The following is a 112,794-nucleotide window of genomic DNA, read 5'->3' on the forward strand; positions in this document are numbered from 1 at the left end:
GATACCTTCAGTCCCGCCGAATGCCGCAATTATCTCACCAACTCGGGGTACGGATCAATCTAATGTCATCCGACTCTAGTTCTAAGCCTTCCGTTACTGCGGCGTATCAGCCGGCGCTTCGTCCGGCACGTCGTAGGGATCGGGGATTTTCACCGGCGGCGCGCCCTTCTTGCCGGGGGTGCGCAGCCCCTCGCCATAGATGGGCACGACCGGCTCGGCGGGCGCGCGGCCGTGCAGCGCGTCGATCTCCGCCTGCCGCTGCTTCAGATACAGCGTCTTATAGACGGTATAGGGATCATCTTCCTTGCGGATCGCCTGGATCGTCTCGTCGAAAGCCGCGCGCTCGCCCAGTTGGTTGAGGATGGTGGCGGGGATCACCACCGCCGGCTTGTTGAACGGCGCGCCCACCGCCATCGGCAGGATCATCTTGTCGACCGTATCGCCGATGATGTCGCGCAGCGTGGTCGGCCCGACGATCGGCAGATACATGTAAGGCCCCGGCCCGATGCCATAATAGCCCAGCGTGTTCGCCAGACCGTTGTTGCGATAGGGCAGGTTGAACGGCTTGCGCTTGGCGACATCGACGAAGCCAAACAGGCCGAGCGTCGTGTTGATCCCGAAGCGGCCCGCCGTCTCCGCCGCCTTGCCGGGCTTGAACTGCAACAGATAGGCGGCGAACACGATCGGCTCGCCGATGTTGGAGAAGAAGTTGCGAAGCCCCTTGCGGACCGGGCGCGGCAGGCCCTTGTTATAGGCCTTGGCAACCGGCTCGACGACGGCCTTGTCGACCGACTGCACCGCCTCGAAGCTCTGGGCGTTGAGCTTTTCGAGCGGATCGCCGGGCGGCGCGCCTGCTTCGCCGGTGACGACGATGTCGCTGCCCGCTTCGGTCGGCGGCGGCAGAGCGGCGCTGGGTGTGGACGGCGGCGTCACCGTGGATACGACCGGCGGCGGCGCGCTGACATCCTGCCATTCGGCCGCCGCGTCGGCCACCGGGGCCATCGCCAGTTGCGGGGTCTGCCCGCCCATCACCATCAGTCCCGCGACTACGCCCGGAAGCAGCATAAATTCGTCCTCAAATCGGAAGGGGGCGCCCACTTTCCTGCGCGCGCGCCCTTGTCGCCTGTACGTCCCGAACGCGGTTGATCCGTGTTACCTTGGCGTTACACTCCCGGCTAGGCGCACGGCCGTCCAGCGTCAACCCCGACGCCTATCCTGCGGCGTTGATACAATTTTCTTGCAGGTGCGCGTTTGCAATTGCGAGTCGTTCGCGTTATGCGGGGTCATCCGCCCGATCAGGACCAGTTCCCGCCCTCATGCACGGCTCCGCCCCGCTTTCCCCGCCCAAGAAGAAGAAGGCCAGCGCCTTCTGGCTGAAACAGCTTCACACCTGGCATTGGGTGAGTTCGGCGATCAGCCTGATCGGGCTTCTGCTGTTTGCCTTTACCGGGATCACGCTGAACCATGCCGCCGAGATAGAAGGCGCGCCGCAGACGGTGCAGAAGGGTGCGACTCTGCCCCCTGCCATGCGCGCTTCGGTGGCGCCAGACGATGCGCCCGACGCCAAGAAGCCGCTGCCCGCCCCCGTCGCCGCCTGGGTCGAGCAGGAGATCGGCCTGTCCGGCAGGGGCGAGGCGGATTGGTCGGCGGATGAAATCTACTTGGCCCGGCCCCGCCCCGGCGGCGACGGCTGGGTCGCGATCGACCGGGCGAGCGGCGCGGTGACCAGCGAGCGCACGGATCGGGGATGGATCAGTTACCTCAACGACCTGCACAAGGGCCGCAACGCCGGCACGGTCTGGACATGGTTCATCGACATCTTCTCTTTCGCCTGCTTCCTGTTCGCGCTCACCGGCCTGCTGCTGCTCCAGCTGCACGCGAAGAAGCGCCCGTCCACCTGGCCGCTGGTCGCCGCCGGCCTCGCCATTCCGGCGATCCTCGCCGTCATCTTCATTCACTGAGGGGATTTTCCATGCAGATCGGCGCGAAGCTGATGATGACCGGAGGCGCGGCGCTGGGCGCGGGCGCGCTCGCCACGCCCGCGATCGCCCAGACGCTGGAGGTGAGCTTCACCATCCCGCGCCTGTCGGTGGCCGAATATCACCGCCCCTATGTGGCGATCTGGATTGAGAAGGAAGGGGCGCCCGCGCGCACCCTGTCGATCCTCTATGATGTGGGCAAGCGCAACAATGCCGGCGCGAAATGGGTGCGCGACGTGCGCCGCTGGTGGCGCGTGGCGGGCCGGTCTCAGGCTCTGCCAGCGGACGGCATCAGCGGCGCGACCCGCGCGCCCGGCACGCACAAGCTGAGCTTCGCGTCCGGCAAGGGCGGGATGCCGACGCTGACGCCCGGCAAATATACGCTGGTGGTCGAAGCCGCGCGCGAAGTGGGCGGCACGGAACTGGTGCGCGTGCCGCTGACCGTCAGCGGCGCGGGCGCGAAGGGCAGCGCGGCCGGATCGACCGAGCTGGGCGCGGTCTCGGCCATATTGACGCGCTGAAGGGGAACGCCATGAAGAATATTCACGCCCTCCTGATCGCAAGCGCCGCCCTGCTGGCCTCCCCCCACACAGCGCAGGCAGCGCCCCGCCCCTGGATGCTGCCGTCCGAAACCATGTTCACCGGCAACGGCAATGAATGGCTGACGGTGGACGCCGCCATTTCGACCGACCTCTTCTACTTCGACCATCCGGGGCAGGATTGGGAGCCGGTCATCACCGCCCCCGATGGGTCCACCCTCCCCGCGCAGAACCGCGCGGTGAGCAAGCTGCGCGAGACGTTCGACGTGCCGATCACGGCGAAGGGCAGCTACCGCATCGCCATCGTCAACGTGGCCGTCATCGGCAGTTATATGCTGAACGGCGAGCGCAAGATGCTGCCGCGCGGCACCACGCCGCAGACGCTGGCGAGCACTGTCCCAGCCGGCGCTACCGATGTGCAGACGGCGCAGGCCGCGACCCGGATCGAAACCTTCGTCAGCGCGGGCGAACCCAGCCTCACGGCCTTCACGACCAGCGGCAAGGGGCTGGAGATGGTCCCCGTCACCCACCCCAATGACGCGGCGGCGGGCGAGCCTTCGACCTTCCGCTTTCTGATCGACGGCAAGCCGGCGGCCAATCTGGACGTGGCGGCGGTGCCGGGCGGCGTGCGCTATCGGCGCGACCTGAAGCAGATCGATGCCCGCACCGACGCTGAGGGCAAGGTGACGCTCACATGGCCGGAGGCGGGCATGTATTGGGTGAGCCTGACCACCGCGCCGCGCCGTGGCCCGGACGAGGCGGGCGCGCCGGCGGGCGGACCGCCGCCGGCTCCGCAGGACCGCGCCACCTACGCGATGACCATCGAGGTGCAGGACTGAGCGCGCACGGCGTCCGCGTCGCCATCCCGCCCGGCCTGACGCCCGACATGCTTGCCGGGGGGCCGGGCGTGGTAGTGGCGTTCGGCGGACCGACCATGGGCACCAGCTGGTCGGCGCGCATCGTCGATCCGCCCGCCGGCTGCGTAGCCGCGATCGAGGCGGTGCTGGCGCGCGTCATCGACCAGATGAGCAATTGGGACGCGGGATCGGCGATCAGCGGCTTCAACCGCCTGCCGGTCGGGCAATGGATGGCGCTGCCGGCCGAGATGCTGGCTGTGCTGCGCGCCGGGCTGGAGATGGCGCGGCGGTCGGGGGGCGCGTTCGATCCCGCCATCGGCCGGCTGGTGGCGCAATGGGGCTTCGGCCCGCCTGATGCGCCGACGGTGGTGCGCGGGCCGGTCGCGCCATGGACGGCGGTCGATCTGGACGGCGAGCGCGCCCGCCGCACGGCTGATGTGGCGCTCGACTTTTCGGGCATCGCCAAGGGCTATGCCGTCGATGCGGTCGCGGCCGCGCTGCGAGGGTTGGGCGCAGCGCATTTCCTGGTGGAGATCGGCGGTGAACTGCGCGGCGAGGGCGTGAAGCCCGACCTCCAGCCCTGGTGGGTCGATGTCGAACCGCCGCCCGACCTCCCCGTCCCCACCTTGCGGATCGCGCTCTGCGGCCTGTCGGTCGCGACCTCGGGCGACTATCGCCGCTACCGCATGGAGGGCGACCGCCGTGTGTCGCACAGCATCGACCCGGCGCGCGGCGCGCCGATCGCGGAAGGGGTCGCGTCGGTCACGGTCCTGCATCACAGCGCGATGCTGGCCGACGCCTGGGCGACCGCGATCACCGTGCTGGGCGCGGACAAAGGCATGGCGCTGGCGACGCGCCACGGCGTGGCGGCGCGGCTGGTCCAGCGCACAGGCGGAAGCGGAGCGCAGGAATATATGACCCCCGCGCTGGCCGCGATGCTGGATTGAGCGGCTTTCAGGTGGGAGGGCTGGACCACCTCCGCAATCATCCTCCCTTGGAAGGGGAGGTGTCGCGCGCGAAGCGCGTGACGGAGGGGTGTCAGCCTATCGATAGGGCCACGCCCCTCCACCACCGCCTTCGGCGGCGGTCCCCCTCTCCTTACAGGGGAGGATGGCTAAAAACGAGCAATTGTCTCTTAGCAGCAATCGTGCGGCGATTCTGAAAGCGGCCGCGAGACCTTCAGATTCGCTCGATTGTCACGGCCGATATCGCGCGCCAAACATGCCAAAGGAGCCGGCTGACTACGGCAACACCTGAGAGCCACCAGACAATCGTGAAGATGCCTCCAAGCAGGTGACCAAAAAAAGCCAACGGGAATAACGAAACCAATATCGACTGTTGATAGATTTGCTCGATCGAACTGCTAGTGCCGCAATTAGAGACATGCAAAGCGAATGGCCCATGCGGATGCACTGTTGCATCTACTGGACACGCTCCTTGGATAAGCATTCCGATTAGCGGCGCGCCGATGGGGCTCAAGATGAGAAGTAGGCACAAGGCCGCTCTGGCAAGGTGGCCGCGAACTGTCATGGGTTTCATCCAACGCAGATCATTCCTGCGATATGATTACCGCCAGCTATCCAATATTGTCCTCTCGAACCGAACAGCTGCAATCCACCCATCGCCGTCATGCCAGCGAAGGCCGGCATCTCCCTTTTCTTCATCCTGCGCCCGAAGAAAAGAGAGATCCCAGCCTACGCTGGGATGACGCACGGACAATAGTCCACATCAGCCCTCAAAAGGCCTCCGCCGGCAGCGCCATGATGGCGCCCTCTCCCGCCTCGATCGCGGCGGCCAGCGCATGGGATTGCGGCAGCATCCGCGCGCCGTAGAAGGCGGCGACCGCGCGCTTGGCTTCGTGCAGCGGCGTGTCGCCCGGCGCGGCGGCCATGCGGGTCCACATCCACCCCATCGCCACCAGTGCGAAACAGCGCAGATAGTCGACCGCCGCCGCCCCCGCTGCGTCGGTGGCCGCGCCCTTCAACGCCTCCGTCACCCGCCGCAGCGCGACCAGCGCCTCGCCCGTCTGCCGCGCGATCGCCAGATCGCCCGCCGCCGCCAGATCGGCCTCGATCAGCGCGAACAGCCCATCGACCACCGTGCCGCCGGCCATCGGCAGCTTGCGGCCGACCAGGTCCATCGCCTGCACCCCGTTGGTGCCCTCGTAAATCTGGGCGATGCGGGCGTCGCGCACATATTGCTCCAGCCCCCATTCGCGGATGTAGCCATGGCCGCCCAGCACCTGCTGCGCCATCACCGCGCTCTCGAAGCCGAAATCGGTGAAGCCCGCCTTCACCACCGGGGTCAACAGCGCCACCAGCGCATCGGCCTTCGCCCGCTCGGCCGCGTCGGGATGATGATGCGCGCGGTCCATCTGGAGCGCGGTCCAGCCGGCGAGCGCGCGCGCCCCTTCCACGAAGGCGCGGACGGTCAGCAGCATCCGCCGCACATCGGCATGATCGATGATCGGCACCGGCCCGCGCGCGCCATCGGCGCTGCGGCCCTGCAACCGATCCTTAGCGTAGGCGCTCGCCTGCTGATAGGCCGCGCCGGCAAGCCCCAGCCCCTGGATGCCGACCATCAGCCGCTCGGCATTCATCATCGTGAACATGGCGGCAAGGCCCCGGTGCGGCTCGCCCACCAGCCATCCGGTCGCGCCGTCATAATTCATGACACAGGTCGGCTGGGCGTGGATGCCCATCTTCTTTTCGAGCGCGCCCACCGACATCGTGTTGCGCGCGCCATCGGGCAGGATTTTGGGGACGAGGAACAGGCTGATCCCCTTCACGCCGGGCGGCGCGTCGGGCAGGCGCGCGAGCACCAGATGGACGATATTGTCGGCCATGTCGTGATCGCCCGAGGAGATGAAGATCTTCTGCCCGGTCACGGCGTAACCGTCGCCCGCCGGCTCCGCCTTGGTCTTGAGCAGCGCCAGATCGGTGCCCGCGCTGCTTTCGGTCAGCGCCATGGCCCCGGTCCATTCGCCGCTCACCAGCCTGGAGAGGTAAGCGGCCTTCAATTCCTCGCTCGCATGAGCGGCGATCGCCTCCGCCGCGCCGCGCGTCAGGCCGGGGAACAGGCCGAAGGAGAGGTTGGCGGCCGAGAGCATCTCGTCCAGCCAGAGTTGCAGCAGGAAGGGCAGCCCCTGCCCGCCATGCGCCGGATCGCCCGCCAGCGCCGGCCAGCCCGCCGCGACGAATTCCCGATAGGCGTCGGCGAAGCCCGGCGGCGTCGTGACGACGCCGCCCTCCAGCCGGCTGCCCTGCTCGTCCCCCTCGCGGTTGAGCGGCGCGAGCCGTTCGGCGCAGAATTTGCCCGCCTCCTCCAGCACCGCGCCGGCAAGATCGCCATCCACCTCCAGGCCGATCTCGGCCATGGCGGCATCGAAACCCAGAACCTCCTGCATCAGGAAGCGATAATCCTCGATCGGCGGCAGATAATCTTGCATGGTTCAGGCTCCTCTCGCCAACCCATACCAAACACTTGTTACATTTTCAAGCGGAGGTGCGAGGCGCTGCGCCCATCGGTTTCGGCGACGCTTGCCCTTGCCGCTCCCCTCCCCTAAAGCGCCTGTTCATGCCCGGCATCTTCAATCCCGACGCGACGCCCGAACTGACCGGGCGAGCGCTGTTCCCGCATCGCCATCTGCTCTCCATCGCTGACCTCAAACCCTGGGAAATCCGATTCCTGCTGGATGAGGCGGAGCATTGGGCGCAGGCGAACCAGGGGCGCGCGCGGAAGCATGACGACCGCCTTGCCGGGATGACCCAGATCAACGCCTTTTTCGAGAACAGCACGCGCACCCTGCTGTCGTTCGAGATTGCGGGGAAGCGGCTGGGCGCGGACGTGGTCAACATGGCGGCGGCGACATCCAGCGTGAAGAAGGGCGAAACGCTGATCGACACGGCGATGACGCTCAATGCCATGGCCGCCGACGTAATCGTCATCCGCCATGCGAGTTCGGGCGCGGTGGCGCTGATCGCGGACAAGGTGGACTGCCCGGTGCTGAATGGCGGCGACGGGTGGCACCAGCATCCGACGCAAGCGCTGCTCGACGCGCTGACGATCCGCCGGCGCAAGGGCGGGTTCGAAGGCCTGGTGGTGGCGATCTGCGGCGATGTGCTGCACAGCCGGGTCGCGCGCTCCAACATGCTGTGCCTTGCCGCGCTGGGCGCGCAGGTGCGCGCGGTCGCGCCGCCGACGCTGCTGCCGCCGGAGGTCGAGATGCTGGGCGCGACGCCCTTCACCGACATGGACGCCGGGTTGGACGGGGCGGACGTGGTGATGATGCTGCGGCTCCAGAATGAACGGATGGACGGGGCGTTCATCCCGTCCGCCCGCGAATATCATGCGCTTTACGGCCTGACGCCCGAGCGGCTGGGGCAAGCGAAGCCCGACGCGCTGGTCATGCATCCGGGACCGATGAACCGGGGGGTGGAGATCAGCAGCGCGGTCGCGGACCATCCCGAGCGCTCCGCGATCACCGAGCAGGTGGCGATGGGCGTCGCGGTGCGGATGGCGTGCCTGGACGTGCTGACGCGCGCGGCGCGGGGCGTGGAGGGATGGGCGTGAAGACAGCCTTCCACAATGTCATCCCCGCGGAAGCGGGGACCCATTTCCCGACCTTTCGTCCGGGCGCAGCGCCGGAGATGGGTTCCCGCTTTCGCGGGAATGACGAGATATTCTGGGGTGGGAGTGCGGGGGCATGAGCCGGATCGCCATCGTCGACGGCCTGCTCGCCGATCCCGCAGGTGACGCCCCTGCTCCCGGCGCCGTCCTGATCGAGGGCGACCGGATCGTCGCGGCGGGCGCGGTGGATGTGCCGGCCAACGCCGAACGGATCGACGCCAGGGGGCTGGTCGTAGCCCCCGGCCTCATTGACCTGGGCGTGTTCGCGACCGACAAGCCGGCCTTTCATTTCGGCGGCATCACGCGCGCGGCGCTGATGCCCGACCAGCGCGCGCCTCTGGACGATGTCGGCCTGATCCGGCAGGCGACGCGGGCGGGGAAGCCCGACTTCTGGGTACATCCGATCGCGGCGGCCACGCGGGGCCTGGCGGGCGGGGAACTGGCCGAGATCGGCCTGATGAAGCAGGCTGGCGCGAAGGCGGTCGGCACCGGGCGGCAATGGATCGCCGATTCGGGCGTGATGCTGCGCGTCCTCGCCTATGCCAGCGGGCTTGGCCTCACCGTCATTTCCCATGCCGAAGATGGCGGGCTGACGGCCAAGGCGGTGGCGACCAGCGGCGAGACGGCGACCCGGCTCGGCCTGCCGCACGCACCGGCCTGCGCCGAGGCGATGGCCATCGCACGCGACCTGATGCTGGTGCGGCAGACAGGCGCGGCGGTCCATTTCCGGCTGGTGACGACGCGCGCCGGCTTCGACCTTATCCGCGCGGCGAAGGCAGAGGGGCTGAAGGTGACGTGCGGGATCAGCCCGGCCTATCTGTTCCTGAACGACCAGGCGGTGACCGATTTCCGCACTTTTGCTCGCCTCTCTCCGCCGCTGCGGCATGAGGATGACCGGCTGGCGAGCCTGGCCGCCGTGACGGACGGGACAGTGGATGTCATCACGTCCAGCCACGATCCGCGCGGGCCGGAGGACAAGCGCCTGCCCTTCGCCGATGCGGCGCCGGGCATGGCGGGGGCCGAAACGCTGCTGGCGCTTTCGCTCAACCTGGTGCGGGACGGGCATGTGTCGATGGGGCGGCTCATGACCCTGCTCGCGGCCAACCCGGCGCGGATATTGGGCGTGGACGCCGGGCATTTCGGCAGCGGCAGCGCGGCCGACCTGATCTTCATCGATCCCGACGCGCCCTGGATCGTGGACCGCGCGAAGATGGCGGCGGCGGCGGGCAATACGCCGTTCGACCGGCTGCCGGTGCAAGGCCGGGTGCGGCGGGTGATGAAGGGCGGCGCGTTCCTCTGAACGCTTACCGGTTGGCGCGGTAGCCCACGAGCAGGCCGAAGCTGAAGGTCGCGAGCAGCGCCAGCTGCACCTTGCCATGCGGATCGTCATAGCCGACGATCTGCTGCCCCCAGGCGAACAGTCCGACAAACATCGCAAGCGCAAGGCCACTCATAACTCTTGCCCCATTTCCCCGCCGTAACGATAGCGCAACGGTTCCTAACGAAAGGATAATGGCTTGCCTCCGCCCTGCGGCGCGCCTAGGGGGTGCGGCGAAGCCGGTCGCCGCGTGGACGCGCGCGCGACGCCCATGCCCAAGGAGCCAAGCGTCCCATGAAAGCCCGCATTTTCGTGACATTGAAGGGCGGCGTGCTCGACCCGCAGGGCAAGGCGATTCACCATGCGCTCGAAGGGCTGGGCTTCGCCGGGGTCAATGACGTGCGCGCGGGCAAGCTCATCGAACTGGATGTCGCCGACGACACCAGCGACGCGGACCTGGACGCGATGTGCCGCAAGCTGCTGGCGAACACGGTGATCGAGAATTATCGCATCGAAAAGGCGGGCTGAGGCGATGAAGAGCGCCGTCATCGTCTTTCCGGGCAGCAATTGCGACCGCGACCTGGCGGTGGCGTTCGCGGCCGCGACCGGCGCGAAGCCGGCCATGATCTGGCACCGCGAAACCGAATTGCCCGCCGACATCGACCTGATCGGCGTGCCGGGCGGCTTTTCCTATGGCGACTATCTGCGGTCGGGCGCGATGGCGGCGCGATCGCCGGTGATGCAGGCGGTGGCGCAAGCGGCCGAGCGCGGCGCGTTCGTGCTGGGCGTGTGCAACGGGTTTCAGGTGCTGACCGAAAGCGGGCTGCTGCCCGGCGCGCTGCTGCGCAATGCGGGTGGGCATTTCGTGTGCCGCGACGTCGCGCTGACGGTCGAGAACGCGCAGAGCGCCTTCACCAGCCGCTATGCGGCGGGCGAGAGCGTGACCTATCCGGTCGCGCATCATGACGGCAATTATTTCGCCGACGACGCGACGCTCGACCGGCTGGAGGGCGAAGGCCGGGTGGCGCTGCGCTACGCGGAGAGCGTCAACGGGTCGGCGCGGAACATCGCGGGGATATTGAACGACGCTGGCAACGTGCTCGGCATGATGCCCCACCCCGAACGCGTGATCGAACCGGCGCACGGCCGCACCGACGGCAAGCGGTTGTTCGAGGGACTGGTCGAAGGGCTGATGGCGCGGGCCTGAGGGCTGGCGCCGCCTGTAATGCCGGGCTCGTCATCCCGGCGAAGGCCGGGATAGGTTTTCCACGCCCGGCATGACGAAAAGGGGTCGCGAACGATCCGTCTGCGACCTCGGCGCCTCTGCGCGAAAATTGATCGGTTCACGCGGAGGCGCGGGGCCGCAGAGAGATGACGCGCACTCTCCGCGGCCCCCGCGCCTCCGCGCGCCAAAAATTGACTGCCTTGGGCCCTTCGCGATGCCTCAATCCAGATTCGGCCTTAGATAGCGCTCCGCCGTCTCCAGATCGATGCCGCGCCGGCCCGCATAATCCTCCATCTGGTCGCGCCCCACCCGCGCGACGCCGAAATATTCGGCCTGGGCGTGGCCGAAATAGAAGCCGCTGACCGCCGCCGTCGGCAGCATCGCGAAGCTCTCCGTCAGGGTGATGCCCGTTGCATGATGCGCGTCGAGCATGTCGAACAGCAGCGGTTTCAGGCTGTGTTCGGGGCAGGCGGGATAGCCCGGCGCGGGGCGGATGCCGCGATATTGTTCCTTGATGAGCGCTTCGTTGGTCAGCTGCTCGCCCTCCGCATAGCCCCAGAGCGCCGTGCGGACATAATGGTGGAGCCGCTCGGCGAAGGCTTCGGCCAGACGGTCGGCGAGCGCCTTCAGAAGTATGTCCGAATAGTCATCGATCGATGCCTTGAATCGCGCCAGATGCGGCTCGATGCCGTGGATCGACACGGCAAAGCCGCCCATCCAGTCGCCATTGGGGCTGATGAAGTCGGCGAGGCACATGTTCGCCCGCCCTTCCCGCTTGGCGATCTGCTGGCGCAGCATGGGCAGGCGCACATGCTTTTCATCCTCGACATGGACGATGATGTCGTCGCCCACCCGGCGGCAGGGCCACAGGCCGCAAACGCCGCGCGCTGTCAGCCATTTTTCGCCGACGATGCGGTCGAGCATCTTCTGTGCATCGGCAAACAGGCTGCGCGCGCTTTCGCCGACGATCTCGTCGTCCAGGATCGCGGGATAGTTGCCCGCCAACTCCCACGCGCGGAAGAAGGGCGTCCAATCGATATATTTGACGATGTCGGTCAGTTCCCAGTCGGGGAAGCGATGGACGCCGGGCAGGCGCGGACGCGGGGCCTTGAGGCTTTCGTCCATTTCGAACGCATTGGCGCGGGCGTCCTCGATGGACAGGAGCTGGCTCTGCCCCTTGCCCTCGCGCGCGGCGCGGACGTGGGCGTAATCGTCCTTCGTCTTCTGGACGAATTCGTCCTTCTGGGTCTCGGACACGAGCGCGGTGGCGACGCCGACGGCGCGGCTGGCGTCGAGCACATGGACGACCGGGCCGGCGAAGGCCGGGTCGATGCGGAGCGCGGTGTGCACCTTCGACGTGGTCGCCCCGCCGATCAGCAGCGGCATCGTCATGTTGGCGCGCTGCATTTCCGCCGCCACCGTCACCATCTCGTCAAGGCTGGGAGTAATGAGGCCGGAGAGGCCGATCATGTCGGCGTCATTCTCGTTCGCGGCCTTGATGATGTCCTGCCAGGGGACCATCACGCCCATGTCGATGACGTCGAAGCCGTTGCACTGGAGCACGACGCCGACGATATTCTTGCCAATGTCATGGACGTCGCCCTTGACCGTGGCCATGACGATCTTGCCCTTGCCCTTCGCGCCCGGCTCCTTCGCCGCCTCGATGAAGGGGAGGAGGTGGGCGACCGCCTTCTTCATGACGCGGGCGGATTTCACGACCTGCGGCAGGAACATCTTGCCCGCGCCGAACAGGTCGCCGACGACGTTCATGCCGTCCATCAGCGGGCCTTCGATCACCTCGATGGGCTTGGCGGCGCTTAGGCGGGCTTCCTCCGTATCCTCGACCACATACATGTCGATGCCCTTGACCAGCGCATGTTCCAGCCGCTTGGCGACGGGCCAGCCGCGCCATTCCTGCGCGGCCATTTCCGAGGCGGCGTCCTTGCCCTTGTAGCTTTCGGCGAGCGCGACGAGGCGGTCGCCGGCTTCGGGATCGGTGTTGAGGAGCACGTCCTCGCACGCCTTGCGCAGCGCGGGGTCGATCGCGTCATAGACGTCGAGCTGCCCCGCATTGACGATCGCCATGTCGAGGCCGGCGGGGATGGCGTGATAAAGGAACACGCTGTGCATCGCCCGGCGCACGGGTTCGTTGCCGCGGAAGGAGAAGGAGAAGTTGGAGAGGCCGCCCGAGATATGGACGTGGGGGCAGCGCGCCTTGATCTCCTTGCACGCCTCGATGAAGTCGACGCCGTAATTATTATGCTCCTCGATCCCTGTCGCGACCGCGAAGATATTGGGATCGAAGATGATGTCTTCCGGCGGGAAGCCGATGGTCATCAGCAGCTTGTAGGCGCGCTCGCAGATTTCGACCTTGCGCGCTTTCGTGTCCGCCTGGCCGGTCTCGTCGAAGGCCATGACGACCACCGCCGCGCCATAGGCCATGCAGAGGCCGGCATGGTGGAGAAAGGCTTCCTCGCCCTCCTTCATGCTGATGGAATTGACGACCGGCTTGCCGCTGACGCACTTCAGGCCCGCCTCGATCACTTCCCACTTCGAGCTGTCGATCATGACGGGGACGCGACTGATGTCCGGCTCCGACGTCATGAGCTTGAGGAAGGTGGTCATCGCCTCGACCGCGTCGAGCAAGCCTTCGTCCATGTTCACGTCGACGATCTGCGCGCCGTTCTCCACCTGCTCGCGCGCGATGTCGATCGCGGCGGCATAGTCGCCCGCCATGATGAGCTTCTTGAACTTGGCCGATCCGGTGACGTTCGTGCGTTCACCGATGTTGACGAAGGTGGCGGTGGTCTGGGTCATTCTGAACAAAATCCGTTCGCTTCGAGCTTGTCGAGAAGCCTGTCTCGCCTGTCGAGAGAAGTAGCGCGCCCGGTTCCCGACAAGCTCGAACCGAACGGAGGGAGTGCTATGCCGCGATGTGCATCGGTTCGAGGCCGGCCAAGCGCGTCACGACCGGCAGTTCGGGAACCACGCGCGGTTTTTCGCCCGCCAGCGCCCGCGCCACCGCGCCGATGTGCGCGGGCGTCGTGCCGCAGCAGCCACCGACCATGTTGACGAGCCCCTCGTCCACCCAGTCGCGGATCAGCTTCGCGGTGGTGTCGGGCAGTTCATCATATTGGCCGAGTTCGTTGGGCAGGCCAGCATTGGGATAGGCCAGGATCAGCGTGTCGGCGTTCTTGGCCAACTCGCTGAGATAAGGCCGCAGCAGGTCCGCGCCGAACGCGCAATTGACGCCGATGGTGAGCGGCTTGAGATGACGCAGCGAATACCAGAAGGCGTTGATCGTGTGGCCCGACAGGTTGCGGCCCGACATGTCGGTGATGGTGAAGCTGAGCATCAGCGGCACGGGGCGGCCCGCCGCCGCCTCCGCCTCGCGCGCGGCCATGCCGGCCGCCTTGGCGTTGAGCGTGTCGAAGCAGGTCTCCACCAGCAGGAAATCCACGCCCCCGGCAATAAGCGCGTCGCACTGTTCGCGATAATCGGCCTTCAGCGTATCATAGTCGACCTCGCGATAGGCGGGATCATTGACGTCGGGCGAGATGCTGAGCGTCTTGTTCGTCGGGCCGATGGAGCCGGCGACGAAGCGCGGCTTGCCGTCCTTCGCGGTCGCCTTCTCGCAGGCCGAGCGGGCGAGCTTCGCCGCCGCGACGTTGATGTCCCAGACGAGATGCTCGCAGCCATAATCGGCCATCGCGATCTTGGTCGAGGAGAAGGTGTTGGTTTCCACCATGTCCGCGCCCGCCTCCAGATAGGCGGCGTGGATGCCCTCCACGATGTCGGGGCGAGTGAGGCAGAGAAGGTCGTTATTGCCCTTCTGATCCTTGGCGAGGTCCAGGTTGCCGCGATAATCGGCTTCAGTCAGGCCATGCTTCTGAATCGAGGTGCCATATCCGCCGTCGAAGATCAGGATCTTCTGCGCGGCGAGGGCACGGAATTGTTGTTCGGCGGTCATCATCTCGTCCCCGCTTTTAAAAAAATCCGTTCGTGCTGAGTAGAGGCTGAGCTTGTCGAAGCCTCGTATCGAAGCATCCTTCGATACGCCATTTCGCCTTCGCTCAATGGCTACTCAGGACGAACGGCTGATGAAATTCATCACGCCGCCATCTCGGCTTTCACCTTCGGCCTCAACCCCAGCAGGTGGCAGATCGCATAGCTGAGTTCCGCCCGGTTGAGCGTGTAGAAGTGAAAATCGCGCACGCCGCCTTCGTAGAGCTTGCGGCACAGCTCCGCCGCGATGGTGGCGGAGACGAGCTGGCGCGCGGCGGGCAGGTCGTCCAGCCCTTCGAACAGCCGGCCCATCCAGTCGGGCACCGCCGTGTTGCACATGGCGGACATGCGCTGGATCGCGGCGAAATTGCTGACCGGCATGATGCCGGGCACGATGTCGGCATCAATCCCCTGCCCCCGCGCGGTGTCGAGGAAGCGGAAATAGGTGTCGGGCTCGAAGAAGAATTGCGTGATCGCCCGGGTCGCCCCGGCGTCGATCTTGCGCTTGAGATTATCAAGGTCGCTCTGCGCGCTCGCCGCGTCGGGATGGGTTTCGGGATAGGCCGACACGCTGATTTCGAAGGCATGGCGCTTCATCAGTCCCTCGACCAGCTCGGCCGCGCCCTTATATCCCTCCGGATGCGGCTCGAACCGGCCGCCGGCCTCGGGCGGATCGCCGCGCAGCGCGACGATATGGCGCACCCCCGCCTCCCAATAGGCGTCGGCGATCTCGTCGATCTCGCTCTTGCTCGCGGCCACGCAAGTCAGGTGCGCGGCGGCGGCGAGCGGGGTTTCACGCGCGATGCGGGCGACGGTCGCATGCGTCCGTTCGCGCGTCGATCCGCCCGCGCCGTAGGTCACGGACACGAATTTGGGCGCGAGCGGCGTCAGCGTCTCGATCGACGACCAGAGCTGCGCTTCCATCTTCTCGGTCTTGGGCGGGAAGAATTCGAAGCTCACCTGGGCGTCGCCGGCCAGGTCCGCGTAGAGGGGCTGGGTGACTTCTTGCAGCGTCATGCGGATTTCCGTTCGTGAAGGGGCAGCACCCGCGCGCCCGTGCGCCGGCCGAGCCAGAGTTTGACGGTCAGCTGATCGCCGGGCAGGCTTTCCACACGGTCGAGTGCCAGCCCCGCGTCGGCGAACCAGCCGGCGATCTGATCGTCGGTAAAGCCAAGGCGCGCATGCTGGTCGCGGGCGCGCAGTTCCTCGCGCTCATGCGCGGCGAAGTCGGCGATCAGCAGCCGGCCCTCGGGGGTCAGCACCCGCGCCGCCTCCGCGATCGCCGCCTCGGGCGCCTGGGCATAATGCAGCACCTGATGCAGCAGCACCGTATCGACGCTGGCGGCATCGAGCGGCACGTCGAGGAAATCGCCGAGCAGCAGCGCATATTTGTCGCCCGCATCCTGCGGCAGCTTGGCGCGGGCGAGGCGGAGCATGTCGGGGCTGCGATCGAGCGCGGTCACCTGATCGGCGGCGCGCCCGAACAGTTCGATCATACGGCCCGTGCCAGTGCCGATGTCGAGCAGATGGCCGATCGGCCGCTTGTCCAGCAGCGCGGTCATCGCCGCCTCTACTTCCGCTTCGGCGACATGGAGCGATCGGATCGCGTCCCATTGTTCGGCATGTTCGGCGAAATAGGCTTCGGCGGCGCGCGCCCGGTCGGCGCGCACGGCGGCGAGCCGGGCCAGGTCCGCTGCCTGCCACAATTTCTCGCCCTCGGACGGGGCAAGCTGGTCGAACAGGGCCAAGAACGGCGCGACGCCGGGCGTGCGCGGCAGGCGCAGGAACACCCAATTGCCCTCCTTGCGCCGTTCCACGAGGCCGGCTTCGGCAAGGATACGGACATGGCGGGATACGCGCGGCTGGCTCTGCCCCACGACCTGCGCGATCTCGCCCACGGCCAGTTCCATCGCGCGCAGCAGATGAACGATGCGCAGCCGCGTCGGGTCTCCCAGAGCCCGGAACATGTCGAGTGCCGCGATCATGGGACATGCATATAAAGAAATCTTTATATACGTCAATGGGCGGCATCGCTCCTGGCCTGCACTTGGCAGGGCGGCCCCGATCCTGCCGGGCATAGGAATGGGATTGCCTTGCCCTTCACAAAGCATTACGAATCGAGACGCAGGCGCAATGGGGGGTGAGCTTTTCTCCGAGAGTTGTCTGCGGTTTTTTTATTCTCAGAGAGGGGTTGTTGCCCATGACCAAGTCGATTGCTCTTTCGCTCGTTCTCGCTGCTTCGCTCGGCCTCGCTGCCTGCACCGGCGGCTCGGAAAACGCCGCCAACAACGCCGCCAACGCGGCGGAGAACGCGTCGAACGCGGCCGACAATGCCATGAATGCAGCGCTGAACGCCGCCGACAACGCCGCGAACGCCGCGTCGAACGCGACCAACAACGCCGCGAACGCGATGTAAGATTCGCCCCAGGGGCTTGAAGTTTCGTAGAAAGGGGTCGCTCCGGCAAACGGTGCGGCCCCTTTCTCGTTCGCGGCCCTCATCCTCCCCTGCAAGGGGAGGGGGACCACGAAGTGGTGGAGGGGTGTCATCCTCTCGATAGGGGGACACCCCTCCGTCAGGGCTTCGCCCTGCCACCTCCCCTTCCAGGCGAGGATGATTTTACCCCAGGAGTCCCCATGATCCGCCCTTCGCTCGCCCTTCTCGTCCTCCTCCCCCTTGCCGCCTGCGGGTCGGGCGAGCGCGATGGCGTGGGCGGGGTGAGCGCCAGCGAGGCGCAGACGCTCAACGAGGCGGCAGCGCGGCTCGACGCGCAGGCGGGCGCGGCGCAAAGCGGCCAGGCGGGGCTGAACCCGGCGGCGCAAGCAGCCGCGCGCGCCGATCGCGATCGGGTTCCGGCAAACGCCACACATCCCTGACGCGAAAAGGGCTGCCCCAACGGCACAGCCCTTCCTTCATGAGCGCAAAATGAGGCTCAGCAGTTCCGGTCGATTGCCCGGCCGGCCAGCGCACCCACGCCCGCGCCAAGGATGGCGCCGGTCGTGCCATCGCCGCGACGACCGTAGCGGCCCGAACCCTTGCCGATCTCGTTACCGAGCAGGCCCCCGGCGATGGCGCCGATGATCGTGCCGCCGGTGCCGTTGTCACGGCAGCGATAGCCGCCCCGATACCCGCCGCGATAGCCGCGATAGTAATTGTTGCGGTAGTAGCGGTCGCCCCGATAGCCGCGATAATAATCGCCGCGATAGCCGCGATATCCACGATCATAGCCGCCGCGATAATAGTCGCCGCGATAGTAATCGCCGCGCTCATAGCCGCCGCGATAATATTGCGCGCTCGCCGGCGCGGTCGTGGCGGCGAAGGACGCGGCACCCATTGCCAGCGCGGCGCCCATATTCACGAGAAACTTCATCTTCATGGCGTTGCTCCTCCATAAGCCATCCTCTTGGGCGGCCGCTTCAGAAAGAACGGGATTGCCCATCGATTGATCCCCTTATGATCGATTCGCCTTGAGCCGAGCCTGAATGGCGGTGACAGCCCCCGTTCAGGCGTGAACGCCTTGCCACGCGCCTGCTGCGCCCTGCCGGATATTGCCCTATGGCGGGCACGATGCAGCGAATCCTGATCGTCCTGGCGCTCGCCGTCCTGCTGTTGCCCGCCCCGCATCTGTCCAAGCCGCAAAGCGTGCAGGCGGGGCGGCTGCTGGTGCGCGCGCGCGCCTTGCCGCTCAGCAGCCTTGATGCGCGGCTGACCCATGCGGGCGCGCTTCGATATCTGGGGGGCTGGAGCCTGGAGAGCGACAATCCCGGTTTCGGCGGCATATCCTCGCTGATCGCCGATCCGTCCGGTCAGATGCTGGGTTTGAGCGATTCCGGCATTTTGATGGGCTTCCATATCGGGCCTGGGGCGGACAGGCTGCGTCCCTTCATCGCCCCCCTGCCCGTCCGCGCGAAGGACCGCTGGCGGCCGTGGTGGTCGTGGGATAGCGAGGCGCTGGTCCATGATCCCGTTACCGACCGCTACTGGGTCGGCTTCGAAATGTTGCAGGCGGTGTGCCGCTACGGCCCCGGCTTCGCGCGGGTGGAGGCGTGCCGCGCCTGGCCGGAAATGTTCGCCTGGCCCGAAACCGGATCGATCGAATCGCTCGTCCGCTTGCCCGACGGTCGTTTCCTGGCGATCGGGGAAATGGGGATGACGGCGGACGGCCGACACGAGGCGCTGCTGTGGGACGGCGATCCGGCGGAAGAAGCGACCGACGATCCCGTTCATCTGCGCTATGCCCCGCCGCAAGGCTATCGCCCGACCGACGCGGTGATGCTGGACGCGCGGCACATGCTGGTCCTGAACCGCAGGCTGACCTTGCAGGAACTGTTCACCGCCGTCATCGCCATCGTGGACCTGCCCGACCGCATCGACGCGGACACGGTGCTCAAAGCCAGGCCCCTCGCCCGCCTAGCGCCGCCTCTGCTCGCCGACAATTTCGAGGGGATGGCGGTAACGCGCGAAGCCGGCCGCCCGGTGATCTGGATCATATCCGACGACAATCACGAATTTTTCCAGCGCACCCTTCTGCTGAAATTCGGCCTGCCGCATGTCGGGCCGCCGGGCCGGCCATGAACACGCTGCCCCGACAGGCAGGCCCCTCACCCCGCCATCGCGCTCGCCGTATCCTCCAGCGCCAGTTGCACGAGCACGCCCATCGCGTCCGCCGCGCCCTGGGGATCGCCCGCCGCAATGGCGTCGAACACGCGGACATGATCGGGGATCGGGTTGCGCGGCAGGGCGCGGGCGCGCTGCTTATATTGGGTGGTCCAGTTGACCGCAGCGCCGATGCTGGCGGTCAGCACGATCAGCGCGTCATTGCCCGTGGCTTTGAGGATCGCATTGTGAAAGTCGCGGTCGGCGGCGCGGCCGGCGTCGGTCGCCAGCGTGTGGCGGCGCATCGCGGCGAGCGCGTCCTTCATGACCTTCAGATCCTCCTTGTCGCGCCGCTGCGCCGCGAGCCGTGCCGCCGCCGGCTCGACGATCGCGCGCAGTTCGAACAGGTCGCGCACGAACTGGATGTCGGGCTCCCCGGCGAAGGCCCAGGCGAGGACTTCCGGGTCGAGCAGGTTCCAGCGGGTGCGCGGCAGCACGCGCGTTCCCGCCTTGGGCCGGCTTTCGACCAGCCCCTTGGCGGTCAGCACCTGGATCGCCTCGCGGTAGGCGCTGCGCGACACGTCCAGTTCCTCGGCGAAGGCGACCTCGCCCGACAGCGTGTCGCCGGGCTGATACTGGCCCGACAGGATCGCCATGCCCAGCTTGTGCGCGATCGCGCCGTGCAATCGCCGCCCCGGCCCGCGAACAGCGCGCGCGCCCTCGGCGGCGGCTAAATCCTCCTTGTCCGACGATGGTGCCGATCGCGTCATCCCCACTCCTGCCGCATCCCCTGTCATCCCCGGCTCATCGCTACACCCAAAGGATTGTCATTACCATGATCCTGTAATATGTCGGAGTAATTATCGGAAAAGCGACGCAGGGTGGAAATGAATATGGCATGGCGCCTGTTACAGCATCGGTCGGCACAGGGGGAACGCAGCGTCATCGCCGCGCAGGGTGAGAGCGCGCATGTCGTCCCCGGCTTCACGAGCACCCGCGCGCTGGCGCTCGCGGCGATCGCGCGGGGAACGACGCTTGCTGCGCTGGTCGAAGCCGCGGGCACGGGCGCGCCGGTCGACATAGCGGCCGAATATGCCGCCGGACGCCTGCTCGCGCCGATCGACCATGAGGATGGCGCGCATATGCTGCTGACCGGCACGGGCCTTACCCATCTCGGATCGGCCGAAGGGCGCGACAAGATGCACCGGGAGGCCGCCGCCGCCGAGAAGCAGACCGATTCCATGCGGATGTTCCTGGAGGGGCTGGAGGGCGGCAAGCCGGCCGCCGGACAGGTCGGCCAGCAGCCCGAATGGTTCTACAAGGGCGACGGATCGCAACTGGTGGGACCGGGCGAACCGCTCGCCATGCCCGCCTTCGCCCAGGATGGCGGCGAGGAGCCGGAACTGGCCGGCATCTACATCATCGGCGAGGATGGGACGCCCTGGCGCATCGGCCTTACGCTCGCCAACGAATTTTCCGACCATGTAACCGAACGGCACAATTATCTCTGGCTCGCCCACAGCAAGCTGCGGCAGGCGGCGCTGGGGCCGGAACTGCTGGTGGGGGCGCCGCCCGCCCATGTCGAAGGAGCGAGCCGCATCGTCCGCGACGGCGCGACGGTGTGGGAAAAGCCGTTCCTGTCGGGCGAGGCCAACATGTCGCACAGCCTCGCCAATCTGGAGCATCATCACTTCAAATATGATCTGTTCCGCCGGCCCGGCGACATCCATGTCCATTTCTTCGGCACGGCGACCCTGTCCTTCAGCGACGGGTTCCAGACGCAGGACGGCGACATTTTCGAGATAGAGGCCGCGCCCTTCACCCTGCCCGCGCGCAACCCGCTGCGCCGCGCCGACCCGGCCGACGTCGCCGTCCGCGCGCTGTAAACAGACATCTCATCAGGAGAGGATACCCATGACCAAGACACTGCGCCGCGCCGCCGCCGCGCTGCTGCTGTGCGCGAGCGCGCTGACCGCCCCGCTCGCCAGCGCCGACACCGACGGCAAGCCGACCACCGCCACCATCCATGGCGACAAGCCCGGCGCGGTCTATGACAAGCGCATCTTCACCCAGTTCGCCGAGCATCTGGGCACCGGCATCTATGGCGGCCTCTGGGTCGGCAACGACAAGTCGATCCCGCAGACCAACGGTTTCCGCAACGATGTGATCGCCGCGCTTCGCAACCTTGCCGTCCCCGTCATCCGCTGGCCGGGCGGCTGCTTTGCCGACGAATATCATTGGCGTGAAGGGATCGGCCCCCGCGCCAAGCGCCCGGTCAAGGTCAACACCAACTGGGGCGGCGTGACCGAGCCCAATGCGGTCGGCACCCACGAATATTTCGAGCTGCTGCGCCAGGTCGGCGCGGACGCCTACATCTCCGGCAATGTCGGCAACGGCACGCCGCAGGAAATGGCGGAGTGGATCGAATATATCACCGCGCCCGCCGGCAGCCTGGCCGACGAGCGCGCGAAGAACGGGCATAAGGAACCCTGGGCGCTCGCCTCCTTCGGCATCGGCAACGAACTATGGGGCTGCGGCGGCAACATGACCGCGCAATATGCCGCCGACGTGACGAAACGCTATTCGACCTTCCTGAAGGTGCCCGCCGGCAAGACGCTGGTCCGCATCGCGTCGGGCGCCAATGGCGGCGACTATAACTGGACCGAAGTGACGATGCGGGAGGCGGCGAAGCAGCTCGACGCGCTCTCGCTCCATTATTACACGATCCCCCAGGGCGGCTGGCCGCCCAGGGCCGATCCGGTCAATTTCGGCGAAACCGAATGGGCCGACACGCTGGCCGCCACCTGGAAGATGGACGAGCTGATCACCGGCCACGCGAAGATCATGGACAAATATGATCCGCAAAAGCGCGTCTTTCTGGCGGTCGACGAATGGGGCACCTGGTATGCGCCCGATCCGGGCACCAACCCCGGCTTCCTGCGTCAGCAGAACACGCTGCGCGACGCGCTGGTCGCGTCGGTCAATCTCGACATCTTCGCGCGCCACGCCGACCGCGTCCGCATGACCGCCATCGCCCAGATGGTAAACGTGCTCCAGGCGATGATCCTGACAGAGGGGCGCAAGATGGTGCTGACGCCCACCTATCATGTGTTCGAGATGTACAAGCCCTGGCAGGACGCGACCGTGCTGCCGATCGACTTGACCACGCCTTGGTACAACAAGGACAAGTTCGTGATGCCGGCGGTCAGCGGATCGGCGGTGCGCGGCAAGGACGGGAAGGTCCATATCGGCCTGTCCAACCTCGATCCGAACCAGCCCAACAGCGTCACGGTGAAACTCGACGGCCTCAATGTCACGACCGTGTCCGGCCGCGTGCTGACGGCGCAGGCGATCAACGCGCACAACACGTTCGACGCGCCCGAAACGGTCAGGCCGACGCCCTTTACCGGCGCGCAGGTGAGCGGCGGGACGCTGACCGTCGCGCTGCCGCCCAAATCGGTAGTGGTGCTGGACCTGCAATAGCACAGGAGCGGGCGGCGGGCCGGTCCCGCCGCCCGCCCGCTCTGGTCAGGCGGGCAAGGTCATGATAATCAACGCCCATATCCGATGACCCAGCCGACCGCACCCGCCCGCCCCGGCATCTACGCCCGTGGCTCCGAAACCGTCGACGCCATATTGAAGGCGGCGCTTGACCTGTTGATCGACGAGGGCGCGGAGGGCTTCACCATTCGCCGCATCGCCGCCCGATGCGGGATGAAGGTCGGCAATGTCAGCTATCATTTCCCGCGCAAGGAAATGCTGGTCCAGGTGCTGCTGGACGATCTGATCGACCATTATGCCCGACTGCTCGACGCCATGGTCCGCAAGCCGGGACTCGCGGCCGAAGAGCAATTGCGTCGGTTCATCATCTTCTGCCTCGACGACATCGGAACGAAGCAGACGACGCACCTCTTCACCGAACTCTGGGCGCTCGCCAATCATGACGCGGTGGTCGCCGACCGGGTACGCGCCTTTTACGAGCGGGTCCATGGCGTGATCGGCGGCTATGTGGCGGATATGAACCCGGCGCTGCCGCCCGACGACGTAAAGACGGTGGCGCTCTACATCAGCGCCACGATGGAAGGGGCGACGCCGTTCCTGGGGCATGGCAAGCCCTGGGTCGAACATATGCCGGCCTATGCCGCCATCGCTGTTCAATCGCTGCTGACCCTGGCCCGCACCGCTACGCCGCAGAGCCTCGCGCCGGTGCGGGTCGAGGACCAATCGCGCGAAATGGAGCCCGCCTGAGCGCTTTGCCGCGCCGCAACAATTTTTGTGCGATACGTCATTTCGCCCCCTTGACCTAAACTTGACGTATGTCCAATCTTCGGTGCGACGCAGCAGGCGTGAAGGGGGATAAGCCAGCATGTCGACCGCCAAGATGATTGTCGCCGCCAGCCTCGCCGCCCTGATCGCGGGCAGCGCCGTCCCGGTGCAGGCGGCCCCCGCCGTGCTGGAGCCGGAGGAATCCAACACCGTTACGATCGACCCGCCCAAGCCCGGCTGGTTTTTCGTCGATGGCGGCTGGGACATGCCGGGCACCAGCATCTTCGACAGCGAAACCGGCAAGATGAAGGGCATGGTCGAAACCCGCCGCCTGGCCGACATGGCGATCGACCCCGCTGGACGCTATTATTATGTCAGCGAAACGATCTGGTCCAAGGGCGATCGCGGCACCCGGCAGGACATGGTGTCGGTCTATGACAGCAAGACGCTCAATCTGCTCACCGAAATCCCCCTGCCCGGCCGCATCCTGATCGGGTCGCGCAAGAACAACTTCATCATCAGCGACGATGGCAAGACTGGCTATATCTATGATTTCAGCCCCACATCCGGGGTGAATATCGTGGACCTTTCCAAGCGGAAATTCGTCGCCGCGATCGAACTGCCCGGTTGCGCCAGCCTGATGCCCAATCCCGGCGTCGGCTTTTCCGCCCTCTGTTCCGACGGGTCGCTGGCGACCGTCGCGATCAAAGGCGCCAAGGGTGATATCACCCACAGCGCGCCCTTTTTCGACGCGACCAACGACCCGATCTTCGACAATTTCGCCTATGACCGCAAAACCAAGTCCACAACCTTCCTGACCTATACCGGCCAGATCTACACGGCGCGGATGAGCGCGACGCCAGTCATCGCCGCGCCCTTCTCGATCCAGGCCGCCGCCGGCATCCGCGTGGGCGAAACTAAACCGCTGGAACTCAACTGGTATCCCGGCGGCCGCCAGCCGATGGCGCTGCACCGCCCGACCGGCCACCTCTTCGTGCTGATGCACAAGGGCGAATATTGGTCGCACAAGGCGCCGGGCGACGAGGTGTGGCAGGTCGACGTCGCCGCCAAGAAGGTGGTGAAGCGCTTCGCGCTCAAGGAGCCGATGGGCAATATCGAGGTGTCGCAGACCGAAAAACCGCTGCTCTACATGAACGGGGAAAAGGGCGAGGCGCTGGTGCTCGACGTCTCGACCGGCGAGGAAAAGCACAAGATCGAACATGCCGGCGGCGGCACCATCACCGTGCCGGAGGTCTATTGACGGTGGGCGCGTTGGGCCTCCAGACGCTCGCGCTGCTAGGCCTGACGAGCGCAATCGGGGTCGGGCTGCTGTTGCTGGTGGCGGCGGTCGACCAGTGGCGACACCGCGCGCTGCTGCCGGGGATCGTCGCCAATTACCGCCTGCTTCCCGCCGCGCTGGTCGGGCCGGCAGCCACAGCGCTGCCATTTGCCGAGGGCGCTATCGGCGCGGCGCTGATCGCCGGGCTGCATCCGCTGGCAAGCCTGGCGGGCATCGCGCTGCTGCTGCTGTTCGCCGGGGCGATGGCGGTCAACATCCGGCGCGGGCGCGGGCATATCGATTGCGGTTGCGGCCATGGCGCGCTGCGCCACCCGATCGGCTGGGGCCTGGTGGCCCGAAACCTCGGTCTCGCCGCGCTTTTGGGTCTTCGTTTCGTTCCCGCAACGAATTTTGCCGTGGCGGATATCGCGACCGCTGTTGCGGGCGGCACCACCCTGTTTCTGCTCTCACAGCTGTCCAACTCGCTGTTCAACTTAGCCGCTTCGCCTGTCCATCGGAGATAATATGCTGGCCTCGCTCATCATCTCGCAGATCATCTCCTGGATCGTGATCGTCGGGCTTGCCGTGGCGCTGCTGGCGCTGGCGCGGCAGGTGGGCGTGCTGCACATCCGCGTCGCCCCGGCGGGCGCGCTCGCCACCAGCGGCGGGCCGGAGGTCGGCAGCAGCACGGGGGCCATCGCCACCCGCACGCTCGACGGCAAGCCCGTGACGATCGGCGGCCATGCCCATGGCGTGAAACTGCGCCTGCTCTTCTTCGTGTCGGCGCAATGCCCGCTGTGCAAGGCCGTGATCCCGATGGCGCTCAGCTTCGCCAAGGCGGAACGGGTGGCGCTGACCTTCGTCGGCGACGATGATCCCGCCGCCCAGCGCGCGATGATCGCGCAGCACGGGCTGGACGGACACGCCTTCGTCAATGGGCCCGAAGTCGGCCAGGCCTATGGCGTTGCCAAGCTGCCCTTCGCGGTGCTGCTGGACGAAGAGGGCGTGATCCTGTCCAAGGGGCTGGTCAACAGCCGCGAGCATCTGGAGAGCCTGATCATCGCGCATGAAATGGGCATCCGCACGGTACAGGACTATATTGGCGGCCTGAAGGCGCAGGCGGCATGAACCGACAAATGGGGGCAAGACAATGACGCGATTCGATGCCGACGCCATGGGGGAAAAGCTGTTGCGGCGCTTTGCCGGGGGCTCGTCGCGCCGGTCGATGCTGACGCGGCTGGGCGCCGCGCTGGTCGCCGCCCCCGCCTTCCCGCTGCTCCCCGTAAGCCGCGCCGAAGCGGCCAAGCCCGACCGCTCGCCCGAAGCCAAGACCGCCTTCGCCCGCACCGCGCAGACGAAGGACGACACCAAGTGCGACTATTGGCGCTATTGCGCGATCGACGGCGCGCTGTGCACCTGCTGCGGCGGCGGCATCCATAGCTGCCCGGCTGGCGCGGAGCCCTCGCCCGTGTCCTGGGTCGGCACCTGCATCAATCCCGACGATGGCAAGGCCTACCTCATCGCCTATCGCGACTGTTGCGGAAAGCCCGCCTGCGGCCAGTGCGGATGCGACAATACCGACCGCGAAACCCAGCTCTATCTGCCGCAGCTCAACAATGACGTGATCTGGTGCTTCGGCACCAGCAGCATGGAATATCATTGCTCGACTGCCGTGATGGTGGGCGCGGCGAGCTAAGGACCGGCATGGCGGCGGCGGAGCGATGGATGCGCGCGCTGGCGATCGGCGCGCCGCTGCTGCTGGTCGCCACCATGGGCCTGCGCGCCGCGCTGCCGCCGATGGGCCTGCTGCCCGCTGCGATCACAGATGCCGACATGGCGCGCGCCGATTATGTCGAACAATGTGCCGGCTGCCATGGCGTCCAGGGCAGCGCCGCGCCCGCGCAATTGCCCGAACTGCGCGGGCGGGTCGGCTGGTTCCTCTGCACCCCCGACGCGCGTGCCTATCTGCTGCGCCTTCCCAATGTCGCGCACAGCCGGATCAAGGATAATCAGCAGCTCGCCGACATGATGAACTATGTCGTCTTCGGCCTTGGCGGCGCGAGCGCGCCCAGGGACGCTGCCCCCTTCACCGCCGATGAGGTCGCGCGCGAGCGGCAGCACGCGCTCTCCACCACCACCCTCAAGGCCGAACGCGCCCGCCAGGTCGACGCCGCCATTCGCCAGTGCGGCGCGCCCGCATCGCTGCGGCTCCTCTATCCGGGGCAGAAGGGCTGAGATCAGCGGGCGCGCATGGCGTTCCAGTTGAACAGGAACGCGCGATGCTCGGCCCAGGTCTGCCCCTCTACCCGGTCCCCGCGCAGGCAGGCGCTGCTATGATAGGGCCCCACGCCGTCGGTGGTGCGGAAGCTGACGCAAAGCCGGCCCCGGTCCTGCTTCCAGCGGCCCGCCTCTATGTCGCTGTCATAGAAGCTGCCGGTGACGGTGCCGTCAGGTGCCAGGCGGAGCAGCATCGCCTTCACATAGGGCTTGGCCGGATCGGTCGATAGATCGACGGACCATGTGCCATCGAGCGTCTCCGGGGGCTCGGCCACGGCAGGGGCCGTGGCGGCAAGGCAGGCGATCAGGACCAGGCGCTTCATTCGGCTTTCCTCCACGCCCGGACAATCGGACGATAGGAAAGCAGCGTAGCGTGGCGGCTTTGCGCCACCAACCGCCTTTTGGTGCAGCCGCCGCCGGACGTGTCGGTCCGGCGGCGCGCACAGCGTGTCAGAATTTCTGCCCGAACCGCATGCCAAAGAATTGCGGCCGGATGGTGAAGGTACGCGACGATCCCGCACAGAAGTCGATCGAGCAGAAGGTGTTCTTCGTCAACTGCCCCCGCTTGTCGAAGGCGTTCTGGATGAAGAAACTGAGGCTCCAATTTTCCTTTTTGACGCCGCCCGAGAAGTTGAAGCTCACAAACCCCTTCGTGTTGCCCAGCAGCGCGTTGCTGTCGACGTTCAAATCCTGTGTGGCGCCAGTCTGATATAGGGCAGCACCCTGAAGGAAGGTGTCGAGTTCGCCCAGGCTCGTGTCGAAACGGATCGAGGTCGTGCCCTTGAACTTGGGCTGGCGCGGGAGTCTGGTGCCGTTGGCTGCGGCAACCTGCGGCGTCGGCGGGCTGGATCCAGCCACATCCTCGCCAAGGGTGCAGGAGGCAAGCTGTGAAATGGTCGACGTCGTTCTATCGAGGGCGAAGTTGCAGAAATTGCCCTTCAACTTGCCGTCATTATAAGCGCCCGAGCTGGAAATGGTGAATTTGCCGAGCTTCAGGTCGGCGTCATATTCCACGCCCTTGACCTCGGCCTTGCCCGCATTGCCGGTCATTCCCGCGCCCTGCGCGCCGGAAACGACCACGCCATATTGGATATTGTCCCATTTCTCCAAATAAACGGCGGCATTGAGGCGGAAGATGCCGCCCCAGGTGGTCTTCATTCCGAGTTCGTAGTTGGTGAGCGTTTCCGACTGGAACGGCGCGACATCCACCGGCCCGAAGCCGCGGATACGCAGCGGCCGGTTGAAGCCGCCGGGGCGGAAGCCGGTCGAATAGTTGGCATAGACCATCTTGTCGGGCGTGATCTGCCAGTCGAGGGCGATCTTGTGCGTCTCGCCCTTTTCCTTGTAGCGGCCGGTCTGGTCGGCGGCGCGGAAATTGGTGTTGAGGCACTGAAGCCGCTCATCTGGCAGCGGCGTCGGGCAACCCATCGTGCCGGTGGGCACATAGTAGGACGTCACCTGGTTCGCAGCCGAGGCAGCCACGCCGGCAAAGCCCTTCACGGCAAAGTCGGTCCAGAAATAACGGATGCCGCCCGTGATCTTCAGCGTCGGCGTAATATCATAATGGCCTTCGGCGAATATCGCCTTGTCGTGATAGAGCTGGTTCTGCTCGACGATGTAGAAACCGTCCTGCTTCACCGCTGGCGTGCCATAGACCATGGTGCCGAGCGGGTTGCCGTTCGGGTTGATGACCGTGTTCGTAAAGTAGGGAACGGAGTCGTCCGCCGTGTCGGGGATGCCGTCCTGGTCATAATCGATCGCGAACATCGCCGGCACGCCGATCAGCCCGCCCGCAACGTCGCCGCCGCCCGTTTGCGTATAACCGGTGATCGTGTCCAGCCCCCTGATCGCATAGTAGGTGTTGCTCTCATTCTTCTGACGCTGGTAAAAGCCACCGATCGTCAGGTCGAACGGCCAGTCCTTCGGCGTCGTCAGCCGCAGTTCCTGGGTGAACTTGTTGCGGTGCCAGTCGGCATGATAATATTGGGTCGGATCGATCAGCGAACATTGCTGCGCCGCACCCGATCCGGTGCAATTGTCGAAAAATTGCAGGTAGCTTTCATAGCCGCCACCAAAGCCGTCATAGGTGACGGTATAATAGGTGTAGTCGTTCAGCGTCTTGGTGCGGCGCTTGAAATAACCGGTCGCGGAGACCAGCTCGAAATCGCCGATATGGCCGCGGACGGACAGGGCGGCCTGGAACCAGCGATCGTCGTTCCGGGTCTTGTCATAATCATGAACCTCAAGATCGCCGACACGGGGGTCGTAGCCGAAATAGCCGTTGGAAACCTGCCGCTGGCCGGTGAATTGCGGGGTGATCTGCCAGCCGTCGACCGGCTCCCACAGAATCTGAATGCGGCCGCCGAATTCCTTGATGGTGTTATAATCGTCCTTCGCAATATCGGCGTTGCTCAGATTGTAGAAGGTCAGCGGATTGGTATCGCCGAGATTATAGACCGCAGGATCGCCGTTGTTCAGCTTCCCGTTATTGAACTTGTTATCGATATAGCCGCCGTCGCGCCGGTAGTAGCCCATGACGCGCAACGCCAGCGTATCACCCTGCGGGATGTTGATGTAGGATTCGATCTGACCGCCGAAATCGCCCTTGCCATATTTGTTGGCCTCGACATCGTAGCCGAATTCGAAAGCGCCCAACTTCGGCTTGTTGGTGATCAGGCGGATGGTGCCGGCGAGCGATCCCGCGCCATAGAGGGTGCCCTGCGGACCGGACAGCGCCTCGATGCGTTCGAGGTCATAAGCATGGATGTCGGGAACCTCGGTGCCGGTGATAGGGATATCGTCGAGATAATAGCCGACCGACGCATAAGCGCCGCCAGCCGGGACGATGCCGCGGAAGAAGGCGGTGTTGCGGCCCGGCCCGATGCCCTCGAACGAAACCGAGGGGAGCAGGGTCGCGAAGTCGCTCAGCCCCTTGACCTGTCGCTCCGCCAGGGTCTCGGCGCCCAGCGCCTGCATGGAGATCGGGACTTTCTGGATGCTCTGCGCGCTGCGAGTCGCGGTGACTATGATCTCGCCCAGCCCCTGTTCCTCGGGCGGCGCCTGGTCCGCCGCCTGCGCGAGCGCGACGCTCGGCGCGGCGATCCCTGCCAGCATGGTGGTGACGCCCAGCAGGCGCAAGCGTTGCGCGCGGCGGCGAGACTGGATTGTCATATGATGAAACCCCCCTCTTTGGTTAAACCGGACCTCCTTCTTCCTCTCCACTATCCAAGCGGTTGCATCCGCCAGTCTATGCCGCATCGCACCATGCCCAAAAGCAGCATGTTGCGGGTCCATGCCGTGCGAGCGCACGAGCCGGCGCGTCCCGCCGCACGGATGCGTCGAGAGCGCCGCCCGACCCGGCGGCAACGACCGATATTCTGCGTCTACCCCTTATACGCGGCCATACTGGACGCGCGTCCAGCTTCGATAATGTCGCAAGAACAGCCAGAGTCAACAGGGGCCATACAGGTAATTTGCACACCCCCCGGCGGGGGCCATTGCACCATGCCGAAAAGGCGATCATGGTGCAGTGCGAAAGGGACCGGCAGCGTGGCGCAATCGATAGAGGGCATCGCGACGATCGAGGCAGCGCTGGCGCAAGCGGCGCGACTGATCGACAGCGCGCCCGACGCCGCGCTGGCGCAGGCCGAGGCGATCCTCAGGCAGCGGCGGCTGGCCCCGGCCGAACTCATCGCCTGCCAGGCGCTGCGGCGGATGGGCCGGACCAGCCAAGCCCTGCCCCGTTTGGCGGCGCTCGCCCGCAGCGACGTGCATGTGCCCGCCGTGCTGTGGGAATTGGCGCAGGCGGCAAGCGAGGCGGGCGCGACCGCGCAGGCCATCGCTGCGCTGGAAAAGCTTACCCGTCGGCAACCGGCCGTCGCAGCCGGCTGGTTCCTGCTCGCCAGCGAACTGCGCCGGGCGGGACGGGAGATGGACGGATGGCGCGCCGACCTCTCGGGCGTGCGCGCCGCCTCACGCGATCCCGTGCTGCTGGACGCCGCGGCCGCGATGAACGAAGGCCGGCTCGACGCTGCGGAGGCGCTTCTCAAGGGCAGGCTTGCGCAAAGCCCGGACGATCCGCCCGCCGTCCGCCTGCTGGGCGAAGTCCAATGGCGGCGGGGCGACATGGTCGAGGCGCTGTCGCTGGTCGAGCGGGCAGTGGCGCTCGCTCCCGGCTTCGATCTCGCCCGCGACTTCCTCGCCCGGCTGCTGCTTCAGAACAACCGCCTGCCCGAAGCGCTGGCGCAGGCCGAGACGCTGGCGCGGTCGCCGCTGCGGCATCCCGGCTACGAACTGCTGCGCGCCTCCATCCTAGTACGGCTGGGCGATCAGGCGGGCGCGTGCGCCATTTACGAGGCGCTGCTGAAGCACAAGCCCGACCATCCGCAGGTCTGGCAGAATCTGGGCCATGCCCGCAAGACCCTGGGCCAGCAGGCCGGCGCGATCCACGCCTATCGCCAGGCGGTGATTCACCAGCCGACGATGGGCGAAGCCTGGTGGAGCCTCGCCAACCTCAAGACGGTGACGCTGGACGCCGACGACATCGCCGCGATGCGGGAGGCGCTCGAAGCGCTGAGCGCTGAGGCCGGGACGCGCCAGGAGGACATATTCCACCTCCATTTCTCGCTCGGCAAGGCGCTGGAGGATGCCGGCGACCATGCGGGGGCGTTTGACCATTATGCGCAAGGCAACCGGCTGCGCCGCGCGCTCCTGAGCCATGACGCCGCCGCCTTTTCCGCCGAGGTGAGGGCGGGCGCGGCGGCCTTCACCGCGCCCTTCATCGCCGCCATGGGTCCAGGCGGCTGCACCGCCCCGGACCCGATCTTCATCGTCGGCCTGCCGCGTTCCGGCTCCACCCTTATCGAGCAGATCCTGTCCAGCCACAGCCTGGTCGAAGGAACGATGGAACTGCCCGAAATGATGATCATCGCCAGCCGGCTTCAGGCGCGGGTGGACGAGGGCGAATTTGCCGACTTCAAGCGCATGGTGGCCGCTCTGTCCCCCGCCGACCGGCTGCGGCTGGGCGAGGAATATATCGACCGCACGCGCATCCACCGCCAGACCGACCGGCCGCACTTCATCGACAAGATGCCCAACAACTGGCAGCATGTCGGCCTCATCCACCTGATCCTTCCCAACGCCCGCATCATCGACGCGCGGCGGCACCCGATGGCCTGCTGCTTTTCGGGCTGGAAGCAGCATTTCGCGCGCGGGCAGGCATTCAGCTACGACCTTGCCGACATCGGCGTCTATTATCGCGACTATGTGGGGGCGATGCGCGCCTTTGACGCGGCAATGCCGGGGCGGGTCCACCGTGTCATCTACGAGCATATGGTGGCCGACACGCCGGGCGAGGTGGCGCAGCTGCTCGATCATCTCGGCCTGCCGTTCGAGCCCGCCTGCCTCGCCTTCTGGGAAACCAAGCGCGCGGTGCGGACCGCCAGTTCCGAACAGGTGCGCCAGCCCATCTATACCGGCGGCCTCGATCAGTGGCGGCATTTCGCGCCCTGGCTTGGCCCGCTCGAAACCGCGCTCGGCCCGGCGCTGACCGACTGGCAATAGCGCCGGCCTGGCGACTGCCGGCCCCGCCCCGCCATTTTCCCCCTTGCCCCGCCGGCATTCCCATGCACAAAGCTTGCCAAACGCCGCGCGCGCGCGCCGATTTCACGCGGGCTTAACCCGGCGGCCATAAGGACAGACGGATGGACGACCTCATCACCCCCGACCGGACCGGCCACCGGCCGCAGATCCCGCAGGAAGTGGGCGACGGGCTGTCGGTCATCTCCATCGCCAAAAGCTACGACAAGCGCGTCGTCCTGTCCGACGTGTCGCTGACGGTGGGCAAGGGGGAAGTGGTCGGGCTGCTCGGCCCCAATGGCGCGGGCAAGACGACCTGCTTCTATTCGGTCATGGGGCTGGTGCGCCCCGATCATGGCCGCATCGTGCTCGACGGGCAGGACATCACCAACCTGCCCATGTATCGCCGCTCCATCCTTGGCCTTGGCTACCTGCCGCAGGAAACGTCGATCTTTCGCGGCATGACGGTGGCGCAGAATATCGGCGCGGTGCTGGAGCTGGCGGAGCCCGACAAGACGGCGCGCGCGGATCGGCTGGAGCAGCTTTTGTCCGAGTTCGGCCTTACCCGGCTGCGCGATTCGGCCGCCATGGCGCTGTCGGGCGGCGAGCGGCGGCGGTGCGAGATCGCGCGCGCGCTGGCGGCAAACCCGTCGATCGTGCTGCTGGACGAGCCGTTCGCCGGCATCGATCCGCTGTCGATCGCCGACATTCGCGATCTGGTGAAGCAGCTCAAGACGCGCGGCATCGGCGTGCTCATCACCGACCACAATGTGCGCGAGACTCTGGAGATCGTGGACCGCGCCTGCATCATCTATGGCGGCCAGGTGCTGTTCGCCGGCAGCCCCACCGAATTGGTCGCCAATGCCGACGTCCGCCGGCTGTATCTGGGCGAGAATTTCCAGTTGTAGGATGCGGACGGGGCGCGCCTTGGCCGGACGGAGGACAGCGCGCTGATGGCGCTCGGGCCTCGCCTCGACCTGCGCCAGAGCCAGTCGCTGGTGATGACGCCGCAGCTTCAGCAGGCGATCAAGCTGCTGGCGCTCAGCAATCTGGAGATTGAGGCGTTCGTCGCGGGCGAGCTGGAGAAGAACCCGCTGCTCGACAGCGGCGGCGAGGAATTTTCGCCCCAAGCCGACGGCATCGACCGGGTCGAGGAACGGCCGACGCTCGCCGCCGAGACGGGCGCCAGCGACGAGTTGATCGCGCAGGGGCTGGGCGCGGCGGACGGTCCGCTGGATGTCGATCATGGCGCCGATATCTTCATCGACGATGGCCCGGCCGACCGGATCGTGGGCGCGAGCGGCGGGCTGGACATGCTGGGCGCGGGCGGCGGCTATGCCGAGGACGCGCCGGATTTCGACAGCTTCGCCGCGCCCGACATCAGCCTGCACGAACATCTGATGGACCAGGCGCGGGCTGCTTTGTCCGGCATGGACCTGCTGATCGCCACCCAGCTGATCGGGCAGATCGACGAGGCGGGATATCTGGAGGCGAACCTGCTCCAGACCGCCCATGCGCTGGGCGTGCCTTTGTTCGATGTCGAGCGGGTGCTGGGGGTCGTCCACGGCTTCGATCCGACGGGCGTGGGCGCGCGGTCGCTGTCCGAATGCCTGGCGCTGCAAGCCAAGGAAGCCGACCGCCACGATCCCTGCATGGCGCGTCTGCTCGCCAATCTCGACCTGCTGGCGAAGGGCGCCCTGCCCCAGCTGCGGCGCATCTGCGGCGTGGACGAAGAGGACATGGCCGACATGATCGCCGAGCTGCGCGGCTATGACCCCAAGCCGGGCCTCAAGTTCGCGTCAGACCGCGCCGCGCCCGTGACTCCCGACCTGTTCGTGCGGCGGACGCGCGAGGGATGGGGGATCGAGATCAACAGCGCCACCCTGCCCCGCGTTCTCATCAACCGCAGCTATTATGTCGAACTGTCGAGCGGGCCGCAGGATCGCAGCGCCAAGGCGTGGCTGGCCGACTGCCTCGCCAGCGCCAACTGGCTGGTCAAGGCGCTGGACCAGCGGCAGAAGACGATCATCAAGGTCGCGAGCGAGATATTGAAACAGCAGGAAGGCTTCTTCCGCGACGGGGTGGCGCATCTGAAGCCGCTGACGCTCAAAGCCGTCGCCGACGCGATCGGGATGCACGAAAGCACGGTCAGCCGCGTCACGTCTAACAAATATCTCTCCTGCCCGCGCGGCCTCTACGAACTCAAATATTTCTTTACGAGCGGGGTGGCGGCGGCGGACGGCGACGGCGCGGTCTCGGCCGAGGCGGTCAAGAGCCACATCAAGGCGCTGATCGCGAGCGAAGACCCGCAGGCGATCCTGTCCGACGACACGCTGGTCGACCTGCTCCGCGCCAAGGGCATGGACATCGCCCGGCGCACCGTCGCCAAATATCGCGAGGCGATGGGGATCGGATCGTCGGTGCAGCGGCGGCGGCAGAAGGCGCTCAAGGGAAAGGCGGCTTGAAAAAATCGACAATTTTCGGCAGCGATCACCGCAGCAATACACCCCTTTAAGCGAATTTTTCCTTACTGTTTTTATGGCCGCAGTAGATTTGCAGTTTCTGAGGGCTCATATGAAAATCGATACTCGCAAGCAATCAGGAGCCCACATCGGATGGCGTCCCTTGGGTCCAGATTCGTCGGTTCACGAGGCTATTAAAAGGGGAAAAAACCTTCGCATTGACTGCGCGACTTGTGGGCGACGGCACTTCGACTTGAAGCGCGCAATTCTGGCGAAAAAGGTACATGACACCTGGTCTAGAGACGACATCAGGACACAGTTTTCTTGCCTCAAGCGCAAGCGAGGAAAGTCATCAGCCTCTTGCTCAATCAAGGCTGTGGCGTTTGAGGTCAGAACGAGCGACTTGGAGGGATTCGGGGCTTAGCGCATCCTCGTCTGCACTAGCGACGACACGCACACGCGCTTCTCTGGATTGGCCTCTCGCAAAGGCCGCCGCTTCCTTAAGCCCTTGTCTAATGCTTTTATAGGGACTCATGTCTGCCGCACAAAGGATCCGCACCGCTACGCCTAGACCTGAAAACTTCGCCGAAGCCCTGCAGAAGGACTGACCTCACACAAGGACGCCCGCAAAAGCTCGTTCAACGCTGAAATCTAATTTCCCTCAATCCTCCTGATTATAACGGCTGAGCTTCCGGATAAAGCCGATCAACCCCGTCTGGCGGCTGCGTTTCATGCGTTCGGCGTGGAGGATGGTCTGGACGCGGGCGAAGCAGGCGTCGGCGTCGACGTTGCACAGGACATAGTCGTAGCCGTCCCAGTGGGCGATCTCGCCGGCGGCGCGGGACATGCGGGCGTCTATCACGGCGTCGCTGTCGGTGGCGCGCCCGCGCAGGCGGCGTTCCAGTTCCTCCATCGAGGGGGGCAGGATGAAGATGCGGACGACGTCGCCACCGGCAATCTGGTGCAGCTGCTGCGCGCCCTGCCAGTCGATGTCGAACAGCACGTCCTTGCCCGATTTCAGCATCGCTTCAACGGGCGCGCGGGGCGTGCCGTAGCGCTGGCCGAAGACATGCGCCCATTCGAGGAACTCCTGGTCGGCGACCATGCGGCGGAATTCTTCCAGATCGACGAAGCGATAATCCTTGCCGTCGACCTCGCCCGGCCGCATCGGGCGGGTGGTGGCAGACACGGACATGGACAGGTCCGGCTCGGCGGCGAGCAGCTTGCGGGCGATGGTGGACTTTCCCGCGCCCGACGGCGAGGAAAGGACGAAGAGCACGCCCCGGCGCTTGAAATCGGGCGTCTCGGCAGGAAGATGGTCGGCCATGGCCGCTAGTGCCGCGCGGCACGCGCTTTTGCAAGGGGGTGAAGGGAACGCATGACGAGGAGAGCGCGGCAGAGGAACCGGCGAGGCTTCATGCTGGCGGGGCTGATCGCGCTGATCGCGTGCGCGATCCTGTTCGCGATGCACCGCCCGCCGATCTGCACCTGCGGCTATGTGCAGCTATGGCATGGGGCGCTCGACAGCGGCAACAGCCAGCATCTCTCCGACTGGTACAGCCTCAGCCACATCATCCACGGCTTCCTCTTTGACGCGGCGGCGCACTGGCTGCTGCGGCGGCAGCCGGTGGGCATGCGGCTGGCAGCGGCGGTCGCGGTCGAGGCGGCCTGGGAGATATTGGAGAATTCGCCAATCATCATCGACCGATACCGGACCGCGACGATCGCGCTCGGCTATTCGGGCGATTCGATTGTCAATTCCATGAGCGACATCGGCATGATGACGGCAGGGTTCCTGTTCGCGGCGCGCGCGCCGGCGCGGGTGACGATCGCCCTGGCGGTGGCGCTGGAACTGATCGCGCTGGCAGTGATCCGCGACAATCTGACGCTCAACGTGCTGATGCTGACATGGCCGATCGAGGCGATCCGCGTCTGGCAGGCGGCGCTTTAGGCCGCGCCCTTGCGCCGGGCGCTGTCGATCGGGATGGCGTCGGCCGGTTGGCCTGCGCTCTGGTCGGTCAGCAGCTTCTGCGTCTTCTTGCGTTCCGCCTCGCGCTTCGCCTCATAGAGCTTGCCCGCCATATAGGCCCCGGTCACGAACAGCGCGCCAGCGGGATAGCGCATGATGAGCCGCTTGGCGCCCGCGCCGGCGATCAGGCCGACGACACCCTTCTTGCCCGTCCCCGCCGCGACCCGCGCCGCGACGACGGTAGCGCCCAGGCGGGCGACCTTGCGAAGGAGTCCGGCCTTCTTGGGCGGCCGAACGGTGACGAGGGGGGCAGCTGGCTTCTTCATACCGGGTTAATGTATCGCAGCCGCCCCGGTTCCGCCATGTTGATCTGGATCAGACCATATTTTCCGGCCGCACCAGCCGGTCGAATGTCGACGCGTCAACTAGGCCCAGATCCAGCCCCGCTTCCTTGAGCGTCAGCCCCTTCTTGTGAGCGTGCTTGGCGATGGCGGCGGCATTGTCGTAGCCGATTTCGGGCGCGAGCGCGGTGACCAGCATCAGCGAGCGATCGACCAGTTCGGCAATCCGCGCCTCGTTCGCGACCAGCCCCTCGACGCAGCGTTCGGCGAAGCTCTCCATCCCGACGCTCAGCAGATGGATCGACCGCAGCACCGCCGCGCCGATCAGCGGCTTGAAGACGTTCAGTTCCATATGGCCCTGCATCCCGCCGACGGTCACCGCCTGATGGTTGCCGATCACCTGCGCCGCGACCATGGTCAGCATCTCGCACTGGGTCGGATTGACCTTCCCCGGCATGATCGAGCTGCCCGGCTCGTTCGCCGGCAGGTCGAGTTCGCCTAGCCCCGAACGCGGCCCGCTGCCGAGCAGGCGGATATCGTTGGCGATCTTGGTCAGCGCCACCGCGATGCTGTTGAGGCGGCCGGAAAAGTCGACCAGCGTGTCATGACTCGCCAGCGCCTCGAACTTGTTGGGCGCGGTTTCGAACGGGAAATGGGTGATGGCCGCGATCTCCGCCGCGATGTCCTCGGCGAAGCGCGGCGGGGTGTTGAGCCCGGTGCCGACCGCCGTGCCGCCCTGCGCCAGTTTCGACAGGCCATGTTCGACCAGCGGCATGGCACGGGTGCGAGCGAGGCGGATCTGGGCATAATAGCCGGAAAATTCCTGGCCCAGCGTCAGCGGGGTCGCATCCTGGAGATGGGTGCGGCCGATCTTGACGATGTGGCCCCATGCCTGCGCCTTGGCGAGCAGAGCGTGCTCCAGCCGCTCCAGCGCGGGGAGAAGCTGGCGCGTGGCAGCGAGCGCGGCGGCCACATGCATGGCGGTCGGGAAGCTGTCGTTGGACGACTGGCTCATATTGACATGGTCGTTGGGATGGACCGGGCTCTTGCCGCCGCGCGTGCCGGCGAGCAGTTCGTTGGCGCGGCCGGCGATCACCTCGTTCACGTTCATGTTCGACTGGGTGCCGCTGCCGGTCTGCCAGATGACCAGCGGGAACTGGTCGTCATGCCGGCCGGCCGCGACTTCCGCCGCCGCTGCCTCGATCGCGTCGGCCAGGGCGGGGTCCAGCCCATGCTTGCGGTTCACCCGGGCGGCCGCCTGCTTCACGATGGCGAGCGCGTGAACGATGCCGATCGGCATCCGCTCTGTCGCGCCGAAGGGGAAATTCTCGATGCTACGCTGGGTCTGCGCGCCCCAATAGGCGTCGGCGGGAACCTCTATCGCGCCGATGCTGTCGGTCTCAGTGCGCGTGGCGGCCATGCAAATGCTCCCTTCATGAGGATATTTAGGAGCAAGGCAGCGAAATCCAAGCCGATGTCAGTCGCGCACTTCGACGGCGGCGAGCGCGCGCGGCACGGAGGCGAGCAGGTCGCGCAGGGACGGGGCGCTCACCACATTGTCGCGGATCACCTGCTGCGGATCGACCACATGGCCAAAGCAGATGCCGCACAGGTCGCCGCGCACCCAGGTGATGCGGGCGGGCATGTCCAGCCCCTTGGCGCGCAGATGGACGCGCGCGCCCTTGGCGAAGCCGGCCGAATGTTCCAGCAGGCATCCGCCCGCCGATATGTCGCCGACGATGACGCTGCGGCTATCTTCGCCCTCCTGCATTTCGGCGGCAAAGGCGGTGACGAAGCGGGCGTGCCGCCGCCGGTCGAAAAAGGTCGCCATTTCTTCGCCTGTCATGGCTGGATGCTCCACTAAGATGCCGGGGCCGGCGCAGGACGGGTCAGGTGCGTCGGCCGATGGGCGACTGTCGCGGACATCTCCTAACAAAAGGTAAATTTCCTGGACCGACCATAAGTTGGAGAGCGGGAGCTTTCTATTTGCAATAACGACGCAAAGTGCCGATGGAGCGGCCAAAAGGGGATCGCCATGAAACCATATTGCCTGCCAGCGCTGATGCTGGCCCTGCCCACCCCGCTGATGGCGCAAGCCCCCGACGAGGCGAGCGATGGCGCCACCATCATCGTCACCGGCGCGGGGTTGCCGCTGCCGCCGGGGACGCCGGCCTATGGATCGGTGACGATCGGGCGCGACCGGCTGATGGACAGCGCGTCGGGGCGGATCGAAAGCGTGCTGGGCGATGTCGCGGGCTTTCAGCAGTTCCGCCGGTCGGACAGCCGCTCCTCCAACCCCTCCAACCAGGGCGCGACGCTGCGCGCGCTGGGCGGCAATGCGTCGAGCCGGACTTTGGTGCTGCTGGACGGCGTACCGGTGGCCGATCCCTTCTTCGGCTATATCCCCTTCAGCGCTCTCGTCCCTGACCGGCTGTCGGTGGTGCGGGTGACGCGCGGCGGCGGGATCGGCGCGTTCGGCGCGGGCGCTGTGGCGGGCACGATCGAACTGGCGAGCGCGACGCGCGACCAGTTGCCGGACCTGTCGGCCAGCGCCTTCTACGGCAGCCGCGACGCGACCGAGCTGTCGGCCGGGCTGACGCAGGATCTGGGCGGCGGCTATGTGTCGCTGTCCGGCCGGTGGGATCGAGGCGACGGGTTTCAGACGACGCCGAGGTCGCAGCGCGTGGCCGCGACCGTGCCGGCGGCCTATGACGGCTGGTCGGCCAATCTGCGCGCGGTGGCTCCCCTGTCGGCCTCATCGGAGCTTCAGTTCCGCGCGACCCTGTTCGAGGACCAGCGGACGCTGCGGTTCCGTGGCGCGGACAGCATGAGCCAGGGGCAGGACGCGAGTATCCGCTATGTCGCGCGGGGGCCGTGGCAGGTTGATGCGCTGGCCTATGTCCAGGCGCGCAACTTCTCGAACATCGTGATTTCGTCAAACGCGCCGTTCCGCAAGTCGCTCGACCAGCGCAACACGCCCTCGACCGGGATCGGCGGCAAGATCGAGCTGCGGCCGCCGGTGGGCGGGGGGCATCTGCTGCGGCTGGGGGTCGATACGCGCTTTGCCACCGGCGACATGTATGAGGATGCCTATAATGCCGGGGTCGCGGCGAACCCGCGCACCCTTCTGCGCCATGCCGGGGGCGAACAATGGACGAGCGGGCTGTTCGTGGAGGATGACTGGACGATCGGCCGGCTGGTGCTGACCGGCGGGGCGCGGGCGGATCGCTGGTCGATCCGGGATGGGTTCTATAAGGAAGTCACTGCGGCAACGGGCGCGCTGTCCAGGAACTCCAGCTATGCTGATCGGTCGGATTGGCAGTTTTCCGGGCGGGTCGGCGCGCTGATGCAGGCGGCAGATGCGGTGGCGCTGCGCGCGGCGGCCTATAGCGGGTTCCGCCTGCCGACGCTCAATGAACTGTATCGGCCTTTCGTGGTGTTCCCGATCACGACGCAGGCCAACGCGGCGCTCAGCCCCGAGAGGCTCGAGGGCGCGGAAGCGGGCGTCGATCTCACGCCGGCAGCGGGTGTAAAGCTATCGGCCACGGCCTTCTACAACCGGCTGGACGACGCCATCGCCAATGTGACCTTGAACGCCACGACCCGGCAGCGGCGCAATGTCGACGCGATCGTCGCCAAGGGGGTGGAGGTAACGACGGAGGCGGCGCTGGGCGATATGCGGCTGTCCGCCTCCTACGCCTATGTCCGCAGCAAGGTGGATGCGCCCGGCGCTCTGTTCGACGGCTTCCGCCCGGCGCAGACGCCGCGTCATGCGGCAAGCGCGACCTTGGCCTACAGCCCGGCGCAGGGGCCGACCTTGTCCACGACCTTGCGCTATGTCGGGGCGCAATACGAGGACGATCTGCAAAGCGACGTGCTGCCCGACGCGCTGACGCTGGACGCGCTGGCGCGGGTGCCGATCGGGCATGGGATCAAGCTGGTGGCGCGGGGCGAGAATCTGTTCAACGAGGATGTCGTCACCCGCAATGCGGGCGGATCGATCGACCTCGGCACGCCGCGCACGCTCTGGATCGGGGTCAGCTTCGGCGGTTAAATCATCGCGCTTGGATATGCCCCGTTCGCCCTGAGCCTGTCGAAGGGCCGAACGGAAATAGGCGTGATGCCGGTTTGAAGCGCGTTGCTTTAGCCCCGGATGAAAAGGCCGCGCAGGCCCTTGGGGCGGCTCTGGAGGGCGGCGGCACGCCAGTCCTGCGCTTCCGCCGCGTCGCCCTCGCGCGGGTCGAGCAGGCGGATGCGGGCGCGGCGGTAGGCGGCGGGGTCGAGCGTGACGAGAGTCAGGCCGTGCTCGGACGCCGTCGCCGCGAGCAGCGCGGGAGCATCGTCCTCCAGCGGCATCTCGCCGCGCCGGATCGCGACGGCGGCGTCGACCGGAAGGATATGCCCCTCGAAAGCCGGGACGAGCTGCTGGCCGATCCAGCTCCGCATTGTCGCGCCCGCCGCCTTGTCCTGCCGCGCGATCCGGGTGGAAAGCGCGCCAAGGTCGGCCAGCGACAGGGCCGAAATGAAGAGCCGGTCGCGCGCCACTCTCGCGGCCCAGCTGGCGATCCGCCTGTCGCCCGCCGGGGCGCGGGCCGCGCGAAGCTGAAGCAGGACCGGGGTATCGAGCAGATACATCAAGTGAACAGCGAGTTGTACAGCTGAATCGCACTATCGCCCTCCGGCGCGGCGAGCAGATCGACGATATTGTCGCCCTCTCCGCTGAGGCGGCGATACTGGTCAATGCTCATCAGCACATGGGTCGGTCGCCCCCGATCGGTGACGAAGAGCGGCTCTGCGCGGGCGATTCGCTTGGCGGCGCTGACGTCCTGATTGAACTCCCGGCTGGTCATGACCTTCATCGGACGGCGTTCCCGGACCAGAAATGATTGCGCTACCTTATAGGTACGTACCTACATTGTGGAGGGGATGCAACAGATGGGGCAGGCCGGCCGGAAAAATGCCGCCGGCGGCATTTTTCCGATTGCGCTCCGCCGCGCACCATCGTCCCCTGGGGCAAATCGCGGCGAGATGCCGAACGATGGGGGATGGATGATGGACCTGCTAACTGGCGCCTGGGCCGCGCTGACCGACATACTCAATCCGCACGGGCCGGCGGTGAACGCGGCGAACAGCTATACGCCGTCCGACTTCAGCATCCATTTCTTCCTCCAACTCGCGATCATCATCGCCACCTGCCGGATCGTCGGCTGGCTGGGGCAGAAGCTGCTGAAACAGCCCCAGGTGGTGGGCGAGATGATCGCCGGCGTGGTGCTGGGGCCGTCGCTGCTCGGCCTAGCCTTCCCCGATATCCAGAATGCGATCTTCCCCAGGGAGACACGCAACATCCTCTATGTCGGCGCGCAGCTCGGCGTCGGGCTCTACATGTTCATGGTCGGGCTGACGCTGCGGCTCGATCATTTTCAATCGAAGGCGCGCAGCGCGGCCACGGTGTCGGCCGCCGGCATCCTCGCCCCCTTCCTGCTCGCCGCGCTGATCACGCCGATGCTGGTCGAGGTGCCGGGCCTGTTCGCGGCCGGCATCGACCGGGGCAGCGCCACCCTGTTCATGGGGGCCTGCATCGCGCTGACCGCCTTTCCGATGCTGGCGCGGATCATCAATGAAAATGGCCTCTCGGACTCGTCGCTCGGCACGCTGGCGCTGACGGCCGGAGCCTTCGACGATGCGGCGTCCTGGTGCGTGCTGGCGATCGTGCTGGCGACCTTCGGCGCGGGTGCGGGGGTGGCGGTGATCGCGATCGGCGGCGCGGTCCTCTACGCCGCCTTCATGCTGCTGGTCGGGCGCAGGCTGCTAGCGCCGCTCGGCCGCGCGGTCGAGGCGCGGGGCGAAATGAGCATGACGATCCTGGCGGTCACGATCATGCTGTTCTGCCTGTCCGCCTTCCTGATGGACGCGATCGGCATCCATGCGATCTTCGGCGGGTTCCTGATGGGCGTGTGCATGCCGCGCGGCCGCTTCGTCGCGGAACTGAAGCAGAAGGTGGAGCCGATCGCGGTCGTGCTGCTGCTGCCGATGTTCTTCACTTACTCAGGGCTCAACACGCGGATGGACATGGTCAATTCGGTCGAGCTGCTGCTGATCGCGATCGCGGTGCTGGCGGTGTCGATCCTCGCCAAGTTCGGCGCCTGCTACGCCGCCGCGCGGCTGACCGGCGAGGATAACGCCACGGCGCTCGGCATCGGCGCGCTGATGAATTCGCGGGGCCTCATGGAACTCATCATCATCAACATCGGCTTGCAGAAGGGGATCATCGGCCCGACGCTGTTTTCGATGCTGGTGCTGATGGCGATCGTGACGACGGTGATGGCAACCCCGCTGTTCGAGGCCGTCTATGGCCGCAAGGCGCGGGCGAGCGGGGTGCTGGCCGCCCGCGACGGGACGCTCGCCGCCGTCTGAGCGCCACGCGCGCATCACGCCCCTTGGAGAAAAGCCATGCGAACAGCGCTCCTATGCGCCACGGGCTTCATCGCGCTTGGAACCGCCCATGCCGAGCCGGTGCGACTGACGCCATCGCTTGAGGCGAGGCTGCGGTTCGAGCATGTGGCGCAGGAGGGCATTGCGCTGGATGCGGACGCGACGACATTGCGACTGCGTCCCGGCGTGATAGCGAGCGCCGGCAACTGGTCACTGCTGGGGGAGAGCGAGGGTGTGCTGGCATTGGGCGGCGACTATTTCGACGGCACCAATGGCAGGAGCCGCTATCCGCTGATCGCCGACCCGCAGAATCTGGAGCTGAACCGACTTCAGCTTCGCTATGCCGGCAAGACTGCGACGGGGACGATCGGGCGTCAACGGCTGAACCTTTCCGACGATCGCTTCGTGGGCACGGCGCCCTGGCGGCAGAGCGAGCAGACATACGACGCGGCGCGGCTGCAATGGGGCAGGCCGGGTGGGCTGCGCGCCGACATCGCCTATAGCTGGAGCGTGCGGACCGTGAACGGACGCAATGGCAAAGGCGCGCGGCCACAGGCGATCGGCGGCGACAACATCTTCGCGCTGCTGAGCTATGGTGGGCCGGCGCTGGACGTGACGGCCTTTGCCTATCTGGTCGATCAGGATGCGCCGGCGGTGCAGGGCTATCGGCTGTCCTCCCAGACCTACGGGCTGCGTGCAACGGGGCGGCTGCCGGTCGGACGGGACATTACGCTCGCCTATCAGGCAAGCTGGGCGCGGCAGAGCGACTGGCGCCGTAACCCCAACGACTTTGCCGCCGACTATCGACTGGGTGAGGTCAGCCTGACCGGAGCGCGGCTGGGCCTGACCGGGGGCGTCGAAACGCTGGGTGCCGACCGGGGCGTCGCGCTGACCAGCGTGCAGACGCCGCTGGCGTCGCATTTCAGGTTCAACGGCTGGGCCGGCAAATTCGTCACCACCCCGCCGGACGGGCTGCGCGACATCTATGGGTCGATAAACTGGCGAAGGCAGGGGCGGACGGCGAGCGTCAATGCTGGCGCGACGTGGCATCACTTTTCGAGCGATCGCGACCGGCGATCCTATGGCGAGGAGATCGACCTGATCGCAGGCACCAGCTATCGTCATTGCGCTCTGTCCGCGCGCTGTGCTCATTATGAAGCAAAGGGATTCGCCACCGACACCGACAAGCTGTGGGTGCAGATGGACTGGAGCCTGTGACGATCAGCCGCCAATTTGTTCCAGAAAGGCGCGGTTGGTGGGGAGGTCGCGGGTGGCCTGATCGCTGTAGCTCTGGACCCGCGCGAACAGGCGGTCGGCGGCCCTGGGCGACGCCTTTGCCGCGCGTGGCGGCGGGAGGGTCGGATAATCCATGCCGTAGAGGATATAATGATAGTTGAACGGCGCGAAGCTTTCGAGATCGAGCGTGAAATCGAAGCGGCCGGGCGGGCGGTAGCGCCATTGATCCAGATGCGCGCGCAGGCTGTCGGGAATAGACGCCGGGTCGGCATTGTCGCGCCAGAAGGGTTCCTCGCGCCGGCTGAGGCAATAATGGAGCTTCAGGAAATCGACGATCCGCTCATAGCGGCCGGCGATCAGCTGATTGAAGCGGGCCGCGGGGGCGTCGATCGGGCCGGCGAACGGGAATAGCTCGGCGATCATCGCCACCGCCGCCTCGATCAGCAGGATGCCGGTCGATTCGAGCGGTTCGACGAAGCCGCCCGACAGGCCGACCGCGACGCTGTTGCCGATCCACTGCGCCTCGCGATAGCCGGGGTCGAACGGGATGAGGCGCGGCTGGAACCGATCATGGCCGATATGGGCGCGCAATATCCGCGCCGCCCCCTCCTCATCCATATGCGCCGAGGAATAGACGCAGCCGATGCCGCGCCCGCCTTCCAGCCCGATGTCCCAGGTCCAGCCCGCTTCATGGGCCGCGGCGATGGTGACGCTTTCGATCCGGGCGTCGGGCCGGTCATAGGGGATCTTGCAGGCGAGCGCGCGGTCGGTGAAGAGCTGGTGCCGCACCGATCTGAACGGCGCGCCGAGCGCGCGGCCGATCAGTTCGGCGCGGAAGCCGGTGCAGTCGACATAAAGGTCGGCGGTGAGCGCGCCCCGCTCACGGGTCCGGACGCCGGCGATGTTGCCGTCCGCGCCGCGTTCGACCCCGGTCAGATGGTCGGTCAGGTGCCGCACGCCAAGTTCCATCGCCCGATCGCGCAGCAGGGCGGCGAATTTGTGCGCGTCGAAATGATAGGCGTAGCTGAGCGGCGCGGCATAGGCCCCCTCCCCCGGCCGCTTGGGCGCGCGGCCGTGCAGCGCGACGCCATGCTGGATGCTCATCGCCTGCGCAAAGGGCAGCCGCGTGCGCGGATCCTGCGCCAGCCAGGCGGCGAGCAGATCGGCGTCTTCGGCCTGAAGCGGCGCTTCGAACGGATGCACATAATGGTGGCGGCGACCGTCCGGCGCGGGAGCGTGCAGCCAGTCGTCGAAGCGTATGCCCTGCTTGAAGGTCGCGGAGGTGGCGCGCAGGAAGGCGGTTTCGTCTATGCCGAGGAAATCGAGCGTGCCCCGGATGGTGGGGAATGTCCCCTCCCCCACGCCGATGATGCCAAGGTCGGGCGATTCCAGCAGGATGATGGGAATGTCGGCATGACCCGCCAGCGCAAAGAAGCGGGCCAGATAGGCGGCGGTCAGCCAGCCGGCGGTGCCGGCCCCCACGATCATGATGCTGCGCGCGCCCGTCATGGGCCCGAGCCTAGCGCAAGGCGAGCGCGACGGAAACGCCCCGTTCGTCCGGCGTGCAAAGTTCCGCCCATCCCATGTTACGGATTTTCCTGACCGGTTCGTTGAGCCCCATGTCAGCGATGCCGCGCGCGCGCTTTCAAATCTGGTTCCGCCGAAGAGAGGCATGGTTTTACGACATGGTCGATTTTATCCGTTCCGCCGCCTTGATAAGCACAGGCGATCGCCGCACCATGGGCGTGCGCCATGCAGGCCAGGAAAGGACGCGGTAATGCACGGCGATGTCATGACCTGGCTGGTGCCGCTGGTTTCGATGCTGGCGGCGGGACTGGTCGCGGGTTTCGCGGCGGGGATTTTCGGCATCGGCGGCGGCTTCGTGGTCGTGCCCGCGCTGCTCGTCGTGCTGCCGCTGCTGGGGGGCACGCATGACGCCATTGCCCATGTCGCCATCGGCACGTCGGCCGCGACCATCATCGTCACCTCGATCCGGTCGCTGCTGTCCCACGCCAAGCGGGGCGCGGTGGAATTCGAGGTGCTCAAGGCCTGGGCGCCGTGGATCGTGCTGGGCTGCGGCGCGGGCGTGATGCTGGCCAGCCATGTCAACGGAACCACGCTCAAGATGATTTTTGGCGGCGGCGTGATGCTGATGTCGCTGAATTTCCTGTTGCCCAAGGTCAGTGGCAAGGTCATCAGCGACCATATGCCGTCGGGCATATTGCGGGTGGGCATCGCCGGGGGGCTCGGCACCTTCTCCTCACTGCTGGGGATCGGCGGCGGGACGATCGCGATCATGGTGATGACGCTGTGCGGACGGACCATCCATCGCGCGATTGCGACGGCCTCCGGCATCGGCACGCTGATCGCTATTCCGACGACGATCGGCTTCGCCATCATCGGCCTGAAGGAAGGCGGGCTGCCATGGGGGTCGCTCGGCTATATCAACATTCCCGCGACGCTGGCGATCGCGTCCATGTCGATGCTCACCGCGCCGCTGGGCGTTGCCGCCGCCCACAGCCTGCCCGCCGGGCCGCTCAAGAAGATTTTCGGCGTCTATCTGCTGATCATCGGCGCGCTGATGCTGCGGGCCGGACTCAAGATCTAACCCCTCCCGATCCGTCGGGTCGCAGGAGCACCGCCAGTGACGCGCTAACAGCCTTTGTCACTGGCGGTTCTTCGCTTATTCTGCGAGCGGGGGACGGTCATGGCGCAGGCGGAACAAATTTCGGTATTGCTGGTCGAGGATGACGACGCAGCGCGCGCCAATATCGCGGGCATATTGAGCGACGCGGGGATGCGAGTCGACCATGCGGCCGATGGTCCCAGCGGCCTCAACCGGGCGGGCGGCGGCGGGCATGACGTCATCATCCTCGACCGGATGCTGCCCCATCTGTCGGGCATCGACATCGTCACCCGGCTGCGCGTCGCCGGCGTAGGCGCGCCGGTGCTGATGCTGTCCGCGCTCGGCCGCAGCGAGCATCGGGTCGAGGGGCTGGAGAGCGGCGTCGACGATTATCTCGCCAAGCCGTTCGAGCCAGACGAACTGGTCGCGCGGGTGCGGGCGTTGTGGCGGCGGGCGAGCCGGCGCGGCAGCCATGATCCAGTGCTGCTGTTCGGCGACCTGGAATGCCATGTGAAGGCGCGCACCGCCTATCGCCAGGGCAAGCATCTGCCGCTGTCGCCCAAGGAGTTCGAGCTGTTCCGTTATCTGATGGAACATGCCGGCGAGGTGGTGACACGCGAAATGCTGCTGCGCCATGTGTGGAAGCTGAGCTTCGATCCCCAGACCAATGTCGTCGACGTGAATGTCGGCCGGCTGCGGCGCAAGCTGGAGGAAGGGTTCGACCGGCCGGTGCTGGAGACGATCTGGGGCACGGGATACCGGCTGATCGCCGCGACGGGCGCCACCCTTGGCTAGACCCGGCCTGCTCCGGTCGGTGTTCGGCCGGGTGACCTTGTCCGCTCTGTTCGTCAGCCTCCTGTCGACGCTGGCGCTGTTCCTGGTGGTGCGGCAGATCGTGCGCGACGACGGGCGGGCGATGCTGGCGCGCGAGGTGGACACCGACCTTGCGGGCCTGGCCGACATCTATGTGAGCGGCGGCGCGGAGGAATTGCAGGCGCGGATCGCGGACCGGCTGGCGCTCAGCCGGCAGGATGGCGCGCGGAGCTGGTATCTGCTGGCCGATGCCACCGGGCAGCGCGTGGCGGGCAACCTGCCCCATTGGCCGGCGATCTCGCCCGAAGTGTCGGAGGCGCGCTTCGCCACGCTGCCCGGCGGCGAGCGGATGTTCGCGCGGGCGACTCAGCTCGGCGGTGGCGTGCGATTGCTGGTCGGGCGCAGCGACGCGCGCGGGGAGGCGCTGCTGGCGCGGCTCGCCACCGCCTTCGCGATCGCGGGCGCGGGCATTGCGCTGCTCAGCCTTGCCGCCGGCCATCTCGCCGCGCGTCGGCTGCGCGAGCGGGTGGAGGCGGTGAACGCCACCTTCGCCGCCGTCCGGGCGGGGCGCATCGCCGCGCGCGCGCCGGGCGCGGGGGCCAGCGACGAGCTGGCCGAATTGGCCGCCAACACCAATGCGGCGCTCGATCAGGTGGAACGGCTGATCGAGGCGCAGCGCCATGTGTCGGACCAGACGGCGCACGAAATCCGCACCCCGCTGATGCATCTCGACACCCGCATATTGAAGGCGATCGAGGGGACCGACGATCCGGTGCTGCTGGGCACGCTCGACCAGTCGCGGGCCGAGATACGCGGCGTGGTGCGGCTGCTCGATTCGCTGCTCGACATCGCCGGTACGCAGGCGATGCGCGGCGACCTGCGCGGGCTGGCCGACATCAATCTCAGCGACATCGCCGAAAGCCTGGCGGACCTCTACGGCGCGAGCGCGGAAGAGCTGGGCATCGGTTTCCACGCGCGCATTGCGCCGGGCGTGCGCCTGCGCGGCGACGCCATGCAGATGACGCGGCTTCTGTCCAACCTGCTCGACAACGCATTCAAATATGTGCCGAGCGGCGGGACCGTGGTGCTGGAACTCGCACCCGGCCCGCGCATGGCGGTGCAGGATGACGGACCGGGCATACCCTGTACCGATCGGGAGCGGGTGTTCGAACGCTACGTCCGCCTTGACGGCGCGCGGGGTCAGGGGCATGGCCTCGGCCTCGCGCTCGCGCGGGCGATCGCGGAGCGGCACCATTTGTCGCTGCATGTCGAGGATGCGGAGCCGGGCGCGCGCTTCGTCGTCCAGCCGGAGGAGCGCGATGCTTAGGTTGGTCCTGCCCCTGTTGCTGACCGCCGCGACGCCGGAGGCGATGCCCGACGACCCGGTGCTGCGCACGCTGCTGGAGGGCGAAGCGGCGCAGGCGACGGGCGACGGGGCGGCCTTGCTCGACACGGCGCAAGTGCTGAAGGCGCTGGGCGCGACCCCGGCCGAAGGGCAGCAGGATCTGGCCGCGCTCTGGACGCAGGAGGCGGAGGCCAAGGGCGTGACCAGATCGGCGCTCGGCTTCCGCGGGCGGGCGCTCGGCCCCGCCTATCATCGCGGCGCGCTCAATGCCGGGGACAAGGTGATATTGCGCCAGCTGTTCCTGGCGGGCCAGCGCGCGCAGATTTCGGTCGCGCCGGCCGGCCGCGCCAAATTGTCGCTAAGGGTGCAGGATGCGGGCGGCAGCACGCTTTGCCAGAAGGATGTCGGCGGACCGCAGGCCGACTGCGCCTGGCTGCCGCTCTTCACCGACCGCTACGCCATCGTGATCGAAAATGGCGGGGGGAGCCCCGCAACCTTCTACCTCATCATGAAATGAGGGCGCGCGCGGCATCGGGCGATCGGCACAGCGCCATCCTTGCGCTGGACTAGGCCGGTCGTCTCCCCTAGCGGTAGGGCCAACCATCCGTCCGATCCACCCGAAAGGCGCGCCATGTCCCGAACGACCCTGACCCGTTTCCTGATCGAGCAGCAGCGCGACCATGGTGCCCTGCCCGGCGAGCTGCGCCTGCTGATCGAAACCGTGGCCCGCGCCTGCAAGACGATCGCCCACGCCGTCGGCAAGGGCGCGCTGGGCGAAGTGCTCGGCAGCCTCGACAGCGAAAATGTGCAGGGCGAGGTGCAGAAGAAGCTGGACGTGATCGCCAACGAACTGCTGCTCGACGCCAATGAATGGGGCGGCCACCTCGCCGCCATGGCCTCCGAAGAGATGGAGACCATCTATCCCATCCCCAACCGCTATCCCAAGGGCGAATATCTGATGCTGTTCGATCCGATCGACGGGTCGAGCAATATCGACGTCGATCTCTCGGTCGGCACCATCTTCTCGGTCCTCAAAGCCCCCGACGATTGCGCCGGCCGCCCCGTGACGGAGGAGGATTTCCTCCAGTCGGGCCGCAATCAGGTCGCGGCGGGCTACGCCATCTACGGGCCGCAGGCGATCCTGGTGCTGAGCGTGGGCACCGGCGTCTATGAATTCACCCTCGACCGCGAAGTCGGCAGCTGGGTGCTGACCGACCCCGCCATGCAGATGCCGCAGGGCAAGTGCGAATTCGCCATCAACATGTCCAACCGCCGCCAATGGTCGCCGGCGATTCTCCGCTATGTCGAGGAGCGCGTGACCGGCGCGGCCGGCCCGTGCGGCAAGGACTACAACATGCGCTGGACCGCCTCCATGGTCGCGGACGTCCACCGCATCCTGAAGCGCGGCGGCGTCTTCATGTACCCCTACGACCACCGCTCGCCGGGCAAGGCCAAGCTGCGCCTGATGTATGAGGCGAACCCCATGGCCTATCTCATCGAACAGGCCGGCGGCGCGGCCACCGACGGCTTCATCCCCATCATGGACGTGGAACCCAAGGGCCTCCACCAGCGCATCGGCGTCGTCCTGGGCGACCGCGCCGAAGTGGAAGCGGTGGTCGCCTATGGGCGGGAGGAAGAGGTGGTGGCGGGGTGATGCGTCGACCTTAGCCCCTCCCCTTCAGGTTCAAGCGAGGCACGTGACTCGCTTGAAGGGTTGGGGTGGGGTGTCCCGCTATCTCGCGGGCAGCCCAATTGTCAGTTTGAAGGGTGTCAGTGGCAAGCGTCTGACCTACAAGTCAGCTAAGGTCCAATATGTCGATCGCGACCGATCCCGCTGATAAAGGAAATGGAAGCCGATTGCGGACTAAGCCTCATCGAAGCAAACGAAAATAGACGATTCCCTCTCGATTCTCTATGTGTTAGCTTTACTCGGGCAGTATGGAGGTGGGATTGGCGGATCGTGAAACCCTGACCCTCACGATTCATGGTTTGCCCGCCTTCAACAAGGACGTTGATGGCGAAGTTTTTGCGCGCAAACTGTTCAAATTCATGCAGGCGTTGGCGGTCGCTGACGAAACTGCAAACGGCGGGCGGCGCCTCAAATATCTTATCGAACGTTTGGAAAAGAACACTGCAACCGCAGCAGTTCGTGAGCAAGTAACGACCGGCACCGCGCAGTATGAGTCGGGCGTCGAATACTTCTGGCACGGCGTGACGATGATTTATCACGATGCAATTCGCGCCCGCGAGCTTCCCGTTCGGTTTGTACGCTACGTTGAGGAGTTGGCTAGCGGCGTTGGTGACAGCTTCCAAAGAGGTGAGTTGAAGGTCGCAAACGATAACCTCGTTCCCATCGACGAGAACCTCGAAATCAACGCGAAAAAGGTTATCGCCGATATTCGCCGGATCCAATCGGGCACTATCAGGCCGTTTTCAGGGGTAGCGAATATTGCGCTCGACGGAACGGTCATAACGCTAGAAGGGCGTGGCGAGGCTGACAAAGCCGTGGTGAAGCTCACCGCTGGCGGTAAGGAAATCGACTGCCTCCTCCATCGACTTTCCGACGATAAGATGCGGCAGGTTTGGAAGAAGCGCTGCACAGTGGTGGGCGTTGGTCATTATTCCGGCAATCGCGCGCTACCTGACTACATAGAAGCGGTGTCCATTGACCCTGTCGGACAAGGGACCGACTGGTCACGCTGGAAAGGCGCGTTTCATTCCATCGAAATCGATGAAAGCGACTGGAACTGATGGCGACACATCAGCCTCAATATTATTGGGACACCTGTGTTTTCATCGCTTACCTGATGGATGATCGAGATGCATTTGGAAGCCTCATTGACGACATCGGCCAATTCTTGGTCGAAGCGCAACGGGGTGAATGCGTGATACATTGCTCCACCATCACTATGGCAGAAATTACTCGTCACAACTACCACGGCGACCACGATTTCGACGCGCTCCTTGATCAATGGGGCGCGGGAATTGTTCCGCTTACGCCCGACCCCAACACCATGAGAACGGCGTCGGAGCTGCGTAGTGCCATCTATACGAAGACGGGTGGCGAGCGAAAGTTGCATACAGCCGACGCCATCCACCTCGCTTCTGCCCTGACACTCATCGAAGCTTATGGCGTGCCGCTCGACGAGTTTCACACCTTTGATCGAGGCAAAAAGCGCGATATTGAAGGAAAAGGTCTGCCCTTGATTGGCTACGAAACGTGGTGCGAGCAATGCGCTGATGATCCGCTTGTGAAGCGCATAATCGATCTCAAGCGTTGCACTCCTCAACACCCGGCGAAGCGACTTAATTTTTGACCGATCCAAAAAACCCAACTCGACAACTTCAAGGAAGCCGCCCGCGAGTAGAGACGGACGACGATCCCGAGCACTTCAAGGATAGGCTTGCCAAGGTCGTGAAGCACAAGCCAGGGGAGAAGCCGGAGTGAGGGCAGCGCGTCTGATCGCGATTCTCGCCTTCTGCGCGGCGCCATTTTGGTTCGAAAACTATCTGAGGGAAGATGCGCTTTTCTTCACTCGCATGGCGTGGCTCGCAACCTTGCTGACCGCCTATGGGGTTGCCGCGCTCCTACGCAGGCGCCGTGGCTTGTAAAATACACAATCCCAAAACAAAAAAGGGGGGAGAGCGCCCGTTTCAGCGCTCGATCCCCCCGCCATGCCTTGCCTGCCGGTCCGACCGGCGGCTCCTCTCCAGAAACTTGTTTTAGTGGCTCGGCATCGGCGGGTTTCTGCTAGCCCAGTCGCGTGACAAAAAAAAGGCCGATCACGCGGATCGGCCGAAAGTTTTTAGGAGAGGATGCCTGAAAGGCCCGTCCTATGTGGCCCAGCGGCCACATTCGCGCAAATGCGAAGGACGAAATCATAGTTGCGCCAAACGCAACCAATCCCCGCTGCCGGAAAATCCCGCGACTCAAAGCGCCCCATGAGCAAATCGCGTCAAATCGAAAACACGCCGTTCGTCCTGAGTAGCCATTGAGCGAAGTCGAAATGGCGTATCGAAGGACCGGGCTTGGCGCCGATGCTTCGATACGGGCCTTCGACAAGCTCAGTCCCTACTCAGCACGAACGGATCAAAACAAACGCTCAATGCCCTAAGAGATTGTCAGGGCTTTGCCGCTACCCCAGCCCCATGCACGCGCCCGCCCCCCATGCCCATGCCGCGACCGGCTATCGCCGCGACATGGACGGGCTGCGCGCGCTCGCCATCCTGCCGGTGCTGCTGTTCCACGCGCATGTTCCCGGCTTTTCGGGCGGCTATGTCGGGGTCGACATCTTCTTCGTCATCTCGGGCTATCTCATCACGGCGATCCTCGCGCGGGAGATCGATGCGGGCTGCTTCTCGCTCCTGCGCTTCTACGAGCGCCGCTTCCGCCGCATCGTCCCCGCATTGGCGCTGATGATCCTGGTGGTGCTGGCCTGCGCCGCCTGGCTCTATTTCCCCGGCGATCTGGAGGGCGTGCCCCGGTCCGCGCTGGCCGCGACCTTCTTCGCGTCCAACCTCTGGTTCTTCACCGACACCGGCTATTTCGCCGGCGGCGCGGACGTAAAGCCACTGCTCCATACCTGGTCGCTGGCGGTGGAGGAGCAATATTATATCGGCTTTCCGCTGCTGCTGATGCTGCTCGCCGCCCACGCCCCCCGCTGGCGCACGGCGGCGGTCGCGAGCATCGCCGCCCTCTCGCTCGCGCTCGCCATCCTGCTTCAGCGCGACACGAGCGGCTTCACCTTCTACCTCCTCCCCACCCGCGCCTGGGAACTGCTCGCCGGCGCGCTGCTGGCGCTGGGCGCGGTGCCGACCGTCACGCCGCGCTGGGCGAGGGAGGCGGTTGCGTGGAGCGGCCTCCTCGCCATCGCCCTTGCCGTCGCCCTCTATGATCGCACGACCATCTTCCCCGGCCTGGCCGCCCTACCCCCGGTGCTGGGCGCGGCGGCGCTGATCCACGCCGCGCCCGGCACCAGCGCCGCCCGCCTGCTCTCGCTCCGCCCGCTGGTCGGGATCGGCCTCATCTCCTACTCGCTCTATCTCTGGCACTGGCCGCTGATCGTCTTCACCGAATATGCGACCGACATGGCCCTAGCCGGCCTCACCCGCATCATGGTGATCGCGGCCGCGCTGATCGCCGCAATCCTCTCCTGGCGCTATGTCGAGCGGCCCTTCCGCGACAGCGCCGCCGTCTCGCGCCGGGCAATCTTCGCCTTAACCGCCGCCGCCATGGCGACCCTCAGCCTCGCCTCCCTTGCACTGCTGGCAAAGGGCGGCTGGCCGGCCCGCTTCGCGCCATCGGTGCTGGCACAAATGGCCGGCCAGCAGGACATCGCCCCCACCCGCAAGCTATGCCACGACACCCATATGCGCGCCGCCACCCCCTGCACCCTCGGCGCGGCGGTGAAGCCTTCCGCCATGCTCTGGGGCGACAGCCACGGCGTCGAACTCGCCTACGCCCTCTCGCTTAAGGCCGGATCGCAGGGCTGGGCGCTCGTCCAGCGCACCACCTCAAGCTGCCCGCCGGTGCTCGGCTATGAGGCCACCGACCCGCGCTGCGCCGCCGCCAACCGCGCCGCCTTCGCCGCCATCCGCGCCGATCCCGCGATCCGCCGCGTCTATCTCGCCGGTTTCTGGGCGAATGGCCGCTTCGACGATCCCGCCTTCGTCGCCAAGCTGGATCAGACCATCGCCGCCATCCGCGCGCTGGGCCGGGACGTCGTCCTCATCGGACCCGTCCCGCCCCAGCCCTTCGACGTGCCCCGCCGCCTCGCCCATCTGGCGCAGGCCGGCCACCTGGCGCAGGCCCAAGGCGTCGACCGCGCCACCCTGAACGCCCGCACCGTCCATCTGCGCGCCCTCTTCCGCGCCTGGCAGGCACGCGGCGTCCCCCTGATCGACCCCGCCGCCGCGCTCTGCGACGCCGGCGGCTGCGCGATCGCGCACGATGGCAAGCCGCTCTATTTCGATTCGCATCACTTAAGCATCGCCGGCGCGCGGCTGGTGATCGCCGCCGCGCCTATTCCGCCGCCATCGCATAGCCCGCGCGCGGCAGCTCCTGCGCCAACATCGCCGCCAGATCGCTGACCAGCGCCTGCATGCCGGCAAGCCCCGGCCCGACCCCTTCCAGCGCCGCGTCGAGATAGAGCGCCCGGTCGATCTCCAGCTGGATCGCATGGCACCCCCGCTCGGGCCGGCCGTGGCGGTCGAGGATATGGTCGCCGGCATAGGGATGGTTCTGCGCCACGGCGATGCCCCGCCCGGCGATCATCTCCGCCGCCTGCGCCACCAGCCGGCCCGACGCGCTCCGCCCGAAGCGGTCGCCCAGCACCACGCCGGGCGCGGCCTGCCCCGGCGTCATTGGCAAGGGCGGCATCGAATGCAGGTCGATCAGGATCGCGTGCCCATGCGCCTGCCGCGCCGCCGCCATCAGCCGCGCCAGCATCGCATGATAGGGCCGGTGCAGCGTCTCGATCCGCGCCTGCGCCTCCGCCCATGCGATCGGCCGCAGCCACAGCTCGTGCGCGCCCGGCATCCGGCGCGGAAACAGCCCCAGCCCGCCGCGCAGCTTCGCGCTGCTCTGCAACCCCGCGTCGCGCGGCACATCGTCGATCATGCCGGGATCGATCTCCCGCTCATGCCGGTTCATGTCGATCATCGCCCTGGGTGCGCGCGCGATCAGCACGGTGAAGCCCGCCGCCATCGCCCGATGCGCCAGCAGGTCCGCCCAGCGATCCTCCAGCCGCCGCAACATCTGCGGCTTCACCCGCGCGGCGGCCAGCAGATCGGCGGGATAGGCGCGGCCCGCATGGGGGACGGACAGGATCACCGGCCGCACCGGATCGGCCGGGCCATGGAGATCGAACGCCGCGTCGCTTATGGTGGGAACGGGCGGCGCAAACTGGTCCAATATGGCTCCTTTCGTGGCCGGAAGAGCAAAATGGTTAGCCGGCTGGAAAATATTCAGACTTGTCGCATATAAGCCGGGTTCGCGCCACCCGTTACGGCGCGGCAGCCGGCGAATCGGCGGGGCAGGAACAAGTTGGGGGCGATGGTTCGCATTTTATTGGCCGAAGATGACGAGAGCATGCGGACCTATCTGGCGCGCGCGCTCGACCGGTCGGGTTACGAGGTCGTCGCCGTCGCCACCGGGGCGGAGGCGCTGCCGCACATCGCGTCCGATCGCTTCGACCTGCTGCTGACCGACATCGTCATGCCCGAAATGGACGGGATCGAACTCGCGCAGCACGCGGCGCAAGTCGCGCCCGACATGCGGATCATGTTCATCACCGGCTTCGCCGCCGTGACGCTGAAGGCCGGCAAGGCTGTGCCCCAGGCCAAGGTCTTGTCCAAACCCTTCCACCTGCGCGACCTAGTGCTGGAGGTGGAGCGCATGTTCGGCAGCGAAAGCGTGTCGGGCCTTAGCTAGAGCATCGCGCTTTAATCTGATCCGTTTGCTTCGAGCAGGTTAGAGCGAAGTCGAGAACCGTATGTCGAGAAGATTATCGCGAGCGTTCTCGATACAAATTCAAACGCTCGACGCTTTGGACGCCCCGCTCAGTCCGGCACCACCTCCTGCATGTCGGGCGTCGGCTCCAGCGGCTTGCCCGCCATCGCCGCCCGGAACCGCTCCCGGTCCAGCCCCTTCTCCCACGCCGACACGACCACCGTCGCCACCGCGTTGCCGATGAAGTTGGTGAGGCTGCGGCATTCGCTCATGAAACGGTCGACCCCCAGGATCAGCGTCATGCCCGCCACCGGCACCGACGGCACGATCGACAGCGTGGCCGCCAGCGTGATGAACCCCGCGCCCGTCACCCCCGCCGCGCCCTTGGAGGAGATCATCGCGACCAGCACCAGCAAGATCTGCTGCTCCAGGCTGATATGCACATTGCACGCCTGCGCGATGAACAGGGCCGCCAGCGTCATGTAGATATTGGTGCCGTCAAGGTTGAAGCTGTAGCCGGTTGGCACCACCAGCCCGACCACCGACTTGCGGCACCCCGCCCGCTCCATCTTTTCGATGAGGCTCGGCAGCGCGGCTTCCGAAGACGAGGTGCCCAGCACCAGCAGCAGCTCGGCCTTGAGGTAACGGATGAGGTGCAGGATGTTGAACCCCACCGCGAGGCCCACCCCGCCCAGCACCACCAGCACGAACAGCAGCGATGTGAGATAGAAGGTCGCCACCAGCCCCGCGAGGTTGGCGAGCGTCCCCACGCCATATTCGCCGATGGTGAAGGCCATCGCCCCGAACGCGCCGACCGGCGCGGCCTTCATCAGGAAGGCGACCAGCTTGAACACCGCATGGCTCGCCGATTCGAGCACCGCCATCAGCGGCGCGGCCTTGTCCCCGATCATGGTGAGCGCGATGCCGAACAGGATCGCGACGAACAGCACCTGAAGGATGTTGCCGTCCGCCACCGCCGACACCATGGTCGACGGGATGATGCCCATCAGGAACCCGGTCAGCGTATTTTCATGCGCCTTGTGCGCGTAGTCGGCGACCCGCCCGGCATCGAGCGTCGCCGGGTCGATATTGAGCCCCGCGCCCGGCTGCACCACATTGGCGACGATCAGCCCGACGATCAGGGCCAGCGTGGAAAAGGTCAGGAAATAGGCGAAGGCCTTGCCCGCTACCCGGCCGATGGCGCCCAGCTCCTTCATCCCCGCGATGCCGGTGACGATCGTCAGGAAGATCACCGGCGCGATGATCATCTTCACCAGTTTGATGAAGGCTTCGCCCAGCGGCTTCATCGCCACCGCGGCCTCGGGGAAGAAATGCCCCATGGCGACGCCCAGCGCGATCGCGGCCAGCACCTGCACATAGAGCTGCCGGTAGAAGGGCAGGCGCGGCGCGGACTGGATCGGTGCGGTTGGCGATGGCAGCATGATCGACGGCGTCCCCCTGTTTGCACCGCAGCATATGGGCCACCCCTCCCCTGTCCAGAAGTTTATAGGCGCGCCCGAATTTCCCGCTTGCGCCCGCCCCATGGCCCGGCTATTGGCCCCTCCACAGTGGGCGTGTAGCTCAGTGGTAGAGCACTGTGTTGACATCGCAGGGGTCGCAAGTTCAATCCTTGCCACGCCCACCATCGAAACCCCCCGCCTTCTCAATGAGATGGCGGGGGTTTTGTTTTTCCAGACCAATGTTTCCTTCTCATGGTTTTGCGTGTGTTTTGCATGTGAAAATTGGGCCGGTTATCTTTGACAATGTCGAAAACCACATTTTCGGAAGGGATAGAGCGGCCTAAGGTTCGTTATCGTGGCTTCTTCATCAATGATGAAGATTCTTGCCTCAGCGGTTGGGCCATAACGACATTCGGTGGCGTCAACGCGGCCATGGATGCCCATGTCTTTGAGCTGCTCCTCCGCATGAAGGGGAATTATTTGTGGCCGGCGATGTGGGCAAAGGCGTTCGTCCATGACGATCCCAAGAGCATGGTTCTGGCCGACGCGATGGGCGTGGTGATGGGCAATTCCCATCATGAACCCATGCTCAGAGCGCAGGCGGAATGGCATCACGCCAAGTCAAGGGGCGTGGCGTCAGCGGATTGGGGTTAGACCCGCAATGCGGACACTCTGCGGCGCTTCTGGCGGGGGGCGAGCGCATGATGTCAAAAGGCGACGGCAAGGGTTACGAATCCGTCGTGACGATTGGCATGCGCGGCGATGGCGACGAGGCGATGGCACAGGGCACCGCCACCGAATTGCTGGAGCGCATCGTTCACGACCAGCGGGCCATCATTGCGGATGTGACGGGAAGGCCAGCGCCGCAGCAACCGCAGGTCTGGGCGCTCTACAAGGAAGTGCAGGATTATTACGACAGGGGCATGCAGGTGCCCGATGATGTCGTCCTGCTTTTCGCCGATGAATCGACCCAAAACCGGCCGTTCGACGCACTCCTCCCGAACGGCAGGAAAGTCCCACGATGCCGCGTTCGCTTGCAGGCAGCACGCGCCCAGCGTCGGCCGTTCACCTCGTTCGGTGCGAATATCCGGGTTTGACAAAAGCTGCCGGTCGTAACCTCAGCCTGGCCCCCTTAGGCCGCGCTTTGCGTACGCCGTGCCGCCGCATGGCGATTCTCCGGCTCTGGCAGGCCCAGGTGCGCGCGAAAGGTCGTTCCTTCATACTCGGCCCGGAAAAGCCCCCGCGCCTGCAGGATCGGGACGACCCGGTCGACGAACAGGTCAAGCTGTCCCGGCAGCGGTTCGAAGACTACGAATCCATCCGCCGCGCCTTCCTCGAACCATTGCTGCAACTGGTCCGCGACCGTTTCCGGCGATCCTACGAACGCCCCGCGCGGCGTCGCGAGCCGCTCCGCCACTTGCCGCAGCGTCAGATTGTCCGCCCGCACCTCGGCGAGGATACGCAGCGTGCCGCTTTGCTGGCTGTCCAGGCCTATATGCGCGACATCCGGGAAAGGCGCATCCAGATCATATTGGCGGAAATCATGGTCGTTGAACGTCCGTGACAGGAAGCCGAGCCCCGTGTCGATCGACTCCAGCGCCGCCAGTTCGCGGTAGCGCGCCTCCGCATCCTCGTCCGTATCGCCGACGATCGGCGCGATGCCGGGAAGGACGAACAACTGGTCGGGGTCGCGGCCGAAGCCTCTCGCCCTCGCCTTCACGTCCGCGACATAGGCCTGCCCATCCTCCTTGGTCGGCGCGTGGGTGAAGATCACCTCGGCATGGAGCGCGGCGAAGCTACGTCCGTCATCCGATGCGCCGGCCTGGAAGATGACCGGCTGACCCTGCGGCGTCCGCTTGATGTTGAGCGGCCCGCGGACCTGGAAATGCTCGCCCTTGTGGCCCAGCCTGTGCAGCTTGGCGGGATCGACGAACTGGCCGCTTTCCTTGTCGGCGGCATGCGCGCCATCTTCCCAGCTGTCCCACAGCCCCTTCACTACGTCGAGATATTCGGCGGCGATCTTGTAGCGGGTGGCATGGGCGGGATGCTCGGTCTTGCTGAAATTGGCCGCCGTGTCGCCCAGCCAGGATGTCACCACGTTCCAGCCCGCGCGCCCGCCACTCAGATGATCGAGCGAGGCGAACTGGCGCGCGACGTTGAAGGGTTCGGAATAGCTGACCGTCAATGTAGCCACCAGGCCGATGCGCGATGTTGTCGCGGCCAGCGCGGACAGGATGGTGATCGGCTCGAACCGGTTGAGATAGTGCGGGCTCGATTTTTCCGTGATGGACAGGCTGTCCGCCACGAACAGGAAGTCGAACTTCCCCCGCTCGGCGGCCGTTGCCTGCTGCTGATAGTGGGACAGGCTGGTGCTGGCGTTGACGTCCTGGTCGGGATGTCGCCAATCGTTCCAGGTCCGGCCGACGCCGTGCAGGATGAAGCCGAGTTTGATGTGGGGGGATTTTGCCATGCGCCTGCCCTTTCGGATGCGGGATTTGACGCCAGCATAGGAGCAGAGGCGTTGGCGCAACCAACGCGAAGTCGTGGATCGGTTATGACTTGGGCAAATAGATGACGGGTTTCAAAGCCCCGTCGCCTCCACCCAATGCGCGTTGCTGATCTCGCGGGCGAGCGTCCACACCTGCCGCCTGATGTCGGGCACCGCGACGATCTCCCAATGCGCGCCCCGTGTCATCGGTCCGACGACGCGCAGCCGGTCCTGCGGTCGTCCCGATGCATCGATGGCGCGGCATTGACGATCCACGTCGATGCCGATCGCCAGCGGATCGGGCCGGATCGCGCCCGCGCGGACAAGCGCGCGCAGCAGCGGGTCTTGCGCACGGCCAAGGTCGCCCAGCGGCCCGGTGCAATTGACGATGCGGGCGAAGTGGTGCGGCTCCACCCGCGCCGATCCGCGTTGCCTTATCTCTACCTCGATATGGTCATCCTGACCACGCGCCGAAACGACCTTTGCCGCCCGCACGTCCAGCCGTCCGGCAGCGCGCATGGCGACGATCCGTTCCGCCACGGCGGGCGCGATCCGGTGGCGATGCACGTCCCAATAGGGGCGCAGGTGGCGCAGGAAGCGGGCGCGCTCGACCGCGGTTGCCGCCCGCCACATATCCTGGGTGAAGGGGCGCAATTCGTCCACCGCCGCGCGCCAGCCGATCGCATCCGCCCGCGCCCGCACCGATCGCACCAGCGCGGACGCGGGGCCGGCGGGGCGCTCCTGTGGCCGTGGCGCTGCGGTAGCAGGCGCATGGGCATGGGGCATCAGCCCCCTGCGGGATAGGGCGACGATGCGCCCGGAAAAGCCGGCCGTGTCGATGCTGAGCGCGCAATCGACCGCCGTCAGCCCGCTTCCCAGCAGCAACACCGCGTCGCCGCCTCCCAATCCCCTTGCAATATCGGTCGCCCAGGGGTCGTCGACATAGGCCGGACGGGCGAGGCCAGCGAAGGCAGGCAGGTGGTGCGGCGGCAGGTTGCCGGGCGCGATCACCGCGATGTCCGCGTCGACGCGCGTGCCTGACCGAAGGCGGACGCTGGCGCCGGATTCGGAAAGGACAATGTCGATCGCCTCATCCTCCACTAGCCGCAGCCGGTCGCCCGCATCCCCCTGCGCTTCGTCGAGCAGGCCGCGCAGATAGAGGCCATAGGTGCGCCGCGTCGCAAAGCTCGCATCCTGCCCTTGCGCCCGACCTTTCAGCCAATCGGCAAAATGGCCGGGCATGTCGGGCAGGGCGCTCATATTGGCGGCGCGCACGTTGAGGACATGGTCGTCCTGCGCCGCGCCATAGGCAAGGCCCCGCCCCAGCCGGTCGCCCCGCCGCTCGATCAACGTCACCCGCGCCTCGCCATGGCGCAGCAGGTTGATCGCCAGCAGCGTGCCGGAAAACCCGCCGCCGATGATGGCGACATGATCGGCGCTCAGCATCGATCAAGCATTTCTAATGGATCGGGCAGCATTGCTTGTGGGACATATCTCTACTTGCATCATAGATAAATAGCGCGATCTGATTTTTCTGGGAATGGACGGTCATGACCCCTCTGCGATCTTTGCTGGCCGGATGGCGGCGCTGGAAGGCGGCGGCGGCGCGCGAACTGCTGCGCGACCCCAATGTCATCCTGTTCGAACGCGCGCCCGAACCCGCGCCGGCCCCGACGAGCGCCCGTGGCGGCTGAGGGTCTTTCCCGCCGGCTGCTGCTGGGCGGCGGCGCGGCGTCCTGCCTGCTGCTCGCCGCCTGCGGATCGGGCAAGGGCGGCCGCCCGGTGCTGCGCGTGTCGATCACCGGCAAGGGCGACGGCGATTCGCGGCTGCTCTTCAAATCCGCCGGCATCAAACCCGAAGGCTTCGACATCGCCTATAGCGAGTTCCAGTCCGGCCATCTGGTGGTCGAGGCGCTGAACGGCGGCTCGCTCGACTATGGCGGGATGAGCGAGATCCCGCCCATCTTCGCCGCCGCTTCGACCATCCAGAGCTTTCGCCAGATCGCGGTCGCGCATGGCGACGTCAACAATCAGGTCGTGCTGGTGCCGAAGGGATCGACCGCGAAGAGCATCGCCGACCTCAAGGGCAAGCGCGTCGGCTATGTCCGCGCCACCACATCCCAATATTTCCTCATCCGGATGCTGGAGGAAGTCGGCCTGGGCTGGAACGACATCAAGCCGGTTGCGATGGGCGTGACCGACGGCGCGGCGGCCTTTTCCCAGGGCGCCCTCGACGCTTGGGCGATCTACGGCTTTCCGATCCAGCGCGCGATCGCGACCGAAGGCGCGCGCATCCTGCGCACCGCCTACGGCATCCTTTCGGGCAATTATCTGGTGGCCGCGCATGTCGACGCGCTCGCCGATCCCGACAAGGCGAAACTGATCGCCGACTATCTCCGCCTTGCCCGAAAAGCCTACGCCTGGGCCGCGGCGCATCAGGATGAGTGGGCGGTCATCGTGTCCAGGGATATCGGCGTGCCGCTCGCCTATGTGCAGGATCAGTTCAAGCGCAAGAGCGACGTGTACGAACTGCGTGCCGTGACGCCTGAGGCCATCGCGTCGCAGCAGAAGGTCGCCGACCTCTTCTACGCCCAGAAGCTGCTGCCCAGGCCGGTCGATGTCCGGCCGCTCTGGGACGACCGCTTCAATTCCGCCATTCCGACAAGAGGCTGACCATCATGGCAACCCGTCTCGCCGATCCCGAAACAGTGCCGCCAATCATCACCGACGACTATCTCGACTGGCTGACGCGCGAGCTGGCCGCGCACGCCGAAACCTACGACCGCAGCGGCGAATTTCCCCGCGCGCCCTTCGACCTGCTGGCGCGCGAGGGGCTGATCGGCCTCACCGTACGACCGGAACTGGGCGGGCGCGGCGCCAACCTGTCCGACGCCCTGCGCGTGCTCGCCGCCGTGGCGAAGGGCGAGCCTTCGACCGCGCTCATCCTCTTCATGACCTATCATTATCACGCCAACCCGCACCGCGCGCAGGGCTGGCCCGCCGCCATCTACGAGCGGCTGGCGGCGGACGCGGTCGCCGGCCGGGGCCTCATCGGGGGCCTCCGCGTGGAACCCGAACTCGGCACCCCGGTACGCGGCGGCCTGCCCGCCACGATCGCGCGGCGCACCGCCGACGGATGGGCGATCAGCGGCACCAAAATCTATTCGACCGGATCGACCGGGCTCGACTGGTATTCGGTCTGGGCCAGGACCGACGAGGAAAGCCCCCGTGTCGGCAATTTCCTGGTGAAGGCCGGCAGCCCCGGGGTCACGATCGAACCCGCCTGGGATCATCTGGGGATGCGCGCGACCGTCAGCCACGCGGTTCACTTCGCCGACACGCCCACCCCGCTCGACCATGCGGTCGATGTGCGCCTGCCGGAACAATGGGCTGCGGCTGCGGGCGACCCCGGCCTCGCCATCTGGAATGCGCTCTCCATCTCGACCATCTATGATGGCGTGGCGCGCGCGGCCCGCGAATGGCTGGCGACCTATCTCAACGATCGCGTACCGTCCAATCTCGGCGCGTCGCTCGCCACCCTGCCGCGCGTGCAGGAAAAATTCGGCGAGATCGAGGCGCTGCTTCAGGTCAACGCGACCCTGATCCGTGACGCCGCCGCCCGCTACGACGCGGGCGATCCGCCCGCCGCCATCGCGGTCAACACTATCAAATATGTCGCGACCGCCAACGCCATCCGCGCGGTGGAGATCGGCCTCGAACTCACCGGCAATCCCGGCCTGAGCCGCAAGAACCCGCTCGAACGCCATTATCGCGACGTGCTGTGCAGCCGCATCCACTCGCCGCAGACCGACACGATCCTTGTCGCCGCCGGGCGCGCGGCGCTGGGGCAGCAATCATGTCGCTGATCATCGCCAGCCAGCTCGATGCCGACTTCAACAAGGGGCTGGGGCAGCACCCGGTCGCCCCGGTCGTGATCGACGTCGCGGAAGACGAACCCTGGACCGCCGCCGCCGAAGCCGACCTGCTGCTCGTCCGCCCGTCTCCCGCCTGGCGCCAGCCGCGCGTGGCGCGCCCCTCGCTCTGGCCGGGGCGCCTCAAATGGGTCTATAGCGCCTCGGCCGGCATAGATTTCTATCCCGAATGGCTGCTCGAAGCGCCGCTCGTCACTTGCGGGCGCGGCGTCGCGTCGGACGAGATCGCCGACTATGTCATCGCCGCCCTCTACGCCCATGCCAAGAATCTGGAAGCGGTGACGGTGCGCGCCCGCGCCGACTGGAAGCAGGCGCCGTTGGGGCGCGTTTCAGGCACCACCGTCGGCATCGTCGGGCTGGGCGCGATCGGGCAGGCGGTGGCGCGGCGCGTGCTGGCGCTCGGCGCTCAGGTGGTGGCGCTGCGCCGATCGGGCGCGCAGGCCGGGATCAGCGGGGTCGAATTGCTGACCGACCTGCCCGCCCTGGTCGCGCGCGCCGACCATATCGTCATCGCCGTCCCCGGCACGCCCCAGACCCGCCATCTCTTCGACGACCGTCTTCTGGCGCAGGTGAAGCCCGGCGCGCACATCATCAACGTCGCGCGCGGAACGGTGCTGGATCAGGACGCGCTGATCCGCGCGCTCGACCGGGCGAACGGCCCCGGCTTCGCCACGCTCGACGTCACCGACCCCGAGCCTTTGCCCGAAGGCCATCCGCTCTACACCCATGCCAAGGTCCGGCTGACGCCGCATATCTCCAGCAACCATACGCTGGTGCGGCACCGGCTGCTGGAAAAGGTGCGCGACGACATCAGCCGCTTCGTACGCGGCGAAACCCCGTCCGACGTGGTCGATCCCGCGCGCGGCTATTGAAGCGGCAGGCGCATCACAGCGCCTGCACCGTCTCCCGCGCCAGTTCCGCGAGCCGCTGCGCCGCGCTGTCCAGCTTGTCGCCCGCGCGCAGGATCGCGGCGACGCGCGGCAATTCGGGCAAGCGCTCATGCGTCAGCGTCGATTCCTCGCCGATGAAAAGATGCGTGCGGCAGGTGATGCCCAGGCCCGCGCCGACGGCGGCCTTGAGCGTCGCGAGATTGGGCGTCTCCACCGCGATCCGCCATTGCAGGCCCGCATCCTCCAGCCCCCGTATCGCCGCCTCGCGAAAACGGCATGGCTCCTCCAGTACGGCGAGGGGAATGATCCCGCGATCGGCCAGCGCCGGCTCGCCATACCAGGCCATCGGCGCGACCGTCACCGCATGGGCGTCATTGGGCGCGGCGAAACCCAGCAATATGTCCAGCTCGCGCCGGTCGAGCAGCGCCTGCAACTCCGCCGTGCCCGCCACCCGCGCATAGATTTGCGCGTCCGGATGCAGCTCGGAAAAGCGCGAGAGCAGCCCCGACAGCAAGGTGTCGGCGAAATCCTGCACCATCCCGATCCGCGCCGGCCCGGCAAAGCGCCCGGCGCTCACCGCCGCGACAGCCTCGTCGTGCAGCAGCAGCACGCGCCGCGCATAGTCCAGCATCACCTCGCCCGCCGGAGTCAGGTTGAGCCGCCGCCCTTCGCGCAGGAACAATGTCTGCTGCACCAGCTCCTCCAGCCGCTTGATCTGAAGGCTGAGCGCCGACTGCGTGACGAACACCTGTTCCGACGCATTCAGCATGGACCCGGTATCGACGATCGCGACGAAGCTTCGCAGCAAATTGGTGGGCAGGTTGACCGGCACGGTTGGCCTCTCAGCTGGAAATGCGGGGAAGGGCCGACCCAGCGCAGGGAACGGGCGGTCCTTATCGCCGACGCTTATATATCAATCAAAATAGTAGAGATTGGAAGGGTCCAACTAAATCTTGCGGCATGCTCGTCCTGGCCAGCAATCGGCGGTTTTCTGCGCCATGGCGAGCCAATCGAGCGGCCAGCCCCCGCTTATGATCGCTGCTCATAGATGACAGCAGAAAAACTTAATTGAATCAGTAGAGAATACATGTTGGGCTTGCCATGACCTAAACAAGGACCGGATATGGCAAGCCTGGCGATCGGACGTTCATTTGGCGCAGCGCGCACACGGCAGCCCTTTTCGCTGTCGCGCTTCGGCGGGCGCTGGCTTTCGCCGGTGCTGCTGCTCCTGCTCTGGGAACTGGGTTCGCGCAGCGGCCTGATCCCCGAACGCACGCTCGCCGCGCCGTCGGCGGTCATCGGCACCCTGATCGAGATGGTGATCTCGGGCGAGCTTCCCTCCAACCTCCTCGTCTCCTTCGCCCGAGTCGCCGCCGGGCTGCTGATCGGGGTCGGCCTCGGCCTCGCGCTCGGCCTGGTCGCCGGCCTCTCCCGCGCCGGGGAGTTGGCGGTCGATCCGCTCATGCAGATCAAGCGCACCATTCCCGCGCTCGCGCTAACCCCGCTCTTCATCGTGTGGTTCGGCATCGGCGAAACGCCCAAGGTCGCGCTGATCGCCTTCGCCACCATCTTCCCGGTCTATTTGAACCTCTACAGCGGTATCCGCAGCGTCGACCTGCGCCTGCTGGACGCCGCCAAGAGCTTCGGCCTCAGCCGTGCCGAACAGATATGGCATGTCGTCCTGCCCTCGGCGCTACCCTCGCTGCTGGTCGGGCTGCGCTACGCCCTCTCGGTCTCGATCCTGGTCCTGGTCGTCGCGGAGCAGATCAACGCGTCGGCGGGCCTCGGCTACCTCATCAACAACGCCCGCGATTTCATGCGGACCGACATCATCGTCGTCTGCCTGATGGTCTATGCCATCCTCGGCCTTGGTGCCGACTGGCTGGTCCGCGCCATCGAAGCCCGCGCCCTTATCTGGCGCCCCAGCATAGTGGAGCAATAAGCATGGACGCTCGCCTTGGCTTTACCGCGCTCGACAGCGCGCAGCATCATCCCCATCCCGAACCCGTCGTCCGCCTGCGCGGCTTCACCCGCCGCTTCGGTCCGAACACCATCATCGATGGCCTCGATCTTGACATCGCGCCGGGCGAGTTCATCGCCCTGCTCGGCCGCTCGGGATCGGGCAAGACGACCTTGCTCCGCACCCTTGCCGGCCTGGACGAAGTGCGCGGCCAGGATGTCGAAGTGCCCGACAGCCGCGCCGTCGTCTTTCAGGACGCGCGCCTCCTCCCTTGGAAACCCGTCTGGAAGAATGTCGGCCTGGGCCTCAAGGGCGACATCCGCCCCCGCGCCGAAGCGGCGCTCAAGGAAGTGGGCCTGGGCCATCGCATCGACGCCTGGCCTCTCACCCTCTCGGGCGGCGAGGCGCAGCGCGCCGCACTCGCCCGCGCGCTGGTGCGCAAGCCGCAACTGTTGCTGCTCGACGAACCCTTCGCCGCGCTTGATGCGCTCACCCGCTACCGGATGCACGATCTCGTCCTGTCGCTGTGGCGCGCGCACCGCCCCGCCGTGCTGATCGTCACTCATGATGTCGAGGAAGCGATCGCGCTCGCCGACCGGGTGCTGGTGCTCGACAAGGGCCGCATCGTCGCCGAAGAACGCATCACCGCCCCGCGCGGTGAGCGCGCCAGCTTCTCCGCCCGCCTGCGCGAAAAGCTGCTTTCCACCCTAGGCGGTGACGATCACGGGGTAATCCCGTTCGCGCCCGCGCTGGAAGCCGCCGAATGACGGCAGCCGCCACTCTCGACCGGCCGATCGACACCACCCGCCTGCGCGGCTTCATCACCGCCTTCGCCGACCTGCTCGCCGCCACGCGCGACGAACAGGCTATCCTGGACAGCGGCAGCGCCCTGCTCGCCCGGCTGATTGCCACCGACGATTGGCTGCCCGAAGAGTTCGCCCGGCCCAATCCCGACCGCTACCAGCAATATCTGCTCCACTGCGACAGCCGCGAACGCTTCAGCGTCGTCAGCTTCGTCTGGGGGCCGGGCCAGTCCACCCCGGTCCACGACCATAGCGTCTGGGGGCTGGTCGGCGTGCTGCGCGGTGTCGAGAGGGTGGAGCGGTTCGGCCGCCTGCCGTCCGGCGAGCTGGTGGCGCAAGGCGAGGAGTTTCTCCGCGCAGGGGAAGTCGACGCGGTTTCGCCCCGCATCGGTGACATTCACCGCGTCACCAACGGCCTTGCCGACCGGCCGTCCGTCAGCATCCATGTCTATGGCGCCAATATCGGCGCGGTCGAGCGCGCCACCTACGCGCCCGACGGCGCGCCGAAGACCTTCATCTCGGGATACGCCAACCGCGTCATCCCCAACCTCTGGGACAGATCATGACCACCGAAACGCTTGACCGCATCCAGACTGCAACGCCGCAGGACATCCGCCGCGCCCTTCTGATCGGCAGCGAGATCGCGCTGATCGACGTGCGCGAGGAGCATGAATTCGCGCAGGGCCACCCCCTCTTCGCCGCTCAAATTCCTCTGCGCCGTATCGATGACGAAGCGCGCTGGCGCATTCCCCGGCTCGACACGCAGATCGTCGTCTATGACAATGGCGAGGGGTTGAGCCGCAAGGCGGCGGTTCGCCTCGAAGCGCTCGGCTACACCGACGTGCGCGAACTGGACGGCGGCCTGTCGGGCTGGCGCGACGCCGGCTATGAATTGTTCGAGGACGTGAACAGCTACTCCAAGGCGTTCGGCGAACTGGTCGAACATCGCCGCCACACGCCAAGCCTGCCGGCCGAGGAAGTGCAGGCGCTGATCCGCGAAAAGGCCGACATCCGCATCCTCGACGCCCGCCGCTACGACGAATATAACACGATGAGCATTCCGACCGGCACCAGCGTGCCCGGCGCCGAACTGGTGCTGCGCGCGCAGACGGTCGCGCCCGATCCCGACACCACGATCATCGTCAACTGCGCGGGCCGCACCCGATCGATCATCGGCGCGCAGTCGCTGGTCAATGCGGGCATCCCCAACAAGGTCTATGCACTGCGCAACGGCACGATCGGCTGGACGCTGGCGGGTCAGGAACTGGAAACCGGCCAGACCCGCGCCGCGCCCGAAGTCGATGACGCCGCGACGGACCAAGCGCGTACCCACGCTCGCGATGTCGCCTATCGCGCCGGGGTCAAGCGGATCGGCTGGCAGGAGCTGGAAGCGCTTAAAGCCGACACCGCCCGCACCCTTTATCTCTACGACGTGCGCCAGCCGCGCGAATATGAAAGCGGCCACCTCCCCGGATTCCGCAACGCGCAGGGCGGCCAGCTGGTGCAGGAAACCGACCATAACGCCCCGGTGCGCGGCGCGCGCATCGTCGTCACCGACCCCACCGGAGTCCGCGCCGACATGACCGCCTCCTGGCTCGCGCAGCTCGGCTGGGAGGTCTATGTGCTCGACATCGACTGGTCCGCCGCGACGCTGGAGCGCGGCTCCGACGGCGCACCGCCGCCGCGTGGCCCGGAGGGCCGTTACAAGCGCCCCTATGAAGGTACCGACAACAAGGCCGCCGCGATGCAGGCCTATCTGGACTGGGAATATGGCCTCGTCGCCCAGCTGGAGCGCGACGGCACTCACGGCTTCTACGTGATCTAACTGTGATGCTTCAAATAGATCCGTTCGTGCTGAGTAGGGACTGAGCTTGTCGAAGTCCCGTATCGAAGCATCAGGCGCAGCGCTCGGTCCTTCGATAGGCCATTTCGACTTCGCTCAATGGCTACTCAGGACGAACGGGTTGGTTCAGATCAACGGCACTCTGCTTTAATTGAGGAGGACGCGGCATGAGCGTCAAGTTCATCGGCTATATCGGCTTCAACAATGGCTCCGAAACCCAGTCGGCGGTGCGCAGCCGCACGCTCGACACCGACTATGTCGACGCGGCGGCGAAGGCGCAGGAGGAGGGCGGCTTCGATCGCGTCCTCATCCCCTTCGGCTCCAACAGCCCGGAAAGCCAGATCGTCGCGGCGCACGCCGCCGCCCGCACGACGCGGCTCGGCTTTCTGGTCGCCCATCGGCCCGGCTTCACCCAGCCGACCGTGGCCGCGCGCCAGCTCGCGACGCTCGATCAGCTGTCGGGCGGCCGCGTCGCCGTCCACATCATCACTGGCGGCCCCGATGAAGAAATGGCGCGCGACGGCGACACGAAGACGGTGAAGGCCGAACGCTATGCCCGCACCGACGAATATCTGACGATCCTGCGGCAGGAATGGACCGCCGCCAAGCCGTTCGACCATCAGGGCCGGTTCTACGACATCCGCCAGGCATTCAGCGCGATCAAGCCCGACAATCTCCCCGTCTTCTTCGGTGGATCGTCGGACGAGGCGATCGAGGTCGCCGGCCGCCATGCCGACGTCTATGCGCTCTGGGGCGAAACCCTCGCCGCCGTGCAGGACACCGTCCGCGCCGTCCGCAAGTCCGCCGCCCGCTACGGCCGCAGCCCCGGCTTCTCGCTCTCGCTCCGCCCCGTCATTGCCGATACCGAGGAAGCGGCGTGGAAGCGCGCCGCCGAGATCGAGGAGCAGGTGCGCGAAAACCGTCTCGCCGCCGGCCTCCCGCTCAGCGGCCATCGCCCGCCCAATGCCGGATCGCTGCGCCTGCTCGAAACCGCGAGCGTCAACCGGCAGGACAAGCGGCTGTGGACCGGGGTTGCCGCGCTGACCGGCGCGGCGGGCAACAGCACGGGCCTCGTCGGCACGCCCGAACAGGTGGCCGACGCCATGCTCGATTATTATGACATCGGCATCGACCATTTTCTGATTCGCGGCTTCGATCCGCTCGGCGATTCCATTCTCTACGGCCGCGAACTTCTGCCGCTCGTCCGCGCGAAAGTCGCGGAGCGCGACGCCGCCGGTCTCGCGCTGGCGGGCTGATCCATGCCCAGTAAGAAGAACGTCGCCATCCTGTCGGCGGCCCTCGTCGCGGTGGCGGGCCTTGGGCTCGCCACCGCGACCTTTTCGCGGAAAGACGACAATCTCCTGCGCGTCGCCAACCAGAAGGGGCAGGTGAAGGCGATGATGCTCGCCTCCGGCGCTCTTAAGGGCGCGCCCTACACCGTCGAATGGTCGGAATTTCCCGCCGCCCAACCCTTGCTGGAAGCGGTCGGCGGCGGCGCGGCGGACTTGGGGCTCGCCGCCGACGCGCCCTTCATCTTCGCCTATCAGAGCGGCAGCCCGGTCAAGGCGATCGCCGTCCAGTCCCCCGCCAACCAGGCTCCTGACGCGCTCGCCATCCTCGTCAAGAGCGCATCGCCGATCCGGGGCGCGCAGGATTTTGTCGGCAAATCCGTCGCCACCACGCGCGGCTCGATCGGCCACCATCTCCTGCTTCAGGCGCTCGAACGCGCGAAGATTCCAGCCGACAAGGTGCGCGTTACCTTCCTGCCCCCCGGCGACGCCAAGGCCGCCTTCGACAGCGGCGCGATCGACGCCTGGGCGACCTGGACGCCCTACACCAATGTCGCGATCAAGGAAGGCGCGCGCGCCGTGGTGGACGCCAAGGATTATGGCCTGCCGCTCTATATCGACATCGCCAATGAAGACTCGATCGAACCCAAGCGCGCGCTGCTCGCCGACTTCCTGAAGCGCGAGGCGAAGGCCGTCGCCTGGGCGCGCGCCCATCCCGATCAGTTTGCGGCCGTGCTGGCAAAGGAGACCGGCCTGCCGCTCGACATTGCCCGCGCCAGCTTCGAGCGGAGCAACCGCGTGTCGCGCCCGATCGACGCCGGCATCATCGCGCATGAGGAGGCGATAACCGGGCGCTTCCAGCGCGCCGGATTAATCCAAACCGCGCGCAATGTATCCCAAGCCTTTGATTCAAGTTTCGCTAAATAATAAGTTTCCAATGAGAAAGTTGATCTTAAGTTAAGCGCTAATCATACGTTACCGCTCGAACTCATTTCTCAACTAAATATATAGTAAATATAGCAACCCTCAAATCCGATATGGGGGTCAGAAAATATGAAGCGTTTTCAATATCTTGCCGCGTCGACATCGCTCATAGCTGTCCAACTCGCTGTACAAATCGCCGCGGCGCAGACGCCCCAGGCGGCGGAGGGCGATGCTGTCGACGCTGGCACCATCATCGTCACCGGCGTGCGCGGCGCGCCCCGCACCGTGGCGGAAAGCCCGGCCCCGATCGACGTGGTGGGCGCGGAAAAGCTGCAAGCCACCGGCTCGGCCGAGTTCGGCGAAGCGCTGTCCAAGCTGCTTCCGTCGCTCAATTTCGGCGCGACCCATGCCGGTGTATTCTCCATCGGCCGCCCCGTTACCAATCGCGGCCTGGCGCCTGCCTATACGCTCGTGCTGGTGAACGGAAAAAGGCGGCATAACGGCGCTTTCCTCAACAATTCGACCGCCGATACGTCCGGCGCGAACCCGGTCGACATCGACCTTATCCCGACCAGTGCGATCGACCGGATCGAGGTGCTCAAGGACAGCGCTGCCGCCCAATATGGCACCGACGCGATCGCCGGCGTCATCAACATCCAGCTTGCGGAAAAGGAGGGGCTGTCCAGCGATTTCACCTACGGCACGCTCTACAACGCCAATGGCAAGCCCGACAGCTGGAAGGGCACGATCCGTTACGGCACGAAGATCGGACCCGATGGCGGCTTCCTGACCCTGTCAGGCGACATCCGCAAGCGCGGCGGCGCCTGGTGGAACCTGCCCGCGACCGACATCAACATCTATGGCCTGCCCGCCGGCCGCACGATCGACCAGGTGGTGGCGACAAGCGGCCTCACCCGCGCCCAGGTGGAGGCGAACGTCGCCGCCGCCAACGCCCGCAACGCGCAGTGGAGCCGCGACGGCGCGCATAATGGCGACCCGCAGATCAAGGCGTTCAACCTGAGCTATAACGCCGAGCTGCCTGTCACCGAAAATGTCAGCCTCTACAGCTTCGGCACTTATGGCGAGCGCGACGCCCAGATCGGCAACAATTTCCGCCGCCCCAACAGCACCGCCAATTTCACCGCCCTGTTCCCGGACGGCTATTACCCGCTCAACAATATCGAGGAGAATGACTTTCAGATCGTCGCGGGTCTGAAGGGCACGCTTGTGGGCTGGGACTATGACGTCTCCTCCTCCTTCGGCCGCAACTACAGCCATCAATTTTCAAAGCTCTCGGTCCGCCCGTCACTCGGGCCGACCGGCCCGACCGAATGGCCCAACCTCGCCAATTTCGAGTTCCGCCAATGGACCCACAATGTCGACCTGCATCGCAGCGTCGATATCGGCCTCGCCAAGCCGCTCGAAATCTCGATCGGCGGCGAATATCGCCTCGACCGCTTCCGCACCTTCGCCGGTGATCCGCTGGCGTACCAGCCCGCGACCTACACGTTCAAACGGGGCGACCAGCAATATGACTGGAATGTCGGCCGCATCGCCTCCCCGGTGGTGCAGGGCGCGATCGTGCTCTCCCCGGCGGACGAGGCGGACATCAGCCGGAAGGTCTATGCCGGCTATATCGACCTTGGCCTCTATCCCACCGATGCCTGGTATATCGGCGCGGCGATCCGGGCCGAACATTATGACGACGGTTCGGGCAGCCCGGTGGGCCTCAAGCTCAACAGCCGCTATGAGGTGACGCCGACGCTGGCGATCCGTGGCACGGTCGGCACCGGCTTCCGCGCGCCCTCGCTGACCCAGATCGGCTATGCCCAGACCGACGGGCGGACTTCCTCCTTCTTCAACGCCGCCACCGGCCAGACCGAATTGCGCCCCACCGTCGCCAAGCTGGTAACGGCGGACTCGACCGTAGGCCAGCTTCTGGGCGCCAAGCCGCTCAAGGCGGAAAAGACGTGGAACGCCGGCCTCGGCCTCGTCTTCACCCCCGCGCCCTCGCTCTCGATCACGCTCGATGGCTATTATATCCGCATCAAGAACCGGGTGGAGCGCACCGGCCGCCTGTTCGGCCCCGGCATCTCGGCGATCCTAGCCGCCAACGGCCTGTCCGACATCGAGCAGGCGGAATATTTCATCAACGCCGCCGATACCGAGACCAAGGGCTTCGACCTCGTCGCCGACTATAGCCGCACGCTCGGCGACCTCGGCAAGATCGGCGTGACGCTGGCCTTCAACTATTCCAGGACGGAGGTCACCGACGTCGTCGCCACCCCATCGCAACTCTTCGCCGCCAGCGGCGCGTCGCTGCTCGGCGCGGGCTCGGTCTTCTTCGGCGGCGACAAGATCGGCGAACTGGAAGTGCTCCAGCCGCATACGAAGCTGGTAAGCACGCTCAACTGGTCGAAGGGCATTTTCGGCCTCAGCGTCACCGCGACCCGCTACGGCAAATATACCCAGCGCACGGCGGCGGGCGATGACCGCTATTTCGGCGCGAAGCTCATCACCGACGCCAGCGTCAGCGCCAAGGTGACGGACTTCGCCACGCTCTCCTTCGGCGCGACCAACCTCTTCGACGTCCGTCCCGAAACCAACGGGCCGGGCAATCCCCAGACGGGGCAGGGCTATTATGGCCCGTCGCCCTTCAATCCGGCAGGCGGCTATTATTATGGACGGATCGCTCTTGCATTCTGACCGGCGGAGCTTCCTCGCCGGCGCGGCGGCCCTGGCCCTATCCGCCTGTGGCGGGAGCGGCAAGGGCGGTCGCACGAAGCTGGTCTTGGGCGATCAGGTCCATCTGCTCCAGTCGAAGGCGGAGGCGGCAGGGGCGCTTGGCAACCTGCCCTACGACATAGAATGGGCCAATTTCGTCGGCGCCGCGCCCCTGCTCGAAGCCTTGAACGCCGGGGCGGTCGACACCGCGCCGGCGGGCGACTTGCCGGTCGTGCTGGCGGCGGCGGCCAAGGTTCCGCTCAAGGTAATCGCCGGCTCGGTCTCCTCCACCCGCGACATCGGCATCATCGTGCCTCCCGGCTCGCCGATCCGGTCTGTGGCGGGTCTTGCCGGCCACCGCGTGATCGTCTCCAGCGCACGCGGCAGCATCTCTCACTATCTTCTGCTGGAAGCGCTCAAGGAAGCGAAGCTCGACCGGCGCAAGGTCGATATCGGCTTCATGCTGCCTAACGACGCCGCCGCCGCCTTCGCCGCCGGGCGGATCGAGGCATGGGCAACCTTCGGCACCTACCAGATCGCTGCCGAGCAGCGTGGCGCTCGGGTGCTGCGCGACGGACAGGGGATCAACACCGGCCTCTCCCTGATTGCCGCATCGCAGGCGGCACTGGATGATCCCGCCAAGCGCGCCGCGCTCAAGGATGTGCTTGCCCGCTTCCGCAAGGCCAGCCTCTGGGCGCAGGCACACCCGGCCGACTATGCCGCCGTCTTCGCCAGGGCGACCGGCGTCGATCCCAAGCTCGCCGAGCTGATCGTCGATCGCCAGAACCCGGTCCTGGTCGCGCCCGACGCCGCCGTTGTCGTTCCGCTTCAGCGCGTGGTCGACCGCTTCCATGCCGATGGCGAAATGCCCGCCCATGTGGATGTCGCCTCCATCGTCGATGCGGGCCTTTTCCCGGCATGAGCGATGCTTCGCCACCCTTCAGAAATCCTCATTGGGCGGCCCGCTGCCGTCCCCTTACTATTGCGCCCAAAGGAGCATCGCCATGGCTACAGTGTCGAAGGACGACCAGTTCCGCCACAGCGGCATCAGCGAGGCCGAATGGAAGGTCCGCGTCGATCTCGCCGCCTTCTACCGCCTCTCCGCCCTCTATGGCTGGGATGACTTCATCTACACTCACATTTCCGCGCGGGTGCCGGGGCCGGACCATCATTTCCTCATCAACCCGTTCGGTCTGATGTTCGACGAGATCACCGCGTCCAGCCTGGTCAAGGTCGATCTGGACGGCAACGTCATCGGGGACAGCGAATACGGCATCAACTACGCCGGCTATGTGATCCACTCGGCGATCCACGGCGCGCGGGAAGACGCGCATTACATTGCCCATTTCCACAGCGCGGACGGCATGGCGGTCTCCGCCCATGCCGAAGGGCTGCTGCCCCTGAACCAGCGCGCGCTCGCCCTCATCCCGCGCCTGTCCTATCATGACTATGAAGGCGTGGCGCTGAACCTCGACGAGCGGGAGCGGCTGGTCGCCGATCTTGGCGACACGAAGGTTATGCTCCTGCGCAACCATGGCACGCTGGCGCTGGGCGCGTCGCCGGGCGAAGCGTTCGCCGGCATCTATCATCTGGAGGAAGCCTGCAAGGCGCAGGTCCGCACGCTGGCCGTCGGCCGGGACAATGTCCTGATCGCGCCCGAAGCCGCGCAGGAGGAAGTGCGCCGCCAGATCAGCCGGGATCGCAAGCCCGTCGAGGGCGGCAAATCCCATCACGACCTCGTCTGGGAAGCCGCGCTCCGCAAGGCGCAGCGCCAGTCGCCCGGCTTCGACGCCTGAAGGCCGCGCCCATGACCAAGCGCCAATTGAAGCTCGGCCTCGTCCCCACCGGCGTCGGCGGCCCCGGCGACAGCAACCGCTGGCTCGACCCGGACATTCCGGTCGACGCCAGCGTCAATATCGACTGGACCATCGACATCGTGGCCCAAGCCGAGGCGGCGAAGTTCGACCTCGTCTTCATCGTCGACAGCCAGTTCATCACGCCCCATTCTCCGCCGCACTATCTGAACCGCTTGGAGCCGCTCACCCTCCTGTCGGCGCTGGCGGTGGCGACGAAGCGGATCGGCCTCGTCGGCACCTTCACCACCTCCTATAACGACCCTTTCGGCCTTGCCCGCCGCCTGGCCTCGCTCGACCTTATCAGCAAGGGGCGGGCCGGGTGGAACGTCGTCACCAGCGGCGACGCCGGCACCGCCAGCAATTTCAGCCTCCCCGACCATTTCGACTATGACACACGCTACCGCCGCGCGACCGAGTTCCTCGACGTGGCACGCGGCCTCTGGTCGAGCTGGGAGGAAGGCGCGCTGGTCCGCGATCGGGCGACCGGCCAGTTCCTCGATCCCGACCGGCTCCACCGCCTCGATCATCAGGGCGAATTTTTCCAGGTGGCCGGCCCGCTCAACCTCCAGCGCTCGCCGCAGGGCGAACCGGTGATCTTCCAGGCCGGCGACAGCGACCAGGGCCGCGATCTGGGCGCGCACATAGCCGACGCCATATTCACCCATGCCGCCACGATCGAGCAGGGCCAGGCCTTCTACGCCGACCTCAAGGGCCGCGCGGCTCGCCTCGGCCGTAACCCGGATGAGATCGTGATCCTGCCGGGCTTCTTCATCTATGTCGGCGACACCGACGCGGAGGCGCAGGATATCCAGCGCCGCTATCGCGAGCAGGACCAGAGCTTCGACCAGGCGCTCGCCGAATTCGGCCGCCCCTTCGGCTGGCACGATTTCCGCCGCTACGATCCCGACGCGCCGTTTCCGGCAGAGGCGCTGGAAGCGGCGAAAAGCAGCTTCTACACCCACGCCAAGCGCATCACCGACGAAGCGGTGGCGCAGGGATGGACGCTGCGCCAGGCGGTGGAAAAGGCCCGCGCCGGACGCGGCAGTCCCTTCGTCGGCTCGCCGGAAACCGTTGCGAACGAGATCCAGCGCTGGTTCGAGGGGCGCGCGCTCGACGGGCTCAACGTCCATCTCGGCCATCCCGAACAATTCACCCGCTTCGTGCAGGAGGTGGTGCCCATCCTCCAGTCGCGCGGCCTGTTCCGCACCGACTATGAAGGGGACACGCTGCGCGCCAACCTTGGCCTTCCCATTCTGCCGAGCCGCCATCAGCGCGCACCTGCGCGCAGGGACGCGGCCTGAATCTATGAATAATCATCGCCGGTTCAACAGCAACTCTCGTTGGCGGCGATGACACTCCCCCACCATCATGGATCGACCCTGCATGGAGATCCGACGATGGCGACACTTCTCACCCACTCCCTTCAGAGCCGCTACGCAGCCTTGCAGGCGGAAAGAGAGCGGAGTTGGGCGCCCGCCCAGCTCGAAGCCAACGCGCGCCAGCGCCGTATCCTGACCGAACGGTTCGATCCCGCGGCCATCGCGCAGCCGGGCGACACGCTCCCCGACTTCGCCTTTCAGGACGTGGACGGAGAGCGTCTGACGTTGGAGGAATTGACGCGGGATCGGTCCGCGCTCTTCATCTTCTTCCGTTTTGCCGGCTGCCCCGCCTGCAACATCGCCCTGCCTTACTATGCCGAAACGCTATATCCGGACCTAGCGCGTCGCGGCATTCCGCTGGTGGCGCTCAGCCCGCAGCAGCCCGACCGCCTGCGCGAGATCAAGACCCGTCACGGCCTCCCCTTCTTCGTTGCGACCGACACCGGTAATCAACTCGCCAACCACCTCGGCATCGCCTTCGAGCCCGACGACAGGCCCGCACCCCCGCCGGCCGGTTGGATCGGCGAGGTGACCGGCATGGGAACATGGCTGCTCCCTCAGCCCGCTGTCCTTCATGTGGGGCCGGGCCGAACGATCAGGTCGCTGCTCGTAAGTCCCGACTGGCTCGATCGCCCGGAGGCCGAGGAGATATTGCGGAACATCGGTTGAAGCCTGAGAAGCCGTCCCGCCCGTAGAGTAACCCCGCCATGTTGTCAGGACGAACAGAGTTGTGCGGGCGCAGTCGGTTGTGAGCTGCTGTCAGTCTAGAGCATGATGACATTGTATTGAGTCGATTGTGGATTCCCAAGAATCGTGGAATGTGATTCACAATGCCTGCTGGAGAAGGAGGCCGGCATGGCATGGCTCGAGCCTATTGCCTTGATCTTCGCGAGCGTGTTCTTTCTGCCGTTCTCAAAGAAGGCATGTCGGCGCGTGGTGCGGCCGCGCGATTTGGGATTTCGGAGAGTAGCGCGATCAAATGGGTGAAGCGATACCGCCTCTGTGCAGGTGAGGCGATCGCTCCAGCGATCTGTTCAATGGGATGACGAACGAGGCGGGGCCCAGCCTGCCAAAAGCGCGTCGGCCAGGGACCGTCAATTTTTTCCGGAACCCGCCATCCGGAAGTTGAAGCAACTGCATCGTTCAATCGGCAGTCCAACCACCATCGATGATGATTGAGGTTCCGGTGATGAGACTGGCGGCCTGTGAAGAGAGGAACAGGATGGCGCCCATCAAATCCTCGACCTGGCCGATGCGGCCGAGCTTGATTTTCGCAAGGACGCTATCTCTGAAATCGCGATCCGCGAAGAAAGGCTGCGTCAACGGCGTCTCTATGAAGGTAGGCGCGATCGTATTCGATCGAATGCCATAGGAAGCGAGATCGAGCGCGAAGGCTTTATTCATGCCTTCGAGCGCCCATTTCGAGGCGCAATAGAGCGAACGGTTGGGCCCGCCGACATGGCCCATCTGCGATCCCATATGGATCAGGCTACCTTTGACCCCTGCAACGATCATGCCTCGGGCGCACGCCTGTGCCACGAAGAAGGCACTTTTCACGTTCAGATTCAGAACAGCGTCGTAATCGGCCTCGGTCACATCCTGCATCGGCTTGGGCCGGTTGGTGCCGGCATTGTTGACAAGGATGTCAAATGCCGGGCGTTCTGCGAAGAAGCAAGCCACCGCATCGAGATCAGCGACATCAAGCGTCGCGGCCCTGGCACATCCGCCGCTTTCGCGAATTGCCTGGGCGGCGTTTTCGATATCGCCAGACGAGCGCGCTGCCAGGGTGACATGTGCGCCGGCTTCGGCAAGCGCGGTCGCGGCCGCGAGGCCGATGCCGCGCCCAGCTCCGGTCACCAACGCACGCTGGCCGTCTAGCCGGAAGCTCGGGGTGCGGGGAAGCGCCTCAGGCATCGACGACCGTCAGTGCAGAGGGGATGGCAATGCCGCCATAGGGCACATCACGGTGACCGAAGCGCCGGACACGGATATTGGCCTGCTCGCCATGGCCGGCAAAGCCTTCGAGCGCGCACAGCCGGCTGCAATATTCGCCGATGAGCGCCGACGCCTCGTCCGTCAGGACTTTCTGATAGGTGCAGGTCTTGATGAACTTGCCGACCCACAGTCCCCCGGTGTAACGCGCCGCCTTTTTAGTCGGTAGCGTGTGGTTGGTGCCGATGACCTTGTCTCCGAACGATACGTTGGTCCGGTTGCCGAGAAAGAGCGCTCCGTAATTGGTCAGATGTCTCAGGAAATAGTCCGGGTCGGCGGTCATCACCTGCACATGCTCCGACGCGATGTTGTCGGCGATGCGGACCATCTCGGCATCGTCGTCCGCGACGATCACCTCGCCGAACATCTCCCATGCCCTGCGGGCGATGTCGGCGGTCGGTAAAATCCGGAGCAGCCGGTCAATCTCCGCCATGGTCTCATGCGCGAGTTTCTCTGACGTGGTCAGCAGCACGGCCGGGCTGTCCGGACCATGTTCCGCCTGACCGAGCAGGTCGGTGGCCGCCAGTTCGCCGTCGCAGCCCGCCTCGTCAGCGATCACCAGGGTCTCGGTTGGGCCGGCAAACAGGTCGATGCCTACCCGCCCGAACAACTGCCGCTTTGCCTCGGCGACGAAAGCATTGCCAGGGCCGACCAGAATATCAACCGGAGCGATCGATTGCGTGCCGAGGCCCATTGCGGCGACGGCCTGAATACCGCCAAGGCAGTAAATCTCGTCCGCACCGGCCATCGCCTGCGCCGCGACGATGGCAGGCGCCGGTTTGCCGCCAAAGGGCGGAGCGCATGTGGCGACGCGGGGTACGCCGGCGACCTTGGCGGTGATCACTGACATATGGGCCGATGCGAGCAGGGGATATTTGCCGCCGGGGACGTAGCATCCGGCCGCGTTGAGTGGTAAATTCTTATGACCGAGAATAACACCAGGCAGCGTCTCGACCTCGACATCCTTCATGCTATCGCGCTGGATTTGGGCGAAGTTGCGCACCTGAGTTTGCGCGAACTCGATATCCTTGACGTCCTGCGGCGAGAGAGTGTCTACACAAGCCTGAATCTCGGCGTCGGTGAGCCGATAGCTTTCACGATCCCATTTATCGAACCTGATCGACAATTCGCGCACCGCATCGTCGCCGCGCGCTTCGATGTCGGCCAAAATGCCCTCTACCGAGTCGCGTACCTGACGGTTGCTCTCCGCCTTCGCTTCTGCGGTCACGCCGCGCTTTAGATATCGTGCCATCATCCACTCCCTGCGCTGGGGTCGCCAGACCTCTGCCTGCTACCTTTGGTTTGCCGGTCTTTTGCATCCCGCTTTCCATTTCAGCGAAAGCGGGATGCAGCGAACCCGGTTCGAGCCTGAGATCAGCCCCGCCCCAGGAGATAGTCCCACCCGACCTCTTGCACTATGGCGATTAGGATTATGAACCGCATAGGTAATTACCTATAGCTGCATCCATACAAGGCTCGTCGCGCAGCCGGAATCCATAGGTGATTACCTATGTGATGCATAAATTTTATCCGGCTAGTCCTGCGGCAATGCCAAGTTTAGTCCTTTGCGATGTCATTAGCCGCCGGCCCACTATTGCGGCGGGGATAGAAACGACGTCCACCACGCGCGGCCCAAGCTGCTGAAAACACCACGTAATAATGGATAAAGGGAGGGGATTAATGAAGCATCTCGGCAACTTGGAACGGCACCATTTCAAAGTGACGTCGCTTCGCGGGCTTTCCTGCGCTCTGCTCGTTTGCACGGGTCTGACGCCGGTTTCGGCATTGGCGCAGGTCTCCACCGCCGACGCCCCAGGCACGGCTGAGGCACCAGCAGCGAGCCAGGATGGTCAGCTCCAGGACATAGTCGTTACGGCGCAACGTCGCGAACAGAAATTGCAGGACGTTCCGGTCGCCGTGACTGCCTTCAGCGGCTCGACGCTGCAAGCGAGCGGCGTGAGCACCATAAAGGAACTGGCATTCGTCGATCCCTCGCTGAACGTCCCGCAGGTCGTCGGCGTCTATCTTCCCTTTCTCCGCGGCATCGGCAATCCGGCGGGCGGTAATCTGGGCAATGAATCCAGCGTCCCCGTCTATATCGACGATCTATATTATGCGCGCTTGAGCACGGCCTATCTGGCGATCAACAGCATCGATCGTGTCGAAGTGCTCAAAGGCCCCCAGGGCACGCTGTTCGGCCGCAACGCATCGGGCGGCGCCATTCAGATGTTCACCAAGGATCCGGGTCGCGCGCAGGAGGTGAACGCCACGCTCAGCTTTGGCAATTATGATCGACGGACTGGCCAGCTCTATGTTTCGGCCCCGATCACTGACACTCTGGGCTGGAATATTTCGGTAGCCGGCACGGACCAGCGGGACGGCTGGGGCAAGAGCATCACGACGGGGCGGGACATCTTTAAAGAGAAGCTGTTTTCGGCGCGGTCAAAGCTCGTCTGGGAACCCAGCGACACAACGAAGGTCAAGATCGTCGGATTTTACGCCTATTCGAAGGGCGACATCGGCATGGTCAATGACCGTCATAGCGGAACCTACGCGCAATCGCCCGCAATACCGCTGCCGGGATATCCCGCTCCCCCAATCCGGTTACCGTCGCTGGCAGATGTACCAGGCGACAATTTCTATAATACGCGCAATAACCTTGAACAGTTCGCCCGTGCAGAGGGTGGCGGCGGATCCATTCGGATCGACCAAAGCCTGGGGTTTGCCGATCTGGTTTCCATCACGGGATTTCGCATCACCGACGAGCAAATTCGTCTGGACGCCGATATTACCGCGCAAAATCTCCTCAATGGCGACCTGAATAGCCGTGAATCTCAATTTACCCAGGAATTCCAGCTTAAGTCGAACAGTGACAGCAGGATCGACTGGATTTTGGGCGCCTATTATCTTCGCAGCCAGGTCAAATATAATCCGATCAGCCTCTACGGCGATGCGTTCGGTACTGGCATTGTGGAGATCCGTTCCAGACAGGTCATCAACAGCTACTCGGTCTTCGGCCAAGCTACGGCGCCGATCGGCGAGACCACGAACCTCACCCTTGGCCTGCGATATAATATCGACGACCTCAACGGCTCGTCACCGACCTATCGTGATAGCAAGCAATTCAAGAAGCTCACCTGGAAGGCGACGCTGGATCATCATTTAACCGATGATGTCATGGGCTATGTCTCGATCAGCCGGGGTTACAAGTCCGGTGCGTACAAGACCTTCCCGCTGGATAGTCCCCCGGCCCTTCCCGAAGTGATCGACTCCTATGAATTGGGTTTGAAAACCGAACTGTTCGACCGACGCGTGCGCCTTAACGGCGCGCTGTTCTGGAACGATATCAAGAATCCTCAGGTGCTTGCCGTCGACGTCCAGGGCTTGATACCAGGCATCATCCTGACGAACGCGCAGCAGGCGCGGATCAAGGGCGCGGAAATAGGGATTGACGCGCTGGTGGCGCCGGGCCTCACGCTGCGCGGCGGGGCGACCTATCTCGATGGCAAATATCGCAGCTATATCAACGCGCCATTCTATTGCTTGAACGGCAACACCATCGCCGGACCTTCGACGGCGCTGGGCGGGGGCCCCTGCCCTGTGCCGGCGGACGGCGCAGCAGGCAACAGGCTGCCGAACGTCGCGAAATGGACGTTCAACGCCGGCCTTAACTACAAGATCGACACGAGTATCGGCGCCTGGGTCGCCGATGTTGGTGTCGCCCACACCGGACGGTTCGCCTGGAATCCGGACAATTTCGTCTTCGAAAAGGCCGTCACGCTGGTCAATGCGTCGCTCAACTTCACGCCTGATTCAGCCGACTGGCTGACGATTGGCCTATGGGGCAAGAATCTTGGCGGGGTGAAATATTATTCGATCACGCAGGAATCGGTTGGTCCGGGCGGAACGGCCGGCTTCCAAGCCGGCGCCGCGGCGCCACGCACCTATGGCGGTTCGCTGTCGGTTAAATTCTGAGGTGCGCGCGGCGCCGGACCTTCCCGGTGCCGCATGGCCACGCGAGTGAATGATGGACAAAGAGATACTCATCAACGCTTTTTACATGGCCTCGCCGGCGCAGGCATGGACCGGGCTTTGGGCGCATCCGCAAGCGCAAGGTGAGCGCTATGCCGATCTCGACTATTGGGTGGAACTGGCGCGCACCGCCGAAGCCGGCCTGATCGACGGTATCTTTCTGGCCGACACGCTGGGCGTCAACGACGTCTATGCCGGCAGGCCGGACGCGGTCATGCGGTCGGCCGGCATGTTTCCTTCGAACGATCCCATGATGCTCATCCCGGCCATGGCTGCGGTAACCCAACATCTGTGCTTCGGCGTCACCGCCAACACCACTTATGAGCCGCCCTATCTGTTGGCGCGGCGCCTTTCGACCCTGGATCATCTAACTAAGGGTCGGATAAGCTGGAACGTGGTGACGGGCATCCTCGCATCGACGGCACGCGCGATGGGTGTGGAACCGGTGCCGCACGACCGGCGCTACGATATTGCCGACGATTATATGGATCTGGTGTACAAGCTTTGGGAAGGAAGCTGGGCGGACGACGCTGCATTGCGCGATAAGGCGTCCCGTGTCTTCATTGATCCGAGAGGCGTGCACAAGATCGCACATGACGGGCATCATCGTTGCGAGGGCTATCACCTTTGCGAGCCTTCGCCACAAAGGACACCCTTAATCTATTCGGCGGGGTCATCGGGCCGGGGTTCTGCCTTCGCCGGCCGACATGCAGAAGCGGCATTTACCGCAGCTAATGACAAGCACAGCGCCAAAAGGATCGTCGATGGCTATCGCAAGGCCGCCGAGCAGGCGGGCCGGTCGGCTGAAAGTGTGAAGATTTTCAACGCCACGACGGTAATCGTGGCACCGACCGAGGCGGAAGCGCGCGACCGCAAGGCGGACTATGCGCGTTACAGCAGTGAAGAGGGTAATCTCGCGATGATGTCCTCGTTTCTTGGCATCGATCTATCGCGCTACGACCCGGACGAACCCATCGAATATGTCGAGAGTGACGCGATGCAGACGGCTATCGAGGCGATGACCAAATATAATGGCGGCAAAAAGGTGCGCGTTCGCGATATCGCCGCTTTCGCAGACCTGCCGGGACGTGAACCGTTCATCGTCGGATCGCCGGCACAGGTTTGCGATGCCATGATCGCGTGGATCGACGAGACGGGCCTCGACGGCTTCAACCTCGTGCGGACCGTCGAACCGGGCGGGCTGCAATCCTTCATCGATCTGGTCGTTCCCCAGTTGCAGGATCGCGGGCGATACAAGACCACATATCGGGCAGGCACGATGCGCGAAAAGATGTTTCCGCAAGGGTCGGCGAGGCTGCCGGCCGATCATCATGGCGCCAGCTTCCGCCGTGCGGAGGGTTAGACAGATGCAACAGCTTCCAGCCGATCTGGAGACATTCAGACGATGGCTCGTAGGCGACATCCGTGTCACGCGAGTGCTCGAATTGCCGCCAACCGCCTTCGACCCCGCCATCTTCATCCAGGCGACGCGCCGCGAAATACTGGATCGACGCGATTGGCTGTGCCCGTCCTTCGCGACTGACGATGGCGATATCATCCTGCATTTCCAGGCCTTCATCGTCGAAGCCGGGGGCAAGCGGATCCTGGTCGATCCGTGCATCGGCAACCATAAGCCGCGCGGCCACCCGCTGCTCGCGATGCTTGACACGCCATTTCTGGACCGGCTTGCACGCGCCGGCTTTCCGCGCGAGAGCATCGACTTCGTTCTGTGCACCCATCTCCATGTCGATCATTGCGGTTGGAACACCATGCTGGTCGATGGCGCGTGGGTGCCCACTTTTCCCAACGCCCGCTACCTGTTCGCCCGCAACGAAGTCGCATTTGCGCAGGGCGAAAAGGATGGCGACGCAACGGCAATCTTCGAGGATTCGGTCAAGCCGATCCTTGATGCCGGATTGGCCGACCTGGTCGAGCCCGGCCATGAGATCGCCGAAGGCGTGAGGCTCAAGGCGACGCCCGGGCATACGCCGGGCCATTGCTCGATCATCTTGTCCTCGCAAGGACGTCAGGCGATCATCACCGGCGATGTCATCCATCATCCCGTGCAAGCGGCACTGCCGGATATGTGCAGCAACTTTTGTCATGACGAGGCCGTCGCCATCGCCACGCGGCGCGACTTGCTCAGCCATGCAGCCAGCCAGAACGCGTTGCTGCTCGTCGCGCATTTCGCTGGATCCTCGGCGGTGCACGTTCGATCCGACGGTGAAGCCTGGATAGTCGAGGAGAACTGACGGGCTGTGCGGGGGCGATCTGGACCACGGACAAGGACAGCAGGATGAGCCGGAACCCGATATTCAACGACAACAAGCTCAAACTGGGCACCTTCTGCACCAACGGTCGCGGCACGACGCATTCCCTGGCGCCCGAAGCCAACCAGTTGACATGGCCCTTTGCGCTCGAGGTCGCTAGGGAAGTGGATCGCGCGGGATATGAGGCGGTCGTACCCTTCGCGCGGTGGAAAGGCTATGTGAAGGGAAAGCCCAATCATGTGTCCGGCGAGGTTCTCGATCCCTTCACCTGGGCCGCGGCGATCGCGCAGGCTACCGATCAGGTCGGCGTGTTCGTCACGTCGCATGCGCCTACGATCCATCCTATCGTCGCCGCCAAGCAGACCGCGACGATCGACATCATTTCAAATGGTCGTCTTGCGCTGAATGTCGTCGGGGGCTGGAATCGGCCCGAGCTGGAGATGTTTGGCGCGCCCCTGCGGGAGCATGATCAGCGCTACGACTATCTGGCAGAGTGGCTCGGCATCCTGAAGCGCCTGTGGAATGCGAATGAGGAATTCGACCATCATGGCGCGTTCTTCGATATTCTCGCTGGCTTCTCCAATCCCAAGCCCGTGCAGCGACCACATCCTCCGATCATGAACGCGGGACATTCCGAACGTGGTCGCAACTTTGCGTGCGAGCATGCCGATCTGTGCTTTATCGGCATCCGGTCGGAAGACCCGACCAGCATCCGCAAGGAGGTGGAAAAGTATAAAGCCACGGCACGCAACGAGTTCGGCCGCGAGGTTCAGGTGTGGGCGCACACCTATGTCGTCCAGCGGGACACGCAGAAAGAGGCCGATGACTTCCTTGATTACTATGCCGTCCAGCATCAGGACCATGAGAGCATCGACGCACTGATCGCGCTTTCGGTGCCGGAGGTGAAAGACATGCCCCGCCAGGCGTGGGAAGCGGTGCGCACCCGTTATGCGGCCGGATATGGCGGTTTTCCGCTGGTGGGCACGCCGGAGCGTATTTCCGATTCGCTGACCATGCTTTCGGATGCTGGACTGGACGGCGTACTCCTGACCTGGATCGACTTTGTCGAAGGCGCGCGACGGTTCAATCGCGACGTGCTGCCGCTTCTGGAAAAAGCGGGTTTGCGCAGGCCATTTGCTGCGTTGTGACCGGGCGCCATCGCCCGCCCGCTACAGTCGCAGTTTGGCAACTGCTTCCGCATCAGTGGTGACGACGGCCTTTTTCCGCTGCTGCTTCATCTTGGCCGTGCGCCAGCGGCCGGATGATACCGACTCCAGAACCTGCTCTTTCAGGAAGCTTTCATAGGCAATGACGGCGGCCGTCTTCGGCCGGTTCTTGGGCGTGGCGATTGACCATGTCATCGATGCGTCGGTCACGGGTATCGCCTCGAACGCGGTATCCGCGCCAGGGGGAGGAAGGGCGCATGCCGACAGGATCGTGTAACCCAGGCCGCGTGCCACCAGGGGCAGGATGTTCGTCGACGGCGTTTCCAGAACGGTGTTCAGAGTGCCGCCCGCCGCCGCCAATGTCCGGTCGATCCGCCGCATCACCATGGTGAGGTTCAATGGCAGGATCATAGGATAGCTGGCCACGTCGCGCAGGGTGACCGATCCAAGTTCATGCAGGTTCGCGCCGGCCGGGCCAAGCAGGAACAGCTCATCCTCGACCAGGGGATGCGACCAGAAATTATCCTGCTCGTCGGTCTCCACGAGCACAGCGAGTTGCAGTTCGTTGGCGTTCATCGCCTCGGCGAGCGCCTCGCTGGCATTGACCGCCAATTTGATATGCACGTCGGGATACTCGCGGCGGAAGCGTTCGATCACGGGATAGGTGACGAGTTCGGACCAGGATATGGGCATGCCGATCGACAATGTGCCCCGTGGCCGCGACTGCGCGCTTTCCAATTCGCTCTGGAGCCCGTCAATGTCATCGATCAGTATCTCGGCCTTCAGGCGCAGCGCCTTGCCCGCCTCTGTAAGCATCACGCCCCGACCGTGGCGCATCAGCAGGGCCAGGCCGAAATGCTCTTCCAGATGCCGAAGATGCTGCGTCAGCGACGGCTGCGTGATGTGCAGCGCCAGCGCCGCGCGGGTGATGCTGCCATATTCGGCGACTTTCAGGAAATAGCGGAGGCTGCGGAGATTCATCGACGGTGTCCATGCGCCAAAGCGGCGAAGGCCGGATGCGCGATTTCATCCGATCGTAAACAAGCATCGCTTATCGATCCATAGGAGATAGCCTATGCATCGCATAATTTTTATCGCGCTAGTCTGAACCGTCTGTCCGCCATACTCTCCTCCCAATCAATCAGGGCGTCAGGAGCGGGCATGTCGGAATTCGAAGGCAAGGCGGTACTCGTTACCGGGGCTGGCAGCGGGATCGGGAGAGCGACCAGCCTGAGCTTCGCCGCCCATGGCGCGCATGTCTGGGTGACCGATTTTGACGAGCGCAGCGCCGCGAAGTCGGTCGAGCTGATCGCTGAAACTGGCGGGCGGGCGACGGCGGTGAGGCTGGACGTCAGGCTCGAGGACGAATGGGAGGCTGCGTTCGCGCTGGCCGACGCGCACGGGACGGCGCTGACGACCGTGGTCAACTGCGCCGGCAAGTCGATCCTGGCGGACAGCTTTTCGATGTCGCTCGACCAGCTTCGACTGGTGATGGCGATCAACCTGGAGGGCGCGTTTCTGGGGATGAAGCACGGCATTCCGCGGATCGCACAGTCTGGCGGCGGGGCCGTCATCAATATTTCGTCGATCATGGGCCTCAAAGGGAAAGCGCGCATGGCGGCCTATTGCGGGGCGAAGGGCGCGGTTCGCATGATGACCAAGGCGATCGCGCTGGAATGCGCCGATCTGCGTAACAAGGTGCGGGTGAACTCCGTCCATCCGGGCATCGTGGATACGCCAGCCTGGCAGAAGCATGATGCGAAAGAGGCGAGCATGCTGGCTGGGTCGGGGGCGGCTTCAGGTGTGCTGGATGCGCATGAAGTGGCCAAATCCCTGGTGCCGATCGGCGTTGCCGCTTCGCCCGAGGAAATCGCAGAGACCGTGCGCTTCCTGGCGTCAGACGCGGCGCGCCACATTACGGGCGCCGAAATCGTCATCGACGGCGGCATGACAGCCGACTGAGCATGGCTCGAAACCTCGCGAGGCCCTCATGACAATCGACCTGACGCTCGAAGGCAAGGCATCGGATGCGCGCTTCGACTTTTCCGTGGCCGGTGATGACGGCATGATCCCGGCGACATTTTGGAACGCGCGCGAGCCGGCGGGCGCCAGCACGCCCGTCACGCTTCTTCAACATGGAGGCCCGTTCCACAAGCGCCACGAACGCACCGACTGGCTGGCGGCGCAAATCGTCGAACGGACCGGCAGCGCCGTGCTGCTGATCGACGGCCCGATCCACGGCCGGCGGGGCGACATTGATCGGGATGTCATGGAGATGCTGGGCGTCTTCGAGCGGCATTGGCGCAACAGCCCCGGTATCGAGCGCTATGTCGCCGAATGGCGCACCGTTCTCGACGTGGTGCTGGAGCAGGGATGGGCGGATGCGGATCGGGTCGCATGGTTCGGCATGTCGATGGGCACGGCTTACGGAATTCCTCTTTGCGCGGCGGAACAGCGCATAAAGGGCGCGGTGCTCGGAATGTGGGGCCTCGACTGGGGGCAGGACGCCGTCCTGCTTCACAATGCCCGCATGATGCGCACTCCGGTGCTCTTTCAGATCAAGTCGGAGGATGAGATTTTCTCGACCGACGGGCAGCGCGCACTGTTCGATGCGATCGGTTCACCCGACAAATGCCTTCACACTTTCACGGGCGGACATTCGCTGACCGCGCCGGGTCAACTCGACGAGCTTCTCGATTTTATCACCCATGCGCTCGCGCCGGACGCGACACGGTCGGCTGATCGCGAACGGCCGATTTCGCGCGCTTAGGAGACCAAGATGAATGATCCAGCCTGGCGCTCGCGAGCGACCCTTGACGGGCCGATGCGCGTGGCCAACCGGATGCACCTGCGTGCAACGGGCCTTGATGACGAAGCCATCGCCAAGCCTTTCGTGGGCGTGGTGCATACCCATGCCGAAGTGAGCCCCTGCGCCATGTCGCTCGCGCCGCAGGCCGCCGCCGCCAAGGTCGGCGTGGAGGTGGCGGGCGGTACGGCGCGGGAGTTCTCCACCGTGTCGATCTCCGACGTCTGGACGATGGTCCATGAACGGGGGCCGCAATTCAGCCTGATATCGCGCGAAATCATCGCGGATTCGGTCGAAGTCGTGTTGGAGGGGCAGCGGTACGACGCGGCGGTGGCGCTGGGCGCCTGCGACAAGACGGTGCCGGGCCTTCTGATGGCCATGACCCGCGTGAATATCCCGAGTGTCTATGTGCATGGCGGGGCAGCGCTTCGCGGTTACAGCAATGGCGAGCCGATCAATTTCTACCGCGTCTTCGGCGATATGGACCGGACGCTGAGCGGAGAGATGAGCGAACAAGAGCTTGAGGAGCTCAACAAGGAGGCGATGGTGTCGGTCGGCACCTGCCCGGGCCTGAACACGGCGAGCACAGGGGCTGCCTGCGCCGAGATCATGGGCTTTTCCGCGCTTGGCACATCCTCGATCCCGGCCGTTTTTTCGCAACGCCTCGCGCTCGCTCGCAAAGCCGGCCAGCATGCCATGAAGCTGTTGATGGAAGGGGGGCCGCGCCCGCGCGACTGGGTGACCCGGGAAAGTCTGGAAAATGCGGTAACGGTCGTCGCCGCCACGCGCGGTTCGTCCAACATGCTGCTGCACCTTCCGGCGATCGCCAACGAGGCCGGGGTGAAGTTCGAGCTGCGGGATATGACCGACATCCTGCGGCGCACCCCACGGATCACCAGCCTCATTCCAAACGGCCCGCACGCGCTGATCGACCTCCACCGGATCGGCGGATTGCCGGTGATCTTCAAGGCGCTGCTCGACGGCGGTCTCCTGCATGCCCATACCCCGACCAATGACGGCAGGCCGCTTGGCGAGGCGCTGGCCGATGCGCCCGGCCCTGACGGCGCCATCGTGCGCGCCTGCGCCAATCCGTTTCAGGCCGACAGCGGCATCGTCGTGTTGAAAGGGAATCTTGCGCCAGGTGGCTGCATCGTAAAGACCGCCGATATTCCGATGCGTGTCTTCGAAGGCCCCGCACGCATCTTCGAGGGTGATGCCGAAGCGCGTACAGGCATTGCGGACGGCCAATTCAGCGCCGGCGACGTGATCATCGTGCGAGGAGAAGGGCCGCGCGGCAGCCCGGGCATGCGGGAACTGCTGGACGCACTGGTCCCGATCCGACGGCGCGGAATGGGCAAGGACGTCGCGCTGGTCACTGACGGGCGATGGCCCACGGGAACCGGCGGCCTGTGCGTCGCCCATGTCTCTCCCGAAGCGCATGCCGGCGGTCCCCTCGCGCTGGTCAGGGACGGCGACATCATCCGCATCGACGCCGAGAAGGGGACGATCGATTTCGATGTTTCTGAGCAAGAACTGGAGCGTCGCCGCGCTGCCCTGCCGCCCTACAAATATTGGAGCGGGGGCGTGGGCGAAAAATATGCCCGATCGGTGGGGCCGACCCATCTGGGCGCGCCAACCCATTCCTACGACTGAGCGCACGCGATCAATGAGGAAAATTCATGACTTCGCCAACCGATACCAAGATCAGGATCATGCCCGCGTCGTTCGGAGCCGCCGGTGGACCGCGTCAGGCGCCCGATCACGCCGATTATCGCGATGGCCCGATCCGGTTCACACGCTACATCGTCAGGTTCCTTGGCCGCGCCGAACAGCTTGAACCCTTGCTTCCCGACGGGCTTGCCCTGCGTGGCGAGGCTATGGCGCAGTTTCACTTCTTCTGCCTGCGCGACATCCCGTGGCTCGCGGGCCGAGGGTATAATATCCTGTCGCTGATGATCCCAGTCACCCATATGGGCCCGGACGGCAAAGTGACCGACGGCGTCTATTGCGCCGTGATGTGGGAGAATCTGGGCGATCCGATTATCACGGGTCGCGAGCAACTCGGCCATCCGAAACTCTATGCGCAATTGCCCGAACCCCGGCACTGGAATGGCGAAACGAGCATAAGAGCGAGTTGGGAAGGCTTCACCTTTGCCGAAATGCAACTGGCCTGCGATGCCGATACCGACGCCGCGCCGGAACTGGTTGCCGAGTTTACCGCGAGCGCCGGGCTGGGCATCATCGCGCACAAATACATTCCGCGAAGCGGCGAGTGGGCGGTCGCTGACGCGGATTATCTTACACTGTCGCCGATGGCGGGCGCATCCAGCCGGCGCGACCCCCAGCCGCCACCTTTGGTGCGGGCCGGCACTGGCAGCATCCGCTTCAACGTGCCGACATGGCAGGACATGCCCACCCAATATCATATCGTCCAGGCACTTGCCGGGCTCGAACAGGTCAAGACGCTCCCCGCTCTCATCATGGAAGGGACGGCCTATCTCGACTTCCACGACCAAGAAATCATCACCTGAACATAGCGCATGACAGCAAGAAGAGAGGAATGTCCCGTGGCGGCTCTATCGTTACCAACGCTCGCGTCTTTCGCGTTCGTGATTGTCGGCCAGGCATTGGGCCTGTCTCTCCTGCCGGCGACGCGCGGGTTTACCGCCATCGGCGCGACGATCGTCTGCATGGCGAGCTTCGTGCTAAGTTTCTGGGTGTTCGCCCGGCTCATCCACAACGGTGTCGAACTGAGCACGCTGACGCCGATCGTGACGATCACGCTCCAGGTCGTGGTGCTGGCGATCGGCATCACCGTCTATCATGAGTCCGCATCGCTGGCGAAAATCGGGCTGCTGCTGGGCGCTGCGATCATGATCGGCGCCGCCACCCAGGTTTAGGATTGACCATGCAGGCGGGTACGGCCGCGCCTGCCAGAGGAGAACAGCACATGTCGGACAATCTCAAACTCCTGATCGGTGGTGAACTGGTCGACGGCGATTCCCTGATGGAGGTCATCGATCCAGCGGCGGGCAAGCCGTTCATATCGGTGCCGCGCGCATCGATACGGCAGGCGGAGCAGGCGATCGCTGCGGCGAAGGCGGCGCAACCCGCCTGGGCGGCGCTCTCGCTCGACGATCGGCGCGCCAGACTGTCCGCCTTTGCCGATGCGATCCACGACAATGCCGAGGCCATGACGCGCATGCTGGTGCGCGAACAGGGCAAGCCGCTGGCGGAAGCGGCGGGCGAGATCGCCTTCACCGAGATGTTCGTCCGCCATTTCACCACGATCGATGTCCCGGTCGAAATATTGCAAGACGACGAAGAGCGGCGGGTCGAACTGCACAGGAAGCCGCTGGGCGTGGTGTGCGCCATCATGCCGTGGAATTTCCCCGTCCTGCTCGCCGCATTCAAATTTCCCGCAGCGCTCCTGATGGGCAACAGCTTCATCCTGAAACCTGCGCCCACGACGCCGGTCACTTCGCTGATGCTCGGCGAACTGGCCAAGGAGATCTTTCCTGCCGGCGTCTTCAACGTCGTGACCGATCTCAATGATCTGGGGCCGACGCTGACCGATCACCCGGACATCGCCAAGATTTCGTTCACCGGATCGACGGCGACCGGAAAGAAAGTCATCGCGGCCGCCGCATCGACGCTCAAGCGCGTGTCGCTGGAACTGGGCGGCAACGACGCCAGCATCGTCCTTGACGATGTCGATGTCGCCACCGTGGCGTCGAAGATTTTTTCCAAGGCCTTCATGAACGCCGGGCAGGTCTGCATCGCGGTCAAGCGCGTCTATGCCCATAGCAGCATCTATGACGCTTTGTGCGACGAACTCGCCAAACTGGCCAATCAGGCGATCGTGGGCGACGGACTGCAACAGGGAACGCAGATCGGCCCGCTCCAGAATGCGGCGCAGTTCGCCAAGGCGAAGACATTCCTGGAAAGCGCACGCCGCGACGGCCACGTCATCGCCGGCGGAGAAATGGCAGAGGGCGGCGGCTATTTCATACGGCCCACCATAGTGCGCGATATCGAAGATGGCACGATGCTGGTCGATCAGGAACAGTTCGCGCCGATCCTGCCCATCATCAGGTTCGAGGATGCGGACGACGCGGTACGGCGCACGAACAGCTCGGAACTTGGCCTTGGGGGGTCTGTCTGGTCCGCCGACCGCGATCGCGCCTATGCCCTCGCCCGCCAGATCGACAGCGGCATGGTATGGGTCAACGAGCATCTCGATTTCGCGCCCCACATCCCGTTCGGCGGCGCCAAGCAGTCGGGTATCGGCATGGAGCTCTCCACGGACGGCATGCACGAATTCTCGCAGACCGCCGTCATCAACATTGCCAAGGCGCCCGTCGGCTGACGGGCTTTGCAACATGGACACCGGCCGATCGACCATCGCCGGCACGACACCGGAGAATATCATGTTCGGTTTGATGCAGGCGGGCCAGCTGACGCTGGACGCCCTCCTTTCTCACGCGGCGCGATGGCACGGGCGTACGGAAGTCATCTGGAACGACAATCATGGCGAGCGGCATCGGTCCACCTATGCGGCCTGCCACGGACGCGCCAAGCAAGTATCGAACGCGCTGCGGGCGATGGGCATTGAGCAGGGCGACAGGATCGCCACGCTCGGCTGGAACAGCGGACCGCATTTCGAGGCGTGGTATGGCGCAGTCGCGATCGGGGCGGTTTGCCACACGCTCAATCCACGGCTGCTGGCGGACCAGATCGCCTATCTTGTCGGGCATGCCGCTGATCGGGTCATCTTCGCCGATCGCGCCTGCGTGCCGATCCTCCAGGCGATCCTGCCGAAATGCCCCTCGGTCGAGCGCGTCATCCTTTTCGATGACGAGGACAGGTCTTCGATCCATGGATCGACCGTCCCGGTCGAAGGCTTCGCCACGCTGATCGGCCGCTATGGCGACGAATGCGACTGGGGCGGTTTCGACGAGCAGTCGGCCGCCGGCCTCTGCTACACGTCAGGCACGACCGGCAACCCGAAAGGCGTGCTCTACTCCCATCGGTCCAACTATCTGCATTCGCTGTTCAGCTGCCAGGCCGATGGTCTGAACCTGTCGTCCAGGGATACGGTCCTTCTGCTGGTGCCCATGTATCACGCCAATGCCTGGGGCCTCGTCTACTCCGCGCCGATGGTGGGCGCCAGGCTGGTGCTGCCCGGCCAGCATGTCGACGGCGCAACGCTTTACCAACTGATCGAAAGCGAAGGCGTCACCTTCGCCGCCGGCGTGCCGACCGTCTGGCAGGGGCTGCTCAGCCATTGCCGGGAAAGCGGCCGCACCTTGACCACCCTCAAGCGCGCCATGGTGGCGGGCTCGGTATGTCCGGAAACCATCATCCGCGAATTTATGGAACATGGCGTCGAGCTTCTCCACGCCTGGGGCATGACGGAGGCCTCCCCCCTTGCGACGGTTTCCTCGCCGGATCGGGAGATCGCGGCGCTGCCGCTCGAAGAGCGCATCCCTTATATGCTCAAGCAGGGGCGGACCCTGCCGGGCATCGATTTCAAGCTGACCGACGAACAGGGGCGCAAGCTTGCGCACGACGGAAAGTCGCCAGGCCGGTTGCATGTCAAGGGCGAGACGATCGTCGGCGCCTATTATGGACAGTCGGAAACCCGCATACTCGACGATGAGGGTTTTTTCGACACCGGTGACATCGCGACGATCGATGGTCGCGGCTATATGCAGATCACCGATCGCGCCAAGGACGTCATCAAGTCAGGCGGCGAGTGGATCAGTTCGGTGGAGCTGGAAAATATCGCGCTGGGTCATCCGAAGGCCGAGCTTTGCGCGGTCATCGGGGTGCCGCATCCTAAGTGGGACGAGCGGCCTCTGCTGCTGATGAAACTGAAACCCGGACAGTCAGCGACGTCCGAAGAGATATCGTCCTATCTGGACGGGAAGATAGCGAAATGGTGGATGCCGGACGACATCGTCTTCGTGTCCGACATCCCCCTGGGCGCGACCGGCAAAATCGACAAGAAGCGCCTGCGCGAGATTTACGGTCGTTAGAGCATATCGACATCGGATCGCGTCTTGTTCGCGATCACAATCCGATGCACGCGACCGGCCACCGATGTCCGACGCGCGCCAGAGGGTTAATCTGCCATCAGATCGCGCTCGTTCGACGCGTCATATTTGCGTATGTCACCGCGCATCCTGCCCTGCCAGCGCGCGACGAACGCGCGTGTTTCCGGCGCGTCGAGGTGGGCGGTCAGCGCGGCCTGATCGTGCCATCGCTCCACGATCAACATCCGGCCGGTTGGTTCGTCATCCACCGCCGCATCATAGGACAGGTTGCCGGCGCGCCGCCGGACGACGGCGGCAACGCCCTGAAGCTCGGCATGGAAGCGCGGCACATCCATCGGCTCGACGTGCATATATCCGGTGACGATCAGCATGATGTTTCTCCTCGAAATCGCTCCGGACCCACGGCCCCTCAGGGCAGATCCGGAGCGTCTGACAGTCAGGCGACGGTGAGCACGATCTTGCCATGTGTCTTGCCCCGTGCGGCGCGATCATGAGCGCGGGCGGCCTGAGCCAGCGGGAAGGCGCTGTCCACAACCACCCTGACCGTGCTCTCCGCAAGCAGCCGTCCAGCTGCGACAAGTTGCGCGCCATTGGAGCGGACCTGTGTCGTCGATACGCCAATGTCCAGCGCCTGCGCCCTGGCATGTGCGTCAAATCCCAGCGGGTTGACGAGGAACAGCGCGCCCCCAGGCCTGATCGTCGGCAAGAAGCGATCTGCCGCAGTGCCGCCCACGGCGTCGACGACGAGGTCGACATCCCGCAAGACATCCTCGGCCGCGGTGCGGGTGTAGTCGATGAACTGATCGACGCCCAGATCCTGCAGGAACGCTTCATGCTCCCCCGAGGCTATGGCCATGACGTGCGCGCCTTTCCACTTCGCCAACTGCACGGCGACATGGCCAACACCCCCGCCGGCCCCGTTGACGACCACCCTCTTGCCCGCAAGCGGGACCGGGCGATGTGCAAAGGACTGGAACGGGTTCGGCGCGTCATGGCCAAGCTCGATCAGGAATTGCCAGGCCGTCAGAAGCGACATCGGCGCCGCGGCCGCCTGTACATGGTCGATGCCTGCGGGCTTGAGCGCCAGCTGCGCAGCCGGGACGCTGACATATTCGGCATAAGCGCCGCTGCCCGACATCAGATTTTCGGGGAAGCGGACCATCGCATAGACCTCGTCGCCGACAGCGAACCCCCTCACCCCCTCGCCCAGCGCGGCGACCACGCCCGAAATGTCCGTGCCCAGGATCAGCGGGAACACCGCGTCCGGGCGCCATTCGGGCGGAAGCGCGCGATAGCCGTCGCGCAGATAAAGGTCGGGTGGATTGAGGCTCGCGGCATGGACGCGCACCAGTATCTCGCCGGCTGCCGCCACCGGACGGGGGGCATCCTCGTACCGCAGCACCTCGGGGCCGCCAAACGCGTGCAGGCGTACCGCTTTCATCGTCTCGCTCATCATCATGACCTCGCAAAAATTGGGGTGTCATTTCTCGATGTAGCCACTGGGATGCGGTTGATAATGGCAAGGAATGTCGTTTCAATAATGCCATGAAGGAACAAATAGGCCTCGAACGCCTCACCGGCTTGTTCGCGTTCGCCCGCGCAGCGTCCATGGGCAGCTATACAGCGGCGGCGCGCGCGCTGGGAATTTCCCCGTCGGCCGTCAGCAAGAGCGTTCAGCGACTGGAACGGGATCTTGGCGTGCCGCTATTCACGCGCACTACGCGCTCGCTGACGCTGACCGAAGAAGGACGCAATCTGCATGACCGGGCCCTGCGAATACTACGGGATGTCAAGGAAATCGAACAGGTGGCGAAAGCAGCACGAGCGGAACCATCCGGCACGCTGAGGATCGCGGCGTCATTCCCGATCGGCCTCCACATGATCGCGCCTATCCTGCCCCGATTTCGCGCCGACCACCCCAAGGTGACGATCGATCTGCGCCTGAGCGATCAACTCGTGGACATGGTCGATGAGGGCATCGATCTGGCGGTCCGCATCGGAGAACTGGCTGATTCACGATTGCTGGCGCGGCGGCTGGCGCCATATTCCCTCTGCTGTTACGCATCGCCGACCTATCTGACGACGCGAGGGACACCAACGCATCCCGAAGAACTGGTCGAGCATGAGACCGTCAATCTTCGTTACCAGAGCAGCGGGCAGACCTTTCGCTGGCCGTTTCGGATCAGCGGCAGGGACGTGGAACTGGTGCCGGCATCCGGCATCGTCGTCGATACGAGCGAAGCCGTGATCGCCGCCATTGCGGCCGGTGGCGGGGTCGGCGTCGGGGCAAGTTTCATGGCTGCCCCTTCGGTCGCACGGGGCGAACTCGTCCCGATCTTGACCGGGTTCGCCGTCACGCGGCAGAATGTGACGGCGATCTGGCCGGAAAATCGCCGCTCCAACCCGGCCGTTCGCGCCTTCCTCCGCTTGTTGATCGCGCATACGGATCACAGCGAGACAACAGGCTGATCCAAACTATTGCAATAGCGGCTGCTGACAATTCGGGCCATTGGGGCCGATTGAGGCGAATGTCGTGATTGATCGGCTGCCGACGGGCTGGTCACGTATGCCATCTCGCCAACGTTCCTCAGTGACAGCAGGCACCGGACGTACGTCCAGGCCACCCGGCGGATCACTCCGGCGATGAATTGAAATGCTGGAATGGGCTGGCAGGGCGCGCTGGGCGCGGCATACGGCACGCCTACCATCGCTCTCCTGACGATCAGCGCATTTGGTTTGACAGCGCCCTTGCACTCATCAACTTGCCTGACATCGTTTTGCTACAGCATTAATTGGTTGAAAATCGCGAAAGCACTTCAGGGTTTAATGCCCCATTGATTGTAATAGCGCACATTACTTGTCTGAACATGGCGCTGCCGAAACTCAACCGGGATATCGCCCAGAGAATATGCGATACGCTCTATATAGAGCAGGGGCGTTTCGGCTTGGATTTCCAGGAATTCCGAAACAGGAGGGCGAGCCGCAACAGCTTTGATACGTTCCTCCACGCGAACGACGTGGCAGGATGAATGCCTCATCAGCAGATCGAGCACTGTGGTAGCTGGCGCGGCGTTCCGAAAATCGTCAAGAGTGAGACTTGGAAAGAGATTTTGCGGCACCTGAACATCGTCAAAGAGTAATGGCGCATTGCTTACATACCTCACGTTATGCAGCTGAAAGACTTTTTGACCAGAATCCAACCCGAAAAGCGCCATGGCCTGCGGAGTTGGCGACGTCAGTTGCAGCGATATCGTGCGATACGTCGTATCCATCCGGCGATCGTCACGATCTACGAAGCTGAATACGGAATCGAGAAATGTTTCGCGGGTCGAACCGGCGACATAAGTCCCGCGACCATGACGGCGCAAGAGGATGCGCTGTTCGGCCAGGGCATCGACGGCTTTGCGAACCGTTCCAACACTGACACCGAACATCGATGCGAGTTCCGGCTCAGGGGGAAGGCGTTCACCACTCCGCCATTCCCCCGTCTGCATCTTACTAAGAATCCGGCTGCGGACGATCTCGTAGAGCTTGCCGTCGGAGGCTGCGGCTGGATTCAATCGATCCGACAAAATTTGTCCTTCTCTTTCATGATCTACGATCAGGCGACGTCTCCGCCGCTGATCGGTCATATTGAGTGCGCGGTGCGATGTCAGCCCTGATCCAGCCGCCTCCTCGCCTCTTCAAGCGGGCGGTAGTCGATCCAGTCCGCGAGATCGAAATCGCGGTCGAGAAAGCCGTGAAGCCATAGCGCCTTCTTCTGCTGTCCAAGGAGGGCAATGCGTTCGTCGGAGAGGTCGGGGTGAAGGAAGCGATGGAAATCCGGTCCATAACCGTTGACGACCGCCTGGTCGCTGCCACGCGTTTCGAGGCCGACGATCCGGCGGACCTCGACAGGATTGTCGCGCGCCCAATCCGCGGCGCGCAAAGTGCGCATGAAAAACCGCACGAGATGATCGAAATGCTCATCTATGAATCGGCGGTTCACTGTAATCGGACGAGGCGTGCCGTTGTTCACGCGCAGATGCCGATGTGGCAGCGCGTCGAGATCGATGCCAACGACCACACCGACTGTGTTTGCATCATCGAGGGACGGCGCGCCCTTGACGTAAATCGCGTCAATCTTTCCGCTGAGCAAGGCATCATAAGGCCACATCTCTATTGGCCCATCACCCAGCTTGGCACCCTGCACGTTGCCGATCGTCCCATTTACTTCCACCAACTCGACGTCGTCGAATGTCAGCCCCGCTGAACCGAGCGCGCCTTTGAAGCCGATAAGCGACATGGCACGGATGATGCTCATCCCGCGCTGATGTTCCGGTATCGGATATTCGGTGTACGTGGGCAGGCCGATCCGTTTGCCGGCCAGATCGGCGGCCGTTGCGATCTTGCTGTCCGCCCTCACCAGAATGACCTGGCTGTCCTCGATCCATGTCAGCCCGACGAGCCGCGTGTCTTCCCCCTGCGCCCGCGCTGCGAGCGCGAGAAGGTTGCCGCCTTCGCGGACCAGTGTCGGCATGCGCTGATCATAATGATGCCGGGCGAGCTCCGCCGGTGCGTCCTGAAGGGTCCGGATCGCTATTCCATCGCTCCTGAATTCCTGGTCGAGCCAGCCGAGCTGGTAGGCCAACCCGGTCGCGGTGGGGACAGGACATCGGGTGAACCATATTTCGGAAAGCGTGCTGCGGTTCCGTGCCTGCGCGTCTACAGTCGTCGCCATTGCTTAAGAATCGTCCTCTCGCTCAGCCTGCCGCAGCCCTGGTGGGGATGCGCCCCTGCTGGATGCCGTGTCGGTTCGCGGGCCGCGGAAGCCCCAGATGCTCGCGGAGCGTGTGCCCTTCATATTCGGTGCGGAAGACACCACGTCGCTGCAATTCAGGAAGCACATGTTCGACGAACCGATCCATGCCGCCTGGCTGATACGGAAACATGATGTTGTAGCCGTCCGCCGCTTCGGCGTGGAACCACTCCTCCATATGGTCCGCGACGGTCTTGCCGGAACCGACCAGCATGCGGTGGCCAAAGGATCCGGAGACATGCTTGTAGAGTTGCCGGAGGGTCATGTTCTCACGCCTTGCCAGCGACGTCAGCAACTCCTGCATGCCCTTGCTTGCCTCCGTTGCCGGAAGATCGGGCAGCGGACCGTCCAGTGGATAACCGCTGAGATCAAGGCCGAACGCTGCGGATAATTTGGCGATGCCGGCTACCGGATGAAGCAGATCCTGCAGATATTCGAACTGCTCCCGCGCTTCCTCGTCGGTCCGGCCGATGAACGGCACCACGCCCGGCAATACGCGCACATGGTCGGGATTGCGGCCATGATCGGCGGCCATGCGTTTGATATCGCTGTAGAAGGACTTTGCCTCTTCGAGCGTTTGCGAGACGGTGAACACGACTTCGGCCGTCCGGGCGGCGAGGCGCTTGCCCTCCGCCGACGCTCCCGCCTGCACCTTGACGGGATGCCCCTGCACCGGCCGCGCGAGATTGAGCGGCCCGCGTACGAAGAAGTGCTTGCCGTGATAATTCAGCAGGCGGGATTTCGCAGGATCGAAATACCGGCCCTCGGCGCGATCGTGGATGAAAGCGTCGTCATCCCAACTGTCCCAGAGCCCCTCAAGCACCTCGATGAATTCGCCGGCGCGTTCATAGCGCTCGGCATGCGAGGGATGCGTCCGGCCGAAATTGGCGGCCGCGATCGAACTGACTGTGGTTACCAGATTGAAGCCCGCACGACCGTTACTCAATATGTCCAGCGATCCGAACTGCCGGGCGACGTTATAGGGCTCGCTGTAGGTGCTGCTCGCCGTCGCGATCAAGCCTAGGCGATTGGTGACGGCCGAGAGCGCGGACAGCAAAGTCAGCGGCTCGAATGCATCGCCGTAGGGATGCCTGCTGCCTTCCTCCATATCCTCGGATATCATCGAAGGTCCGTCCGCGAGGAAAATGCCGTCGAACCGTGCCCGCTCTGCCAGCTGCGCGAGATACACATAATCCGACAGCTTGTCGCCGAAGAAGGCGTCGGGATGCGTCCATCCGGCCTGGTGAATGGCCATGGGATGAAGCACCAGCGTAAGGTGGAGATGGCCTTGTCTTCTGGACATCATCTTGCTCCTTAAAATCGAATGGCGAAAGTAGCTTGCACCGAAGTTGGCGGCAGCGGCTGCAAAAAGCCGGCTCCGGTCAGCGCACTCAGGAAGTTATTCTGGTTTGTGAGGTTGAGGACGCTGACCCCCAGGTCGAATTTCTCGGTCCGGTAATAGAGGCTCACGTCGACATTATGTTCAGTAGGAATGCGCACCGCCCGGTTCACATCCGTGTACCATGGGCCGGTCAACCAGAAGGAAATCTGCGCGCCGAAATTCTTTGTGAATTTGTAATCGGCGTAGCCGTTGATCGATGTCTTGGGCAAGCCTGGCAGAGCATAGCGGCCTCCCGGAAACGGGTTAAGGATCCCAAGATCGCCGTAGGGCGTCGCATTATCGGGGAAGAAGCCGTATTGTGTGTAGCCGAATGGCTGGGCGTAGGTTTGGATCGGATCGAGATAGGTGAAGTTCAGTCCACCCGAGAAGCGCGCGGTGGGCTGGTAACGCACCGCGGCCTCGACGCCCTTGATCCGCACCCGCGCTATGTTGCCGAACTGGTCGGGCGACAGATCGCGATACTGGATGAACCCGGCCGCCGACAGGAAGAGCTTCTCGGGGATCGCCTCGATCTTGGCCCCCGCTTCATAAAGTTCGCTCACGCTATGAAAGGCCTTGCTGTCGAGCGTATTGCCGAACCCCCAGATCAGGAAATTTCCGAAAATGCCAAGATTGACGGATTCGGAGCGATCATATGTCAGGTAGAGCGAGCTATTGTCGCTGGGCTTGACGACGAGGCTCGCCTGATAGCTCGGCAGCCAGTAGCTGCCCGTGTCGCTTGCAGCCTGATCAGGCTGTAGCACAAGCGGATTGGCAATCCTCGCCCGGATGTTGGTGATGTTGCCGCCAGCGTTGATCGCGACATGATCGCCGATGCTCAGGTTCTGCTGCGTGAACAGGCTGTAGTTCGTCAACCGCCCCTCACTGGTGTAGATGCCTGCGCCGCTGGGGAAGGGAAATCCGCCCACTTCGGCATAGAAGCCGTCATTGACCCGATACATGGGCGGGATCTTGAGATAGCCGAAGTAAGGCGAAAGCTGCGGCACGCCAGGCGTGCCGATCCAGCTGCCCGAAGAATTGGGATCCTGTTGGGGCAAGCCGTACAGCTTACCCGGCGACTGCACCGATGACGGAGCCTGTGTCAGGTCATAAGGATCGAAGTTGAAACTGTTGTTGGCGGACAGCCCGCGATATTTGAAATGACGTATTTCGACGCCGCTATTGCTTTGCAGGCCGATCTTGAGCCCGCCGGTATCGAATTCCAGCTTGCCCCTTACCTCGAGCCGCTGATCCAATACTGTGCTCCGGTTCTGGTAGAAAAATGCACCGACCGAGTCATTGGTGCTGAGCGAACGCTGGAAAAACGTGCTCGACAGTATGTCCCAGTGCTCTGACAGGTCCGCGCCGATGCGGAGTTGGGAGATGTACCGCTTCGCCGTATTTTTGTCTTCCCGTCGTCCCGAGCCCTGCGACGCTTTTATCTGCGAAAGACCGTTTCCGGGGATGGACGGATCGTACACCCACCCCAGGATCGTGCCAGCATTGGCGATCGCCGCGCTGGGAAGCGGCGTAGTCTGTACCGTTCCTGCCACATATTGGCCTTTGCCGTTCGGCGTGCGAGTCTGCCAGCCTATCGTCGGGGACGTGGGGTTGCCCGATGCAAAAACCGGAGACCATAGTCCCACATTGGGACTGCTGATGATGGGAGTGGCGCGGCCGCCATAATAGCTGCCGAAATTGCTGACCAATTCCTGCGTATTTCGGTTCCAGCCGCGGGTGATGTTGAAGTCGTAATAATTGTCGAAAGAGCCATTCCAGTCGATGCGGACCGTATCGGTCGGCCGGTACGAGAGCGCGCCGTAAAAACTGTTATAGTTGTTCCGGACGTTATCGTAATAGGTGCCGCCGCGTTTGCCGCGGACGCTGAAACGATACGCCAGCTTGTCGTCGATCGGGCCGCCAGCGTCCAGCGTCAGGCCGAAGTTCGAGTAGGATTGGTCGCCCGGCGACCACGTGCCGATCTCTGCCCGAACTTCCGTCCGGTGCTTGTCGAAGAAGGGCTGCTTGGCGAGATAATTGACATAGCCACCGCTACCTGCCGCAGGACCGAAAATGACCGAGGAAGGGCCAGCGACAATATCGGCCCCTTCATAGGCATTGAAATTGATCGGGTGATCGAGCGCATCGGTGTAGATGCGCTGACCATTTTGGAAGATGTCAGACTTCAATCCACGGATGAATGGCGTTGCGTTGACGTTCTGCCCGCCGCCCCGCGTAATACCCGGAGCATATTTGACGAAGTCGTCCGTGGTCCTGATAGGATCGAGCAGGAGTTGGCTTGCACTGATCTGGGATACGCTTCGGGGCGTGTCGAGGATCGTCCCATCCACGCCGTAGATCGAGGAACTGGGGCGATTGGGCAGCACGTCACCCTCCAACCGTGCACCCGTGACCACGATGTCAGTGTGGCCGGTGGCAGAAGGTCCGGCCTCTTCCGCTGCATGTCCGGCATATGGCAGCGCAATACCGCCCAACGCGGTCAGGCCCAGCAGGAGAGATTTCGTGCGGCGGTTGTGATCTGAATTGGTCATACGATGTGCCCCCGGTCCAAACGTGTTGCGTGTGGTTCCGCAGGCTTTTGGCCTGCGGGGATTGTTCGGTGTCGCCACCGCGCCGGCCGAGCATCGTCCCCGGCTCGTGAGATGATTTCTGCGTCGAGCCGCGGTTATCGCAGCCCGGTGCGGGACCATTGTTCGTCAAGGACGGCCGGCCCGAATTGCCGCGTTCCACCCAACGCAGCCGCGAGAACCTGGCATTTTGCACCTTCTTCGGCCAACAGAATGAACTTGTTGGTCGGAATGATGCCGTCCCCCCAAAACGTCGCCCCGCCATTGCCCTCGATGACGCCGCGCAAGTGGGGATCCCGCTTCAGATGATCTATGATGAGTGCGCCTTCGCTAGGCCTGCGATCGATCAGAACGGGCATGACCCGCGACAAGGTGTGCCGGGCTACCGCAGCATAGAGCAGTGGGAATTCGCTGTGAGAGTGGGCATAGGCGCCAAGATATGGCGTATGGATGTGGATGATCGTGGTGATCTCGGGATGGGCAACGAAAACTTCCTGAAATCCCGCCATGACATCCGCGACGGCCGCAAGTTTGTCGTCGCCCGAACCATCGAAGTTGATGACCGTGATCGGCAGATTTCCGGTCCAAGGGTCGGCATAGTTCGCCAACACTGACCGCTCTTGCCCCGGTATGCGCTGTAGCACGAAGCCGATTCCGCTCGCGGCCAACGTGCCCGTCCGCGTGAGCACCTCGCCAGCGTGCGCCACGTCGGCCCGCACGCTATCGATAAAAGCCTGCAGATCAGCATCATTGCCCGGTTCAAGCTGCGAAGTAGCGTCAGCCATCATAATCTCGCTCGAATCACTACTGATTCGATAGACAATATGAAGTGAGGGCTGGAGGAAGATTTCGTTGCCGGATTGATAGGTCATCTATGTCATATAGATGACTCAATTTTGCACTGTGCGATCGGACATGCCGATATGTAACGACGGCCGATGAATGGGAGGCAGCCTTGATCTGCCCGCCGCTGAGTGGCTCAGGGACTATGATAGTCTGAAGCACAAAGGGCCGGTGAAGGCCGAGCTGGAAGCTCAAGCCGGGCGGGATGGTCGGCAAGCTGCGTGAAGTCGAGATCGTGTTTGGCGCCGGGGCCTCGACAACAGAGGCATAAGGCAGCGTCCGCGTCGATGCCCAGGCGGGCGAGACCGTATATGGAGAACTCCATGCCGGACAGGTCCGCGCCCGCCTCCACCGCCATCAGATAGCCGTCGCCCGTATTGCCATGGCTGCCGATGAGGCCCGAGCGAAAAGCGCATCCCCCGGTCGCCATCACCACCGCCCCGGCGCGTACCTCCCAGTCCGCGCCCGTCAGCCGGGCATGGCCGCGCGCGCCGACCACAGCGCCCTCGTCGTCGGTCAACAGTTGGAGCGCGGGATGATGGTCGAGGATGCGCGCCCCCGCCGCCGCTGCATAGGCCCGCAACCCGCGCATATATTCCGCTCCGCGCACCCCGCTATAGTAAGTGCCGCCCTGCCCGTCCGATCCGAAGCGATAATAGGGCGCGAGATCGGGCAGTGTACGCCATGTCGTATCGATCACCCGATCCATCCAGGCCGGATCGCCAAGGCCCAGACCAGCGGCGACTCTCTGCTCTATCGCCTCGCGGCGTCGCGCGGGATCGGGCGGTATCCACCAATGATTGGGGCCAGCGGTCGCAGTCACACCGCTGGCGCCGACATAGCCCTTGTCGACCAATATGGTGGACGCGCCGGCCTTCGCGGCGGCGATCGCCGCCCAGGCCGCCGCCATCCCGCCGCCGATAATCAGCACGTCGCACTGATCGGTCAGGATGTCGCTCACTCCGCGGCGATGGCGACCGGCGCCTGCACATACCGATGCTCGGGCACCGGCAGGCCCAGATGCCCGCGCAGCGTGTCATGCGCGTAGTCGGTGCGAAACAGGCCGCGCGCTTGGAGGATCGGCACGACCTTCTCCCGAAACAGCGCGAAATCGCCCGGCCGCGTCACCCGCAGGATGAAGCCGTCCGCCGCGCGCCCGGTGAACCAGCGCTCGATTTCTTTGGCGATCGTCTCGGGCGACCCCACGAAATCGGATTTCCACTGGCCGAAGCGATAGGCCGCCTGCCGCAGTGTCAGCTTTTCCTCGGCCGCCACGCGGATGACACGTTCGGCCCCGCCTTTGTAACTGTTGAGCGTCACGCCCGACAGATCGGGGAAGGGGGCGTCCAGATCATATTTCGAGAAGTCATGATAGTTGAAAAGCCGTCCGACCTGAGTCAGCAGCTTCTCGATGCTGAGGCTGCCCTGCTGCGCCGCGGCTATCGCCTGCGCCTCCTCGTCGGTCTCGGCGATGGTGGGGACCAGGCCCGGCATCACCTTGATCAGGTCCGGGTTGCGCCCGATCGCCGCCGCCCGTGCCTTGAGGTCGGCATAATAAGCGCGCCCGCTTTCGAAATCCTGCGAGGCCGCGAACGTTCCTTCGGCGATGGCCGCTCCAAGCGCCCGGCCTTCGCCGCTGTCGCCCGCCTGGAAGATCACCGGCTGTCCTTGCGGCGACCGGCTGAGCGCCAATGGCCCGGCAACCGAGAAATGCGCGCCCTTGTGATCCAGGCGATGCTGCTTGCTCTTGTCGAGGAAGACGCCCGCCGCCCGGTCGCTGGGGAAGGCGTCTTCCTCGTAACTGTCCCACAGCCCTTTGACCACTTCCACGAACTCGCGCGCGCAGGCGTAACGGACGCCATGCTCGAAATGCGCGTCGCGCCCATAATTCTGCGCCGCGCCTTCAAGGCCGGTGGTGACGACATTCCATCCCGCCCGGCCCCGGCTGATATGGTCGAGCGACCCAAACTGCCGCGCGACATTATAGGGTTCCCAATAGGATGTGGTGAGCGTGCCGACGAGGCCGATGCGCGACGTGGTCGCTGCCACTGCCGACAGCAGGGTCAGCGGCTCCAGCCGGTTGAGGAAATGCGGCGCGGTGTCCGGCGTGATGTAGGGGGAATCGACGATGAACACGAAGTCGAACTTCGCAGCCTCGGCCAGCCGGGCATTGTCGATGTACCAGCCGATGTCGATGCTGGCGTCGCCGGGCAGGTCCGGGTCGAACCAGCTATGATGGTCGGCCCCCACGCCCTCCAATATCGCGCCCAGATGCAATTGCCGCTCTATACCGTGGCCCATGATATATTCTCCTGCCGGTGTTGGCGCGAAGGCTAAGGCGCGGGAGCCAGGGAGGATAACGAGTGCTGCTCAACCACCGCTGATTTTGTTCAAAGCGAAGCGCGCCGCGCCCCCGCAATTATTGAAACTTCTCGATCACCCTACCACGCGGCCAAAAGGTCGGCGCGGAAATGGCGAAAAAGTGTAATGTGCGACCCGCGATCATAAGCGACCGAAAATTACTCATGGGAAATGCACGGTCCGGCCAGCGTACCGATTGGCGCGTCGCTCCCGCCAAAGGGGTGCGCATCGCAGGAAAGGAACCGTTCCATGGCCACCGCCTCAACCGACAGCATTGCCGACATCCTCGACATCCGCCCCTCCAGCCGACCATCGGCGCGGAAATCCACGGGGTGGACATCGCCAAGCCGATCAACCCGCATAAGCGGCCGGAATTTCAGGTCCGCTTCTCGTGGCAGCTTGGCTCGGTCGCCTTCTGGGACAATCGCGCCGCAGTACATTATGCGGTGCGCAATTATGGCGACTATCCTCGCCTGCTGCACCGCGTGCTGATCGCCGACGAACCGCTCTACGCGGACCTTTAAAGGGTCGGACGATGGCGGAGCGAGGGGGCCAGGCGGCTGCTGCGCTACTGGCCGCTCGCGGCGCTTCCCTTCGCCTGCACGCGGGCGCCGGTTGCGGACGCCAATGAGCTGGTCGTAGGCGCCCAGCGCGGCCGCGCGCGCGCCCTGCTTAAAGCGTGGGGCTTCCTGCAAGACGCGCCCTACCGCGTCAAATAGGCGCTGTTTCCCGCCGCCTCGCCGCTGCTCGAAGCGCTCGGTGCCGGCGCGGTCGATGTCGGCGGCATCGACGCCGCTCCCTTCGCCTTCGCCTTTCCGAGTGCGAATATTTCGGCCAGGACTAGATCAGCTTGTCGAGCGTTAGGGGCAGGTCGCGCAGGCGCTTGCCGGTTGCGTTGAAGACGGCGTTGGCGATGGCGGCCGCTACGCCGGTCGTTCCGATTTCGCCGATCCCTCGCGCACCGAGCGGCGAGCGGGGATCGGGGATGTCGGTCCACAGCACATCTATGTCGGGCACGTCGAGATGCACCGGCACATGATAGTCGGCGAGCGACGTGCTCATGATGCGGCCGCTGCGCTCGTCGAGCAGCGTTTCCTCAGTCAGCGCCATGCCAAGCCCCATGATCATGCCGCCCTTGAACTGGCTGGTCGCCGTCTTGGCATTGAGGATGCGGCCGCAATCGAAGGCGCCGACGAGGCGATCGATGCGGATTTCACCCGTGACCTCGCTGACGCGCAACTGACAGAAGTTCGCCGACGTGCTGTGCATCGAATATTTCATGATCTCCAGCGGTGCGCCGCTTTCGCCGACCACGCTAACCTCGCTCCGGCCCGAACGGCGCAGGATGGAAGCGAAGCTTTCCTGGCGGGAGGGGTCTTCGACGCTGCGGAGGCCGCCATCTCCGAATTCCACTTCGCCAGGCTTGAGGCCGGCTAGCGGCGTGTCGTTACCCGCCAGCCGCAGCAGGTCCGTCACCAGCTTGGCACTCGCCGCGGTGATCGCCGAAGCCAGGGACGCGGTTTGCGACGACCCGCCGGCAAAGCTCGCGAAGGGCAGGCTCGAATCCCCGATCGTCACCGTGACACGATCGAGCGGGAGGCCCAGGCGATCGGCGACATGCTGCCGCTGCACAGTCGCGGTTCCCATGCCCATTTCGTGGGCGGCGCTGGCGGCATGGGCATTGCCCTGGGCGTCGATGGTAATCCGCACAGCCGTTCCGGGCATGCGCATGAATGGGAAGGTGCCACTGGCGCAGCCCATGCCGATCAGCCACTCGCCCTCACGTCGCGTGCCCGGATCGGCCAAGCGCTGGTTCCAGCCGATGCGCGCCGCGCCGAGGTCATAGGCCTCCATCATCGCGCTCTGCGAGTGGGGTGCACCGCTCACCGGGTCGCGGCGCGCGACGTTGCGCCGGCGCAGCTCGATGGGGTCCATGCCGAGGACATGCGCCAGTTCGTCCATCGCGCATTCGATCGCAAAGGTGCCTGGCGCCTCTCCGGGCGCGCGCATGAAACTGTTCGCCAGCAGGTCGAGGTCGACATAATGCTGGACGATATCGAAGCTCTCGCTGGCGTAGAGCGAGCGGCCGGTGAGGGTGAAGCCTTCATCGCAGATGCTGTGCAGCGGCCTGACGCCATAGCCATGGTGCAGCAGCGCCTTGAGCTTGCCGTCCGCATCCGCGGCCAGTGCCACTCGCTGCTCTGTTTGCATGCGCCCGCCGATCAGCCGATGCATGCTGGCGCGGGACAGGGCGACGCGCACGGGCCGGTCAGCAAGCTTCGCCGCCGCCGCGCCCAGTATCTGGTGATCCCAAAGGCCCTTCGCGCCGAAGCCTCCGCCCACATAGGGCGAGCTTACCTCCACATCGCCGGCCTTCAGCCCGAATATCTTCGCGAGCGAACCAGCGGTCCCGTGGATCATCTGGGTCGCATCGTGGACGATCAGCTTGCCGTCCCGCCAGACGATCGTCGCGGCATGCGGCTCGATCGGATTATGATTCTCCCAGGGCGTCGTGTAGACGGCGTCGATCCGAAAGGCGGCGTCGGCGAACTTCCGGGTTGGGCCGCCTTTCTCAAGGCGATTGCGTTCGACGAGGATGGACTCGGGCGTATAGGCGCTGGCCTTGCCTTCCTCGAACCGCGTGCGCGCGGGCGCGGCGTCGTAGCGCACGCGGACCAAGGTGGCCGCATGATCGGCCTGCTCTCGCGTTTCAGCCAGCACCACCGCCACCACCTGCCCGTTCCAGCGTATCTCCGGATCCTGCATGATCGGCAATGTATGATTGCCCGCGGCCTTGAGGTTGGTCATGCCGATCGGCGGCGGAACGCTCATTTTGGGGGCGTTGCGATAGGTCATGACGAGCGCGACGCCGGATGCCGCCTCGGCTGCGGAGACATCGACATCGGCGATGCGGCCGCGCGCGATCGTGGAATGAACGAAGGCGGCGTAGAGCAGGTTCTCCATTGCGACTTCGGCGGCAAACCGGGCCGCCCCGCGCACCTTGTCGGGTCCATCGACCCGCGATTGCTGCTCGCCCAACGACACGCGCTTGTCGATCAGCGGATCGGGCGTGCCTCCAGGCAACCAGCTTTCGGGCACTTGGCCGATGACGGCGCGCACGCCGCCGACGATGGCGTTTTGCAGCTTCGTCATGCGGGTGCTCCTGAAGGGGCGGTCAGGACGGCGACCACGGTCCGTTCTACGAGGCCGACCTTGAAGCCGTTGCCCGACAGCGGCCTCGCGCTGGCCAGCTCCTCGCGCATCGCGGCAAGGAAAGCCTCAGGCGTCGGCGTCGCGCCAACCAGCGCCGCTTCGGCCTTTCTTGCCCGCCAGGGCTTGGCCGCCACGCCCCCGAGTGCAATGCGGGCTTGCGTTACGCGCCCGTCGGCGACCGCCAGGCCGCCCGCGACGGAGATCAGCGCGAAGGCATAGCTGGAGCGATCGCGGACCTTGCGATATTCGGCGTGGGTCAGCACGTTAGAAGGAGGCGGCAGTTCGACGGCGGTGATCAGTTCGCCCGGTTTCAACACGGTTTCCACATGAGGCGTAGCGCCGGGCAGGACATGGAAATCATTCAGCGGCACTGACCGGTCGCCATCGGGCCCGGAGAGATGGATCACCGCATCGAGCATGGCGAGCGCCACGCACATGTCGGAAGGATGGGTGGCGACGCACTGATCGGACGCGCCCAAAATGGCATGATAGCGGTTAAATCCATGGATCGCGTCGCA

101 protein-coding genes, 1 tRNA gene and 2 pseudogenes (1 of these 104 only partly in view) are annotated in these 112,794 nt (G+C 65.0%); 67 read left to right on the forward strand and 37 right to left on the reverse strand.

The annotated features are described in order from the left end of the window. Window positions 1-93: 93 nt before the first annotated feature. Window positions 94-1,065, reverse strand: a complete 972-nt coding sequence (locus ACETPF_RS04335; RefSeq protein WP_373933074.1) for an MlaA family lipoprotein — start codon at window positions 1,063-1,065, stop codon at window positions 94-96. A 251-nt stretch (window positions 1,066-1,316) separates the two neighbouring features. On the opposite strand from ACETPF_RS04335, the gene ACETPF_RS04340 reads away from it, so the two are divergent. From ACETPF_RS04340 to ACETPF_RS04355, 4 genes are all read left to right on the forward strand, one after another. Beyond that, on the forward strand, window positions 1,317-1,961 hold the full coding sequence (locus ACETPF_RS04340) for a PepSY-associated TM helix domain-containing protein (RefSeq protein WP_373933075.1): 645 nt from the start codon (window positions 1,317-1,319) through the stop codon (window positions 1,959-1,961). 11 nt (window positions 1,962-1,972) lie between these two features. Beyond that, window positions 1,973-2,500 (forward strand): DUF2271 domain-containing protein, encoded by a 528-nt coding sequence (locus tag ACETPF_RS04345; RefSeq protein WP_373933076.1) that lies wholly within the window; start codon window positions 1,973-1,975, stop codon window positions 2,498-2,500. Between the two features lie 11 nt (window positions 2,501-2,511). Beyond that, the gene (locus ACETPF_RS04350; RefSeq protein ID WP_373933077.1) at window positions 2,512-3,357 is read left to right on the forward strand and encodes a DUF4198 domain-containing protein; all 846 of its coding nucleotides are present in this window, start codon (window positions 2,512-2,514) and stop codon (window positions 3,355-3,357) included. A gap of 95 nt (window positions 3,358-3,452) precedes the next feature. Beyond that, window positions 3,453-4,322, forward strand: a complete 870-nt coding sequence (locus tag ACETPF_RS04355) for an FAD:protein FMN transferase (protein WP_373933510.1) — start codon at window positions 3,453-3,455, stop codon at window positions 4,320-4,322. Window positions 4,323-5,110: 788 nt separating this feature from the next. Here the strand turns inward: ACETPF_RS04355 and ACETPF_RS04360 are convergent. Next, window positions 5,111-6,823, reverse strand: a complete 1,713-nt coding sequence (locus tag ACETPF_RS04360) for an acyl-CoA dehydrogenase family protein (protein ID WP_373933078.1) — start codon at window positions 6,821-6,823, stop codon at window positions 5,111-5,113. A 128-nt stretch (window positions 6,824-6,951) separates the two neighbouring features. Between ACETPF_RS04360 and ACETPF_RS04365 the strand changes: the two genes are divergently transcribed. After that, the gene (locus ACETPF_RS04365) at window positions 6,952-7,947 is read left to right on the forward strand and encodes an aspartate carbamoyltransferase catalytic subunit (protein ID WP_373933079.1); all 996 of its coding nucleotides are present in this window, start codon (window positions 6,952-6,954) and stop codon (window positions 7,945-7,947) included. Window positions 7,948-8,080: 133 nt separating this feature from the next. Next, complete coding sequence (locus ACETPF_RS04370; protein WP_373933080.1) at window positions 8,081-9,304, forward strand: dihydroorotase; 1,224 nt, start codon at window positions 8,081-8,083, stop codon at window positions 9,302-9,304. Between the two features lie 4 nt (window positions 9,305-9,308). On the opposite strand, the gene ACETPF_RS04375 is transcribed toward ACETPF_RS04370, so the two are convergent. Further along, window positions 9,309-9,437, reverse strand: a complete 129-nt coding sequence (locus ACETPF_RS04375; RefSeq protein WP_373933535.1) for a hypothetical protein — start codon at window positions 9,435-9,437, stop codon at window positions 9,309-9,311. Between the two features lie 179 nt (window positions 9,438-9,616). On the opposite strand from ACETPF_RS04375, the gene purS reads away from it, so the two are divergent. Beyond that, entirely contained in the window at window positions 9,617-9,850 is a 234-nt protein-coding gene (purS, locus tag ACETPF_RS04380; RefSeq protein WP_328281545.1) for a phosphoribosylformylglycinamidine synthase subunit PurS, read from the forward strand. Between the two features lie 4 nt (window positions 9,851-9,854). Continuing rightward, the gene (purQ, locus tag ACETPF_RS04385) at window positions 9,855-10,529 is read left to right on the forward strand and encodes a phosphoribosylformylglycinamidine synthase subunit PurQ (RefSeq protein ID WP_373933081.1); all 675 of its coding nucleotides are present in this window, start codon (window positions 9,855-9,857) and stop codon (window positions 10,527-10,529) included. A gap of 237 nt (window positions 10,530-10,766) precedes the next feature. On the opposite strand, the gene metH is transcribed toward purQ, so the two are convergent. The 4 genes from metH to ACETPF_RS04405 form a co-directional block, all read right to left on the reverse strand. Further along, window positions 10,767-13,364, reverse strand: a complete 2,598-nt coding sequence (gene metH, locus ACETPF_RS04390; protein WP_373933083.1) for a methionine synthase — start codon at window positions 13,362-13,364, stop codon at window positions 10,767-10,769. Window positions 13,365-13,470: 106 nt separating this feature from the next. Then, window positions 13,471-14,517, reverse strand: a complete 1,047-nt coding sequence (locus ACETPF_RS04395; RefSeq protein ID WP_373933085.1) for a homocysteine S-methyltransferase family protein — start codon at window positions 14,515-14,517, stop codon at window positions 13,471-13,473. 140 nt (window positions 14,518-14,657) lie between these two features. Continuing rightward, window positions 14,658-15,569, reverse strand: coding sequence for a methylenetetrahydrofolate reductase (metF, locus tag ACETPF_RS04400; protein WP_373933086.1), 912 nt, complete (start codon window positions 15,567-15,569; stop codon window positions 14,658-14,660). Beyond that, on the reverse strand, window positions 15,566-16,537 hold the full coding sequence (locus ACETPF_RS04405; RefSeq protein ID WP_373933087.1) for an ArsR/SmtB family transcription factor: 972 nt from the start codon (window positions 16,535-16,537) through the stop codon (window positions 15,566-15,568). Before ACETPF_RS04405 ends, metF begins: the two co-directional genes overlap by 4 nt. A 215-nt stretch (window positions 16,538-16,752) precedes the next feature. Between ACETPF_RS04405 and ACETPF_RS04410 the strand changes: the two genes are divergently transcribed. Both ACETPF_RS04410 and ACETPF_RS04415 read left to right on the forward strand, forming a co-directional pair. Further along, window positions 16,753-16,968 (forward strand): circumsporozoite protein, encoded by a 216-nt coding sequence (locus ACETPF_RS04410; protein WP_373933512.1) that lies wholly within the window; start codon window positions 16,753-16,755, stop codon window positions 16,966-16,968. Between the two features lie 218 nt (window positions 16,969-17,186). Further along, entirely contained in the window at window positions 17,187-17,426 is a 240-nt protein-coding gene (locus ACETPF_RS04415) for a hypothetical protein (RefSeq protein ID WP_373933089.1), read from the forward strand. Window positions 17,427-17,482: 56 nt separating this feature from the next. Here the strand turns inward: ACETPF_RS04415 and ACETPF_RS04420 are convergent, their stop codons facing one another. Continuing rightward, window positions 17,483-17,926, reverse strand: a complete 444-nt coding sequence (locus ACETPF_RS04420) for a glycine zipper 2TM domain-containing protein (protein WP_373933090.1) — start codon at window positions 17,924-17,926, stop codon at window positions 17,483-17,485. Window positions 17,927-18,117: 191 nt separating this feature from the next. Between ACETPF_RS04420 and ACETPF_RS04425 the strand changes: the two genes are divergently transcribed. Continuing rightward, a complete protein-coding gene (locus ACETPF_RS04425; RefSeq protein ID WP_373933513.1) occupies window positions 18,118-19,125 on the forward strand; it encodes an esterase-like activity of phytase family protein in 1,008 nt (335 codons plus the stop codon). A gap of 26 nt (window positions 19,126-19,151) precedes the next feature. On the opposite strand, the gene ACETPF_RS04430 is transcribed toward ACETPF_RS04425, so the two are convergent. Further along, a complete protein-coding gene (locus tag ACETPF_RS04430) occupies window positions 19,152-19,916 on the reverse strand; it encodes a FadR/GntR family transcriptional regulator (RefSeq protein WP_373933091.1) in 765 nt (254 codons plus the stop codon). Between the two features lie 123 nt (window positions 19,917-20,039). On the opposite strand from ACETPF_RS04430, the gene araD1 reads away from it, so the two are divergent. From araD1 to ACETPF_RS04470, 8 genes are all read left to right on the forward strand, one after another. Next, entirely contained in the window at window positions 20,040-21,032 is a 993-nt protein-coding gene (gene araD1, locus ACETPF_RS04435; protein WP_373933092.1) for an AraD1 family protein, read from the forward strand. Between the two features lie 28 nt (window positions 21,033-21,060). Beyond that, a complete protein-coding gene (locus tag ACETPF_RS04440; RefSeq protein ID WP_373933093.1) occupies window positions 21,061-22,629 on the forward strand; it encodes an alpha-N-arabinofuranosidase in 1,569 nt (522 codons plus the stop codon). Between the two features lie 84 nt (window positions 22,630-22,713). Further along, window positions 22,714-23,394 (forward strand): TetR/AcrR family transcriptional regulator, encoded by a 681-nt coding sequence (locus tag ACETPF_RS04445; RefSeq protein ID WP_373933094.1) that lies wholly within the window; start codon window positions 22,714-22,716, stop codon window positions 23,392-23,394. Between the two features lie 118 nt (window positions 23,395-23,512). Next, a complete protein-coding gene (locus ACETPF_RS04450; RefSeq protein WP_373933095.1) occupies window positions 23,513-24,673 on the forward strand; it encodes an amine dehydrogenase large subunit in 1,161 nt (386 codons plus the stop codon). Window positions 24,674-24,675: 2 nt separating this feature from the next. After that, window positions 24,676-25,215 carry a MauE/DoxX family redox-associated membrane protein gene (locus tag ACETPF_RS04455; protein WP_373933096.1) on the forward strand — a complete coding sequence of 180 codons (540 nt, stop codon included), beginning with the start codon at window positions 24,676-24,678 and terminating at the stop codon, window positions 25,213-25,215. Window position 25,216: 1 nt separating this feature from the next. Beyond that, the gene (locus tag ACETPF_RS04460) at window positions 25,217-25,819 is read left to right on the forward strand and encodes a redoxin family protein (protein ID WP_373933097.1); all 603 of its coding nucleotides are present in this window, start codon (window positions 25,217-25,219) and stop codon (window positions 25,817-25,819) included. A gap of 22 nt (window positions 25,820-25,841) precedes the next feature. Next, window positions 25,842-26,387, forward strand: coding sequence for a methylamine dehydrogenase light chain (locus ACETPF_RS04465; RefSeq protein WP_373933098.1), 546 nt, complete (start codon window positions 25,842-25,844; stop codon window positions 26,385-26,387). Between the two features lie 8 nt (window positions 26,388-26,395). Beyond that, window positions 26,396-26,926: a cytochrome C gene (locus ACETPF_RS04470; protein WP_373933099.1), complete on the forward strand. Its 531-nt coding sequence runs from the start codon at window positions 26,396-26,398 to the stop codon at window positions 26,924-26,926. Window positions 26,927-26,928: 2 nt separating this feature from the next. On the opposite strand, the gene ACETPF_RS04475 is transcribed toward ACETPF_RS04470, so the two are convergent. Continuing rightward, window positions 26,929-27,291, reverse strand: a complete 363-nt coding sequence (locus ACETPF_RS04475) for a hypothetical protein (protein WP_373933100.1) — start codon at window positions 27,289-27,291, stop codon at window positions 26,929-26,931. Between the two features lie 127 nt (window positions 27,292-27,418). Beyond that, complete coding sequence (locus ACETPF_RS04480) at window positions 27,419-30,139, reverse strand: TonB-dependent receptor (protein ID WP_373933101.1); 2,721 nt, start codon at window positions 30,137-30,139, stop codon at window positions 27,419-27,421. Window positions 30,140-30,517: 378 nt separating this feature from the next. Here ACETPF_RS04480 and ACETPF_RS04485 point away from each other — a divergent pair, with 378 nt between their 5' ends. The 3 genes from ACETPF_RS04485 (at window position 30,518) to rpoN (ending at window position 35,010) form a co-directional block, all read left to right on the forward strand. Beyond that, window positions 30,518-32,530, forward strand: a complete 2,013-nt coding sequence (locus ACETPF_RS04485) for a tetratricopeptide repeat-containing sulfotransferase family protein (protein ID WP_373933102.1) — start codon at window positions 30,518-30,520, stop codon at window positions 32,528-32,530. A 140-nt stretch (window positions 32,531-32,670) separates the two neighbouring features. Further along, the gene (gene lptB / locus ACETPF_RS04490) at window positions 32,671-33,453 is read left to right on the forward strand and encodes an LPS export ABC transporter ATP-binding protein (protein ID WP_373933103.1); all 783 of its coding nucleotides are present in this window, start codon (window positions 32,671-32,673) and stop codon (window positions 33,451-33,453) included. Window positions 33,454-33,498: 45 nt separating this feature from the next. After that, entirely contained in the window at window positions 33,499-35,010 is a 1,512-nt protein-coding gene (gene rpoN, locus ACETPF_RS04495) for an RNA polymerase factor sigma-54 (protein WP_373933104.1), read from the forward strand. 658 nt (window positions 35,011-35,668) lie between these two features. Here rpoN and gmk read toward each other — a convergent pair. Beyond that, on the reverse strand, window positions 35,669-36,334 hold the full coding sequence (gene gmk / locus ACETPF_RS04500) for a guanylate kinase (RefSeq protein ID WP_373933105.1): 666 nt from the start codon (window positions 36,332-36,334) through the stop codon (window positions 35,669-35,671). Window positions 36,335-36,385: 51 nt separating this feature from the next. Here gmk and ACETPF_RS04505 point away from each other — a divergent pair, with 51 nt between their 5' ends. Continuing rightward, window positions 36,386-36,958: a DUF2585 domain-containing protein gene (locus ACETPF_RS04505; RefSeq protein ID WP_373933106.1), complete on the forward strand. Its 573-nt coding sequence runs from the start codon at window positions 36,386-36,388 to the stop codon at window positions 36,956-36,958. Here ACETPF_RS04505 and ACETPF_RS04510 read toward each other — a convergent pair. The 3 genes from ACETPF_RS04510 to ACETPF_RS04520 are packed head-to-tail and all read right to left on the reverse strand — an operon-like array spanning window position 36,955 to window position 39,163. Continuing rightward, the gene (locus ACETPF_RS04510) at window positions 36,955-37,302 is read right to left on the reverse strand and encodes a hypothetical protein (RefSeq protein WP_373933107.1); all 348 of its coding nucleotides are present in this window, start codon (window positions 37,300-37,302) and stop codon (window positions 36,955-36,957) included. The two genes, ACETPF_RS04505 and ACETPF_RS04510, sit on opposite strands and share 4 nt — an antisense overlap. A gap of 49 nt (window positions 37,303-37,351) precedes the next feature. After that, a complete protein-coding gene (gene fumC, locus ACETPF_RS04515) occupies window positions 37,352-38,737 on the reverse strand; it encodes a class II fumarate hydratase (RefSeq protein ID WP_373933108.1) in 1,386 nt (461 codons plus the stop codon). A 57-nt stretch (window positions 38,738-38,794) separates the two neighbouring features. Then, window positions 38,795-39,163: a PilZ domain-containing protein gene (locus tag ACETPF_RS04520; protein WP_373933109.1), complete on the reverse strand. Its 369-nt coding sequence runs from the start codon at window positions 39,161-39,163 to the stop codon at window positions 38,795-38,797. Between the two features lie 189 nt (window positions 39,164-39,352). Between ACETPF_RS04520 and ACETPF_RS04525 the strand changes: the two genes are divergently transcribed. Next, on the forward strand, window positions 39,353-41,371 hold the full coding sequence (locus ACETPF_RS04525) for a TonB-dependent receptor (RefSeq protein WP_373933110.1): 2,019 nt from the start codon (window positions 39,353-39,355) through the stop codon (window positions 41,369-41,371). 89 nt (window positions 41,372-41,460) lie between these two features. On the opposite strand, the gene ACETPF_RS04530 is transcribed toward ACETPF_RS04525, so the two are convergent. Together ACETPF_RS04530 and ACETPF_RS04535 are read right to left on the reverse strand one after the other, a co-directional pair. Then, window positions 41,461-41,952 (reverse strand): PIN domain-containing protein, encoded by a 492-nt coding sequence (locus ACETPF_RS04530; protein WP_373933111.1) that lies wholly within the window; start codon window positions 41,950-41,952, stop codon window positions 41,461-41,463. Beyond that, window positions 41,952-42,176 (reverse strand): type II toxin-antitoxin system Phd/YefM family antitoxin, encoded by a 225-nt coding sequence (locus ACETPF_RS04535; RefSeq protein ID WP_373933112.1) that lies wholly within the window; start codon window positions 42,174-42,176, stop codon window positions 41,952-41,954. Before ACETPF_RS04535 ends, ACETPF_RS04530 begins: the two co-directional genes overlap by 1 nt. Before the next feature lie 190 nt (window positions 42,177-42,366). Here ACETPF_RS04535 and ACETPF_RS04540 point away from each other — a divergent pair, with 190 nt between their 5' ends. Both ACETPF_RS04540 and ACETPF_RS04545 read left to right on the forward strand, forming a co-directional pair. Beyond that, a complete protein-coding gene (locus tag ACETPF_RS04540) occupies window positions 42,367-43,731 on the forward strand; it encodes a cation:proton antiporter (protein ID WP_373933113.1) in 1,365 nt (454 codons plus the stop codon). Window positions 43,732-43,767: 36 nt separating this feature from the next. Continuing rightward, on the forward strand, window positions 43,768-44,967 hold the full coding sequence (locus tag ACETPF_RS04545; protein WP_373933114.1) for a hypothetical protein: 1,200 nt from the start codon (window positions 43,768-43,770) through the stop codon (window positions 44,965-44,967). Between the two features lie 3 nt (window positions 44,968-44,970). On the opposite strand, the gene ACETPF_RS04550 is transcribed toward ACETPF_RS04545, so the two are convergent. Then, window positions 44,971-46,494, reverse strand: coding sequence for a tryptophan halogenase family protein (locus tag ACETPF_RS04550; protein ID WP_373933115.1), 1,524 nt, complete (start codon window positions 46,492-46,494; stop codon window positions 44,971-44,973). A gap of 268 nt (window positions 46,495-46,762) precedes the next feature. Between ACETPF_RS04550 and ACETPF_RS04555 the strand changes: the two genes are divergently transcribed. From ACETPF_RS04555 to ACETPF_RS04590, 8 genes are all read left to right on the forward strand, one after another. Beyond that, complete coding sequence (locus ACETPF_RS04555; RefSeq protein ID WP_373933117.1) at window positions 46,763-47,593, forward strand: sulfite exporter TauE/SafE family protein; 831 nt, start codon at window positions 46,763-46,765, stop codon at window positions 47,591-47,593. 99 nt (window positions 47,594-47,692) lie between these two features. Then, window positions 47,693-48,406 carry a response regulator transcription factor gene (locus ACETPF_RS04560; RefSeq protein ID WP_373933118.1) on the forward strand — a complete coding sequence of 238 codons (714 nt, stop codon included), beginning with the start codon at window positions 47,693-47,695 and terminating at the stop codon, window positions 48,404-48,406. Further along, window positions 48,399-49,751, forward strand: coding sequence for a sensor histidine kinase (locus ACETPF_RS04565; RefSeq protein WP_373933119.1), 1,353 nt, complete (start codon window positions 48,399-48,401; stop codon window positions 49,749-49,751). Before ACETPF_RS04560 ends, ACETPF_RS04565 begins: the two co-directional genes overlap by 8 nt. Further along, a complete protein-coding gene (locus ACETPF_RS04570) occupies window positions 49,744-50,286 on the forward strand; it encodes a hypothetical protein (protein ID WP_373933121.1) in 543 nt (180 codons plus the stop codon). Before ACETPF_RS04565 ends, ACETPF_RS04570 begins: the two co-directional genes overlap by 8 nt. Window positions 50,287-50,400: 114 nt before the next feature. After that, window positions 50,401-51,423 carry a class 1 fructose-bisphosphatase gene (locus ACETPF_RS04575; protein WP_373933122.1) on the forward strand — a complete coding sequence of 341 codons (1,023 nt, stop codon included), beginning with the start codon at window positions 50,401-50,403 and terminating at the stop codon, window positions 51,421-51,423. A 296-nt stretch (window positions 51,424-51,719) separates the two neighbouring features. Then, window positions 51,720-52,520, forward strand: a complete 801-nt coding sequence (locus ACETPF_RS04580; protein ID WP_373933124.1) for a hypothetical protein — start codon at window positions 51,720-51,722, stop codon at window positions 52,518-52,520. Then, the gene (locus tag ACETPF_RS04585; RefSeq protein WP_373933126.1) at window positions 52,520-53,086 is read left to right on the forward strand and encodes a type II toxin-antitoxin system VapC family toxin; all 567 of its coding nucleotides are present in this window, start codon (window positions 52,520-52,522) and stop codon (window positions 53,084-53,086) included. The genes ACETPF_RS04580 and ACETPF_RS04585 overlap by 1 nt, the downstream gene beginning before the upstream one ends. An 832-nt stretch (window positions 53,087-53,918) precedes the next feature. Beyond that, window positions 53,919-55,859 carry an acyltransferase family protein gene (locus ACETPF_RS04590; protein ID WP_373933128.1) on the forward strand — a complete coding sequence of 647 codons (1,941 nt, stop codon included), beginning with the start codon at window positions 53,919-53,921 and terminating at the stop codon, window positions 55,857-55,859. On the opposite strand, the gene ACETPF_RS04595 is transcribed toward ACETPF_RS04590, so the two are convergent. Continuing rightward, window positions 55,792-56,682, reverse strand: a complete 891-nt coding sequence (locus ACETPF_RS04595; protein WP_373933129.1) for an N-formylglutamate amidohydrolase — start codon at window positions 56,680-56,682, stop codon at window positions 55,792-55,794. The two genes, ACETPF_RS04590 and ACETPF_RS04595, sit on opposite strands and share 68 nt — an antisense overlap. A gap of 141 nt (window positions 56,683-56,823) precedes the next feature. Between ACETPF_RS04595 and cpdR the strand changes: the two genes are divergently transcribed. After that, window positions 56,824-57,201: a cell cycle two-component system response regulator CpdR gene (gene cpdR / locus ACETPF_RS04600; protein ID WP_373933130.1), complete on the forward strand. Its 378-nt coding sequence runs from the start codon at window positions 56,824-56,826 to the stop codon at window positions 57,199-57,201. 128 nt (window positions 57,202-57,329) lie between these two features. On the opposite strand, the gene ACETPF_RS04605 is transcribed toward cpdR, so the two are convergent. Continuing rightward, window positions 57,330-58,661 (reverse strand): dicarboxylate/amino acid:cation symporter, encoded by a 1,332-nt coding sequence (locus ACETPF_RS04605; protein WP_373933131.1) that lies wholly within the window; start codon window positions 58,659-58,661, stop codon window positions 57,330-57,332. Window positions 58,662-58,789: 128 nt separating this feature from the next. Here ACETPF_RS04605 and ACETPF_RS04610 point away from each other — a divergent pair. The 3 genes from ACETPF_RS04610 to ACETPF_RS04620 all read left to right on the forward strand — a co-directional run bounded on the left by ACETPF_RS04610 (window position 58,790) and on the right by ACETPF_RS04620 (window position 59,776). Beyond that, window positions 58,790-58,864, forward strand: a tRNA-Val gene (locus ACETPF_RS04610). 118 nt (window positions 58,865-58,982) lie between these two features. Next, window positions 58,983-59,333: a glycosyl hydrolase 115 family protein gene (locus ACETPF_RS04615; protein WP_373933132.1), complete on the forward strand. Its 351-nt coding sequence runs from the start codon at window positions 58,983-58,985 to the stop codon at window positions 59,331-59,333. Between the two features lie 47 nt (window positions 59,334-59,380). After that, the gene (locus ACETPF_RS04620; protein ID WP_373933133.1) at window positions 59,381-59,776 is read left to right on the forward strand and encodes a glycosyl hydrolase 115 family protein; all 396 of its coding nucleotides are present in this window, start codon (window positions 59,381-59,383) and stop codon (window positions 59,774-59,776) included. 35 nt (window positions 59,777-59,811) lie between these two features. On the opposite strand, the gene ACETPF_RS04625 is transcribed toward ACETPF_RS04620, so the two are convergent. Continuing rightward, window positions 59,812-61,149 carry an LLM class flavin-dependent oxidoreductase gene (locus ACETPF_RS04625; RefSeq protein ID WP_373933134.1) on the reverse strand — a complete coding sequence of 446 codons (1,338 nt, stop codon included), beginning with the start codon at window positions 61,147-61,149 and terminating at the stop codon, window positions 59,812-59,814. Between the two features lie 111 nt (window positions 61,150-61,260). Then, entirely contained in the window at window positions 61,261-62,613 is a 1,353-nt protein-coding gene (locus ACETPF_RS04630; RefSeq protein ID WP_373933135.1) for an FAD/NAD(P)-binding protein, read from the reverse strand. Between the two features lie 104 nt (window positions 62,614-62,717). On the opposite strand from ACETPF_RS04630, the gene ACETPF_RS04635 reads away from it, so the two are divergent. Genes ACETPF_RS04635 through ACETPF_RS04650 form a run of 4 tightly spaced genes read left to right on the forward strand, consistent with a single transcriptional unit; the run spans window position 62,718 to window position 65,971 of the window. Continuing rightward, entirely contained in the window at window positions 62,718-62,861 is a 144-nt protein-coding gene (locus tag ACETPF_RS04635; RefSeq protein WP_373933136.1) for a hypothetical protein, read from the forward strand. Continuing rightward, window positions 62,851-63,840, forward strand: a complete 990-nt coding sequence (locus ACETPF_RS04640; protein ID WP_373933137.1) for an ABC transporter substrate-binding protein — start codon at window positions 62,851-62,853, stop codon at window positions 63,838-63,840. The genes ACETPF_RS04635 and ACETPF_RS04640 overlap by 11 nt, the downstream gene beginning before the upstream one ends. Before the next feature lie 5 nt (window positions 63,841-63,845). Next, window positions 63,846-65,033: an acyl-CoA dehydrogenase family protein gene (locus tag ACETPF_RS04645; RefSeq protein WP_373933138.1), complete on the forward strand. Its 1,188-nt coding sequence runs from the start codon at window positions 63,846-63,848 to the stop codon at window positions 65,031-65,033. Further along, on the forward strand, window positions 65,024-65,971 hold the full coding sequence (locus tag ACETPF_RS04650) for an NAD(P)-dependent oxidoreductase (RefSeq protein WP_373933139.1): 948 nt from the start codon (window positions 65,024-65,026) through the stop codon (window positions 65,969-65,971). The genes ACETPF_RS04645 and ACETPF_RS04650 overlap by 10 nt, the downstream gene beginning before the upstream one ends. Window positions 65,972-65,984: 13 nt before the next feature. On the opposite strand, the gene ACETPF_RS04655 is transcribed toward ACETPF_RS04650, so the two are convergent. Then, window positions 65,985-66,821: a LysR substrate-binding domain-containing protein gene (locus ACETPF_RS04655; RefSeq protein WP_373933140.1), complete on the reverse strand. Its 837-nt coding sequence runs from the start codon at window positions 66,819-66,821 to the stop codon at window positions 65,985-65,987. A gap of 291 nt (window positions 66,822-67,112) precedes the next feature. Between ACETPF_RS04655 and ACETPF_RS04660 the strand changes: the two genes are divergently transcribed. The 12 genes and pseudogenes from ACETPF_RS04660 to ACETPF_RS04715 form a co-directional block, all read left to right on the forward strand. After that, a complete protein-coding gene (locus ACETPF_RS04660) occupies window positions 67,113-67,931 on the forward strand; it encodes an ABC transporter permease (protein ID WP_373933141.1) in 819 nt (272 codons plus the stop codon). Between the two features lie 2 nt (window positions 67,932-67,933). Further along, the gene (locus ACETPF_RS04665) at window positions 67,934-68,716 is read left to right on the forward strand and encodes an ABC transporter ATP-binding protein (protein WP_373933142.1); all 783 of its coding nucleotides are present in this window, start codon (window positions 67,934-67,936) and stop codon (window positions 68,714-68,716) included. After that, window positions 68,713-69,318 carry a cysteine dioxygenase family protein gene (locus ACETPF_RS04670; RefSeq protein ID WP_373933143.1) on the forward strand — a complete coding sequence of 202 codons (606 nt, stop codon included), beginning with the start codon at window positions 68,713-68,715 and terminating at the stop codon, window positions 69,316-69,318. The genes ACETPF_RS04665 and ACETPF_RS04670 overlap by 4 nt, the downstream gene beginning before the upstream one ends. Continuing rightward, window positions 69,315-70,577: a rhodanese-like domain-containing protein gene (locus ACETPF_RS04675; protein ID WP_373933144.1), complete on the forward strand. Its 1,263-nt coding sequence runs from the start codon at window positions 69,315-69,317 to the stop codon at window positions 70,575-70,577. The genes ACETPF_RS04670 and ACETPF_RS04675 overlap by 4 nt, the downstream gene beginning before the upstream one ends. Window positions 70,578-70,762: 185 nt before the next feature. Then, entirely contained in the window at window positions 70,763-71,851 is a 1,089-nt protein-coding gene (locus ACETPF_RS04680; RefSeq protein ID WP_373933145.1) for an LLM class flavin-dependent oxidoreductase, read from the forward strand. 3 nt (window positions 71,852-71,854) lie between these two features. Then, on the forward strand, window positions 71,855-72,811 hold the full coding sequence (locus ACETPF_RS04685) for an aliphatic sulfonate ABC transporter substrate-binding protein (RefSeq protein WP_373933146.1): 957 nt from the start codon (window positions 71,855-71,857) through the stop codon (window positions 72,809-72,811). 126 nt (window positions 72,812-72,937) lie between these two features. Next, the gene (locus ACETPF_RS04690) at window positions 72,938-75,514 is read left to right on the forward strand and encodes a TonB-dependent receptor plug domain-containing protein (protein WP_373933147.1); all 2,577 of its coding nucleotides are present in this window, start codon (window positions 72,938-72,940) and stop codon (window positions 75,512-75,514) included. Continuing rightward, the gene (locus ACETPF_RS04695; protein ID WP_373933148.1) at window positions 75,489-76,454 is read left to right on the forward strand and encodes an ABC transporter substrate-binding protein; all 966 of its coding nucleotides are present in this window, start codon (window positions 75,489-75,491) and stop codon (window positions 76,452-76,454) included. The genes ACETPF_RS04690 and ACETPF_RS04695 overlap by 26 nt, the downstream gene beginning before the upstream one ends. Before the next feature lie 82 nt (window positions 76,455-76,536). After that, a complete protein-coding gene (locus ACETPF_RS04700; protein ID WP_373933149.1) occupies window positions 76,537-77,328 on the forward strand; it encodes a class II aldolase/adducin family protein in 792 nt (263 codons plus the stop codon). Window positions 77,329-77,339: 11 nt separating this feature from the next. Beyond that, the gene (locus ACETPF_RS04705) at window positions 77,340-78,689 is read left to right on the forward strand and encodes an LLM class flavin-dependent oxidoreductase (RefSeq protein ID WP_373933150.1); all 1,350 of its coding nucleotides are present in this window, start codon (window positions 77,340-77,342) and stop codon (window positions 78,687-78,689) included. A gap of 96 nt (window positions 78,690-78,785) precedes the next feature. Then, window positions 78,786-79,436: a peroxiredoxin-like family protein gene (locus ACETPF_RS04710; RefSeq protein ID WP_373933151.1), complete on the forward strand. Its 651-nt coding sequence runs from the start codon at window positions 78,786-78,788 to the stop codon at window positions 79,434-79,436. A gap of 191 nt (window positions 79,437-79,627) precedes the next feature. Beyond that, window positions 79,628-79,765, forward strand: a pseudogene (locus tag ACETPF_RS04715) (helix-turn-helix domain-containing protein); the annotation flags it as partial. Between the two features lie 145 nt (window positions 79,766-79,910). Here the strand turns inward: ACETPF_RS04715 and ACETPF_RS04720 are convergent. Both ACETPF_RS04720 and hisD read right to left on the reverse strand, forming a co-directional pair. Beyond that, the gene (locus ACETPF_RS04720; RefSeq protein WP_373933153.1) at window positions 79,911-80,681 is read right to left on the reverse strand and encodes an SDR family NAD(P)-dependent oxidoreductase; all 771 of its coding nucleotides are present in this window, start codon (window positions 80,679-80,681) and stop codon (window positions 79,911-79,913) included. Beyond that, a complete protein-coding gene (hisD, locus tag ACETPF_RS04725; RefSeq protein ID WP_373933154.1) occupies window positions 80,674-82,011 on the reverse strand; it encodes a histidinol dehydrogenase in 1,338 nt (445 codons plus the stop codon). Before hisD ends, ACETPF_RS04720 begins: the two co-directional genes overlap by 8 nt. A gap of 428 nt (window positions 82,012-82,439) precedes the next feature. Between hisD and ACETPF_RS04730 the strand changes: the two genes are divergently transcribed. From ACETPF_RS04730 to ACETPF_RS04745, 4 genes are read left to right on the forward strand one after another with little or no spacing between them, the layout of a single operon-like run. Further along, complete coding sequence (locus ACETPF_RS04730) at window positions 82,440-84,734, forward strand: TonB-dependent receptor (RefSeq protein WP_373933155.1); 2,295 nt, start codon at window positions 82,440-82,442, stop codon at window positions 84,732-84,734. Between the two features lie 52 nt (window positions 84,735-84,786). Continuing rightward, window positions 84,787-86,154 carry an LLM class flavin-dependent oxidoreductase gene (locus ACETPF_RS04735; RefSeq protein ID WP_373933156.1) on the forward strand — a complete coding sequence of 456 codons (1,368 nt, stop codon included), beginning with the start codon at window positions 84,787-84,789 and terminating at the stop codon, window positions 86,152-86,154. A 4-nt stretch (window positions 86,155-86,158) separates the two neighbouring features. Then, a complete protein-coding gene (locus ACETPF_RS04740; RefSeq protein WP_373933157.1) occupies window positions 86,159-87,043 on the forward strand; it encodes an MBL fold metallo-hydrolase in 885 nt (294 codons plus the stop codon). A 44-nt stretch (window positions 87,044-87,087) separates the two neighbouring features. Further along, window positions 87,088-88,209 (forward strand): LLM class flavin-dependent oxidoreductase, encoded by a 1,122-nt coding sequence (locus ACETPF_RS04745; RefSeq protein ID WP_373933158.1) that lies wholly within the window; start codon window positions 87,088-87,090, stop codon window positions 88,207-88,209. A 21-nt stretch (window positions 88,210-88,230) separates the two neighbouring features. On the opposite strand, the gene ACETPF_RS04750 is transcribed toward ACETPF_RS04745, so the two are convergent. After that, entirely contained in the window at window positions 88,231-89,208 is a 978-nt protein-coding gene (locus ACETPF_RS04750) for a LysR family transcriptional regulator (RefSeq protein WP_373933159.1), read from the reverse strand. A gap of 180 nt (window positions 89,209-89,388) precedes the next feature. Between ACETPF_RS04750 and ACETPF_RS04755 the strand changes: the two genes are divergently transcribed. From ACETPF_RS04755 to ACETPF_RS04785, 7 genes are read left to right on the forward strand one after another with little or no spacing between them, the layout of a single operon-like run. Beyond that, a complete protein-coding gene (locus tag ACETPF_RS04755) occupies window positions 89,389-90,189 on the forward strand; it encodes an SDR family NAD(P)-dependent oxidoreductase (RefSeq protein WP_373933160.1) in 801 nt (266 codons plus the stop codon). A gap of 28 nt (window positions 90,190-90,217) precedes the next feature. Beyond that, on the forward strand, window positions 90,218-90,997 hold the full coding sequence (locus ACETPF_RS04760) for an alpha/beta hydrolase family protein (protein WP_373933161.1): 780 nt from the start codon (window positions 90,218-90,220) through the stop codon (window positions 90,995-90,997). A 9-nt stretch (window positions 90,998-91,006) separates the two neighbouring features. Beyond that, window positions 91,007-92,686, forward strand: coding sequence for a dihydroxy-acid dehydratase domain-containing protein (locus tag ACETPF_RS04765; protein ID WP_373933162.1), 1,680 nt, complete (start codon window positions 91,007-91,009; stop codon window positions 92,684-92,686). Between the two features lie 26 nt (window positions 92,687-92,712). After that, window positions 92,713-93,564 (forward strand): acetoacetate decarboxylase family protein, encoded by an 852-nt coding sequence (locus ACETPF_RS04770; protein WP_373933163.1) that lies wholly within the window; start codon window positions 92,713-92,715, stop codon window positions 93,562-93,564. A gap of 36 nt (window positions 93,565-93,600) precedes the next feature. Further along, window positions 93,601-93,933, forward strand: coding sequence for a hypothetical protein (locus tag ACETPF_RS04775; protein ID WP_373933164.1), 333 nt, complete (start codon window positions 93,601-93,603; stop codon window positions 93,931-93,933). 50 nt (window positions 93,934-93,983) lie between these two features. Further along, window positions 93,984-95,402, forward strand: a complete 1,419-nt coding sequence (locus ACETPF_RS04780) for an aldehyde dehydrogenase family protein (protein WP_373933165.1) — start codon at window positions 93,984-93,986, stop codon at window positions 95,400-95,402. A 13-nt stretch (window positions 95,403-95,415) separates the two neighbouring features. Further along, window positions 95,416-97,074, forward strand: a complete 1,659-nt coding sequence (locus tag ACETPF_RS04785) for a long-chain fatty acid--CoA ligase (RefSeq protein ID WP_373933166.1) — start codon at window positions 95,416-95,418, stop codon at window positions 97,072-97,074. 86 nt (window positions 97,075-97,160) lie between these two features. Here the strand turns inward: ACETPF_RS04785 and ACETPF_RS04790 are convergent, their stop codons facing one another. Then, window positions 97,161-97,463 (reverse strand): putative quinol monooxygenase, encoded by a 303-nt coding sequence (locus ACETPF_RS04790; protein ID WP_373933167.1) that lies wholly within the window; start codon window positions 97,461-97,463, stop codon window positions 97,161-97,163. 65 nt (window positions 97,464-97,528) lie between these two features. Further along, on the reverse strand, window positions 97,529-98,533 hold the full coding sequence (locus ACETPF_RS04795; protein WP_373933168.1) for an NADP-dependent oxidoreductase: 1,005 nt from the start codon (window positions 98,531-98,533) through the stop codon (window positions 97,529-97,531). A gap of 104 nt (window positions 98,534-98,637) precedes the next feature. Here ACETPF_RS04795 and ACETPF_RS04800 point away from each other — a divergent pair, with 104 nt between their 5' ends. After that, a complete protein-coding gene (locus ACETPF_RS04800; protein ID WP_373933169.1) occupies window positions 98,638-99,561 on the forward strand; it encodes a LysR family transcriptional regulator in 924 nt (307 codons plus the stop codon). A 347-nt stretch (window positions 99,562-99,908) separates the two neighbouring features. Here the strand turns inward: ACETPF_RS04800 and ACETPF_RS04805 are convergent, their stop codons facing one another. The 7 genes and pseudogenes from ACETPF_RS04805 to ACETPF_RS04835 all read right to left on the reverse strand — a co-directional run bounded on the left by ACETPF_RS04805 (window position 99,909) and on the right by ACETPF_RS04835 (window position 109,003). Beyond that, window positions 99,909-100,724, reverse strand: a complete 816-nt coding sequence (locus ACETPF_RS04805) for a GntR family transcriptional regulator (RefSeq protein ID WP_373933170.1) — start codon at window positions 100,722-100,724, stop codon at window positions 99,909-99,911. A 20-nt stretch (window positions 100,725-100,744) separates the two neighbouring features. Continuing rightward, window positions 100,745-101,722, reverse strand: coding sequence for an ABC transporter substrate-binding protein (locus ACETPF_RS04810; RefSeq protein WP_373933171.1), 978 nt, complete (start codon window positions 101,720-101,722; stop codon window positions 100,745-100,747). 112 nt (window positions 101,723-101,834) lie between these two features. After that, on the reverse strand, window positions 101,835-103,193 hold the full coding sequence (locus ACETPF_RS04815; protein ID WP_373933172.1) for an LLM class flavin-dependent oxidoreductase: 1,359 nt from the start codon (window positions 103,191-103,193) through the stop codon (window positions 101,835-101,837). 11 nt (window positions 103,194-103,204) lie between these two features. Beyond that, window positions 103,205-105,823 carry a TonB-dependent receptor gene (locus ACETPF_RS04820; protein WP_373933173.1) on the reverse strand — a complete coding sequence of 873 codons (2,619 nt, stop codon included), beginning with the start codon at window positions 105,821-105,823 and terminating at the stop codon, window positions 103,205-103,207. Window positions 105,824-105,957: 134 nt separating this feature from the next. Next, complete coding sequence (locus ACETPF_RS04825) at window positions 105,958-106,731, reverse strand: class II aldolase/adducin family protein (protein ID WP_373933174.1); 774 nt, start codon at window positions 106,729-106,731, stop codon at window positions 105,958-105,960. A gap of 275 nt (window positions 106,732-107,006) precedes the next feature. Beyond that, a pseudogene (locus ACETPF_RS04830) lies at window positions 107,007-107,612 on the reverse strand (FAD-dependent oxidoreductase); the annotation flags it as partial. 47 nt (window positions 107,613-107,659) lie between these two features. After that, complete coding sequence (locus tag ACETPF_RS04835; protein WP_373933175.1) at window positions 107,660-109,003, reverse strand: LLM class flavin-dependent oxidoreductase; 1,344 nt, start codon at window positions 109,001-109,003, stop codon at window positions 107,660-107,662. Window positions 109,004-109,395: 392 nt separating this feature from the next. On the opposite strand from ACETPF_RS04835, the gene ACETPF_RS04840 reads away from it, so the two are divergent. Next, window positions 109,396-109,587 (forward strand): TauD/TfdA dioxygenase family protein, encoded by a 192-nt coding sequence (locus ACETPF_RS04840; protein WP_373933176.1) that lies wholly within the window; start codon window positions 109,396-109,398, stop codon window positions 109,585-109,587. 316 nt (window positions 109,588-109,903) lie between these two features. On the opposite strand, the gene ACETPF_RS04845 is transcribed toward ACETPF_RS04840, so the two are convergent. Beyond that, entirely contained in the window at window positions 109,904-112,216 is a 2,313-nt protein-coding gene (locus ACETPF_RS04845; RefSeq protein ID WP_373933177.1) for a xanthine dehydrogenase family protein molybdopterin-binding subunit, read from the reverse strand. Next, on the reverse strand, window positions 112,213-112,794 hold the 3' portion of the coding sequence (locus ACETPF_RS04850; protein WP_373933178.1) for an FAD binding domain-containing protein. The gene runs 405 nt beyond the window's last position; only the last 582 of its 987 coding nucleotides appear in the window; its start codon lies off the right edge, out of view — the gene reads right to left on this strand; the stop codon is at window positions 112,213-112,215. Before ACETPF_RS04850 ends, ACETPF_RS04845 begins: the two co-directional genes overlap by 4 nt.

The organism is Sphingobium agrisoli (genome assembly GCF_041877245.1).
Classification (GTDB): Bacteria; Pseudomonadota; Alphaproteobacteria; order Sphingomonadales; family Sphingomonadaceae; genus Sphingobium.

What these genes read in the sequence shown, in the direction of transcription:
- ACETPF_RS04335 (WP_373933074.1), bottom strand. Translation starts at nt 1,065, where the DNA reads ATGCTGCTTCCGGGCGTAGTCGCGGGACTGATGGTGATGGGCGGGCAG.
- ACETPF_RS04340 (WP_373933075.1), top strand. Translation starts at nt 1,317, where the DNA reads ATGCACGGCTCCGCCCCGCTTTCCCCGCCCAAGAAGAAGAAGGCCAGC.
- ACETPF_RS04345 (WP_373933076.1), top strand. Translation starts at nt 1,973, where the DNA reads ATGCAGATCGGCGCGAAGCTGATGATGACCGGAGGCGCGGCGCTGGGC.
- ACETPF_RS04350 (WP_373933077.1), top strand. Translation starts at nt 2,512, where the DNA reads ATGAAGAATATTCACGCCCTCCTGATCGCAAGCGCCGCCCTGCTGGCC.
- ACETPF_RS04355 (WP_373933510.1), top strand. Translation starts at nt 3,453, where the DNA reads ATGGGCACCAGCTGGTCGGCGCGCATCGTCGATCCGCCCGCCGGCTGC.
- ACETPF_RS04360 (WP_373933078.1), bottom strand. Translation starts at nt 6,823, where the DNA reads ATGCAAGATTATCTGCCGCCGATCGAGGATTATCGCTTCCTGATGCAG.
- ACETPF_RS04365 (WP_373933079.1), top strand. Translation starts at nt 6,952, where the DNA reads ATGCCCGGCATCTTCAATCCCGACGCGACGCCCGAACTGACCGGGCGA.
- ACETPF_RS04370 (WP_373933080.1), top strand. Translation starts at nt 8,081, where the DNA reads ATGAGCCGGATCGCCATCGTCGACGGCCTGCTCGCCGATCCCGCAGGT.
- ACETPF_RS04375 (WP_373933535.1), bottom strand. Translation starts at nt 9,437, where the DNA reads ATGTTTGTCGGACTGTTCGCCTGGGGGCAGCAGATCGTCGGCTATGAC.
- purS (WP_328281545.1), top strand. Translation starts at nt 9,617, where the DNA reads ATGAAAGCCCGCATTTTCGTGACATTGAAGGGCGGCGTGCTCGACCCG.
- purQ (WP_373933081.1), top strand. Translation starts at nt 9,855, where the DNA reads ATGAAGAGCGCCGTCATCGTCTTTCCGGGCAGCAATTGCGACCGCGAC.
- metH (WP_373933083.1), bottom strand. Translation starts at nt 13,364, where the DNA reads ATGACCCAGACCACCGCCACCTTCGTCAACATCGGTGAACGCACGAAC.
- ACETPF_RS04395 (WP_373933085.1), bottom strand. Translation starts at nt 14,517, where the DNA reads ATGACCGCCGAACAACAATTCCGTGCCCTCGCCGCGCAGAAGATCCTG.
- metF (WP_373933086.1), bottom strand. Translation starts at nt 15,569, where the DNA reads ATGACGCTGCAAGAAGTCACCCAGCCCCTCTACGCGGACCTGGCCGGC.
- ACETPF_RS04405 (WP_373933087.1), bottom strand. Translation starts at nt 16,537, where the DNA reads ATGATCGCGGCACTCGACATGTTCCGGGCTCTGGGAGACCCGACGCGG.
- ACETPF_RS04410 (WP_373933512.1), top strand. Translation starts at nt 16,753, where the DNA reads ATGACCAAGTCGATTGCTCTTTCGCTCGTTCTCGCTGCTTCGCTCGGC.
- ACETPF_RS04415 (WP_373933089.1), top strand. Translation starts at nt 17,187, where the DNA reads ATGATCCGCCCTTCGCTCGCCCTTCTCGTCCTCCTCCCCCTTGCCGCC.
- ACETPF_RS04420 (WP_373933090.1), bottom strand. Translation starts at nt 17,926, where the DNA reads ATGAAGATGAAGTTTCTCGTGAATATGGGCGCCGCGCTGGCAATGGGT.
- ACETPF_RS04425 (WP_373933513.1), top strand. Translation starts at nt 18,118, where the DNA reads ATGCAGCGAATCCTGATCGTCCTGGCGCTCGCCGTCCTGCTGTTGCCC.
- ACETPF_RS04430 (WP_373933091.1), bottom strand. Translation starts at nt 19,916, where the DNA reads ATGACGCGATCGGCACCATCGTCGGACAAGGAGGATTTAGCCGCCGCC.
- araD1 (WP_373933092.1), top strand. Translation starts at nt 20,040, where the DNA reads ATGGCATGGCGCCTGTTACAGCATCGGTCGGCACAGGGGGAACGCAGC.
- ACETPF_RS04440 (WP_373933093.1), top strand. Translation starts at nt 21,061, where the DNA reads ATGACCAAGACACTGCGCCGCGCCGCCGCCGCGCTGCTGCTGTGCGCG.
- ACETPF_RS04445 (WP_373933094.1), top strand. Translation starts at nt 22,714, where the DNA reads ATGACCCAGCCGACCGCACCCGCCCGCCCCGGCATCTACGCCCGTGGC.
- ACETPF_RS04450 (WP_373933095.1), top strand. Translation starts at nt 23,513, where the DNA reads ATGTCGACCGCCAAGATGATTGTCGCCGCCAGCCTCGCCGCCCTGATC.
- ACETPF_RS04460 (WP_373933097.1), top strand. Translation starts at nt 25,217, where the DNA reads ATGCTGGCCTCGCTCATCATCTCGCAGATCATCTCCTGGATCGTGATC.
- ACETPF_RS04465 (WP_373933098.1), top strand. Translation starts at nt 25,842, where the DNA reads ATGACGCGATTCGATGCCGACGCCATGGGGGAAAAGCTGTTGCGGCGC.
- ACETPF_RS04470 (WP_373933099.1), top strand. Translation starts at nt 26,396, where the DNA reads ATGGCGGCGGCGGAGCGATGGATGCGCGCGCTGGCGATCGGCGCGCCG.
- ACETPF_RS04475 (WP_373933100.1), bottom strand. Translation starts at nt 27,291, where the DNA reads ATGAAGCGCCTGGTCCTGATCGCCTGCCTTGCCGCCACGGCCCCTGCC.
- ACETPF_RS04480 (WP_373933101.1), bottom strand. Translation starts at nt 30,139, where the DNA reads ATGACAATCCAGTCTCGCCGCCGCGCGCAACGCTTGCGCCTGCTGGGC.
- lptB (WP_373933103.1), top strand. Translation starts at nt 32,671, where the DNA reads ATGGACGACCTCATCACCCCCGACCGGACCGGCCACCGGCCGCAGATC.
- rpoN (WP_373933104.1), top strand. Translation starts at nt 33,499, where the DNA reads ATGGCGCTCGGGCCTCGCCTCGACCTGCGCCAGAGCCAGTCGCTGGTG.
- gmk (WP_373933105.1), bottom strand. Translation starts at nt 36,334, where the DNA reads ATGGCCGACCATCTTCCTGCCGAGACGCCCGATTTCAAGCGCCGGGGC.
- ACETPF_RS04505 (WP_373933106.1), top strand. Translation starts at nt 36,386, where the DNA reads ATGACGAGGAGAGCGCGGCAGAGGAACCGGCGAGGCTTCATGCTGGCG.
- ACETPF_RS04510 (WP_373933107.1), bottom strand. Translation starts at nt 37,302, where the DNA reads ATGAAGAAGCCAGCTGCCCCCCTCGTCACCGTTCGGCCGCCCAAGAAG.
- fumC (WP_373933108.1), bottom strand. Translation starts at nt 38,737, where the DNA reads ATGGCCGCCACGCGCACTGAGACCGACAGCATCGGCGCGATAGAGGTT.
- ACETPF_RS04520 (WP_373933109.1), bottom strand. Translation starts at nt 39,163, where the DNA reads ATGACAGGCGAAGAAATGGCGACCTTTTTCGACCGGCGGCGGCACGCC.
- ACETPF_RS04525 (WP_373933110.1), top strand. Translation starts at nt 39,353, where the DNA reads ATGAAACCATATTGCCTGCCAGCGCTGATGCTGGCCCTGCCCACCCCG.
- ACETPF_RS04530 (WP_373933111.1), bottom strand. Translation starts at nt 41,952, where the DNA reads ATGTATCTGCTCGATACCCCGGTCCTGCTTCAGCTTCGCGCGGCCCGC.
- ACETPF_RS04535 (WP_373933112.1), bottom strand. Translation starts at nt 42,176, where the DNA reads ATGAAGGTCATGACCAGCCGGGAGTTCAATCAGGACGTCAGCGCCGCC.
- ACETPF_RS04540 (WP_373933113.1), top strand. Translation starts at nt 42,367, where the DNA reads ATGATGGACCTGCTAACTGGCGCCTGGGCCGCGCTGACCGACATACTC.
- ACETPF_RS04545 (WP_373933114.1), top strand. Translation starts at nt 43,768, where the DNA reads ATGCGAACAGCGCTCCTATGCGCCACGGGCTTCATCGCGCTTGGAACC.
- ACETPF_RS04550 (WP_373933115.1), bottom strand. Translation starts at nt 46,494, where the DNA reads ATGACGGGCGCGCGCAGCATCATGATCGTGGGGGCCGGCACCGCCGGC.
- ACETPF_RS04555 (WP_373933117.1), top strand. Translation starts at nt 46,763, where the DNA reads ATGCACGGCGATGTCATGACCTGGCTGGTGCCGCTGGTTTCGATGCTG.
- ACETPF_RS04560 (WP_373933118.1), top strand. Translation starts at nt 47,693, where the DNA reads ATGGCGCAGGCGGAACAAATTTCGGTATTGCTGGTCGAGGATGACGAC.
- ACETPF_RS04570 (WP_373933121.1), top strand. Translation starts at nt 49,744, where the DNA reads ATGCTTAGGTTGGTCCTGCCCCTGTTGCTGACCGCCGCGACGCCGGAG.
- ACETPF_RS04575 (WP_373933122.1), top strand. Translation starts at nt 50,401, where the DNA reads ATGTCCCGAACGACCCTGACCCGTTTCCTGATCGAGCAGCAGCGCGAC.
- ACETPF_RS04585 (WP_373933126.1), top strand. Translation starts at nt 52,520, where the DNA reads ATGGCGACACATCAGCCTCAATATTATTGGGACACCTGTGTTTTCATC.
- ACETPF_RS04590 (WP_373933128.1), top strand. Translation starts at nt 53,919, where the DNA reads ATGCACGCGCCCGCCCCCCATGCCCATGCCGCGACCGGCTATCGCCGC.
- cpdR (WP_373933130.1), top strand. Translation starts at nt 56,824, where the DNA reads ATGGTTCGCATTTTATTGGCCGAAGATGACGAGAGCATGCGGACCTAT.
- ACETPF_RS04605 (WP_373933131.1), bottom strand. Translation starts at nt 58,661, where the DNA reads ATGCTGCCATCGCCAACCGCACCGATCCAGTCCGCGCCGCGCCTGCCC.
- ACETPF_RS04615 (WP_373933132.1), top strand. Translation starts at nt 58,983, where the DNA reads ATGTCGAAAACCACATTTTCGGAAGGGATAGAGCGGCCTAAGGTTCGT.
- ACETPF_RS04620 (WP_373933133.1), top strand. Translation starts at nt 59,381, where the DNA reads ATGATGTCAAAAGGCGACGGCAAGGGTTACGAATCCGTCGTGACGATT.
- ACETPF_RS04625 (WP_373933134.1), bottom strand. Translation starts at nt 61,149, where the DNA reads ATGGCAAAATCCCCCCACATCAAACTCGGCTTCATCCTGCACGGCGTC.
- ACETPF_RS04630 (WP_373933135.1), bottom strand. Translation starts at nt 62,613, where the DNA reads ATGCTGAGCGCCGATCATGTCGCCATCATCGGCGGCGGGTTTTCCGGC.
- ACETPF_RS04635 (WP_373933136.1), top strand. Translation starts at nt 62,718, where the DNA reads ATGACCCCTCTGCGATCTTTGCTGGCCGGATGGCGGCGCTGGAAGGCG.
- ACETPF_RS04645 (WP_373933138.1), top strand. Translation starts at nt 63,846, where the DNA reads ATGGCAACCCGTCTCGCCGATCCCGAAACAGTGCCGCCAATCATCACC.
- ACETPF_RS04650 (WP_373933139.1), top strand. Translation starts at nt 65,024, where the DNA reads ATGTCGCTGATCATCGCCAGCCAGCTCGATGCCGACTTCAACAAGGGG.
- ACETPF_RS04660 (WP_373933141.1), top strand. Translation starts at nt 67,113, where the DNA reads ATGGCAAGCCTGGCGATCGGACGTTCATTTGGCGCAGCGCGCACACGG.
- ACETPF_RS04665 (WP_373933142.1), top strand. Translation starts at nt 67,934, where the DNA reads ATGGACGCTCGCCTTGGCTTTACCGCGCTCGACAGCGCGCAGCATCAT.
- ACETPF_RS04670 (WP_373933143.1), top strand. Translation starts at nt 68,713, where the DNA reads ATGACGGCAGCCGCCACTCTCGACCGGCCGATCGACACCACCCGCCTG.
- ACETPF_RS04675 (WP_373933144.1), top strand. Translation starts at nt 69,315, where the DNA reads ATGACCACCGAAACGCTTGACCGCATCCAGACTGCAACGCCGCAGGAC.
- ACETPF_RS04680 (WP_373933145.1), top strand. Translation starts at nt 70,763, where the DNA reads ATGAGCGTCAAGTTCATCGGCTATATCGGCTTCAACAATGGCTCCGAA.
- ACETPF_RS04685 (WP_373933146.1), top strand. Translation starts at nt 71,855, where the DNA reads ATGCCCAGTAAGAAGAACGTCGCCATCCTGTCGGCGGCCCTCGTCGCG.
- ACETPF_RS04690 (WP_373933147.1), top strand. Translation starts at nt 72,938, where the DNA reads ATGAAGCGTTTTCAATATCTTGCCGCGTCGACATCGCTCATAGCTGTC.
- ACETPF_RS04695 (WP_373933148.1), top strand. Translation starts at nt 75,489, where the DNA reads ATGGACGGATCGCTCTTGCATTCTGACCGGCGGAGCTTCCTCGCCGGC.
- ACETPF_RS04700 (WP_373933149.1), top strand. Translation starts at nt 76,537, where the DNA reads ATGGCTACAGTGTCGAAGGACGACCAGTTCCGCCACAGCGGCATCAGC.
- ACETPF_RS04705 (WP_373933150.1), top strand. Translation starts at nt 77,340, where the DNA reads ATGACCAAGCGCCAATTGAAGCTCGGCCTCGTCCCCACCGGCGTCGGC.
- ACETPF_RS04710 (WP_373933151.1), top strand. Translation starts at nt 78,786, where the DNA reads ATGGCGACACTTCTCACCCACTCCCTTCAGAGCCGCTACGCAGCCTTG.
- ACETPF_RS04720 (WP_373933153.1), bottom strand. Translation starts at nt 80,681, where the DNA reads ATGCCTGAGGCGCTTCCCCGCACCCCGAGCTTCCGGCTAGACGGCCAG.
- hisD (WP_373933154.1), bottom strand. Translation starts at nt 82,011, where the DNA reads ATGGCACGATATCTAAAGCGCGGCGTGACCGCAGAAGCGAAGGCGGAG.
- ACETPF_RS04730 (WP_373933155.1), top strand. Translation starts at nt 82,440, where the DNA reads ATGAAGCATCTCGGCAACTTGGAACGGCACCATTTCAAAGTGACGTCG.
- ACETPF_RS04735 (WP_373933156.1), top strand. Translation starts at nt 84,787, where the DNA reads ATGGACAAAGAGATACTCATCAACGCTTTTTACATGGCCTCGCCGGCG.
- ACETPF_RS04740 (WP_373933157.1), top strand. Translation starts at nt 86,159, where the DNA reads ATGCAACAGCTTCCAGCCGATCTGGAGACATTCAGACGATGGCTCGTA.
- ACETPF_RS04745 (WP_373933158.1), top strand. Translation starts at nt 87,088, where the DNA reads ATGAGCCGGAACCCGATATTCAACGACAACAAGCTCAAACTGGGCACC.
- ACETPF_RS04750 (WP_373933159.1), bottom strand. Translation starts at nt 89,208, where the DNA reads ATGAATCTCCGCAGCCTCCGCTATTTCCTGAAAGTCGCCGAATATGGC.
- ACETPF_RS04755 (WP_373933160.1), top strand. Translation starts at nt 89,389, where the DNA reads ATGTCGGAATTCGAAGGCAAGGCGGTACTCGTTACCGGGGCTGGCAGC.
- ACETPF_RS04760 (WP_373933161.1), top strand. Translation starts at nt 90,218, where the DNA reads ATGACAATCGACCTGACGCTCGAAGGCAAGGCATCGGATGCGCGCTTC.
- ACETPF_RS04765 (WP_373933162.1), top strand. Translation starts at nt 91,007, where the DNA reads ATGAATGATCCAGCCTGGCGCTCGCGAGCGACCCTTGACGGGCCGATG.
- ACETPF_RS04770 (WP_373933163.1), top strand. Translation starts at nt 92,713, where the DNA reads ATGACTTCGCCAACCGATACCAAGATCAGGATCATGCCCGCGTCGTTC.
- ACETPF_RS04780 (WP_373933165.1), top strand. Translation starts at nt 93,984, where the DNA reads ATGTCGGACAATCTCAAACTCCTGATCGGTGGTGAACTGGTCGACGGC.
- ACETPF_RS04785 (WP_373933166.1), top strand. Translation starts at nt 95,416, where the DNA reads ATGGACACCGGCCGATCGACCATCGCCGGCACGACACCGGAGAATATC.
- ACETPF_RS04790 (WP_373933167.1), bottom strand. Translation starts at nt 97,463, where the DNA reads ATGCTGATCGTCACCGGATATATGCACGTCGAGCCGATGGATGTGCCG.
- ACETPF_RS04795 (WP_373933168.1), bottom strand. Translation starts at nt 98,533, where the DNA reads ATGAAAGCGGTACGCCTGCACGCGTTTGGCGGCCCCGAGGTGCTGCGG.
- ACETPF_RS04800 (WP_373933169.1), top strand. Translation starts at nt 98,638, where the DNA reads ATGAAGGAACAAATAGGCCTCGAACGCCTCACCGGCTTGTTCGCGTTC.
- ACETPF_RS04805 (WP_373933170.1), bottom strand. Translation starts at nt 100,724, where the DNA reads ATGACCGATCAGCGGCGGAGACGTCGCCTGATCGTAGATCATGAAAGA.
- ACETPF_RS04815 (WP_373933172.1), bottom strand. Translation starts at nt 103,193, where the DNA reads ATGTCCAGAAGACAAGGCCATCTCCACCTTACGCTGGTGCTTCATCCC.
- ACETPF_RS04820 (WP_373933173.1), bottom strand. Translation starts at nt 105,823, where the DNA reads ATGACCAATTCAGATCACAACCGCCGCACGAAATCTCTCCTGCTGGGC.
- ACETPF_RS04825 (WP_373933174.1), bottom strand. Translation starts at nt 106,731, where the DNA reads ATGACCTATCAATCCGGCAACGAAATCTTCCTCCAGCCCTCACTTCAT.
- ACETPF_RS04835 (WP_373933175.1), bottom strand. Translation starts at nt 109,003, where the DNA reads ATGGGCCACGGTATAGAGCGGCAATTGCATCTGGGCGCGATATTGGAG.
- ACETPF_RS04845 (WP_373933177.1), bottom strand. Translation starts at nt 112,216, where the DNA reads ATGACGAAGCTGCAAAACGCCATCGTCGGCGGCGTGCGCGCCGTCATC.